At 40.2% G+C, this 115,343-nt stretch carries 91 protein-coding genes (1 of these 91 only partly in view); 51 read left to right on the top strand and 40 right to left on the bottom strand.

Translation table 11 applies throughout. The annotated features are described in order from the left end of the window. The first annotated feature begins 21 nt into the window (after positions 1-21). The 8 genes from H6G76_RS07795 (at position 22) to H6G76_RS07830 (ending at position 10,079) form a co-directional block, all read left to right on the top strand. Positions 22-213, top strand: a complete 192-nt coding sequence (locus tag H6G76_RS07795; RefSeq protein ID WP_242056343.1) for a hypothetical protein — start codon at positions 22-24, stop codon at positions 211-213. Positions 214-218: 5 nt separating this feature from the next. After that, on the top strand, positions 219-701 hold the full coding sequence (locus H6G76_RS07800; RefSeq protein ID WP_190697976.1) for an ester cyclase: 483 nt from the start codon (positions 219-221) through the stop codon (positions 699-701). Between the two features lie 95 nt (positions 702-796). Continuing rightward, entirely contained in the window at positions 797-1,849 is a 1,053-nt protein-coding gene (gene dusB, locus H6G76_RS07805) for a tRNA dihydrouridine synthase DusB (RefSeq protein WP_190697978.1), read from the top strand. Between the two features lie 364 nt (positions 1,850-2,213). Further along, positions 2,214-2,993 (top strand): DUF928 domain-containing protein, encoded by a 780-nt coding sequence (locus tag H6G76_RS07810; RefSeq protein WP_190697980.1) that lies wholly within the window; start codon positions 2,214-2,216, stop codon positions 2,991-2,993. A 63-nt stretch (positions 2,994-3,056) separates the two neighbouring features. Then, complete coding sequence (locus tag H6G76_RS07815) at positions 3,057-5,297, top strand: CHASE2 domain-containing protein (RefSeq protein ID WP_190697982.1); 2,241 nt, start codon at positions 3,057-3,059, stop codon at positions 5,295-5,297. Positions 5,298-5,399: 102 nt separating this feature from the next. Next, complete coding sequence (locus H6G76_RS07820) at positions 5,400-6,824, top strand: folate/biopterin family MFS transporter (RefSeq protein WP_190697985.1); 1,425 nt, start codon at positions 5,400-5,402, stop codon at positions 6,822-6,824. A gap of 270 nt (positions 6,825-7,094) precedes the next feature. Further along, positions 7,095-8,594 (top strand): carotenoid oxygenase family protein, encoded by a 1,500-nt coding sequence (locus H6G76_RS07825; protein ID WP_190697988.1) that lies wholly within the window; start codon positions 7,095-7,097, stop codon positions 8,592-8,594. A 195-nt stretch (positions 8,595-8,789) separates the two neighbouring features. After that, entirely contained in the window at positions 8,790-10,079 is a 1,290-nt protein-coding gene (locus tag H6G76_RS07830) for a Glu/Leu/Phe/Val dehydrogenase (protein WP_190697991.1), read from the top strand. 228 nt (positions 10,080-10,307) lie between these two features. Here H6G76_RS07830 and H6G76_RS07835 read toward each other — a convergent pair whose 3' ends face one another. Continuing rightward, complete coding sequence (locus H6G76_RS07835; RefSeq protein WP_190697994.1) at positions 10,308-11,129, bottom strand: SirB1 family protein; 822 nt, start codon at positions 11,127-11,129, stop codon at positions 10,308-10,310. An 829-nt stretch (positions 11,130-11,958) separates the two neighbouring features. Here H6G76_RS07835 and H6G76_RS07840 point away from each other — a divergent pair. Both H6G76_RS07840 and H6G76_RS07845 read left to right on the top strand, forming a co-directional pair. After that, the gene (locus H6G76_RS07840; protein WP_190697997.1) at positions 11,959-12,861 is read left to right on the top strand and encodes a choice-of-anchor L domain-containing protein; all 903 of its coding nucleotides are present in this window, start codon (positions 11,959-11,961) and stop codon (positions 12,859-12,861) included. Positions 12,862-13,284: 423 nt separating this feature from the next. Continuing rightward, positions 13,285-14,925: an iron uptake porin gene (locus H6G76_RS07845; protein ID WP_190698000.1), complete on the top strand. Its 1,641-nt coding sequence runs from the start codon at positions 13,285-13,287 to the stop codon at positions 14,923-14,925. Between the two features lie 104 nt (positions 14,926-15,029). On the opposite strand, the gene H6G76_RS07850 is transcribed toward H6G76_RS07845, so the two are convergent. Next, complete coding sequence (locus H6G76_RS07850) at positions 15,030-15,536, bottom strand: pentapeptide repeat-containing protein (RefSeq protein WP_190698003.1); 507 nt, start codon at positions 15,534-15,536, stop codon at positions 15,030-15,032. A 14-nt stretch (positions 15,537-15,550) separates the two neighbouring features. On the opposite strand from H6G76_RS07850, the gene H6G76_RS07855 reads away from it, so the two are divergent. Further along, positions 15,551-16,069, top strand: coding sequence for a YraN family protein (locus tag H6G76_RS07855; RefSeq protein WP_190698006.1), 519 nt, complete (start codon positions 15,551-15,553; stop codon positions 16,067-16,069). A gap of 99 nt (positions 16,070-16,168) precedes the next feature. Here the strand turns inward: H6G76_RS07855 and H6G76_RS07860 are convergent, their stop codons facing one another. Further along, positions 16,169-16,558: a hypothetical protein gene (locus H6G76_RS07860; protein ID WP_190698009.1), complete on the bottom strand. Its 390-nt coding sequence runs from the start codon at positions 16,556-16,558 to the stop codon at positions 16,169-16,171. A gap of 216 nt (positions 16,559-16,774) precedes the next feature. Here H6G76_RS07860 and queA point away from each other — a divergent pair, with 216 nt between their 5' ends. Continuing rightward, a complete protein-coding gene (gene queA, locus H6G76_RS07865; protein WP_190698012.1) occupies positions 16,775-17,938 on the top strand; it encodes a tRNA preQ1(34) S-adenosylmethionine ribosyltransferase-isomerase QueA in 1,164 nt (387 codons plus the stop codon). A 135-nt stretch (positions 17,939-18,073) separates the two neighbouring features. Further along, positions 18,074-19,171 (top strand): tetratricopeptide repeat protein, encoded by a 1,098-nt coding sequence (locus H6G76_RS07870; RefSeq protein ID WP_190698015.1) that lies wholly within the window; start codon positions 18,074-18,076, stop codon positions 19,169-19,171. 341 nt (positions 19,172-19,512) lie between these two features. On the opposite strand, the gene H6G76_RS07875 is transcribed toward H6G76_RS07870, so the two are convergent. Together H6G76_RS07875 and H6G76_RS07880 are read right to left on the bottom strand one after the other, a co-directional pair. Then, on the bottom strand, positions 19,513-20,703 hold the full coding sequence (locus H6G76_RS07875) for a GNAT family N-acetyltransferase (protein ID WP_190698018.1): 1,191 nt from the start codon (positions 20,701-20,703) through the stop codon (positions 19,513-19,515). Between the two features lie 40 nt (positions 20,704-20,743). Then, the gene (locus H6G76_RS07880) at positions 20,744-21,430 is read right to left on the bottom strand and encodes a RibD family protein (protein ID WP_190698021.1); all 687 of its coding nucleotides are present in this window, start codon (positions 21,428-21,430) and stop codon (positions 20,744-20,746) included. A gap of 294 nt (positions 21,431-21,724) precedes the next feature. Here H6G76_RS07880 and H6G76_RS07885 point away from each other — a divergent pair, with 294 nt between their 5' ends. The 3 genes from H6G76_RS07885 (at position 21,725) to H6G76_RS07895 (ending at position 28,872) form a co-directional block, all read left to right on the top strand. Further along, complete coding sequence (locus H6G76_RS07885) at positions 21,725-23,731, top strand: sensor histidine kinase (RefSeq protein ID WP_190698024.1); 2,007 nt, start codon at positions 21,725-21,727, stop codon at positions 23,729-23,731. 494 nt (positions 23,732-24,225) lie between these two features. Further along, positions 24,226-27,219: a peptidase domain-containing ABC transporter gene (locus H6G76_RS07890; protein WP_190698027.1), complete on the top strand. Its 2,994-nt coding sequence runs from the start codon at positions 24,226-24,228 to the stop codon at positions 27,217-27,219. A 72-nt stretch (positions 27,220-27,291) separates the two neighbouring features. Continuing rightward, positions 27,292-28,872 carry an HlyD family efflux transporter periplasmic adaptor subunit gene (locus H6G76_RS07895; protein WP_190698030.1) on the top strand — a complete coding sequence of 527 codons (1,581 nt, stop codon included), beginning with the start codon at positions 27,292-27,294 and terminating at the stop codon, positions 28,870-28,872. A 241-nt stretch (positions 28,873-29,113) separates the two neighbouring features. On the opposite strand, the gene H6G76_RS07900 is transcribed toward H6G76_RS07895, so the two are convergent. Continuing rightward, entirely contained in the window at positions 29,114-29,584 is a 471-nt protein-coding gene (locus H6G76_RS07900; RefSeq protein ID WP_190698033.1) for a GNAT family N-acetyltransferase, read from the bottom strand. A gap of 81 nt (positions 29,585-29,665) precedes the next feature. Here H6G76_RS07900 and H6G76_RS07905 point away from each other — a divergent pair, with 81 nt between their 5' ends. Next, entirely contained in the window at positions 29,666-30,163 is a 498-nt protein-coding gene (locus H6G76_RS07905; protein WP_190698036.1) for a DUF427 domain-containing protein, read from the top strand. 818 nt (positions 30,164-30,981) lie between these two features. On the opposite strand, the gene H6G76_RS07910 is transcribed toward H6G76_RS07905, so the two are convergent. Further along, on the bottom strand, positions 30,982-31,377 hold the full coding sequence (locus H6G76_RS07910) for a hypothetical protein (protein WP_190698039.1): 396 nt from the start codon (positions 31,375-31,377) through the stop codon (positions 30,982-30,984). Between the two features lie 668 nt (positions 31,378-32,045). On the opposite strand from H6G76_RS07910, the gene H6G76_RS07915 reads away from it, so the two are divergent. After that, positions 32,046-32,474, top strand: a complete 429-nt coding sequence (locus H6G76_RS07915) for a hypothetical protein (protein WP_190698042.1) — start codon at positions 32,046-32,048, stop codon at positions 32,472-32,474. Between the two features lie 173 nt (positions 32,475-32,647). Here the strand turns inward: H6G76_RS07915 and H6G76_RS07920 are convergent, their stop codons facing one another. The 3 genes from H6G76_RS07920 to H6G76_RS07930 form a co-directional block, all read right to left on the bottom strand. Continuing rightward, complete coding sequence (locus H6G76_RS07920) at positions 32,648-34,246, bottom strand: Hsp70 family protein (RefSeq protein WP_190698044.1); 1,599 nt, start codon at positions 34,244-34,246, stop codon at positions 32,648-32,650. Between the two features lie 47 nt (positions 34,247-34,293). Further along, positions 34,294-35,241 carry a UV DNA damage repair endonuclease UvsE gene (gene uvsE, locus H6G76_RS07925; protein ID WP_190698047.1) on the bottom strand — a complete coding sequence of 316 codons (948 nt, stop codon included), beginning with the start codon at positions 35,239-35,241 and terminating at the stop codon, positions 34,294-34,296. Positions 35,242-35,475: 234 nt separating this feature from the next. Continuing rightward, complete coding sequence (locus H6G76_RS07930) at positions 35,476-36,897, bottom strand: WGR domain-containing protein (protein WP_190698050.1); 1,422 nt, start codon at positions 36,895-36,897, stop codon at positions 35,476-35,478. 210 nt (positions 36,898-37,107) lie between these two features. Between H6G76_RS07930 and H6G76_RS07935 the strand changes: the two genes are divergently transcribed. Continuing rightward, a complete protein-coding gene (locus H6G76_RS07935) occupies positions 37,108-37,908 on the top strand; it encodes a DUF4058 family protein (protein WP_190698053.1) in 801 nt (266 codons plus the stop codon). 35 nt (positions 37,909-37,943) lie between these two features. Here H6G76_RS07935 and glsA read toward each other — a convergent pair whose 3' ends face one another. Beyond that, positions 37,944-38,915 (bottom strand): glutaminase A, encoded by a 972-nt coding sequence (gene glsA, locus H6G76_RS07940; RefSeq protein ID WP_190698057.1) that lies wholly within the window; start codon positions 38,913-38,915, stop codon positions 37,944-37,946. Between the two features lie 821 nt (positions 38,916-39,736). Between glsA and H6G76_RS07945 the strand changes: the two genes are divergently transcribed. The 11 genes from H6G76_RS07945 to H6G76_RS07995 all read left to right on the top strand — a co-directional run bounded on the left by H6G76_RS07945 (position 39,737) and on the right by H6G76_RS07995 (position 53,895). Continuing rightward, the gene (locus H6G76_RS07945; RefSeq protein WP_190698060.1) at positions 39,737-40,837 is read left to right on the top strand and encodes a septal ring lytic transglycosylase RlpA family protein; all 1,101 of its coding nucleotides are present in this window, start codon (positions 39,737-39,739) and stop codon (positions 40,835-40,837) included. A gap of 284 nt (positions 40,838-41,121) precedes the next feature. Beyond that, entirely contained in the window at positions 41,122-42,726 is a 1,605-nt protein-coding gene (locus H6G76_RS07950; protein ID WP_190698063.1) for a bifunctional pantoate--beta-alanine ligase/(d)CMP kinase, read from the top strand. Between the two features lie 814 nt (positions 42,727-43,540). Further along, positions 43,541-44,143 (top strand): superoxide dismutase, encoded by a 603-nt coding sequence (locus tag H6G76_RS07955; protein ID WP_190698066.1) that lies wholly within the window; start codon positions 43,541-43,543, stop codon positions 44,141-44,143. 245 nt (positions 44,144-44,388) lie between these two features. Continuing rightward, entirely contained in the window at positions 44,389-44,595 is a 207-nt protein-coding gene (locus H6G76_RS07960) for a hypothetical protein (protein ID WP_190698069.1), read from the top strand. 174 nt (positions 44,596-44,769) lie between these two features. Continuing rightward, positions 44,770-45,798, top strand: a complete 1,029-nt coding sequence (gene purM, locus H6G76_RS07965) for a phosphoribosylformylglycinamidine cyclo-ligase (protein WP_190698072.1) — start codon at positions 44,770-44,772, stop codon at positions 45,796-45,798. A 385-nt stretch (positions 45,799-46,183) separates the two neighbouring features. Beyond that, entirely contained in the window at positions 46,184-46,870 is a 687-nt protein-coding gene (locus H6G76_RS07970; RefSeq protein ID WP_190698075.1) for a PHP domain-containing protein, read from the top strand. Positions 46,871-47,261: 391 nt separating this feature from the next. Further along, the gene (locus H6G76_RS07975; protein WP_190698078.1) at positions 47,262-49,076 is read left to right on the top strand and encodes an MASE1 domain-containing protein; all 1,815 of its coding nucleotides are present in this window, start codon (positions 47,262-47,264) and stop codon (positions 49,074-49,076) included. A gap of 300 nt (positions 49,077-49,376) precedes the next feature. Next, positions 49,377-49,790 carry a hypothetical protein gene (locus tag H6G76_RS07980; RefSeq protein ID WP_190698081.1) on the top strand — a complete coding sequence of 138 codons (414 nt, stop codon included), beginning with the start codon at positions 49,377-49,379 and terminating at the stop codon, positions 49,788-49,790. A 263-nt stretch (positions 49,791-50,053) separates the two neighbouring features. Next, positions 50,054-52,204 carry a glycine--tRNA ligase subunit beta gene (glyS, locus tag H6G76_RS07985; protein ID WP_190698084.1) on the top strand — a complete coding sequence of 717 codons (2,151 nt, stop codon included), beginning with the start codon at positions 50,054-50,056 and terminating at the stop codon, positions 52,202-52,204. An 83-nt stretch (positions 52,205-52,287) separates the two neighbouring features. Beyond that, positions 52,288-53,667, top strand: a complete 1,380-nt coding sequence (gene murD / locus H6G76_RS07990; RefSeq protein ID WP_190698086.1) for a UDP-N-acetylmuramoyl-L-alanine--D-glutamate ligase — start codon at positions 52,288-52,290, stop codon at positions 53,665-53,667. Positions 53,668-53,730: 63 nt separating this feature from the next. After that, the gene (locus H6G76_RS07995; RefSeq protein ID WP_190698089.1) at positions 53,731-53,895 is read left to right on the top strand and encodes a hypothetical protein; all 165 of its coding nucleotides are present in this window, start codon (positions 53,731-53,733) and stop codon (positions 53,893-53,895) included. Between the two features lie 19 nt (positions 53,896-53,914). On the opposite strand, the gene H6G76_RS08000 is transcribed toward H6G76_RS07995, so the two are convergent. Then, positions 53,915-54,361 (bottom strand): hypothetical protein, encoded by a 447-nt coding sequence (locus tag H6G76_RS08000; RefSeq protein WP_190698092.1) that lies wholly within the window; start codon positions 54,359-54,361, stop codon positions 53,915-53,917. 385 nt (positions 54,362-54,746) lie between these two features. Here H6G76_RS08000 and H6G76_RS08005 point away from each other — a divergent pair, with 385 nt between their 5' ends. Together H6G76_RS08005 and H6G76_RS08010 are read left to right on the top strand one after the other, a co-directional pair. After that, the gene (locus H6G76_RS08005) at positions 54,747-56,930 is read left to right on the top strand and encodes a GUN4 domain-containing protein (protein ID WP_190698097.1); all 2,184 of its coding nucleotides are present in this window, start codon (positions 54,747-54,749) and stop codon (positions 56,928-56,930) included. 57 nt (positions 56,931-56,987) lie between these two features. Then, positions 56,988-58,286 carry a hypothetical protein gene (locus H6G76_RS08010; protein ID WP_190698100.1) on the top strand — a complete coding sequence of 433 codons (1,299 nt, stop codon included), beginning with the start codon at positions 56,988-56,990 and terminating at the stop codon, positions 58,284-58,286. A gap of 255 nt (positions 58,287-58,541) precedes the next feature. Here the strand turns inward: H6G76_RS08010 and H6G76_RS08015 are convergent, their stop codons facing one another. Both H6G76_RS08015 and modA read right to left on the bottom strand, forming a co-directional pair. Next, on the bottom strand, positions 58,542-59,318 hold the full coding sequence (locus H6G76_RS08015; RefSeq protein ID WP_190698102.1) for an MBL fold metallo-hydrolase: 777 nt from the start codon (positions 59,316-59,318) through the stop codon (positions 58,542-58,544). A gap of 173 nt (positions 59,319-59,491) precedes the next feature. Continuing rightward, the gene (gene modA / locus H6G76_RS08020; RefSeq protein WP_190698105.1) at positions 59,492-60,286 is read right to left on the bottom strand and encodes a molybdate ABC transporter substrate-binding protein; all 795 of its coding nucleotides are present in this window, start codon (positions 60,284-60,286) and stop codon (positions 59,492-59,494) included. A gap of 99 nt (positions 60,287-60,385) precedes the next feature. On the opposite strand from modA, the gene H6G76_RS08025 reads away from it, so the two are divergent. Next, a complete protein-coding gene (locus tag H6G76_RS08025) occupies positions 60,386-60,823 on the top strand; it encodes a molybdopterin-binding protein (RefSeq protein WP_190698335.1) in 438 nt (145 codons plus the stop codon). A gap of 204 nt (positions 60,824-61,027) precedes the next feature. On the opposite strand, the gene H6G76_RS08030 is transcribed toward H6G76_RS08025, so the two are convergent. From H6G76_RS08030 to H6G76_RS08050, 5 genes are all read right to left on the bottom strand, one after another. Then, on the bottom strand, positions 61,028-61,603 hold the full coding sequence (locus H6G76_RS08030) for a hypothetical protein (protein WP_190698338.1): 576 nt from the start codon (positions 61,601-61,603) through the stop codon (positions 61,028-61,030). 114 nt (positions 61,604-61,717) lie between these two features. Beyond that, positions 61,718-62,323 (bottom strand): YdcF family protein, encoded by a 606-nt coding sequence (locus H6G76_RS08035; RefSeq protein ID WP_190698108.1) that lies wholly within the window; start codon positions 62,321-62,323, stop codon positions 61,718-61,720. A gap of 204 nt (positions 62,324-62,527) precedes the next feature. Continuing rightward, on the bottom strand, positions 62,528-63,556 hold the full coding sequence (locus H6G76_RS08040) for a VOC family protein (protein ID WP_190698110.1): 1,029 nt from the start codon (positions 63,554-63,556) through the stop codon (positions 62,528-62,530). A gap of 168 nt (positions 63,557-63,724) precedes the next feature. Then, positions 63,725-65,755, bottom strand: coding sequence for a DUF4114 domain-containing protein (locus tag H6G76_RS36910; RefSeq protein ID WP_242056344.1), 2,031 nt, complete (start codon positions 65,753-65,755; stop codon positions 63,725-63,727). A gap of 29 nt (positions 65,756-65,784) precedes the next feature. Next, complete coding sequence (locus H6G76_RS08050) at positions 65,785-68,715, bottom strand: DUF4347 domain-containing protein (RefSeq protein WP_190698113.1); 2,931 nt, start codon at positions 68,713-68,715, stop codon at positions 65,785-65,787. A 682-nt stretch (positions 68,716-69,397) separates the two neighbouring features. Here H6G76_RS08050 and H6G76_RS08055 point away from each other — a divergent pair. Then, complete coding sequence (locus H6G76_RS08055; RefSeq protein WP_190698116.1) at positions 69,398-69,880, top strand: hypothetical protein; 483 nt, start codon at positions 69,398-69,400, stop codon at positions 69,878-69,880. A 5-nt stretch (positions 69,881-69,885) separates the two neighbouring features. On the opposite strand, the gene H6G76_RS08060 is transcribed toward H6G76_RS08055, so the two are convergent. Further along, entirely contained in the window at positions 69,886-72,108 is a 2,223-nt protein-coding gene (locus H6G76_RS08060) for a CHASE2 domain-containing protein (protein WP_190698119.1), read from the bottom strand. A 192-nt stretch (positions 72,109-72,300) separates the two neighbouring features. On the opposite strand from H6G76_RS08060, the gene H6G76_RS08065 reads away from it, so the two are divergent. Next, the gene (locus tag H6G76_RS08065; protein ID WP_190698122.1) at positions 72,301-72,687 is read left to right on the top strand and encodes a nuclear transport factor 2 family protein; all 387 of its coding nucleotides are present in this window, start codon (positions 72,301-72,303) and stop codon (positions 72,685-72,687) included. 224 nt (positions 72,688-72,911) lie between these two features. Beyond that, entirely contained in the window at positions 72,912-73,919 is a 1,008-nt protein-coding gene (locus H6G76_RS08070) for an LD-carboxypeptidase (protein WP_190698125.1), read from the top strand. A gap of 13 nt (positions 73,920-73,932) precedes the next feature. On the opposite strand, the gene H6G76_RS08075 is transcribed toward H6G76_RS08070, so the two are convergent. Then, complete coding sequence (locus tag H6G76_RS08075) at positions 73,933-74,283, bottom strand: DUF6717 family protein (RefSeq protein ID WP_190698128.1); 351 nt, start codon at positions 74,281-74,283, stop codon at positions 73,933-73,935. A 140-nt stretch (positions 74,284-74,423) separates the two neighbouring features. On the opposite strand from H6G76_RS08075, the gene egtC reads away from it, so the two are divergent. The 3 genes from egtC to egtD all read left to right on the top strand — a co-directional run bounded on the left by egtC (position 74,424) and on the right by egtD (position 77,752). Then, positions 74,424-75,212: an ergothioneine biosynthesis protein EgtC gene (egtC, locus tag H6G76_RS08080; RefSeq protein ID WP_190698131.1), complete on the top strand. Its 789-nt coding sequence runs from the start codon at positions 74,424-74,426 to the stop codon at positions 75,210-75,212. Further along, a complete protein-coding gene (egtB, locus tag H6G76_RS08085) occupies positions 75,187-76,425 on the top strand; it encodes an ergothioneine biosynthesis protein EgtB (RefSeq protein WP_190698134.1) in 1,239 nt (412 codons plus the stop codon). Before egtC ends, egtB begins: the two co-directional genes overlap by 26 nt. Positions 76,426-76,720: 295 nt before the next feature. After that, positions 76,721-77,752: an L-histidine N(alpha)-methyltransferase gene (gene egtD, locus H6G76_RS08090; RefSeq protein WP_190698137.1), complete on the top strand. Its 1,032-nt coding sequence runs from the start codon at positions 76,721-76,723 to the stop codon at positions 77,750-77,752. Positions 77,753-77,966: 214 nt separating this feature from the next. Here egtD and H6G76_RS08095 read toward each other — a convergent pair whose 3' ends face one another. The 4 genes from H6G76_RS08095 to bchI all read right to left on the bottom strand — a co-directional run bounded on the left by H6G76_RS08095 (position 77,967) and on the right by bchI (position 80,577). Next, positions 77,967-78,398, bottom strand: coding sequence for a hypothetical protein (locus H6G76_RS08095; protein ID WP_190698140.1), 432 nt, complete (start codon positions 78,396-78,398; stop codon positions 77,967-77,969). 252 nt (positions 78,399-78,650) lie between these two features. Further along, entirely contained in the window at positions 78,651-78,920 is a 270-nt protein-coding gene (locus H6G76_RS08100; protein WP_190698143.1) for a YciI family protein, read from the bottom strand. A 159-nt stretch (positions 78,921-79,079) separates the two neighbouring features. After that, positions 79,080-79,367 carry a hypothetical protein gene (locus H6G76_RS08105; RefSeq protein WP_190698146.1) on the bottom strand — a complete coding sequence of 96 codons (288 nt, stop codon included), beginning with the start codon at positions 79,365-79,367 and terminating at the stop codon, positions 79,080-79,082. 85 nt (positions 79,368-79,452) lie between these two features. After that, complete coding sequence (gene bchI, locus H6G76_RS08110) at positions 79,453-80,577, bottom strand: magnesium chelatase ATPase subunit I (protein WP_190698149.1); 1,125 nt, start codon at positions 80,575-80,577, stop codon at positions 79,453-79,455. 171 nt (positions 80,578-80,748) lie between these two features. On the opposite strand from bchI, the gene miaB reads away from it, so the two are divergent. The 4 genes from miaB to H6G76_RS08130 are packed head-to-tail and all read left to right on the top strand — an operon-like array spanning position 80,749 to position 82,878. Further along, a complete protein-coding gene (gene miaB, locus H6G76_RS08115) occupies positions 80,749-82,113 on the top strand; it encodes a tRNA (N6-isopentenyl adenosine(37)-C2)-methylthiotransferase MiaB (RefSeq protein ID WP_190698152.1) in 1,365 nt (454 codons plus the stop codon). A 47-nt stretch (positions 82,114-82,160) separates the two neighbouring features. Beyond that, positions 82,161-82,370, top strand: coding sequence for a DUF433 domain-containing protein (locus H6G76_RS08120; RefSeq protein ID WP_190698155.1), 210 nt, complete (start codon positions 82,161-82,163; stop codon positions 82,368-82,370). Positions 82,371-82,381: 11 nt separating this feature from the next. Further along, the gene (locus tag H6G76_RS08125) at positions 82,382-82,651 is read left to right on the top strand and encodes a type II toxin-antitoxin system ParD family antitoxin (RefSeq protein WP_190698157.1); all 270 of its coding nucleotides are present in this window, start codon (positions 82,382-82,384) and stop codon (positions 82,649-82,651) included. After that, positions 82,648-82,878, top strand: coding sequence for a type II toxin-antitoxin system RelE/ParE family toxin (locus H6G76_RS08130; RefSeq protein ID WP_242056345.1), 231 nt, complete (start codon positions 82,648-82,650; stop codon positions 82,876-82,878). The genes H6G76_RS08125 and H6G76_RS08130 overlap by 4 nt, the downstream gene beginning before the upstream one ends. 97 nt (positions 82,879-82,975) lie before the next feature. Here the strand turns inward: H6G76_RS08130 and H6G76_RS08135 are convergent, their stop codons facing one another. Genes H6G76_RS08135 through menA form a run of 3 tightly spaced genes read right to left on the bottom strand, consistent with a single transcriptional unit; the run spans position 82,976 to position 86,219 of the window. Then, positions 82,976-84,367, bottom strand: a complete 1,392-nt coding sequence (locus tag H6G76_RS08135) for a 2-succinylbenzoate--CoA ligase (protein WP_190698160.1) — start codon at positions 84,365-84,367, stop codon at positions 82,976-82,978. After that, the gene (locus tag H6G76_RS08140) at positions 84,352-85,320 is read right to left on the bottom strand and encodes an o-succinylbenzoate synthase (RefSeq protein WP_190698163.1); all 969 of its coding nucleotides are present in this window, start codon (positions 85,318-85,320) and stop codon (positions 84,352-84,354) included. The genes H6G76_RS08135 and H6G76_RS08140 overlap by 16 nt, the downstream gene beginning before the upstream one ends. Beyond that, a complete protein-coding gene (gene menA, locus H6G76_RS08145) occupies positions 85,320-86,219 on the bottom strand; it encodes a 2-carboxy-1,4-naphthoquinone phytyltransferase (RefSeq protein ID WP_190698166.1) in 900 nt (299 codons plus the stop codon). Before menA ends, H6G76_RS08140 begins: the two co-directional genes overlap by 1 nt. Positions 86,220-86,623: 404 nt before the next feature. Here menA and H6G76_RS08150 point away from each other — a divergent pair, with 404 nt between their 5' ends. The 3 genes from H6G76_RS08150 (at position 86,624) to H6G76_RS08160 (ending at position 89,714) form a co-directional block, all read left to right on the top strand. Then, positions 86,624-88,039 (top strand): isochorismate synthase MenF, encoded by a 1,416-nt coding sequence (locus H6G76_RS08150; protein WP_190698169.1) that lies wholly within the window; start codon positions 86,624-86,626, stop codon positions 88,037-88,039. Positions 88,040-88,261: 222 nt separating this feature from the next. Further along, positions 88,262-88,726 carry a YbhB/YbcL family Raf kinase inhibitor-like protein gene (locus tag H6G76_RS08155; protein ID WP_190698172.1) on the top strand — a complete coding sequence of 155 codons (465 nt, stop codon included), beginning with the start codon at positions 88,262-88,264 and terminating at the stop codon, positions 88,724-88,726. Between the two features lie 43 nt (positions 88,727-88,769). Beyond that, a complete protein-coding gene (locus tag H6G76_RS08160; RefSeq protein WP_190698175.1) occupies positions 88,770-89,714 on the top strand; it encodes an aldo/keto reductase in 945 nt (314 codons plus the stop codon). Between the two features lie 25 nt (positions 89,715-89,739). Here H6G76_RS08160 and H6G76_RS08165 read toward each other — a convergent pair whose 3' ends face one another. From H6G76_RS08165 to H6G76_RS08175, 3 genes are read right to left on the bottom strand one after another with little or no spacing between them, the layout of a single operon-like run. Then, positions 89,740-90,117 (bottom strand): response regulator, encoded by a 378-nt coding sequence (locus H6G76_RS08165; protein WP_190698178.1) that lies wholly within the window; start codon positions 90,115-90,117, stop codon positions 89,740-89,742. Next, the gene (locus H6G76_RS08170; protein ID WP_190698181.1) at positions 90,114-94,385 is read right to left on the bottom strand and encodes a PAS domain S-box protein; all 4,272 of its coding nucleotides are present in this window, start codon (positions 94,383-94,385) and stop codon (positions 90,114-90,116) included. Before H6G76_RS08170 ends, H6G76_RS08165 begins: the two co-directional genes overlap by 4 nt. Positions 94,386-94,402: 17 nt before the next feature. Continuing rightward, the gene (locus tag H6G76_RS08175; protein ID WP_190698184.1) at positions 94,403-96,220 is read right to left on the bottom strand and encodes a response regulator; all 1,818 of its coding nucleotides are present in this window, start codon (positions 96,218-96,220) and stop codon (positions 94,403-94,405) included. A 186-nt stretch (positions 96,221-96,406) separates the two neighbouring features. On the opposite strand from H6G76_RS08175, the gene H6G76_RS08180 reads away from it, so the two are divergent. Beyond that, a complete protein-coding gene (locus H6G76_RS08180) occupies positions 96,407-97,117 on the top strand; it encodes an STM4011 family radical SAM protein (RefSeq protein WP_190698344.1) in 711 nt (236 codons plus the stop codon). A 31-nt stretch (positions 97,118-97,148) separates the two neighbouring features. Here H6G76_RS08180 and H6G76_RS08185 read toward each other — a convergent pair whose 3' ends face one another. The 4 genes from H6G76_RS08185 to H6G76_RS08200 form a co-directional block, all read right to left on the bottom strand. Continuing rightward, a complete protein-coding gene (locus tag H6G76_RS08185; protein WP_190698187.1) occupies positions 97,149-98,450 on the bottom strand; it encodes a sodium:proton antiporter in 1,302 nt (433 codons plus the stop codon). 158 nt (positions 98,451-98,608) lie between these two features. After that, positions 98,609-99,763 (bottom strand): hypothetical protein, encoded by a 1,155-nt coding sequence (locus tag H6G76_RS08190; RefSeq protein ID WP_190698190.1) that lies wholly within the window; start codon positions 99,761-99,763, stop codon positions 98,609-98,611. A 388-nt stretch (positions 99,764-100,151) separates the two neighbouring features. Further along, positions 100,152-100,751 carry a gamma-glutamylcyclotransferase gene (locus tag H6G76_RS08195; protein WP_190698193.1) on the bottom strand — a complete coding sequence of 200 codons (600 nt, stop codon included), beginning with the start codon at positions 100,749-100,751 and terminating at the stop codon, positions 100,152-100,154. Positions 100,752-100,846: 95 nt separating this feature from the next. Continuing rightward, the gene (locus tag H6G76_RS08200; RefSeq protein ID WP_190698196.1) at positions 100,847-101,371 is read right to left on the bottom strand and encodes a EutP/PduV family microcompartment system protein; all 525 of its coding nucleotides are present in this window, start codon (positions 101,369-101,371) and stop codon (positions 100,847-100,849) included. Positions 101,372-101,865: 494 nt separating this feature from the next. Here H6G76_RS08200 and H6G76_RS08205 point away from each other — a divergent pair, with 494 nt between their 5' ends. The 4 genes from H6G76_RS08205 to H6G76_RS08220 all read left to right on the top strand — a co-directional run bounded on the left by H6G76_RS08205 (position 101,866) and on the right by H6G76_RS08220 (position 104,710). Then, complete coding sequence (locus H6G76_RS08205; protein ID WP_190698199.1) at positions 101,866-102,138, top strand: GlsB/YeaQ/YmgE family stress response membrane protein; 273 nt, start codon at positions 101,866-101,868, stop codon at positions 102,136-102,138. A 257-nt stretch (positions 102,139-102,395) separates the two neighbouring features. Further along, complete coding sequence (locus tag H6G76_RS08210; protein ID WP_190698202.1) at positions 102,396-103,088, top strand: manganese catalase family protein; 693 nt, start codon at positions 102,396-102,398, stop codon at positions 103,086-103,088. A gap of 115 nt (positions 103,089-103,203) precedes the next feature. Further along, entirely contained in the window at positions 103,204-103,932 is a 729-nt protein-coding gene (locus H6G76_RS08215) for a DUF3891 family protein (protein WP_190698204.1), read from the top strand. 358 nt (positions 103,933-104,290) lie between these two features. Continuing rightward, positions 104,291-104,710 carry an ester cyclase gene (locus H6G76_RS08220; RefSeq protein ID WP_190698207.1) on the top strand — a complete coding sequence of 140 codons (420 nt, stop codon included), beginning with the start codon at positions 104,291-104,293 and terminating at the stop codon, positions 104,708-104,710. 841 nt (positions 104,711-105,551) lie between these two features. Here H6G76_RS08220 and H6G76_RS08225 read toward each other — a convergent pair. From H6G76_RS08225 to glgX, 5 genes are all read right to left on the bottom strand, one after another. Beyond that, positions 105,552-105,878 carry a hypothetical protein gene (locus tag H6G76_RS08225; RefSeq protein ID WP_190698210.1) on the bottom strand — a complete coding sequence of 109 codons (327 nt, stop codon included), beginning with the start codon at positions 105,876-105,878 and terminating at the stop codon, positions 105,552-105,554. Between the two features lie 643 nt (positions 105,879-106,521). Next, a complete protein-coding gene (gene treS, locus H6G76_RS08230; protein WP_190698213.1) occupies positions 106,522-109,869 on the bottom strand; it encodes a maltose alpha-D-glucosyltransferase in 3,348 nt (1,115 codons plus the stop codon). Between the two features lie 106 nt (positions 109,870-109,975). Continuing rightward, positions 109,976-112,780 carry a malto-oligosyltrehalose synthase gene (gene treY, locus H6G76_RS08235; RefSeq protein ID WP_190698216.1) on the bottom strand — a complete coding sequence of 935 codons (2,805 nt, stop codon included), beginning with the start codon at positions 112,778-112,780 and terminating at the stop codon, positions 109,976-109,978. Between the two features lie 156 nt (positions 112,781-112,936). Beyond that, entirely contained in the window at positions 112,937-114,751 is a 1,815-nt protein-coding gene (treZ, locus tag H6G76_RS08240) for a malto-oligosyltrehalose trehalohydrolase (protein WP_190698219.1), read from the bottom strand. A 20-nt stretch (positions 114,752-114,771) separates the two neighbouring features. After that, a protein-coding gene (glgX, locus tag H6G76_RS08245; protein WP_190698222.1) for a glycogen debranching protein GlgX crosses the window boundary here: on the bottom strand, positions 114,772-115,343 show its end. 1,555 nt of this gene lie beyond the right edge of the window; the window shows 572 of its 2,127 coding nt (coding positions 1,556-2,127); its start codon lies beyond the right edge, outside the window; its stop codon occupies positions 114,772-114,774.

Here is a 115,343-nt window from a genome sequence, read left to right on the forward strand (position 1 = left end):
AATCGAGAGGAGATTGAAAGTATGTTTGGATTAAGTGAGTTGAAGCAGACAAAAGTTTATCAAGAAGCTAAACAAGAAGGTTTAGCAGAAGGTGCGCGTCAAGAAAAATTGAGGATGATACCTGTGTTATTGAAATTAGGGTTGAGTACCGCAGAAACAGCGAAGGAGTTAGGTTTGAGTGTTGAAGAAGTTCAGCAAGAGTTAGAAAAGTAGTATCTATGCTTGATGAACAAAACAAGTCAATTGTGCTGCAAATGTACCAGTCATTCGATGACGGAAATTTAGAAGCAGTGCAAGCATTTCTTGCCTCAAATTTTATTGCTCATGTTCCTGGTGTTACCGAACCGCTAAATCGGAAAGCGTTCATACAATCTGTACTTAAGGTATTTCGTTCTGCCTTTCCTGATGGGATTCATAAGTTTGAAGATGTCATTGCCGAAGGTGATAAAGTAGTAACTCGTGGCACTTTTAGCGGGACTCATCGCGGCGAATTACAAGGTCTTCCGCCCACAGGCAAGCAAATCACTATCCCCTTCTTTCATCTTGACCGCATCGTGGATGGTAAACTCGTAGAACATTGGGGTCAAAGTGACTTGCTCAGTTTAATGCAGCAAGTGGGAATTATACCCATACCGGGGCCAGGCTTAATTGTCCGAAAATTATATTTAGCGATCGCTTCCATCACCAACAAGCGTAGCTGATAAAGAGCTATCATTTATCTTTGAATTATTTACAAAAGTTCCTAATTATTTGAGGTACACTCTAGCCTCTAACCCTTAACCCCTAGCCTCCATATATGCTTACTCTGTCACCCAGCCTCAAAGCTAGACTCTCTCAACCCTTAAAAATCGGCACTTTTGAAGTCAACAGCCGAGTGCTGCAATCGCCTTTATCTGGGGTGACAGATTTGGTGTTTCGCCGTCTAGTACGTCGCTATGCACCAGATTCTATGATGTATACCGAAATGGTCAACGCCACAGGACTGCACTATGTCAAGCAGTTACCTATAATCATGGAAGTAGACCCCAATGAACGCCCAATTAGTATTCAATTATTTGACTGTCGCCCTGATTTTTTAGCAGAAGCAGCCATCAAAGCAGTAGCCGAAGGCGCGGATACTGTCGATATTAATATGGGGTGTCCGGTAAATAAAATCACTAAAAACGGTGGTGGTTCTTCGCTGTTGCGACAGCCAGAAGTGGCAGAAGCCATTGTGCGAGAAGTTGTCAAAGCTGTTGATGTGCCAGTCACAGTTAAAACCCGTATTGGCTGGAATGATAAAGAAATTACCATTCTTGACTTTGCCAAGCGGATGGAAGATGCAGGGGCAAAAATGATTACTGTGCATGGTCGCACCCGCGCTCAAGGTTACAATGGCAACGCTCGTTGGGAATGGATAGCCCGTGTTAAAGAAGTGCTTTCAATTCCGGTGATTGGGAATGGTGATATATTTTCTGTTGAAGCGGCGGTGAAATGCTTAGAGCAAACTGGGGCTGACGGCGTAATGTGTTCCCGTGGCACTTTGGGTTATCCTTTTTTAGTGGGAGAAGTTGACCACTTCTTAAAAACAGGGGAACTGTTAGCACCACCAACCCCAATACAACGTTTGGAATGCGCCAGAGATCATTTACAAGCATTGTGGGAATATAAAGGCGATCGCGGTGTGCGTCAAGCCCGTAAGCACATGACTTGGTATGCCAAAGGTTTCGTTGGTGCAGCCGAATTACGTGGTCAATTAAGTGTGATTGAAACAGTTCAACAAGGTTTAGATTTAATTGACCGAGCAATTGAAAAGTTAGCACATGGTTATGAATTGGTAGAAGAAGCCGAAAATTTTCAAATGGCGTAATTTTGTAAGCGATCACTCTATAATCACTTTGTTACAATTTATGCGTCCTGAAAAATGAGCTAACCAGCAATGGTTTGACGCAACTTGGTAAGAGTGCAAACTCTGGGCTAGCTTTTGGGAACACTTATATTTAGCTGACTGCTGAATTCCAGGGATTTTTCGATTCCTGGAACAGGTTTATAAATGAACATTTATCAGTTTTGGTAAATATAAGTAGAACGGCGTAAATATTTGTAGTTGGGAAAAGGCAGGAGGCAGGGGGCAGCTATGCTGGAGAAAACAGGGTTTCTGCCTGATTAACCTTTCTTAACATAGTTTTGTTTTTTCCCACCTACTTACTTATAACCAAGGCACGCTCACCAATATGAAATGGTATAAATCGTCCGTAAATTTTGCCGCCTTCTCTCTGCTGTGCTTGGATTTACTATCAATTGCTAGTTTTTCAGCACAGGTAAAAGCTGAATCTTTCCCTGTAAACCAACCCTGGCAAATTAGCCAAGCATTTAAACCACCCAAACGAGCAGATCCGCCACCAAGTGCAGGGGGTTCCACGCGTGGTTCTTCTTGTCTGAAAAAGAAGACGAAGTTAGTTTCACTCCTACCGCCAAACAAATTAGGTTTGACATTAGCTGAACGTCCAACATTTTTCTGGTTTGTACCGTCAACTTCAGTCAAAACAGCTAAATTTATTCTCTTAGCTGACAAAGATAAAGATGATAATGTCTTTTATGAAACCACTTTGACGCTGCCAAATCAGCCAGGAATTATTAGTTTTACCCTTCCTAAAACTGCTCCGAAACTGGCATTAGGTAAAACTTACCATTGGTATTTGACCGTTGTTTGCAATGCGCGAGATTCTAGTACAAATCCTTGGGTAGATGGTTGGGTAGAACGCACTCAAGCAAACGCATCATTGTCAGCAGCTTTAGCAAAGGCTCAACCACAACAATTACCCAGTCTTTATGCAGAAGCTGGGATTTGGCATGAAGCCTTGGCTACTTCGGTACAGCTACGCCGCGCTGATCCGAAAAATTTGCGAACCAGAATGAGTTGGCAGACATTATTGAAATCGGTGAATTTGTCTGCACTAACTTCTGAATCATTTATCGACTGTTGTACGAGTGACAAAGGGAGTAGGGAGTAGTGAGTAGGGAGTGGGGAATCTTCACTATTCCTTACTCTCCATTCCCTATTCCCCTAATAAATTATGATGTGGTCAAAACTTAAACCGCATATTTGGCAATGGCGCGGTGTTTTATTTGCTGTTCCCAGTGTGACAGCTTTAGTGATTGGATTGCGGTTAACAGGATGGCTGCAATTGTTGGAATTAGCAACATTAGATCAATTTTTTCTGCTGCGTCCATCAGAGGGGGCTGATAATCGGATTGTCATAGTGGAAATTAATGAAGCAGATGTTCGCAAGCAAACCCAATGGCCGATGTCTGATGCGGCTTTAGCTACTGTATTAGAGCAAATTAAGCAACAAAAACCAAGAGCGATCGGTTTAGATATTTATCGGGATTTACCTGTTAATCCTGGTCATCAAACTTTAGTTAAAGTATTTGAATCTACGCCTAATGTTATTGGGGTGCAAAAAATCTCGGATACTGCTGATAGTTCCGCAGTTAACGCATCTCCCACACTGAAGCAACGTAATCAAATTGGCTCAAATGACCTACCGTTAGATGGGGATGGTAAAATTAGGCGCGGATTGCTCTACGTTAATTTAAAAAATGACGAAGTTCTCGAAAGTTTTGCGTTGAAATTGGCACTGTTGTATTTAAAACCAGAAGGGATTACAGAGAAGCCATCAGCAAATAACCCCAACTATTTGCAGTTAGGTAAAGGAGTTTTCCCAATTTTTGAAGCTGATGATGGCGGTTACATCCGTGCTAATGCTGGCAGTTATCAAATATTGTTAAACTACCGAGGACGAATACAACAGTTTCAAAAAATTTCTCTTACACAACTCCAAGAAAATCGCATTCCACCAAATTTTATGCGCGATAAGGTGGTACTAATTGGAGCCACTGCTGAAAGTTTAAAAGATTTATTTTATACGCCATATAGTAGTAATGTGTTTGCTGCTCCAGAACGCATGGCAGGTATAACTATCCATGCAAATTTGATTAGTCAAATTTTGAGTGCAGCTACAGATGGTCGTCAACAAATTCAAACTTTACCAGAACCTTTAGAATATCTGTGGATTTTGGGTTGGTCGATCGCTGGTGCAAGTTTATGTTGGATACAACGCCACAGCAATAACCAAAAAGTTCTTTTGGCTGTGAATGTATTGTTAACAGGTGGGACTTTAGTTGGTAGTAGTTTCATAGCTTTCCTCGCTGGTTGGTGGATTCCCGTTGTACCCACATTGTTAGCATTGGCAGGTTCCGCGATCGCAGTTACACAATACATTGCTGAAAGCGCAAATGGAATGCGGAAAACTTTTGGTCGTTACCTCACAGATGAAGTAGTTGCTAACTTACTCGAAAATCCCTCTGGCTTAAAAATAGGTGGCGATCGCCGCAAAGTCACGCTGCTATTTTCTGACTTACGCGGATTCTCGGCCATGTCTGAACAATTGCCACCTGAACAAGTAGTAGCAGTTCTCAATTATTACCTAGAAGCCATGACAGATGTGATTAATCAGTACAAAGGTACGATTAATGAGTTTATGGGTGACGGTATCTTTGTGATGTTCGGTGCGCCAATTAATCGTCCTGATGATTCCCAAAGAGCGATCGCTTGTGCTGTGGCGATGCAATTAGCAATGCAGCAGGTAAATGAATACAATCGCCAAAGGAATCACCCGATTCTGGAAATGGGGATTGGAATTAATACCGGTGAGGTTGTTGCTGGTAATATCGGTTCCCAAAAACGTGCCAAATATACAGTTGTCGGTAGTCATGTGAATTTGGCTTCGCGTGTCGAAACTTATACCGTAGGCGGACAAGTTTTAATTTCTGAAAGTACTCGCCAAGATGCCAACATCGAACTGCAAATTACCGGACAAATGCAAATTGAGCCTAAAGGCATCAAAGAACTAGTAACTATTTACGAAATACGCGGCATTGGTGGTCAATATAACCTGTTTCTGCCCAACGACGATGAAGGGATGGTCAATCTCAATCAGTCAGTGCCTATAGAGTATACAGTTTTACAAGGCAAACACGCAGTTGGGACTGTATTTGAAGGGGAGTTAATTAGCCTTTCCGAAAAGTATGCACAACTGCGATCGCTCAATTCCTTAGAACTCTTAAATAACCTCAAACTTAAATTACTAGACTCCCAACTCCCCACAGACGAATTTATTTACGCTAAGGTGATGAAAAAATCTGATGTTGACGAACATACTGTGACGATTCGGTTTACATCTGTGCCACCAAAGGCGATCGCATTTCTGGAGGCAGAAGGCAGAAGGCAGGAGGCAGGAGGTAAAAACATCTAATTTCATACTTTATACTTCAGACTTCAGACTTTCATCCGCTTCACACTTCAGACTTTCCCGATATTATAGAAAAGTAGACAAAACTTAAAAAATATTTATCAAATGTTCATTGACTCGTCTGGCTTGTCCAAGGTCAAAGACTCGATAACAGAAAAAATCTTCTTCGGCCATGAACCCAGTGCCGAGTTAATTGCTATTCTTAGCGTCTACTTTGTCCAAGGAATCTTAGGGTTGGCGCGTTTAGCTGTTAGCTTTTTCCTCAAGGATGAATTATTGCTGAGTCCGGCTGAGGTATCAGCAATGTTAGGAGTTGTGGCCTTACCTTGGATGATTAAGCCACTATTTGGCTTTATGTCTGATGGCTTACCCATTTTTGGCTATCGTCGCCGTCCCTACTTGATATTGTCAGGGATACTAGGAGCTATTGCCTGGGTGAGTATGGCCACAGTAGTTCATAGTAGCTGGGCAGCAACAGCAGCGATCGCCCTCAGTTCACTAGCTATAGCTGTTAGCGATGTCATAGTTGACTCACTGGTCGTAGAAAGAGCCAGAGCCGAATCCCAAGCAGATGCAGGCTCACTACAATCCCTATGCTGGGGCGCGACTGCATTTGGCGGATTGGTTACAGCATACCTGAGCGGAATGCTACTCGAACATTTCACTACCCGCACAATATTTTTAATTACCGCATCTTTTCCGTTAATAGTTTCCGGGGTAGCTTGGTTAATTGCTGAGTCTCCTGTTAGCAAAGACACTCACGATACTAATAACGCTAACTCTCTGAGTGTTCCACATCAACTCAAACAGTTACGCCATGCCATCAGTCAAAAAACAATTTGGCTACCAGCCGCCTTTGTCTTCATTCTGCAAGCCACCCCAACCGCCGATTCTGCATTTTTCTACTTCAGTACTAACGAACTCCACTTTGAACCAGAATTTTTAGGGCGAGTCCGCTTAGTAACCAGTCTGGCATCTTTATGCGGCATCTGGATTTTTCAACGTTTTTTGAAAAGCGTGCCATTCCGCGTCATTTTTGCGTGGAGTACGGTTATTTCAGCAGTTTTAGGTATGACAATGCTGCTGTTGGTAACTCACACCAACCGGGCTTTAGGTATAGATGACCGTTGGTTTAGTTTAGGAGACAGCCTCATACTCACCGTGATGGGACAAATCGCTTATATGCCAGTTTTGGTATTAGCTGCGAGACTTTGCCCACCAGGAGTAGAAGCAACTTTATTCGCCTTGTTAATGTCAATCTTCAACCTAGCAGGTATGGTTTCCTATGAAGTTGGAGCCATCATCATGCACTTGCTAGGTATAACTGAAAGCAATTTTAACTCTCTGTGGATTTTGGTAATTATTACAAATCTCAGCACCTTATTACCACTAGCATTTCTTCACTGGCTACCAAAAGAAGACCAAAAAATTGAAACACAGTCATTGCAATCAGCTTTACCAAATACCAGTGAACAAACATTCTTACCAAATTTAATAATTCAAGAAACAGAATCAAAAGTAGTTGAATAATGTGATTTTAATCAAACCTATAAAGACATAAATAATCTTTTTGTGTCTTTACAGTTTGTTCAATAAATGTTTCCTGGTATTTTAAACACTTATTATTAATATCCCCTAAATCTGACTTATTTAAAAGTAGAAAAAAGAGAATGAAACTCTTCCTTTTGAAAGTGGATTTAAGGGCATATAAAATGTTTTGATACTCAGGGAGGAATTTTAAAATATCCTCTAAAATTTGAGCGTTTCTATGTCTTTGTGCGAAATCAATCAAAACTACCTATGCATAATTTAAAAAACCAACAAACACAAACTTTAGAAAAATCCTATAATCGTGAAGATTGGCAAGGAGGATATCAATCCCTCACCCAAGAATATGATTATTGGATTGATGAGATAGAAGGACAAATCCCTACAGAACTGCAAGGTACATTATTTAGAAATGGCCCTGGTTTATTAGATATTAATGGTCAACGCATTCATCATCCTTTTGATGGTGATGGGATGATTAGCCGCATAACTTTTACTAATGGTCGCGCACATTTCTGCAACCGCTTCATCCGCACAGAGGGGTACTTAGCAGAACAGAAAGCCGGAAAAATTCTTTATCGGGGTGTATTTGGTACACAAAAACCCGGCGGTTGGCTGGCTAATATTTTCGACTTCAAGATTAAACATATTGCCAACACCAATGTTATTTATTTAGGTGATAAACTCCTCGCTTTATGGGAAGCGGCTGAACCTTATCGCCTTGACCCCAACACTTTAGAAACATTGGGTAAAGAGTATCTCAACGCTACTTTATCAGAAGGTGAAGCCTTTGGCGCACATCCTCGGCTTGACCCCAGTTGCGAACAAGACGGTGGTCAACCTTGCTTAGTCAACTTCTCAATTAAACCGGGGCTATCCACCACAATTACTATTTTTGAGTTAAACTTAGCCGGAGAAGTTGTCAGAAAACACGCTCATAGCGTTCCGGGGTTCTGTTTCATTCATGATTTTGTCATTACTCCTAATTACTGCATCTTCTTTCAAAATCCTGTTGCTTTTAATCCCATACCCTTCGCTTTGGGAATGCGTGGTGCAGGGGAATGTATAAAAGTACAGCCAAATCAAGCAACTCGAATTATTGTCATTTCCCGTTTTCCTCAACCAGGACAAACTGAGGTCAAAATTTTAGAAACCACATCAGGATTTATTTTCCATCATGTAAATGCCTTTGGGATGGGCGATGAAATTTTTATTGACTCGATTTGCTATGACTCATTACCTGAGGTAGAACCAGAAAGTGATTTTCGCCAAGTTAATTTTGAAGCACTAAAACCAGGGCAACTTTGGCGATTTTACCTCAACCTCAACGATGGAACAGTAGAACAAAAATTAATTGAAGAACGCTGTTGTGAATTCCCCACTATTCACCCGGCGAATGTAGGACGTGCCTATCGATACCTATATACAGGTGCGGCTCATGCACCCATAGGAAATGCACCTCTACAAGCTATCTTAAAAATAGACTTGGAAACAGGAGAAAGACAACTTTGGAGTGCTGCACCTCGTGGTTTTATGGGTGAACCTATTTTTGTTCCCCGTCCAGGTGCAGAACAAGAAGACGATGGTTGGCTGTTAGCTTTAGTTTATGATGCTACGTATCACCGTACAGACGCAGTAATTTTAGATGCTAGTGATTTGGAAAAAGGAGCGATCGCCCGTCTCCATCTCAAGCATCATATTCCTTATGGATTGCATGGTAGCTTCACTTCTAACGTGTTTTTGCCAAATTGATCCCTAATAAATAAATATTGATCCTCAACCATTTATAAACCACAGTTCAAAGTTTTCATCTGGAACTGTGATTTTTTTAACAAAACATTAAATTGTAACAAAAACTACAGAAATTTCTCATTTTTTAGATATAGAGGATAAGCTAGGCATATATGTATCCGGTTCGCAAAGATACCGCGATTAGGAGAAACTTTTATGATTGCAACACCTACATTAATCCTGGAAACTGCTACGCCAGGACATATATGCCCATTCGATCAAGCTTGTAGTTACTTAGAAGCTGCTGCTAAAGAATTAAGGTTAGATCAAGGTGTACTGGAAATTCTCAGCCACCCACGCAAAGTTGTCACAGTTTCCATCCCTGTAAAACTAGATAGTGGTGAGATACGCGTACTTGCAGGGCATCGGGTACAACACTCTGATATTTTAGGCCCCTACAAGGGCGGAATTCGTTATCATCCGGCAGTGACATTACGAGAAGTCTCAGCACTAGCAATGTTGATGACTTGGAAATGTGCGTTGTTGGGTATTCCCTATGGTGGTGCTAAGGGAGGAATTGCGATCGACCCACAACATTATAGTGTCGGAGAACTAGAACGAATTACTCGTCGTTATACCAGCGAATTAATTAAAGATATCGGCCCTTCCTTAGATATCCCTGCACCAGACATGGGTACTTCTGCCCGTGAAATGGCTTGGATGATGGATACTTATTCAGTTAATGTTGGTCATGCTGTACCAGGGGTTGTGACTGGTAAACCGCTTTCTGTTGGTGGTTCCCTCGGCCGGGAAAAAGCAACCGGACGCGGCACTATGATTATTGTGCGTGAAGCATTGGCAGACGAAGGTAGAACTTTAGAAGGAGTACAAGTAGTTATTCAAGGTTTTGGTAATGTTGGCGGTGCAGCAGCCGAGTTACTATACCAAGCAGGAGCGAAAGTGATAGCTGTTTCCACAGCTACAGGTGGAGTATATTCTGCTGATGGGTTGAATATTCCAGCTTTAAAAGCTTACGCCGCCGAAAATCATCACAATCTTGCTGGTTTCCCCAACGCTACAGAAATTAGCAATGCCGAGTTACTCACTTTACCTTGCGATGTCTTAATTCCAGCCGCTTTAGAAAACCAAATTAATGAAGATAATGTCCATCAAGTACAGGCACAAATAATTGCCGAAGCAGCTAACGGCCCTGTAACTCTCGAAGCCAACCGAGTTTTAGAAGCGCGGGGTGTGACTGTGCTACCAGACATTTTGGCCAATGCTGGGGGTGTAGTAGTGAGTTATCTGGAATGGGTGCAAGGTCTATCTTACCTATTCTGGGATGAGGAAAGAGTTAACCGCGAAATGGAACATTTGATGGTGCAAGCTTACCGTCAAGTAATTCAGCAGTCTAAGGTGCGGCAAGTTCCGTTACGGTTAGCTGCTTACACTTTAGGTGTAGGACGAGTAGCACAGGCACTCCATGATAGGGGTCTGTATCCTTAAATAGTTTTGTAAATAAAGCCTAAATAATTTGGCTAAATAAAGTTTGTCTGTTTAGTCAAAGAGAGGAGGTAAAGATAGCAAAGGGAAAAACGATTGCTGAACTGGATTGATTAAGGCCTCAGATTTAAAGTCTGGGGCTATATTTTTACAGCGTTTTTCGGTTGAGTGCAGTACAAGTAGATAGAGGTTAGAAAAATATACCTCATTGGGATGAAAACTGCTGTATATTTAGAGCTTGTTTAATTCAGCAAGTAACCGCATAATCATTGCTGCATCTTCAGCATCAGGAACGTTGGAGAGATAATTTTGTAGGTCTTCAACAGCTTGCGAACGATAACCAAGTTGATAGAACAGCAAACCGCGATCGCGTATTTCTAACATCGCACTCGGAAATAGTAGTAAAATTCGTTCAACCGCAGCCAAAGTTCTCTCTAAATCTTGCTGCTTGAGGTAGATATATTTTAGGTTAGTGAGTATCCGTGCCAAAACTTGCCGCTTGCTGACAGTTGCTAAATATTCTGGTTTTAAGCTCACAGGCTGCTGAAACATTTGAGTCAGTCTTTCTTGGCAGTCTTCTGCAAACATAACCTCACCACGATTGAAAGCATCAACAAAAATTTCCATATCTGGAATATCAGGACGGATGAGAAAGTGTCCTGGCATCCCTACACCTACCATTGGGAAATCAATCCTCTGGGCAATTTCTAAGTAAACCAGAGCTAAAGTAATAGGAATTCCTGTGCGACGGTCAATCACTTCATTTAAAAAGCTGTTGCATGGGTCATAGTAATTGGAGTGATTACCAGTAAATCCCAAGTCATCATAAAGATACTGATTAAGGCTTTGAATCAACCGCAGAGGATAACGTGAAGTAGGTAAACGTTCTTTAACTTCTTGTGCCATTGTATCGAGGGCATTGAGATATTCCTCTGGCTCAAGCTTCGGATATTCTTCTTGAGCAATATACAAAGCTGTCTTAGCCAAGTTTATCTCCTCGTCAGGTTGCTGAATCTCTTGGTAAAAATATTGTCGTGCTGACGAGAAATTCATAAGCCAACTCTGGTGTATATAGATAGATGAAGATAGAGCAAAGAAGGTATGAGCTATTTTTGCACCTACCTCTATCTTAAGTTAAGACAATTAAACAAAAATGCAGAATTCAGCAATTACGTAAGTATATAAGCTCTTTTCTCATTCGCAATTAATCAAAGGATCATCAAACTTAACCTGCTAACACAAACACAATTATTTGAAGACAGATATAGTTATGCAAAATTAAATATTTTACTTGTATACAATATTTAATTGATTTTAATAACAAATTTTTTATAAAAATATTTTTCCAAATATCAGTATACGTGATGTTGCCAAATGTTTATTAACTAGACATTTTTAAAGTTTTAATTTTAAAGGCTATTTGCAAAGTTTGTGTTGAGTCAAAACTTTATAAAATCATTAATTTTAATTAATAAAAGTAATTGATAAATATATATAAATTTCAATTAAATTATTTGATTGAGTTCATAAAATCTTGTTGGATTTTGTTTGGTTTTTTTAGCTCAAAAGCTTACCGTTACTTATTTTGAAATATATGTAAAAACAAACAAAAATTTAATTGTTTTGTAAACTACAGTATTTACACTATCTAAGAAATTGTTTAGCCAGTAATCTAGTTAAATATACGAGCGAGAAAAACATATTTCGTTGACCCGCAAATATTGGAAATACAGAAGTAAATTCTAGCAGTGTAGTTATTACATAGATATTCATCATCTACACCCCTAGAAACTTAAGTAAGTTTGTAACCATAGCACTTAAGCTGTTATGGCAAAAATTTTGCTGATTTTTTTTTGATGTGGCTTTTAATTGATTTAAAAATATGAAATCTCTGAAGAATGTTCTAAAAAATAGTGCTTTGTCTTTATTAGGGTTAGGGTTATTAACTGCACCTGCTCATGCTGTGAATATTACTACAAGCAGTGACGCTAATGTTTTAGTTAATCAAATTGTAGGTTCAGGTATTACAGTCTATAATGCCAAATATCACGGCGCACCACTCGCTTCTGGAATATTCAAAGGTGGAATAGCTTCAGGTCTTGGCATAGATACTGGTATTATTTTAACTACGGGTGATGCTAACTTGGCAGTAGGGCCAAATGATAAAGATAACGCAACAAAAGAAAATGGATTACTAGGAGATACTAATTTAAATAGTTTGATTCCTCCTGGCTCAAAAACTTTAGATGCTAGCATTCTTGAGTTTGACTTTACATCAAGCACTGACGAGATATCCTTCAATTATGTCTTTGCTTCAGAAGAGTATAATGAATATGTAAACTCCAGCTATAACGATGTATTCGGATTTTTTTTGAATGGTAAAAACATTGCATTAATCCCTGGAACCACAAAGCCAGTTTCTATTAATAATGTCAATGGTGGGAAACCCTTGAATACCAACGCTACTAATCCGCAGTTTTTTAATAATAATGACTTATCTGATGGTGGGCCGTTCTACAATATTCAATATGATGGGTTTACCAAAGTTTTCACTGCTAAAGCTAAGGGATTGACGGTAGGTGAACTATATCACCTTAAACTAGCAATTGCAGATGTGGAAGATTTTGGTTGGGACTCGGCTGTATTTATTCAAGCAGGCACTTTTTCTAGTAAACTCTCAAAAACTGTTCCTGAACCTACTTCTGTTTTAGGCATATTAGCATTTGGTGCTGTTGGTGCTAGTTCATACTTCAAACGCAAACAAAAAGCATCAACTAAAGCCTAAATAATTAATATTTTGCCATAAGTGGCTGAAAGTCTCTGCTACACAGACAAAACCCCTTCGCGTTTTCCAGTTGCCTGCGCGGTTTTTTTGATAACCTTGGCACATCTCATAATAATACTGGATGCGATCGCAACTACTCTTTAACACAGTTGCGATCGCTTATTAGTATTAATTGTATCAATATCTTTCTCTTTTTTATACAGCTATCAACTTGATTATTACTGGGATAATTAAGAAAATTTTGTTGCTGAGTAAATCAACAAAAACCCACAAAAAGCAGAGTTTACACTTACGTAAATAGCCTTTTTTAGCTTTTCCGGTACATAAAGATTTAAAAATAAAAAATAAAAAACCGTATTAAAATATACAATTCGCCAGAAGCGATCGCGTCATTCTTACAACATAGTGTGAGGAAAAAATAATATGTCTAATTTATTCTGGAAAACACTCATGTTATCCCCTGTATGCTTGGGACTGAGTGTTTTATTTTCCGCTAAAGTAGTAGCTGCTGAGATTGAAACATCACCAACAACTAAACAGCAGTTACTTACTCAAGCCAAGACTGACGCAGATCAAGTTTTAGAACAAGTCAATCGATACAGCCGTGAAGGCAACAGTCAAAATTCCCTATCTCAAGTCACATCTGTTTCCCAGTTTTCGGATGTCCAGCCAACTGACTGGGCATTTCAAGCATTGCAATCTTTAGTTGAACGCTATGGATGTATTGCTGGGTATCCCAATGGAACCTTCCGAGGCAATCGGGCTATGACTCGTTATGAGTTTGCCGCCGGTTTGAATGCTTGTTTAGAAAGAGTTAATGAATTAATTACTACAGCAACTACTGACTTAGCCAGAAAAGAAGACTTGGCAACCATCCAGCGTTTGCAAGAAGAATTCCAAGCAGAACTAGCAACTCTACGCGGTCGAGTCGATACTCTAGAAACACGCACTGCCGAGTTGGAAGCCAATCAATTTTCTACAACTACCAAACTGGTTGGTGAAGCAATTTTTGCGGTTACTGATAGCTTTGGCGACAACGACAACAATAATACCGTCTTTCAAGACAGGGTGCGTTTAGACTTCCAAAGCAGTTTCACTGGTCAAGATGTGTTACATACCCGGATTGCAGCTGGTAATGCATCAACATTACCATTGCCAAATGGCACTTTTGAGGGTACGCAAACATTTAACTTAAACCCCGGTAACAACAATAGTGCCTTTATCGACTGGTTAGCTTATTACTTTCCGTTAGGCGGTACCCAAGTTTACGTTGCCGCAACTGGTGGTATTCAAAGTGATTACGTTCCTACCGTCAATCCCTACTTTGAAGATTTTGATGGTGGTAACGGTGCTTTATCTACCTTTGCTTCTGAAAGCCCAATTTATCGGATTGGTGGCGGTGCTGGAGTAGGAGTTACAGTACCTTTTGGCAGTGGTAGCTTTAAACCTTCGTTAACCTTGGGCTACTTAGGATCTGAAGCCAGTAACCCTAATCAAGGTTCAGGTTTATTTGATGGTAACTATGCGGCCTTAGGACAGTTGACCTTGAACTTAGGCGATCGCTTTACATTAGCAGCAACATACGTTCATGGGTATCATGCTGGTGGCACCGTTTTATTTGACGCAGGCTCAGGCTCAACAACTACTGGTGTCGTAGGTACTTCACAAGCTAACCTTGTTGGTGGCGGCAACCCATACGTCAGTAACTCTTATGGTTTTGAAGCAGCTTTCAAACCTAGCGATAAATTATCAGTTAGTGGTTTTGTGCTTTACAGTGACATCACAGGCTTTGGTGTTGCTGATGACAATGAAGTTTGGAGTTATGGTTTAGGCGTTGCTTTGCCTGACTTCGGTAAGCCAGGTAATCTTTTAGGAATTTTTGCAGGCGCTCAACCTTATGCGGGTAATGCTACTGGCGATACACCCTACCACATTGAAGGTTTCTATAGATACCGAGTCAGCGATAATATTTCTATTACACCAGGTGTAATTTGGCTCACCAATCCTGGTCAAACTGACAACAATGCGGTGATTGGTACTTTAAGAACCACCTTTACTTTTTAAGGTTGTACAAACATTAAATTTTGGGTGCGTTATGCCGTAGGCTAACACACCCAATCATCACAAAATGGTGGGTTGCGCTGCACGACAACGCACCCTACTATTTCTTAAGGACAAAACAAAGTATCACGGGTGTCTCTTCCGGTTGTGGGATTAGTACCCTTAGCCGTCTTGCACAATTTGTTTTGTTCATCAGGACGCAACAGTACATCTGTAAAATCTGCCCCATCAACAATTGCGCCATCAAACTTGGCGTTAGCAGCAAACGCACCTTCTAAAATGGCATTTGTCAAGTCTGCTTTAATTAAACGCGCTGAATCTAATGTGGCATTTGTGAGATCGGCTCCTTCAAAATTTGTTGACTCTAAATTAGCGGCAAAGAAACTCACACCGCGTAAGTTACTATGGCTAAAGTTACTCTGACGAAGATTAGCTTTTGTAAAACTGGAGTCTGATAAATCACGTCCTGAAAAATCAGCCTCGATCAATATTTCTTTGTTGTAATCAAGCGCGAAAGCAGTTGGAGCGTAACCAAAAGCTATTGTAATGCTAAATATCCACAGTAAGAAACTGAGTATGGTTGCCCAAATCCGATTGCTTAACCTAGAATTCATGGTATTTTTAACCAATGGCGAATCATCCTCCATCTCATTATCCCGATATTGGTCAACTTGGTGAAGACCTAGTTGCACAATGGTTAGAGTCTACAGGTTGGTTGATTCTGCATCGGCGTTTTTGTTGCCGTTGGGGAGAGATTGATATTATTGCTGAATATCTAGGAGCAACTGCCGTCGAGCAGGGGGGGAGGGGAGCAGAGGCGCAGAGGGGAAATATATTACTTCAAACACTTGCTTTTGTTGAGGTGAAAACCCGCAGTCCAGGTAATTGGGATGCAGGGGGAAGATGTGCCATTACCCCACAAAAGCAGGCGAAACTGTGGCGCACAGCCGAGATCTATCTAACTAAATATCCTGAGAAAGTAGATTATTTTTGTCGCTTTGATGTGGCGATTGTGTGTTGTCAGCAAATATCAAAATTACAAGCCGAGCTAATATCAGCCCAAGATGCTTTATTCAGTTTATCGCTGGCTGGATACAAATTTTATTTGCAAGAGTATATTCCCGCAGCTTTTGATTCTTCAATATGATTAATTGAAATGAGGGCGAATCATAATTGGTCATGCCGCAAATCTCTGAGTCAGCAATTACCAATTAGACATTCTGAGCCGCCCTCACAGGCAACAGTTTCATGCCAGAGTTTCTGGACAGTAACCTAATCCTCGGACAAACTGTTGTCGGAATGCTTCAATTTCTTCTCGCTCTGGGCTACCATGAGAGACGATCGCTACTTGATAGCGGCGCATTACATCTACAGGACACTGCCCTGCTTCCAAACTCCAAAGAGCCATTTGTACCCGCATTGGTGGTTCGTAGCTAATTCCTAATTCGTTAAGAAAAGCCCGAAAATCTCCATCTTGTTGGGCAGGAACTTGACCTTTGAGTTTGATCCTAACCACCCAGCCATCAATCTGATGAATCACAGTAACGAAAGAGACAGGTAACTGAGGTCTAGCGTGCAAATGTTGAACAGCCCGCAAGGTTAGACTGGCATTTGCCAGGTAATACAAATATTCCATGTTGGTGCTTGGGATCAAAGCCAATCCTACACTTCTATATTCCTAAATAGATCATGTTTCCGGTAGGGTAGAAGCCCCCGTTTTCGTATGGGGAGTTTTACCCATTATTCATGGTTACGTATTACCGAATGATACTAATTGTAAAATTTTATGAACGAAATTGGATTTTTCCTTAGAAAATATCAAATAAACCTGTAAAAGCTAACATAACTTTCAATGGAGCCACAAATAACAACAGAAATTTTTAATAATGTTGCTGCCTCAGAGTTAGAGGACTCACAGCTAGATTGTTCATTATCTGGTTATGATTACTTTTTGCCTCCAGAACTGATTGCTCAAAATCCTGTAGTTCCTAGAGACAGTTCTCGGTTATTAGTAGTAAATTCCCCTACTATAGGTAACGAAACAGCACCACTACATCAGATTTTTCGTGATTTACCCGAATTTCTCCGCCCTGGAGATTTGCTGGTAATGAACAATACAAAAGTCATTCCAGCGCGACTTTATGGTTATAAGTCTACTGGTGCAGAAGTTGAGGTATTGCTTTTAGAAGAACGCCAATATAACTGTTGGTTAGCCTTGGTTAAGCCAGGAAAGCGTTTTAAACTCGGTTCAAAAATTATTTTTCCTGATAAAGGATTGCCGCAATTAGAGAATGATTCCGTAACTCCTGTCTTAACTGCTACAGTTATAGACAACGATGCACCGACTGGGGGACGTTTATTGCAGTTTGATGTGCCAGGAGGAAAATCACTGGTAGAAGTACTAGAGACTTTCGGTGAAATTCCTTTACCGCCTTATATCACGACAACCCAAGCTGCTGATGAACAGTATCAGACTGTATATGCTCAACAACCAGGAGCGATCGCAGCACCAACAGCTGGGTTACACTTTACCCCAGAACTATTAGAAAAATTGCGCGATCGCGGCATTAATCAAGCTTTTGTCACCCTTCATGTTGGTGTCGGCACATTTCGACCTGTGGAGGTGGAAGATGTTACTAGCCACGAAATGCACGAAGAATGGATTGAAGTTCCTGCGGCGACTGTAGAACAAATTCGTGCTACTCAAGCGGCTGGTGGTCGCATTATTGCCGTCGGTACAACCGTTGTACGCACCTTAGAAGGTGCAGCGCAATCAGGAGAGTTACAACCATTTTGCGGCAAAACCAACTTATTTATCTATCCTGGCTATCAATGGCAAGTTGTAGATGGGTTGATTACTAATTTTCACTTGCCGCGTTCTAGTTTGTTGATGCTGGTAAGTGCTTTGATTGGCAGACAAAGGTTATTGAAAATATACCAAGAAGCGATCGCACAACAATATCGTTTTTATTCCTTCGGTGATGCCATGCTAATCTTGCCAGAAGGGAAGAATTAGGCAAGGGGCAGGGGGAGAAAAAATAATACCTGAATTTTACTAGCCCTTAGCCTCTAACCTCTAGCCTCTTTAATTTTTTAGGTTGTAGTGGGTACTCTGACTTATAAGACTCACTACAATCACAAGCTGCCATTTATGTATAAACAGCATCAAATTCGTCAGTGGTATTGCTGCTTCTCTAATATGGTGTTTCACCAAGGGATTAATTGGCGAAAGTCGCATCTGAAAATTATCTGGGCTGCCTCGGCGTTTTTGGTGTTGACTGCACCAACAGTTATAGATTTACCAGGAAGTAGATTACTGGCAGAAGATGTGGTTTCTCAGGATTTGGAAGCAGCTATTTTATACCAGCAAGGTGTGACGCGCTATAACCGCACAGACTTAGACGGTGCAGAATCTGCTTTTCGCCAAGCATTGGAACATGACCCAAATATCGGGATGGCACGGAATTACTTAGGAAATATTCTCTTAAGACAAAATCGCCTAGATGCGGCAATTCAAGAATTTGGCGAGGCTATTAAAATCAACCCGAATCAGAGTGAAGTTTATTACAATCTAGGGTTGGCATTACAACAACAAGGGGAAAAAGAAGCAGCTGTTACTGCTTACCGCCAAGCCCTAGTTATAGATCCCAAAATGGCAGCAGCCCAGTATAACTTGGGTGTAGCACTGCATGAACTAGGACAATCGCAGGAAGCGATCGCAGCTTATCAGCAAGCAGCGATTCTCGATACAGGCAATGTCAGTACCTACTTTAATCTAGCGATCGCTCTCCAAGAACAAGGTAAATCAGAAGAGGCGATCGCCGCTTATCGTCAAGTTATCAAACTAGATCCGAAAAATACCGCAGCCTACAATAATATGGCTGGTTTGATGGTAGCTCAAGGACAAACTACTGAGGCGATAACAGCTTATCGGCAAGCAATTCGCCTAAATCCCAAAGATGCGGCAGCTAACTATAATCTGGGCGTAACTTTATACAATCAAGGCGACATCAAAAAAGCCAATGAAGCCTTAAAACGCGCTCAAAAATATTACCTGGAACAAGGCAACACCGAGCAAACTGCCAAAGCTGAACAGCTAATGCAGCAAATTACCCAGCAAATCGCCCAACAAAAATTACAACAGCAAACTCAAGTTGGTAAGACTGCTACACCAGAACAACCAGCTACTCCCAGCACAACACCTAGCAATCCTGGTGATCTACCTGTTTCTTTAGAGCAAACAAAATAAAAAGTATGTAGACGCTTTTAGCGGTGTTAGCGAAGCGGTAGCGACGTAGGAGCGTCAGCAGTGCGTTGGGCGGGTTCCCCGACTTGAAGCAACTGCTGAACCCGTTAGCGCAGCGTTAGCGACATAGGAGCGTCAGGGCTTGCCGCAGGCTAGGATGAAGAATGAAATTTAAATTTCATTCTTCATCCTCATAACAAGTTGCGTTCAAAAATATTAGTTTTGGCAGGCAGAGGGAGAAATACTACGTATGATTGCAATTTAGTATCAAGATTTCCACGCCATAAGAGGTATTTCCCTATTGCGTATTGCCTTCTTGCCTATTGCCTTTTAGGACTTATACTTCATCCTTCAATACTTCCTTTTTGACTAAACGGTATCTCCTCATTCATGCGCTCAATTTCCTGCTGTTCTAGTTGATTTACTTCTTTTATATAAGGAAGTAAAATTTGCCCTAAACGTTGATTATAAAAGCGATGCAGGCTGTAATTAGGTTTAGCAGGAAAACCACGACGTTTTTTATGTCGTCCGCCAGCACCAGGATCGAAAATTTGGATATTATGAGCGATCGCCCACTCAATTGGTGTGTAATAGCAAGCATCAAAATGTAGGCAGTCTATTTCTTGAAAGCTACCCCAATAACGCCCGTATAATCTATCGTCTTTATAAAGGCAAAAAGACATCCCCACAGGATGGCGTTGATCATGTTCGCTATACGCGGCAAAAAATACAACCCGATGGCGATAATCTGCGTGTAGCTGCTCAAAAAATTGCTTTGTTAGGTACTTACTTCCCCACCAGCCGAACTTATCACAAGTATCAGCATAAAACTGATACATCAACGGAAATAGGGATTTAGGAATTTCATCACCAGTCAGTGGTTGTAGTTTTAAGCCTACCTTCTCTACAGCTTTGCGTTCACGTTTAATATTGCGTCGCTGGTTGGCGTTGAAAATTGCTAAGTAATCATCAAAAGTGTTAAACCCAAGATTCTCCCAGATGTAGCTGTGGTGCAACCAAGGGCTAAAGCCTTGCCGTTGTAAAACTGGTTGCCATTGGGGATCAACATAGAGAAAGTGACAGCCAGAAATTCGATATTTAGAGCAGAAAGAGTCAATTTCATGCACCATCATGGCAGTGATTTCTTCTTCATCTTCTCCAGGCGCAATTAAGAAGCGATAACCTTCAGCTGGGGTAAATGGTGCCATACCCAATAGTTTGGGATAATATTGCACACCGATGCGATCGGCTAATTCTGCCCACTGATGATCGAAGACAAATTCGCCATAACTATGTCCTTTTAAATATAGAGGAGCAGCTGCAATTAGGGTTCTGTCTCGCCACAGTGTCAAGTGATTGGGCAACCAGCCTGTTTTGTCTGTAGCACTATGAGAGGTTTCTAAATTTTTTAACCACTGCCACTCCAGAAACGGAGTTTTCAGTGGTAATGCTAAAGCATCCCACGCATCTTGAGGCACTTCGGCGATTTTGTTAATCCAAGCAACAGAATAGCGAGGCTTAAGTTGTTCCACCATCTTTTCCGCAGATTAGGGGCTTTGAAGTACTTTCCTTAGTTTAATGTCGTTGCACCTGATAGTGGAGAAAGACTTCTTGCTCGACTGTCGAAACCTCTAGAAGATTCAACCGAGGAGCTAACTGAGATAAAAATCCTTGTCCTTCTACTGGTGTAGGTGCTGTAGCACCGCCTAAAATCAGGGGACAGATAGTTAGCCAAAATTCATCTATTAAATCTAAGCTGATCATAGAAGCTACTAATTGACCACCACCTAAGACTGCTAGGCGTGTTATATCTATAGATGCTAAGTAGCTTAAGGCAGCAGCAGTATCAGTTTTTCCTGTTTGTGTTTCAAAAACGAGAATTTTGTCAAATTCTGAACGTCCTTGCCAAAAACTTGCTCCTGCTGTTGTGGTTAGTAACCAGCGTTTAATTGGTTGTTGAAAAAACTTGATTTCCGGATTGAGGTTGCCAGAATGTGTAATCACTATATGAACCGGCTGAACAGGCTTTCTGTCCTTGACTCGATTTTCCAGCAGTGCTGGATGTGATACCGTAAGTGTTGTACCGTAAGCACGGAGAGTGCCAGCAGCTATTAAGACGGCATCAGAGGCAGCGATTTGTTTTTCTAGGTGCGCTTTATCTGCCCCTGAGCCAAATCGAGCAGGCGATCGCCTAAAATCTGTGATCTTGCCATCTGCACTCATGGCCAAAACTACTGTGGTATGAGGACGAGGTTGCGCCATTGGGTTGGTTTGATAGTCTTGATTTTCCTTGCTAGTGTGTTGATTGTAAAAAAATCTGTCCTGTGCAAGCTACTGTTTACCAATTTCGTCAGTGTAATTTTATGCAACACCAATCCCAACTACATCTACCTCATCAAAGTTTTGGTATAGCCCACTCCTTTTTATGTGTTGAATATTTGATACTGTTAGGGGTTGTTAATAAAAATCGCATAACATGACAAAGTTTCTCATTTAGCTCAACTAATTGCAGATTATTTGGTGTTGTGGTTTGCAGAAGTGAAGTGAGACAATTAGATGGACAAACCCCGTCAATCGTCCTTTAGACGTATTTTAGTAACTAGAATTTTGCTACTTTTTGTCCCAGTTTTATTACTGGGGGAAGTTGTAGCTTTAAATAAGGCACGCTCAAGCTTGCTAAGTACTGCACGTCAAAACCTCACAGAAAGCGCGGTACAGAAAGGAGAGAAGATTGTTAATGCGATCGCTACCCTGAAAACCAGTCTGTTGATTGCTAGTCAAACGGCTGTGCTGCGATCGGGTTCGCCAAGCCAAATGCAAGATTTTATCAATCAATTAGCACCACAACTGCCAAACTACGTTAAATGTATACAATTAATTAATCTGCAAGATAACAGCATCACGGCTAGTAGTTGTGGTGACAAAGCAATTGCAGAATCAAAATTAGCCTTTGCTAGTAAAGACGGCATTGAAATCAAGAAAATACTACCGCCAAAGGTAGGCACAACAGGTCAAAGAAACCTAGAAAATCAAATACAATTAGTTCTATCTGCCCCTGTTTACAGTCAAAATGGGCAATTAACTTATGCCTTAAGTATTGAGTCATCATTATATAAGCAGACTTCAACTGGCCCAGGTTCGCTAACAGGTTCAACCCTAGTAATTACAGAAGACGGAACAATACTGGCACACCCTTTGTCAGAGCGTGTAGGCACTAATATTCAACAAGACCCAGACGCGAAAGGGTTACAAAAGATTCTTAAAAATGCAATGACAGGGCAAAGTAATTCACTCAACTTGTCTTTTAAGCAAGGCGAAGAATTAGTAGCAGGCTATAGTGTCATTGCCAATCCCATCGCCCAAAAACCGCAACAATGGATCGTTCTAGCTGTTACTAGTGTAAATAATGCACTGTTGGGTTTAGAAGAAATCAAACTGATTTTAATTGTGTTGACAGTTGGTTTAATCTGTGCAAGTTTGGTTGCCTCGCTCTACCTAGCTCCTTATTTGGCAGGCCCCGTAGAAGAATTGCGAGACTATGTGCTAAATATCCATAGTCATCATGTAGCCCAAACAGTACCGCAGAACTTTAAAATTCGGGAATTTAACCAACTGGCACAAGCTATTGACCAAATGTTTGAAAGACTCAAAGCTTGGTCGGAAGAACTAGAACTTGCTTGGAAAGAGGCGAAAAGTGCCAACCAAATCAAAAGCCAGTTTTTGGCTACGACTTCTCACGAACTGCGTAACCCACTCAATATCATCATTAACTGTGTGCGCTTAGTTAGAGATGATATGTGCGATAGCCGCGAAGAAGAATTAGAGTTTCTCAAACGTGCTGATGAAACAGCCATTCACTTACTAGGTATTATTAACGATTTACTTGATATTTCTAAAATTGAAGCAGGCAAACTCTCAGTCGTAGCAGTCCCTATGGATTTACGGCAAGCACTATTAGAAGTGATTAATTTACAATCGCTGAGTGTTCAACAAAAAGGCTTACAGTTAAAAACTGTATTGGGAAATGAACCGATTCCAGTTAAGGCAGATGCAGCAAAATTGCGGCAAGTCTTAATTAATGTGATTAGCAACGCCACTAAGTTTACTGACGAAGGTAGCATCACGATCGCTACCATAATTCAAATAAACAATGGCCAATCGCAAGCAATTGTTTCTGTGACAGATACAGGTTTAGGTATTGAACCTGCTCAACAGCACAAACTATTTCGCCCCTTTGTGCGAGTGGATGCTGGCACTACACGTAAGTTTGATGGTACAGGATTGGGACTAGCAATTTCTCGCAATTTAATTGAACTCATGGGTGGTACTATTACCTTAGAAAGTGCTGGCTTGCATCAAGGAACCACGGTAAAGATTACTTTGCCAATCCTTAATCCTTCAGACGCAAGCACTTCTAGTGGAAATCATGGAGAGGGTGTAATAGTTCCTTCTAATAAAGAGAAAATCACAGATGTGAACTCTTACCCCAACAGTGGAGATTCACCCAAGTCTCAGGAAGATAATTACCAACTTCCACTAGTTAAGAACATATCTAAAAGTTAAATTAAAATTTTTGCAGTTATGTTAACTTATTGAGCGATCTCTATCTTAAACCAGCCAAAATTTAGCTACAAATATCCAATAATTTTTACTTTTCTCAAATATTAAGGCGCGATTAATAGTGTCGGGAGTCCCTTCATCATCTCTTCATCGTACTACTGACGCTCCTGGTCGCTACCGCTACGCTAACAACGCGCGTGTCTATAAGCCGAAAAACACATAATAGGACAGTGGCTCCCCTGCGGGGCTGGCTTGGCTGCGTCCTTGATGCACAGCATCGCTTGGGCAAATGGGTATGTTGCCTCAGTATTTATTATTTATGCAAATAATATTAATATGTGTGAAATACTGAGTTTAAATCAACTGAATAAAGCTATTACAGAGGCACAGATAGGGGCTTAATCAATCGATAATATTTGGCTATTTCTTTTTTGTTATCTTAATTAAGACCCATCCTTAAGTAGTAGATAATACAAATAAATTATTAAATTTACAGCATGACATATATTAAAAGTGCTTTTCAAGAATTTATTTCTAAACTTGAGGGATTTGACAAACTGCCCTCACAAGTAATTGCCGGTATTTCTGAAAAGCTAGAGGCTTGGCGCTATCGCATAGGTCAGAAAATTATTGGCAAAGAAAGCATACCCAATAAAATTATCTTTCTTTATGAAGGACAAGTCCGCCTGTTAGGATACGAACCGCAAACACAAGTAGCAACTACCTTAAGTTTGTTACGACCAGGTGCAATTATTGGGGAAATTAGTTGTTTACGCCAAGTAGCTTGTGAGATTGCGATCGCTTCTACTGAGGTAATATGTTTGGCATTGAATGTCGAAGAATATTTACACCTCATAGCTAATTACCCAGAATTTGCTGATAGCCGCCGCAACCTCAGCAATATCTCAGAAGTTTTTGATGTCTTGGGTGTGCAAGTAGCCAACCAAGCTAATGCCGTAGCCAACTTCAAAGAAGTAACAGAACAAGCTTTGTCAGGTGTTAAGATATGTTACCTTCCCCCTGGCAAAACACCATATAGCCAGCTAGATAGCAGCAGTGTTTGGTTTGTGAGTGGCAGTACTGTCAAAAATTTAGAACCAGGTTCGCGTCTAGAATTGAGCGATGGCTTAATTGAAGTTTCTGGTAGCAGTCCCGCACGTCTAATTGGTTTTGCTCCCCAAGATTTATTATTTTTAGACAGCTACACTCAAACAGAGGAAATATCTGTAAATGACATTCAACCAGCTGTTACAGCAGAGTTAGATATTCCCTACGCACCTGAAGACGCTACTCCACAAGAATATCAACCACAAATTAACAAAAAATTAAAATATCCCTTTGTCGGCGGTAAAGGCGAATTAAATGCAGCATTTGCTTGTTTTCAAATGCTTTCTAAGCATTTACAAGTTCCCTTGCGCCGGGAAGTAGTACGTCGCATTTTAACTGAGCAAATCAAACGCCAAGGTAGTATATCTTTACCTGCTTGCGCGTATTTAGCAGAGTTAATTGGCTTGAAAGCACAGTTAGTAGGTTTACCGACAGCTGCTATTGCACGTATTCCTACACCAGCACTAATTCGCTATCGTGAAAATTACGCCGTGTTATATGCGGCTGATGCACATCATGTGGTTGTGGGTGTACCATCTCAAGGCATAGTACGCTGCAAACCAGGAGAACTGGTGGCAAATTTAGAAGTTGATGAAAGCAATTATCCGCCACAAATGCAGGTGTTACTGCTGAGTGCAACTAAAGAAACACCCAAAGAAAGATTTGGCATCAGCTGGTTTATACCTTATTTATCGCGCTACCGTCGAGTACTAATAGAAGTTTTTATTGCTTCCTTCTTTGTACAATTGGCAGCACTGGCTAACCCTTTGGTTATTCAGCTAATTATCGACAAAGTTATTGTCCAAAATAGTATTAGCACGTTAAATGTTTTAGGGGTATTGCTATTAGTTGTCGGGCTATTTGAAGCTGTCATCACTACCCTCCGGACTTACTTGTTTGTAGATACTACCAACCGCATTGATATGGGGTTGGGTTCGCAGATTATTGACCATTTACTACGGCTACCACTGCGTTATTTTGAAAAGCGACCAGTGGGTGAATTGTCAACTCGAATTAATGAGTTAGAAAATATCCGGCAGTTTCTCACAGGTACAGCCTTAACTATAGGGTTAGATGCCGTATTTTCGTTAGTTTATATTGTTGTCATGCTGTTTTACAGTTGGCAACTGACATTAGTAGGTTTAGGTACGATTCCGATATTTATTTTAGTTACCTTAATTGCTTCTCCAACAGTCAGTAGACAGTTACGTTCTAAAGCCGAACGTAATGCCGAAACTCAATCTTATTTGGTTGAGGTGATGTCAGGTATTCAAACAGTCAAAGCGCAAAATATCGAATTGCGATCGCGCTTTTCTTGGCAAGAACGTTATGCTCGGTATGTCGGGGCTGGTTTTAAAACTGTTGTGACTTCCACTTTGGCTAATTCTACTAGTAACTTCCTCAATAAACTGAGTAGCTTACTAGTTTTATGGGTTGGGTCTTATCTGGTATTAAAAGGAGAATTAACCTTAGGAGAATTGATTGCTTTTCGGATTATTTCTGGTTACGTTACTAGCCCAATTTTACGGTTAGCACAAGTTTGGCAAAGCTTCCAAGAAACAGCATTATCTCTAGAACGGTTGAGTGATATTGTCGATACACCTGAAGAAGGCGAAGCAGACCGAGGCAATATTCCCTTACCTGCAATTAACGGCGCAGTTAAATTTGAAAACGTTTCCTTCCGTTTTGCACCTAGCGGCCCCCTACAACTGACTAACATTAATATCGAATTTACACCCGGACAATTTGTGGGCATTGTCGGGCAAAGTGGCTCCGGTAAAAGTACGATGATGAAATTATTGCTCAGACTTTATGATGTCGAGTCGGGCAGAATTTTAATTGATGGTTATGATATTGCCAAAGTCGAACTCTACTCCTTAAGAAGACAGGTAGGCGTAGTCCCTCAAGAAACCTTGTTATTTGACGGGACAGTGCAAGATAATATTGCTTTAACTAACCCCGAAGCTACTACCGAAGAAATTATTGAAGCTGCACGTGTTGCCTGCGCCCATGAGTTTATTATGGGTTTACCCAATGGTTACAATACACGCGTCGGTGAAAGAGGCGCGGGACTTTCAGGGGGACAAAGACAAAGAATTGCGATCGCTCGTTCTGTACTCCAACGACCAAAACTGTTAGTCTTAGATGAAGCTACCAGTGCCTTAGATTACCCCACAGAACGCCAAGTTTGCCTCAACTTAGCCAAAGCATTCCAAGGTAGTACAGTATTTTTCATTACCCACCGCCTGAACACAGTCAGTCATGCAGACACTATCGTTGTTATGGATGCTAGCAGAGTCATCGAACAAGGAAGCCATCAAGAATTAATGGCAGCAAAAGGCCATTACTCTTACCTATACCAACAGCAAGAAGTTAATGTGTGATTAGTCATTTGTCATTCTTTTCACTCTTGCTTCGCTCCTAACTTCTACTTATAAACCACGGGTAAAAATACCATGACTCAAATTAATGGCAGCCGTTTAAATGGCAACAATGGTAACGGTAAACATGATCCAAAAACTAAAACAGATTCAATAGTTTTGTCATCGGCAGCTAAGTCTCAACAGCCTTTAATTCATCAAAAATTTGATAAATTTGAGCAGTCGGTTGTATTGCGTCAATCTCCAGTTTGGTCAAGGACAATTATGCTGACCTTAATGGCTTTAGCTTGTTTTGGGGTGATTTGGGCTTCTGTTGCTAAAATCGAACAAGTTGTACCCGCCACAGGTCAATTAAAACCAAAAGGAACCGTAAAAGATGTTCAAGCTCCTGTTAATGGAGTAGTAAAAGAAGTTTTTGTTAAGGATGGGCAAATTGTCAAGAAAGGAGACTTGTTGCTGACTTTTGATACTGTGACGACCGTAGCAGAATTAAATTCATTAACTAATATTCGTAATAGCTTAATTAGAGAGAATCAAATTTATCGCCGCTTGATGGGTTCAAGCTATGCTGTACTTTCGGAAATAGAATTTTTACAAAGTAAGTTACCAACAGACGCAGCTTTTTTATTAAAAAGTCGAGCAGCATTAGTTAGTGAAAATGAATTGTTGCGAAAAGAATTAAGAAATTCTACCACTGCTCAAGGGCTGGGCCTAGATGAGCAACAACGCCTGCAAGTTTCTAAATTAGAATTAGTAAGTCGAGCAAATGCAGCACAGCTAGAAGTTGAGAAAATTAAAAAGCAACTCACACAAAATCAAGTCAAAATTCTTGATACCCAATCTAGTTTAGCTATTCAGCAAAAGATTCTCGGTAAGATAAAAATTCTGGCAGAAGAGGGTGGAATTTCTCAGCTACAATATCTGAATCAGCAACAACAAGTACAAAATCTCCAAGCAGAAGTAGAGCAATTACAAGAAGAAGAGAAACGCCTCCTGTTTGACATTGAAAAAGGACGGCAACAGTTAAGGAATACTGTAGCTGTTTCCGGTAAAGATGTTTTAGAAAAAATATCCCAAAACAAACAGCGCATTGCCGATATCGATAGCCAGTTTATGAAAAATATTCTGGAGAATGAACAACGTTTGGCAGATATCAATAGTAAAATTTCTCAATCTCAACAGAATTTGAGATATCAAGAATTGCGCGCACCTGTAAATGGGGTAGTTTTTGATTTACAAGCAAAAAATTCTGGATTTGTAGCTAACGCCACACAAAAACTACTGCAAATTGTACCTAATGAAAGCTATATTGCCGATGTTTTCATTACTAATCAAGATATTGGTTTTGTACAAAAAGGTATGAAAGCTGATGTCAGAATTGATTCTTTTCCTTTCAGCGAATTTGGCGATATTAAAGGTGAACTAACTGATATTGGTTCTGATGCTTTACCACCAGATGAAAATCATAAATTCTATCGCTTCCCTGCCCGAATTTCGTTAGATAAGCAATCACTAAATGTCAGTGGTAAACAACTATCTTTACAATCAGGAATGTCGATTACCGCTAATATTAAAGTGCGTGAAGAAAGAACTGTGATGAGTCTGTTTACTGAGATGTTTACCAAACAAATTGATAGTTTGAAAGAAGTACGGTAAATCTGCACTTTTTAAGCTTAATATTTACTCTACCTCAGTCAATCTTAGGTGGTAAATATTAAGTAGGGTGTGTTACGGCTATGTAAGGATTTGGGAGTTTAAGAAATTCAGGATGAGCCGTAACGCACCATATCTATCTACTAAATGAAATTCAAAATATAGCAATTTCCAGCTACATAAAATACACCCCACCCGCGCTACTCGCATCCTTCCCTTGGTCAGAGACGGGTTGCTATATAAATCAACGAGAAATTAAAAACTTCTCCATTGCATAATTAATAAAAGTTTCTCCTCTACGTTCTACCTGTTGTTCTCGGATGATAGAGAATCCTTTGTGCAAGAAAAATGGCTTGGCGGTAATACTCGCTTCAGTATATAAGCGGTTAAGCCCTAATTCCTGAGCTTTCGCCTCAATTGCATCATAAATTTGACTACCAACGCCCATGCGCTGATAATTTTTATGGCAGTAGAAGCAGTCTATATGTCCGTTTAACTCTAACTCGCCAAAGCCTGCTATTACACCTTTGTCATCAGCAACATAAGTAAATCGTTCTGAACAAATTTTTGCCCAGTTTCTAAAATGAATATCATCTGGGGCCCAGGCTGCGACTTGATTGTTTGAGTAGTCGTGGATATTCACTTGACGTACTGTTTCATGGAATAATTGGGCGATTTGTTCTGCATCTTGCTGATCAAACAATCGTATTTCCATAGAAGTATTTAAAGGAATAAAATATGCGATCGCCTTTACGTTAAAGTAGAGGCGATCGCATATTTATTTTTACCTATTTGTATGGTTTTTCCTCAGCGCATCGAACCTGCACCCGGACAAGAATCAGTATGGGATTATCCCCGTCCCCCTCGCTTAGAACCTACCAACAAACATATACAGATTATTTTTAATGGCGTAACTATTGCAGACACCCACAACGCCAAACGTGTTTTAGAAACTAGCCATCCGCCTTCTTACTACATCCCCCCAGCAGATATTAAAATGGAATATTTGATTTTATTACCGCAATCTAGTTTTTGCGAATGGAAAGGTCGTGCGGGTTATTACACCATCCGGGTTGAAGATAAAGAGGCCCAAAACGCTGCTTGGTTTTACCCTAGTCCTACAGACAATTTTGCATCAATTAAAGATCATGTAGCTTTTTATGCTCATCTTATGGATGCTTGTTATGTAGATGGAGAAAAAGTACAACCACAACCAGGAAATTTTTATGGTGGTTGGATTACTAGTGATATTGTCGGGCCATTTAAAGGTGGGCCTGGAACTTGGGGATGGTAAAGTAATTTTGTTTTGAGTAATCAAAACTATATCGCCTGTTCTCTTTTGCCTGCTGTAAATACTTAAAACAACAACACCCAAGCTTCTACTAACTTAGAGACTTCCTCACATTCATTAATCACTTTAGGCTTGTACTGATTTAAATATATTCAAAAATCAGTTATCATGCCTCAGTTACCAATAAGAGGAAATATTAGTGTTCGAGTTGGGTGTTGTTGTTAAAACGAGACAGATTGAAATTAAACAGCGTTTTTACCTCTTAACTAAATTGAACATTGGCTGTTAATCTGCCAGGGAAGCTTTTCAGCTTCAATTACTAAGTTATCACAACTAAATTTTAAGGATGGGCTTTGATACTAAACTTTACTTTTGCCTTTTGAAGACTTAGTATCAATTACAGTTTCTCAAGCAGGAATAAGATACACCAGGAAACAGGGTTACAAGGCTTTTGCTATATTGTTCTGTTCTGACAATTGGCACTTGCGCTAGCTAAAATCTGCTGTATATCCCTAATTTAGTTAACAATTGGAAGCTATAAAAATGAGCTATGCTCTCAAAATTATGATCAATTGTAACGGTATTAGACAGGCGATCGCTGTTGAGGCATAAACTTTCTCTACAAAAGCAACTAATTGAAGAAGACAAGCCTGTTGAAACCAGTTTCATCACCAAGGATAAAAATGCCTTCCTAGATCGACTGCGGTTTTAATATGCTTTAACGCCTTAGTGTATGGCATGGCGTAAATAGAGCAACCGTTTAAAATTCCGAAAAAGCCTATTCAATAATACTTTTGACTTTTGACTTCCGCCCTGCGGTACTAGTCTCTTTGCTTAAAAAACTGTTTTCCTGTCAATTTCTCGTTTTTGGGCGAGTATTCAGAGCAATTCTTGGCTTCATCCGTCATCACAATCGACGGCTGAACCGCACATTTAAGATAATGGTTATTAGAATAAAAGCGGCAGTTTTTACAGGGAACTTGATGCACAGTCTTGACTGTAAAAACCATTTTATTATCTAAAAATGTGCGAACTTTGCGTAATACTAGGAAAAAAATTATCCAGCTACTAAGAAGAGCGATTGGGCTTAAGTTTAGGGCTATTTCGTGAGTATTTAAGCCTTGCGGTTGTGTTTTCTCTTGCTTGATTTCGCTACGGCTTACATAATAAATATTATTTATTTCTTGTATTTTTTTTTGGTTGGCGTTACTTAACATAATAATAATTTACCTGTAAAAATATATCTATAGCTGCTTGATTCTGAAAGCGTTTAATGATTAACTCAAAGTCTTAAATAACTTACAAAAAATATGCGATTTAGCAATACACTGTATAATATTTTACTACCAAGTATATGCTTAACCAGCCTGAAATATTAAATACAAATAATATATAATTACTGCATTTTAGTAAGGTTAATATTAATAGTTTGTTTTATATCCCTAATTATATGTTTAGCAGAAGACAATTTCTCACATCTCTGCCGATAGTTTTGATTATATCTAATGGATATATATCTAAAGAAATAGTCTGAAAGTTGAGCTTGTAAAGTAGATAAAATCATGCTAATGTCTGTCAATATAATAGTAGTAACTATTTTTCGACAACGGCATTGATAGCAAAAGCATTATAACTGAACTGTTCAATTAATTGACCTTTGAAATAAATATACCTTTTTTATAACCTCTATAAACTTAGCTTGTAAATAAAAGCAACAGCGATCAAAGTATATTTTTTTTACAATTTTCAAAAGAATTGAAATGTATATTAAATTTTCTTAAGCAGGTAGTTGCAAAATATTAATTACTTTTTGCAGAAATTGCAATCGTCTATTTTAATTAGAATTAAAAATCATAATCTTACAATTATTACCAGCCGAGAAAAAATGAATGCAGAATTTTTCACTGGGATTCCCGTGATGCCGCTTGTATTACTGTGGTTAGCTTATGCTTTATTAGGCTGGTATCTGGCTGTGCATCACATTATTTGGTTAGTAGGAGCTTTCATTGCGGCTGTTGCGATCGCTGTTGTCCGCAAAAGTAATTCTTGGCTAAATAGTTTGGTGGCGTTTGGTTCAAAAACTTTAGTTGTGATCTTATTTTTAAGTGGCTCAATTGCTTTAATTGCAACTTGGACACTATTGTGTAGTTTATTCGTGATCCCAATAGCAACTACGTTGTTAGCTGATTTAGAAATGCGTTTTGCTGGCTTTAACAAACGAGATTCTTTTTGGGCGTTAACATTGTTAGCAGGATCAGGTTTAATAATTGGCGAAATCATAGACTTGTTACTTTTGCCCAGTAACAGGTTGTAAAGTCAGAGATCAAGTATAAGACTTACGCTTTGACAGAATAGTAAAATAATGTATCAAAATGCAAAACCCTTATTTTTTCTTAAAATTTATACCTTGTTCACCTGCAATCTAATGTAAATTTATAGTTATGCTTGCAGGTGATTTTTCAAATAAGCAGAATAATGTTTTATTGATTAACTTAACTGTGCCACAAGCTGATTTTCTAGCAAAATATTATTCGTCAGCAAATCCTCAACGGAGATTCGCAAAAAGCGTTGGTCATCAACTTGAAGCAAAATTCTCACGCGATCGCTCCCCGGATATCCTGGTGGGGTAAGTTGAGCAATAGTTCTCGCACCTGCGCTATCATTTAAAGGTTTGACTGTGGTTTCACCGCTATCTAAACGGCGGGTAATCAAGCGATCGCCATCAAAATAAACTTCGGTATTACCTGTGTCTGCGCCTAATTCCCCAATAATTAATTCAATGCTGGGTTGATTCTCCATAGATGCGCCTAAGAATAATTCCACAGGTTGATTCATCGGATAAGCTTGCCCTGATTTAATAACCGGATGCCAACTGTGACGTTGGTTGCGTCGATCCCAGTAACGTATCCCATAACTGTGGTAAAGAAAATCTTTGATTTCTAAGCCTTGAGATAACTGTAACGCACCTTGAGCGATCGCTTCAAAAGGCCTTTCACACCGGATTTTCTCTGGCTCAAAATACTGTTTTATCCATGTCTGCACTGCTGGTAGTTGTACAGTTCCACCAACTAACAACACTGCATTAATATCTGCTAATTCGATTCCCTGACGGCGTGCTTGTTGCAATAGATTTGTCATTGACTCATCTAGCCGCTCAAAAAATGCGTGTTCTTTGAGAATATTTTCTAAATTATCGCGGTCTAAATTTAACTCATAACTTTCAAATGTTTCATCATCAAAATAAACTTCACTCGCTTGGTTTTGAGTTGATAGCTGAATTTTGACTTTTTCTGCCAATCTCGTTGTCAAAGGACTCACGGCTAATTCTTGAGTTTTGGCGAAATAATCAACTATCCAATTATCAATATCAGTACCACCTAAATTTTGCCCAGCTTTCGCCAAGACACGCGCAGTTTTGACTTTTTGCTTTGAATTCTCTGCTAAGGATTTATTACCAAATTTGAGCAAAAACCCTAGAGGTTTAGTGTTTCCTTGTGCGCCTTTATCTAACCCCACTAGAGATAAATCTAAAGTACCGCCACCAAAATCAATTACCAAGAGATTTTCTTGATCTGCCAAGCCATAACCCAAGGCGGCGGCTGTCGGTTCATCTAACATCCGCACCTGTTCAACAGGAAGGCTTTGACAAACTTTGCCTAACCAATGGCGATAAGCTTCAAAACTATCTACTGGGACGGTTAATACTAAAGAATCTAAGCCGCCTTCTAAGGGTGCTAGTTGTTCAATTACTTGCGAGAGAAACCATTGTCCAACTTGCTCAAAGGTAACGATTTGTCCGTCTAATTCTGGTAAAAAGCCTTGAATTTCTGCGCCGATACCGCGCTTGAAGCTGCGAAAAAATCGCGCTTCGCCTTTGAGATCCAAACCGCGATCGCGTACTTGTTGCCCTACTAAAACTTTACCCTGTGCTGCGTCTTCCACATACACCAAGCTGGGTATGAGTGGAGGATTGAGACTTTGTTGAATTGATAAACCAGGTAAACTCAGAGTTTCTGCTTGTTGGGTAACAGGATTCCAACGAGCAATGACTGTGTTGCTAGTCCCAAAATCGATTGCGATCGCCATAGTCTTTTAATTATTCCATGCAGCGCAAAATTTTCTCAACAAAAATATTATTGTCCCATAAGCCACCAATCACGCAAATAGGCGATCGCTTCTTCTTTGCGTTTGGCTTCGACTTCTATCCACGGTGCTTGCCTATAAATACTAGGCATATCGGTAATTAAATCGCTGTGCTTCCTATCTTTAAACGCTGTCTCACCGTTAGAAATATGAACTAATTGCCAATCGGGATTTGTCCAAGTTGTTCGCGCCGCTTCAAACATAGACACTACACTCGGTTCATCATAGCTATCTAAGTTTTCGTGACAAATATGGTGATGGGCATCAAATACTAACGGGATTCCAGCTTGCTGACAGACTGCTAAAATTTCACTGGAACTATAGGCGTATTCGTCGTTTTCTAAGGTTAAGCGATTTTTGATGGCTGGTGGCAGTTGTAAAATCACCTTCACCAACTGTTCGGCGCGTTGAGATTTACCGCCATGAATATTCATCAATGACCAAGGTGAACGAGGTAAACCTAGTAAATCTAAGCTGCGGGCGTGGTCTGCTAAGATTTTGATACTATTCTGCACAACTTCGGGTGAATCGGAACTCAGCACCACAAATTGATCGGGATGCAGTACCATTCTGATACCTAAAGCTTCTGCCCGTTGACCGATTTTTTCTAAATCAGCACTCATTTGTTCTAAGATATTCGCGCCGATTTTGTCTTCTATATCGCTCATCGGAAACAAACCCGAAGGCATTCGGTACAAGCGAATCTGGTTTGCTTGACAAAATGACAAGGCATCATGTAATTTTTGTAAATTATTTTGATAAAGTAATCGCAGAGTGCTTTCCCGTTCCTGGAGGGAGAGTTTCAAGTAGCGTGTGCGTGTAATTGTTTTAAAGCGTACTTGTTGAGAGGCTGTGATACAAACCAATCCTAAGTTTGGCACAGTAGTGTTAAGCGATCGCTCTTGATTTTGGAGATTTGGCAACGGGCTGATGGTCATTTTCTCAATTGCTGGAGTGTACCATTCTTTGATTGAACTAATTTATGGTACTAACTGCTAAGTTCCTTGAGGATGAATTCTCAAAGTTTATCTATATAGTAGGTTACAGGTGATAGGTTACAGGTGACAGAGTTAAAAGTATTTTAGGGTTTAGGGTTGATCATCTATTGATGTCCTTCCTAATTACTTTGGCTATTTATATTTTGAGAGACGCGACTAGGCGCGTCTGGAATGTTAAATCAATTTTTTAATATCGCCGTAAGCACGGTAAAAGCCACCCCTAGCTGATTCTCTTACTTCTTGGACGAGATAGCGATCGCCTGCTTGGCGAATATCTTGCGGAAACTGCACGTTCCATTTGGAGTTGTACCCTGGGGAAATAACTCTCACTCTCAATTTACTCCCGTCCTGAAAACACTCAACAATTACACCACCAGTAGTATTAGTTGTAGTTTCGAGAACTTCTGAAGGTGTGGCTCCCTCGGTTTTTGGTGCTTTGATCACAGTAGCTTCGGGAATTGTACCTGCTTGAGCAGATGCGATCGCACTTTCACTCGCATCGATACAAGCTAGAAAACCATCGGTACTCACAATATAAATGCGATCGTCGAAAAATTGCATCGATAAAGCCGAACCGCAACCAGTCCCCAACTTCCACAAGCGTTCCCCAGCTTGATTAAAGCAGTAAATTGAAGAATTATTGTCACCAGCAAATACATATTTACCATCTTGTGCAGTAGCGCAAGAATAAACGCCTGCATCACATTTATATATAGAAAGTGGTTCACCTTTCTTGCTAAAACTGTAAACTTTCCTGTCGCTAGTACCTGCATAAACTGCCGATTTTTCTTGCCAACCGAATAGCACACTACCGCCAGTCTTTTGATGCCAAACCATCCGGCCTGCTTGGTTATCGTACATCGTCACGCCTCCGCTATGACCATGATAAATACCAGCTTCATCACAGCGTACCATCCAGCCAGAATCACCTTGACTCAAACGCGTCCACTGTGATTCATCATTATGATCTATGGTTGTGACACCACCGTTGGCATCGGAAACTCCCAGTAAACCATCTTTAATATCTAGCCAAAAAATATCGACATTTTCATCAATTTTGTAGGCGACGCGGGGTAACTTGCCAGTCAAGTCATAGACATTACCATCATCACAGCCAGCATAAATCCAAATATCGTCAGCAACTAAACATTTCACACCATCCGGTAATTTAAATTGATTACTCACTTTACCTTCATGGTTCACCGCAAAAACTTGACCGGCTTGATTTCCTACCCAGCAACGATTAGCATCAACGAAAATCCCAAAAGCGGCTGAATTAGAAGCAAATTTCCATAAAATTGGGGCTTTTTTGGCTGTCGAAACTGTACTAGTGACTTGGCGGCGGGTGACAGGACGCTTTTGACGCACACCGATAACAGCAGGTTCATAGCCTTTTTTTAGTTTTTCGTTAATTTTTTTCGCAGCTTCAGCTTTTGCTTTATCTGGTGTCGGGTAAGTTTTCGTCTGCGTTTGTCCTGCATCACCGATGCGACCGTAGCGGATGCTAACTTGGGTATCCTCGACGATGACCTCATAAAACTTGTGGGAACTTCCGTTAACTTCTGATAACTCTAAGTATGTCGTTTCTTTAGCCATGACCTTTCCTGCTGAGATGTCTATTTAAGAAGTCAGGAGGATCAAGGACAAGAAAACAGCAATTGTATTCTGAGGTTTAAGCGATCGCCTTCATATTACCTTGATCATCCTTCATCGGTTTTAACTATTACCAAGGTGATGTGTCGATAACTTTGCTTTTATCCCAGCATCAAATTCTAGAATCAACATATAGTTACCCACGTTGGTCAAATGCCCTCGCCATTCCCTGGGATGAACCCGTATCTTGAAGGCTATTTGTGGAGTGATGTACACAATGCCCTTGCTAGTAAAATCCGTGCTTTTCTTGTCCCTCAAATTCGACCAAAATATGCTGCAAGGCTTGAGGTGTATGTGGTTGAAGATGTATCGCCATCCAGTGAAATCGGCATTTTATACCCAGATGTTGAGGTATTACAGTTAAGACAACGCCGCGATATTGAACCGCAAAATCAATCATCTGGTGTGGCAACCACTCCCGCACCTTTGACGCTGCCAGTCGTTCAACCTGTGGAAGTCAGAATTCCGACTGTAGAAATTAGAGATACAGCCAATAACATACTAGTAAGCTGTATCGAAATTCTCTCCCCGGTTAACAAGCGCGAACCAGGGATTAGTGATTATCGAAAAAAACGCCAGCGTTTGTATAATGCCAACGTACATTTAATCGAAATAGATTTGCTGCGTCGGGGAAGTAGACCCTTTAACCATCCCCGTATCCCAGATGTTCCTTACTTGATAACTTTAACGCGATCGCAATCAGGATTAGTTGATGTCTGGCCTGTAACTTTACAGGAGACTTTACCAATAATTCCTGTTCCCCTACGGGAAGATGACCCCGATGCAGTCCTAAATTTACAAGCTGCGCTTAATGCTATCTATGATGAGGCGGGTTATGAATTATCTATTGACTACAGCCAAAATCCACCTCCACCTGCATTAAGTGAGGCTGATACTAACTGGATGCGATCGCAGTTAGACAGTGATCAAAAAAAACCAGGGGTTGAGGGATGAGCAAAACCCTTACCCCATTCCCGACTCCCTACTCCCTAATTTCCCCCTTTACACTCAAACATATGTAAACATAACTGCCGAGACAGTTCTTTACATACTTCAACCCCCCGCACGCTGTTACCACGCACATCTAATAATGGCGAAAATACACCAATACCCATTTGATTAGGCACAACAGCAAAAATTCCGCCACAAACACCACTTTTGGCGGGAATTCCTATTGTATACGCCCATTCGCCTGCAAAATTGTACATTCCGCAGGTGTACATGACACTCAGCATATCCTTTATATATTGATGGTCTACAGCGCGTTCGCCTGTAATGGGGTTAATACCTCTGTTCGCTAATGTCGCCCCCATCACTGCTAAATCATGGCAATTCACTATCACGGCGCACTGCTGAAAATAAAGGTCTAATGCTTCTTCGATATTGTGGTCTATCATGCCAAAGTTCAGCATTAGGTGCGCCATTGCTCGGTTGCGATGTCCGGTACTGCGTTCAGAAGTAAATACGGAAATATCCACAAATACGTCATGGCCTGTGTAGCGACGAAACATATCTAGCACGCGGTTGAGGCGTTCGGTTGCACCCGCACCTTTAATTAAGCTAGTGGTAGCGATCGCCCCAGCGTTTACCATTGGGTTATATGGTCGCTTCGATTGCTCATCCAAAATAATCGAGTTGAATGCATCTCCTGTCGGTTCTACACCAACTCTGGTCAACACATAATCTCGTCCATGATCTTCTAGTGCCAGTCCATAAGCAAAAACTTTTGACATTGACTGGATAGTAAATAGTTGTTGAGAATCTCCAACTTCGTAAACTTGACCATCCACTGTCACTATACAAATGCTGAATAAATCCGGGTTTACCTTGGCTAATTCTGGAATATAGTTTGCGACTGCACCCTCCCGCAGAGACTTGTACTTAGAATGCAAGTCTTTGAGAACAGATAACAATGGTGAAGTAATTATTTCTAAATCTTCTGAATTTGCTTGTTTTGCCATGAAGCTAATAGTTTGCTCTAGGAAATATTGCTTGATTAAATGTTTTGAGCGAACAAATTTTGATGTAGCATTTGCTACAATCCAAAATTCCTTGATGTACGCTCGTCAGAGTTTTTTAATTTTCTCATTATTATTTTTCTTTTAATTGTCAAAATTATTAGTTACTACTACCCCTGGTTTTATTGCTGATTACCGAACATATATATAGTGCTTTATATTACGTTTTTAATTATAAAAAGTAGTATATTTCCATGTAGTGTAATAATACAAACGTTCTGTTTAAATATAAAATATTTTTATGAAATAAATAATATATTTAGCTCAAAGCCTTTATTAATAAAGCTTGTAGCACAAAATATAAATTACACAAAATGATTTTATTTGATATTTGTAATTGATTTAATACTAAATATATTTATAAATTATAACTACTATTAAAAATTTATATATGTTATGCAACATACACTTTATCTAATACTATTAGCCAGCTATTTGCATGATTTTTTGGATATTTTTTTATGAGAGTTATGTAAACTATTATTAAGAGTCTCGTTATTACTCGAAAAAAACGCTACATCCTTGAAATCCGCATTTCAACAAGGTTCTGCCTATATAATTGTCATTTGAATTGGAGAAAATTATGCTTATTTACGGTAAAACCCTGATCCCCAAGTCCAAAAGTTCGTGTTAGTCTGTTGCAGTTATGAACAACAAAGTGAAAGCGGAACGAGTTCGATTTTGAGGAAATCTTTGCTCTTTGTGGCATCAAAAATCCGTGAATCAAACAACTGCTGTTCTACAGTCGCTTTAAAATTGGACGCATGAACCAAAGACATTTGTGGACTATTGTCGCCCTATTCGTGACTCTTACGGGGATTCCCTCTGTGGGTCGAACTGAAACTACCAAGGAAACTCATCAAGTTTCTCAACAGTTACCCGATGGTGACGTGGTTAAGGTAGGAGAGTTCCAATCCCCAGCAGAGAAACAAACATCCGATGCTGTGATTACAAGTATTTATTCTCACAGCGTAGAAGGTCGTCAGGCGGCAACCCTGTATATCCGGAATATTCCAGTACTCACCTTTGTGGGTTCTCAGCCAGTTGCGAGTAGTGAAACCAAACAAGGTGTAATAGGAGAAAAAGAGGGCGTGCAGTCGTACGCCCTTATTGCTAGCAACTCAACGAAGGTGGCAAGCACTGGAAATTTAGCCGATGCTGGCAACAAAGTCGCTACTTTAGAAAACGATCCCGTTCACAAAGCTGGGGTATTAGCAGCTAAAATCAACCAGCTGATTCAAGACAACGTGGATGCGAAGCAGATTACTGTCAGTTGGAAGGCAGATAACAAAACTGCTAATCAAACCCAAGATAAAAATTCTTCCGTTAAGCAAAAGCCGAGCGATCGCTATACAATCAAACTCAAAGATCAAGAATTGGTGGAAATCAACGAAAGTACTCGTTTAGCAGACACCACCGATAATTTGGCACAAGACGCATTACAAGCAACCAACCGCTTACGCAGACTAATTGGTAACGCATCCCCTATCGAGGAAATAGCTAATTTACCAAAGCGTTCACCATTTTCATTACCAAAACTGCCACAACAAATTGCCGTTGGTAACATCAGACTTACCTTTAGAGGCATGGCATCCTTTTACGGCTATGATGGCTCAGGCAGTAGAACTGCTAGCGGTGAAAGATTTAATCCCGAAGCTATGACGGCTGCTCACCGCAGCTTGCCCCTTGGCACAAAAGTCAGAGTGACCAATACTCGCAATGGTCGGTCTGTCGTATTACGTATCAATGACCGCGGCCCGTATATCCGGGGTCGAGTAATTGACGTGTCTGCTGGTGCGGCTCGCATTTTAGGAATGGTCAGCAGTGGTGTTGCACCAGTCCATATCGAAGTTTTGGGACGATAAGCTTTGGGTAGTTTGAAGGATGTTCGGCATAAACAATTTTAAATTTTAGATTTGAGATTGGTAATTTAACAATCCAAAATCCAAAATTCTCTTAGCTGTTCGGCGTAGTGTTTTCCCTAGACGCGCTTGGCGCGAATTAATGACAAAGGCTCAATCTCAATATCAAATTCCTATACTTTATCCTTCAAACTTACCTAATTTCTAATTCCCCTGGTTCTCACATCTTTTCCCCCAAATTCAGATATAAACTAACGGGGGAGGGTTAGAAGAACTAGGGGAATTTTGTGCGCCTGCTGACAACAGTCGCAGCTTTACGCTGCTATTTAAATAAACTTCGCTCGCAAAGCCAGCTGACAGTTTCAGAGGCTCTGGTTGCAGATGAAATGAGCAGTTGGGATCGGACAGCAGTCGGTTTAGTGCCGACAATGGGGGGTTTGCATAAAGGCCATTTAAGCTTAATTCAACGGGCTAAACAAGACAATTCGACTGTAATTGTCAGTATTTTTGTTAATCCCTTGCAATTTGGCCCCAACGAAGATTATGCACGCTATCCTCGAACTTTAGAGCAAGACCGAAAACTTTGCGAAGATGCTGGGGTGGATGCGATTTTTGCTCCTACTCCGGAGGCGATGGGAGTACCTCAGAAAAATATACAAGAATCTACGGTAACACAAGTAATCCCGCCATCTGCTATGATATCAGGTTTGTGTGGTCGTACTCGGTTAGGTCACTTTCAGGGTGTAGCGACGATTGTGACTAAGCTTTTGAACTTGGTGCAGCCTGATCGAGCCTACTTTGGTCAAAAGGATGGTCAGCAACTAGCGATTATTCAAAGACTAGTGGCTGATTTAAATTTGCCGGTAGAAATTGTGGCTTGTCCTACAGTCCGAGAAGCGTCGGGTCTGGCTTTGAGTTCGCGCAATCAATACTTGAGTGTGACCCAAAAAGAGCAAGCGGCGGTTTTATATCGCGGCTTAAGAAAAGCTGAAGCTGCATTTAAATCTGGTGTGCGTCAAAGCAGCCAACTGATAGCAGTCGTACAGCAAGAGTTGGCTAAGGTGAGTACTGTGTTAGTGGAATATATTGAATTGGTTGAACCGTCTACTTTAATGTCATTAGAAACAATTGAGGAGGAAGGAATGCTCGCGATCGCAGCTCGTCTTGGTGCAACACGTTTGATTGATAATACCATCTTGCGCGATCGCCAACCCGTCATTGCTATTGATGGGCCTGCTGGAGCCGGAAAATCTACAGTAGCTCGTCAAGTGGCGGCAGAATTAGGACTAGTGTATTTAGATACTGGTGCTATGTACAGAGCAATTACTTGGCTAGTAGTACAACAAGGCATTGCCCTAGACGATGAGTGTGCGATCGCAGAATTAGCCCATACTTGCAAAATTCAACTAACTCCTAGCCAAGATTTGAAATCGCCTGTGCGCGTGTGGATTGATGAGGTCGATGTGACCCAAGAAATTCGCAGCGTTGAAGTAACATCTAAAGTATCAGCGATCGCCGCCCAAAGTGCAGTGCGTCAAGCATTAGTTCAACAACAACAAGACTGGGGTAAAAAAGGTGGTTTAGTCGCCGAAGGTCGGGACATTGGTAGCCACGTTTTTCCCGATGCCGAAGTGAAAATCTTTTTAACCGCTTCTGTCAGTGAACGCGCCCGCCGCCGTCAGCAAGACTTTAAAAAACAAGGTCAACCCGAAGTTAATTTAGAACAACTAGAACGGGACATAGCAGAACGTGACTGGAAAGACAGCACTCGCAAAGTTTCGCCTTTACAAAAAGCCGCAGATGCAATGGAAATTCAAACCGATGGCATGAATGCCTCAGAAGTTGCAGCGCAAATTATTAGTTACTACCACCAACGCCTATCTCAATGGTAATCAAAGGCAACAGGGAACAGGCAATAGGGTAACTTTGTGGCTTGCGCTATCTCGTTGCAAATATTTTGATTTTTCAGAAATAAATTTAGGGGTTTGTGACCTGAGATTCGGGGCTAGTACTGTTTCTGTTCCTTATTGCCTATTACTTCCGTGTTGAAGGGCTTGCTCATAGAGGTTTGCATTCAGTTTTTTATTGCTAATGTGGTGAGTAAAATAGTGCTTACCCACCACTTGCAAACCTAAAATTGATATGATTTACAATCATCTATATTTCGTTGTAATTAAGCATTGTAGATAAGAGTACACAAACTTTTAAAACTAATTTATCTAGCTTAAGACAGACTAATTATCATAAAATTGTACTTCTAAAGATAGAGAAACAAAGGTTAAAAATTAGCTAAACAGAATTGTAGATAAATAATTGCCGCATTTAGGCTCTGGTAGACTTGGAATGTAAAATAAAGATAATTGCTAAAGTCTTACTTGTTTTTATCTCCACTAACTTAGGGGGGTATATTTTTAATATGGTATGCAGGATATTAGAAGTTAAGGGCGGTAATCTGGTAATTTTTAATCACCCAAATAGCTCTGCTATCAAATATTAGTTGTTTTTATTTATAAATCAAATTGACTAGAGATTTAACTTATAAATTAACTACTTTGTTTTCATCATCACTTTGGTAGTAGAATGACCTTGTTAAGTTTTATGTTCCACTACTGAAGGACATCAAAACTACTAAACACAAAACTTGTAATTTTCCTAGCTTCAGCAATAGCTTTAGTCCGAAAAACAGTAAAGAGAGGATTTCACACAATGGCATTTACACAGCCCCCCTTACCCTTTGCAAAAGATGCTCTAGAGCCATACGGCATGAAAGCTGAGACCTTCGAGTATCACTATGGCAAGCATCACAAAGCTTATGTGGATAACCTCAACAAGCTCACCGAAGGTACAGAACTCGCTGATAAGTCCCTGGAAGAAGTAATCAAAATCTCCTTTCAAGATTCCTCTAAAGCAGGTATCTTCAACAACGCGGCTCAAGTTTGGAACCACACCTTCTTTTGGAACAGCTTGAAGCCAAGCGGTGGTGGCGCACCCACTGGTGATCTCGCAGCTAAAATTGACAAAGACTTTGGTAGCTTCGACAAATTTAAAGAAGAGTTCTCTCAGGCTGCTGCTACTCAGTTTGGTAGTGGTTGGGCTTGGTTAATTGATGATGGTGGTACTCTTAAGGTCATTAAAACCCCCAACGCCGAAAACCCCCTAGCCCACGGCAAAAAAGCATTGCTGACCCTTGACGTTTGGGAACACGCTTATTACATCGATTTCAAAAATGCTCGTCCAGCATTCATTCAAAATTTCTTAGATAAGTTAGTCAACTGGGACTTCGTGGCTGAAAATCTAGCTAAAGCTTAATTTGAGCAAGGCTGTAATCAGCTTGAGCCAAATTTATACAACGAAGGCTATCAGTTTAATCTGTACAATATTACTAACAGTCACGACTCATATTCGTGGCTGTTTTTGCTTCAATAAAATATTTTGCCAACACGGTAGTAGCGATCGCCGCTCTGAACTACCCTAAAAATAGGGAAGTGAAGTTTTCAAAGCGATCGCTTGCTTAATTTTTTGCAGAGAAAAAACATGAAAATCACAACAAAAATATGGATAGCAAAGAATTAGCCCAATACCTAGAAGCAACTAATAGCATTGCCAAACCTTGGTTATTAGTACAACTGCGTCTGAAAAAATTACAAGAACGCCGAAACCTAATTTCTGAAGATACCTACGCCAATGAATTAGCAGACATCCACCAGGACTTAATGAATTTAGGAGAATGGTGGCAAGGAATGGAAGATGATGTCTTTTAATGAGGTAATATCAATAGTCCATAGTCATTAGTCAATAGTTTATCATCCATTGACTAATGACCATTGACTAATGAACGCCAGTTGCTTCTCCTTATCGGAGACGCTACGCGAACAAGTCGGCAGAGCCGCCCAACGCACTGGCTCCTAATGACCAATGACTATTGACTAACTCTTATGGATTATCGGGATGCAGGGGTTGATGTTGAGGCTGGTAGAGCCTTTGTAGATCAAATTCGCAATTTGGTTCACAGCACCTTTAGGCCAGAAGTACTCGGTGGATTAGGTGGTTTTGGTGGTTGCTTTCAACTACCAACAGGATATAAAGAACCTGTTTTAGTTTCAGGAACAGATGGCGTAGGTACAAAGCTAAAAATCGCCCAAATTCTCAACCGTCACGACACCGTTGGGATTGATTTAGTCGCCATGTGTGTAAACGATGTACTGACTTCAGGTGCGGAACCCCTGTTTTTTTTAGATTATGTAGCAACAGGCAAGTTAGATAAAGAGCAACTGACACAAGTTGTGGCAGGGATAGCTTCTGGCTGTAAACTGGCAGGTTGTGCCTTGTTAGGGGGAGAAACAGCAGAAATGCCGGGTTTCTACCAAGTAGGTGAGTATGACTTGGCTGGGTTTTGTGTCGGAATTGTTGAAAAAAGCCAGATGCTAGATGGTTCCCAAGTGCAAATTGGGGATGTAGCGATCGCTCTAGCTAGTGCTGGTGTACACAGTAATGGTTTAAGCTTAGTACGGAAAATTGTCAGTGATGGTGGTTTTGGGTGGACTGACACCCCAGAGTTGTTAGGCGGAGAAACTATTGGTGAAGCTTTTCTCAAACCCACGCGCATTTATGTCAAACCAGTGCTTGCAGCGCGTCAAGCTGGAATAGAAATTCATGGGATGGCACATATTACAGGTGGTGGCTTGCCAGAAAACTTACCTCGATGTTTAGGCAAAGGTCAAGCCATTAAAATTAACCCCAACAGTTGGGATATTCCTCCCGCATTTCGATGGTTAGCTGAAGCTGGCGCAGTTAGCAATGAAGCCATGTTTAATACCTTTAATATGGGCGTTGGTTTTGTTTTATTACTACCATCTCACCAAGTAGAACAGGCAATTACCTTTTTTACATCACAAAATATTTCCGCTTTTGCAATTGGTGAGGTGGTTTCTGGCGAAGGCACATTAGAGGGTTTATTTACGTAAAAATAGGGAGTAGAGAGTTGGGATTTGGGAGTTGGTAAAAGATATTTTTTGGCTAGATTTTAAAGTAAGTAAAAATGCTTATTTTTGATTTTTGCTTGGTTTTACTAGTTCCTAGCTCCTAGCCTCTAATCTCTAAAATTACTACGCTCAGTATTCAAATTATTATTTAAGAAATATTTTTTACTTCAGCTTATAAAAGCCATCGAAAATACTCATGTTCATTATCATTGAGATTTGCTAACGTAGTCTTAACATATTGAAAAATTTTGCTGAGTAAGGCTATTGAAATAGTTACACAAGCTATTTACAAGTGCTGATGCTTTCTTATCTATAGGTTAGGTTTTCTGGTGTGTAAATAACTGCGTATATTTGTGCAGAGGGTATTATGGTTGTAAATTGTGCGCGGACATCTACTTCTTGCGAACTTTTAAAACAAGTGTTCCAGAGGATTGATGCTCAAAGCTGTCCGAAGTTATTTAATTTCCATATGCATACTGTCCATTCGGACGGTAAGTTACAGCCGAGTGCATTAATGGAACAAGCGATCGCGATCGGCTTAGAAGGGTTGGCAATTACCGATCATCATAATATTGGCGGCTATTTAGTAGCCAAAGATTGGTTAGAAGACTGGAAATGGAACAATCCAGATGCTAGTACTCCTTACCTGTGGAGTGGTACAGAAATCAACGCCAACCTGTTGGATACTGAAGTTCATATTTTGGCTTACGCTTTTGAGCCACAACACTCTAGCATAAAACCTTACTTGCAAAGAAAAGCAGTAACAGGTTGGGAATATGAGGCGATTAACGTTATTTCTGCAATTCATGAAGCTGGGGGATTAGCAGTTTTAGCGCACCCCGCACGTTACAAGCGATCGCACTTTGATTTAATTGCGGCGGCGGCTGAAAACGGTATTGATGGTGTGGAAACCTTCTATGCTTATAACAACCCCAACCCTTGGAAACCAAGTGCAAAAGAAACAGAACAGGTACAAAAGTTGGCTAATGAGTACAGTCTTTTTAATACCTGCGGTACCGACACTCATGGTTTGAACTTGCTACAACGCTTGTAAATGTATATTGAATTTTGCTCAACACTCCTGGTTGCACTAGCCAGGGGGTTATCTTATCAACAAATTTTAAAAGCTGTTTTTTTATATCTGCATCGAATGAGAAGCTGACTCTGCTTGTAAAGGTGAGGAAGATATTTAAAATTAGAATATATAGCTCACAGTAAAAAATTATGATTAATTTCAGTTCTTTAGCAAGCCTGCGAGCGTCCGCCGCGAATTGGTATAAGTTCTAATTCTGTTCCTGGGTAAGCTGGCAAATTACATAGTTAAGATTTGTAAAGAAATAGAATTGCAAATACCCTTCTTGGCACGGTAGAAAATTAATGCTGGTTAAAAATCATCAAGCTTGGGAACTCTAACAAGAGCAATATCACTAGCTCTGAGGCCACAGATGTTCCCAACACTAGCTTTTCCAAAAGTCCGTTTTTGCTGCGATCGCACTTTATTAATTGGGTTTTTCATCCTACTACCGATTCACTTTGCTTTAGCCAAATTATCAACAGTATTTACATTTTCAGATGGTTCGGCTGCAATTTGGCCTTCATCGGGAGTGTTTTTAGCAACTATACTTTTGTTTGGGCGACGGTTTTGGATTGTCTTGTTGCTTTGTGATTTTATTATTAACCGGGTGCTTTTTTTCAATACACCAGCTTCTTTTGTAGTTGCATCGCTGAACACAATCGACTCAGTAATTATTACAACCTTAGTTATTCGCTTCATTCCGTCACATTATCCATTTAATCGCGCACAAGACGCTATCAAGTTTATTGCTTCGATTATCCCCTTTACACCCTTAACTGCCTTAGTAGGGGCAACAACTCAGTGTGTTGTGGGCATTTCAAATTGGGACAACTTCAGGTTTGTTTGGTTGGGATGGTATGTCAGCACAGATGTGAGTATGTTAATTATTGCTCCGGTAATATTAACGTTGTTCCAACATTTCCGTACTCGCCAGCGATTAAAAATAGGTTTGCTTGCCGAATTTTTTGTAGTCACATTACTGTTAGCTGGTATTGGGTGTGCAGCCTTTTGGAGTAACAATCCAGTGGAGTATATGATGGTGCTACCGTTGCTGTGGGCCGCTTTTCGCTTACAACAATGGCAAACTACACTTTTAATAATTGTGATGGCCATCATTGCAATTGTTGGTACAGCTAAAGGGTTTGGATCATTTTCTAAAGACACTATTGGTGCTTCTTTGTTACTGTTGCAATCTTTTATGAGTGCATTGACGATTGCAACATTAATTTTGTCAGCCGCTACCCAAGAAAATCGCACCTCGGCCAGCCAACTAGAAAAAGCCAACAATGAACTAGAACACCGTGTTGAACAGCGTACTGCTGAACTTAAACAAACTCTACAAGAACTACAAACTATGCAGGCGCGGCTAGTTCAAAAAGAAAAAATGTCAAGTTTAGGACAGTTGGTAGCTGGTGTAGCCCACGAGATTAATAATCCAGTTAACTTTATTCATGGCAACCTTGCCCATGTGCAAGAATACATTCAAAATTTATTAGCTTTTGTAGAGTTACAACAACAGTATAATCCTGACCCAGCCCCGGAAATTATCACAGCTGCCGAGGATATCGATTTAGAGTTTTTGCAAGAAGATTTACCAAAAATATTATCTTCAATGAAGTTAGGTACTGATCGCATTCGTCACATTGTATTGTCATTAAGAAACTTCTCGCGCATGGACGAAGCTGAATTTAAAGCCGTTGATATTCATGCAGGTATAGACAGTACTTTGATGATTTTGCAACATCGCCTGAAAGCTACATCAGAACGACCAGAAATAGAAGTAATTAAAGATTACGGGAATTTACCTTTAGTAGAATGTTACGCCGGACAATTGAACCAGGTGTTTATGAATATTCTAGTCAACGCAATTGATGCCTTAGAAGAGCGCAGTGCCGAGGAAATTAAAGATAATCCTCATCGAATTACAATTCGCACAAATGTTGTGAATGCAAATTGGTTAGAAGTAGCGATCGCTGATAATGGAATTGGGATGCCAGGCTATATTCAACAGCAAATATTTGATCCCTTCTTTACCACCAAACCAATTGGTAAAGGCACCGGAATGGGGATGTCTATCTGTTATCAAATTGTCACAGAAAACCATAACGGTAAATTAGAGTTTCGCTCAAGTCATAACGTAGGAACCCAGTTTATTATTCAGATTCCTCTTTGCCAAAAAACTTAACAACCAAGTTTATAGATATAGCAGGGGACAGGTAACAGGCTTGAATTATTTGGGTGTCTAAGTTTTTCCATCTACTGATTGTCCTAACCCTACTGGCTATCGCTATAAATGCTATTGATATAAAAAGCTGTTTTTACATCTAAAGAAATTCAATGTATTTAGGTACATACTTATAGTAATTTTTCTGACTCTTTTTTAGCGAAAAATATTTACACTAAATTAATTAAATAATGGAGAAAATTATTAATCATGCTCATGTTTCGCATATGTCTAGCCTCTATTTTTATAGGTGTAAGTACATTGATTACTTTACCTAAAGTCCAGGCAAAAGATGTTGAGGTTGAATTTAGTGGAATTGTTGAATCATCAGCATCGGTTGAACCTATTCCGGATTCACCAGTTAATTTGAGTCCTAGTGGCAATAGCCTAAATATTATAGAAGTAATAGATCCAATAATGGTCAGGGTTAATACGAATTCTCCACTTAATGTTAAAGTTTCTGCCCCATCTCCTGTTGACTTTGTTGATCCACCAGAAACCCAGTATACCGGCTTTTTAAGCTATAACGGAACCGAAGTACAACAAGAATCAATTGTGAATATTACTCAAAGAGGAAATGTAGATCTGGGAGTCAGGATCAAAGTTGTTCGACCTCAAGCTTTTCCTGCGGGAAATTACACATACAGATTACAGCTAACAATGATTCCACAATAAAAATTATCTAGTAAGCGGAATCATGACAAAAAACTAGGTTTTGTTGTCATGTGTATAACCTAAAATCTAGCTATAGGACTCATATTTGATTGCCTTCTTTGCTATTGCCTATTGCCTATTGCCTATTGCCTATTGCCTCCCTACACAAGTATGTTCAGTAATAGAACCGGATTCCTGGTAAAACTGTTGTGCATGGCATACTTCAACATGACGGCAAGGTAAACTGGTGGAATTGACTGATGTGAAAAGCTAAACAGTGTCCTATGCCTGCATTTTTATTGGAAGTTGGTACAGAAGAACTACCTGCAAATTTTCTCAGTGATGCCATAGTACAATGGCGATCGCGCATTCCCCAAACTCTGGTAGCTAATAGCCTCAACAGTGAAGCTGTAGAAGTTTATGGTACTCCCCGACGCTTGGCGGTACTCATCAAAGGTTTACCAGCCCAACAACCAGACCGCGAAGAAGAAATTAAAGGCCCTCCTGCCCAAGCTGCTTTTAAAGATGGTCAGCCAACCCCAGCCGCCGTAGGCTTTGCTAAAAAGCAAGGTGTGGAACTAGACGCGCTACAAATTCGCCCCACAGACAAAGGAGATTTTGTCTTTGTTAACAAGAAAACTCCTGGTCGTCCTGTAGCTGACATTTTGACAGAACTAGTTCCCCAATGGATTTTAAATTTAGAAGGTAAGCGGTTGATGCGTTGGGGTGATGGCGATGTGCGATTTTCTCGCCCGGTGCGTTGGCTGGTGGCTTTGTTGGATGATGCAGTTTTGCCGATAGAATTAGTTAACGGTTCTGATAAAATTACAAGCGATCGCATTTCCTATGGTCATCGGGTATTACATCCCGAACCTGTCACTATTAATCAGGCAAACCATTACGTTAACACCCTGCGTTCTGCCTATGTAGTAGTTGATGACAAGGAACGTACAACTACAATTAAAGAACAAGTTTACGCAGCAGTTAATAATGTCAATGGTTCTACAGAAATCTATCCTGACTTGTTAGCAGAAGTAACTAACTTAGTAGAATGGCCTTCGCCAGTTGTTGGTAAATTTGAATCAGAATTTCTCCACTTACCAACAGAAGTGATTACAACTGTGATGGTAAGTCATCAAAGATATTTCCCTGTATTTAAAACAGAAAATCATCAAGAATTATTACCTCACTTCATTACCGTTTCTAATGGCGACCCGACAAAATCAGATATCATCGCCAAGGGTAATGAAAGAGTCATCCGCGCTCGATTAGCTGATGGACAGTTTTTCTATAACGCCGATATAGCTAAACCTTTAGAAAGCTTTTTACCGCAGTTAGAAAAAGTAACTTTCCAGGAAGATTTAGGTTCGCTGCGTGCTAAGGTGAATCGCATAGTTAATATTGCCGAGCAAATTGGTACACAACTTCAACTAGCTGACATAGACCACCAAAATATTCAACGGGCTGCATTGTTATGTAAAGCTGATTTAGTCAGCCAAATGGTTTATGAATTCCCAGAATTGCAAGGCATTATGGGACAAAAATATGCCTTAGCAAGTGGGGAACCGGAAGCAGTGGCAACGGCAATTTTTGAACATTATTTACCCAGGGGAGCCGATGATATTTTACCGGAAACTTTAACAGGTCAAGTTGTCGGTATAGCTGATAGATTAGATACCTTAGTCAGCATTTTTGGCTTAGGGATGATTCCTTCAGGTTCTTCTGACCCCTTTGCTTTGCGTCGGGCGGCAAATGCGATAGTTAATATTACTTGGGCAGCAAATTTAGCAATTAATTTAGATAATTTATTGCAGCAAACAGCCGCTAATTTTGCTAAAGAATATAACAAAGAAGCAGGGCAATTAGTTACAACCTTGCAAGAATTTTTCTTGCAAAGAATTCGGACATTACTGCAAGAAGAAAAGCAAATTGATTACGATTTGGTGAATGCAGTTTTAGGAGAAAATGACCCAGAATATACAGAAAGGGCATTACAAGATTTATTAGATGTACGCGATCGCGCCTTATATCTGCAACAAATCCGCAACGATGGTACTCTCGATAAAATCTACGAAACCGTCAACCGTTCTACCCGCCTCGCAGCCCAAGGCGATTTAGATACTAAACAGCTAGAACCAGCAGGTTTAATTAATCCCGAACTGTTCCAAAAGTCATCAGAGAAAGCATTTTATGATGCCATTGTGGCATTAGTACCGCAAACGCAAACCGCCCAGCAGTCAAGGAATTATCAATTGTTGGTTGCAGAGTTAGAAAAAATCGCGCCTACTGTCAGTAATTTCTTTGATGGGCCAGAAAGCGTGTTGGTTATGGATACAAATCCAGAAATCAAGCGCAATCGGCTGAATTTGCTAGGATTACTGCGAAATCACGCACGAGTGTTATCTGACTTTGGTGCGATTGTGAAAAATCTGTAGCGTAGATCAACAAAAGGTGGTGTAAATGATGCCAATAAACGCTAGTATAAGGAGTGCTTAACCAGGGATCTCTGCTACAGTCTATGTCCAAAGCTCATGTAATTGGATTAGGTAAGTCCGGTGTTGCTGCGGCGAGATTGTTGAAACGGGAAGGCTGGGAGGTGGAGCTAGGAGAGCGAAACACCTCTGAAACCTTCCTGCAACAACAACAAGAACTTGCTGCCGAACAAATCACCGTTAAACTAGGATATTCATTAGATTTAAACGGTACTGATTTACCCCAATTAATTGTTGTTAGTCCTGGCGTACCTTGGGATATTCCCCTGTTAGTCAAAGCAAGAGAACTAGGCATTGAGACTATTGGTGAAATGGAACTCGCTTGGCGACATTTAAAGTCGCAGCCTTGGGTAGCCATCACTGGCACAAACGGCAAAACCACCACCACAGCCTTAATTGCCGCCATTTTTCAAGCAGCCGGATTTGATGCTCCCGCCTGCGGTAACATTGGCTATGCAGCTTGTGAAGTTGCCCTTTCACCAAAGCTTCCCGATTGGGTAATAGGCGAAATTAGCAGCTATCAAATCGAATCATCCTCCTCGTTGGCACCCCGCATCGGCGTTTGGACAACATTTACACCCGACCACCTCGCCCGCCACAAAACTTTAGAAAATTACTACGACATCAAAGCCAAGCTGTTACAGCACTCCCAATTGCAAGTATTTAACGGCGATGATGCTTATTTAAATAAAGTAGGTCTAAGTCATTGGCCTGAAGCTTATTGGACAAGTGTTAAAGGCAAAGATTTTTTAATTGGCGAAAAAGGTTTTTATATCGAAGATGGCTGGGTAGTTGAAAAATTAAACGCCACCTCAACCTCAACACCAGCCAAAATTATTGAAGCCTCTGCATTGCGAATGGTAGGAGAACACAACCTGCAAAATCTCCTCATGGCTGTAGCCGCCGCCAGATTAGCAGATATTCAACCCGATGCAATTACTAAAGCAATTAGAGAATTCCCTGGTGTACCCCACCGCTTAGAACATATCTGCACTTGGGAAGGCATTGACTTTATCAACGACAGCAAAGCCACCAACTATGATGCAGCCGAAGTAGGTTTAGCATCAGTGAAGAGTCCGACAATTTTGATTGCTGGGGGAGAAGCCAAGCCCGGTGATGATACAGGTTGGTTAGCAAAAATCCAAGCCAAAGCAGCCGCAGTGTTACTCATTGGTGCAGCAGCACCAGCCTTTGCCCAACGCTTACAAGAAGTGGGTTACACCAACTACGAAATTGTCGAAACGATGGAAAAAGCTTTGCCTCGGTCAGCCGAATTAGCCAAACAGCATCACGCACCTGTAGTATTGCTGTCTCCTGCTTGTGCTAGTTTCGACCAGTACCCCAACTTTGAAGTGCGCGGTGACGACTTCCGCAACTTGTGTTTAGCTTGGGCAAGTAAAGTATAAAACCAATTCGCAATTCGCAATGACGCTCGCAGGCTCGCTACTGCTTCGCTAACGCAATTCGCAATGAATTCAGCCACCCTTATGGGGCAATACGGTTCAGTTAAGCGTTTCTTTCTTCTCTTCGCCTCCTTCTCTAACGAGACGTTACGCGATAGTGGTTTGTCAAGAAAATTACCTTGGCAAAAAGTTTTAGCCCTAACTGAACTGTATTTGCGTATAACCCAATAAAGTTTCTTTAAGGGCTTGCTTAATAAGCGGCTATCTCAGCACCAGGATCAATGTAAGGTGCCGGCCCAGTATTATCATGGGTACAGGTAAGAACCATTGTGGTTGGCTCACTTAAAACAACGACTGTAACCCCACTGATTGTAGATACAAACGATGCACCAGGTTGTACTCCAGCCGTGGTTGCGTGTCCAGAAATAATCGCACCTGTTTCTTTGGCGCGGACAAAGCATCGCACGATGTCGTTGGCAGTATTATTTACAGGTGACGCTGAATAATTAATTATCCACTTACCAGGAGGAAGAGAAATTTGCGTTAGTCTAAGTTCTGCACCTCCAATAGTAGGCAAATTAAGAGGTTGTGTTGTGTCGGAAAAGTATACTACGTTAATTGCTGTTGCAGGCAGTGTTAAGCTGACTACCGATCCAACAATAGCTACCAAGGAACTACCCAATGCTAATGGTTTCATATTTTAATGAATTGTTGGTTAATTACATCAAGCCAATAACCTTTATCAATATTGCAATATAGTGTTACTAGCTACTTCATCTACAATTTCTTAGAAAATCTACATAAACCATATCTATAGCAATCCTAAATCAGTTGCAAACAAATCTATTGCCGTAATAATTCAGAACTCAGAAGTCATAATTTAAAAGCAATAAGCGTATAATTCGACTATTAATTGAAAAGAATTCGACTAAATTTTCCAACATTCTGGCTCCTGGATTCTGACTCCTGAATTCTTACCTATTGCCTCTTCCCTATTGCCTGCCCCCATAAGCAGTTTATAAATCAAATAGGATTGCTATAGAAATCAATATGACTCCTTAACTGAGGAGAATCTTTAATAAATGTGTCCAATCGGTGTTCGTACTAGTAAATCAACTCACGCACTGGAAACAGGTGTAGCCAAGCTTTGGCTGATATTGGTAGGAGTAAATCAATACCAGGATGAGCAAATACCCTGTTTGCGTTACTCTGCAAAAGATTGTCAGGGATTAGCAGCCGCATTAAACGCTGCAACAGGCGGATTTCCGCAAAAAGAGTTAAGGATTTACTGCGATTACGCCGAGATACCTTTATTAGAAAATATCCGCGCCAGTCTGCAAGAAATTGCAGCTGCAACTAAACCAATAGATACGGTTCTATTTTATTTTTCTGGACACGGAATGTTGGAACCATCAACTCAACAGGTGGTGTTGTGTCTACAAGATACTCAAAAAGATAAATTAATACAAACTGGTTTTCCATTACAAGAATTATTACAATTATTAGAAAATTGTGCAGCCCAACAGCAATTAGTTTGGTTAGATGCTTGTCATAGTGGTGATTTAACATTGTTGGGGGCAAAGGGAGAAGCAGATCCACAACTTAACCCGACACAAGAATTAGTAGAAATTTTGCGACAAAGAGCCGCCAAACGCAAGGGATTTTATGCTTTTTTGTCTTGCGATCGCGGTCAGCGTTCTTGGGAATTTCCTCAACTAAAACATGGAGTTTTCACCTATTACTTAATTCGCGGTCTGCGGGGAGAAGCCGCAGACTCACAAGGTATCATCGAAGCTGATGGCTTATACAGATATGTTTATCATCAAACATTGGCATATATAGATAAAGCAAATCAGCAATTACGAGTAATTAATCAGTTAAAAAAAGGCAGAGGAGACAGTCAAATTCATTCAGAATATCCTTTACAAACTCCTAAGCGTATTGTCGAGGGTGTTGGCGAAGTAATTTTAGGACTCAAACCAAACGCCAAAGGGTTGTTACAATATCCAAGACAAGCATTGATTGTTGAGGGAAATCCTAAATTTAAAAGTGCTTCAGCTTTAATTAAAATCCTCAGTACCTCTGGTAGTTTTGAAACTAATTCTTGGACAATCAGAGGTAATAACGCCACTGCTGATGTACATAAAGCTATTCAAAAATGCTTACTATCGGCATCATTTTCTGAGTCAGCAAACAATTCCTCTCTAGAAGAAACTGCAACTACATTTTTATATCTCCGAGGACAAATTCAAGAAAAAGCCGGCGAAGTAGTATTAGCTATATCTGATAATATAGTCATTACTCGTACTTGGTTAAGAAAACAATTACGTTTGTGTAAATCTCAACAAATTATCGTTGTAGATTGCATTGGAGAACAAGAACAGAAGCTTTTACGTGATTGGTTTGAAGATTTACATTTAGGCATAGAAACAGGACAATGTTTAATTATTAGTTCTGCGCCCCTAGATAAAAATGAAAAATTTGTTGCTACTTTATTAGAAATTTTGGGGAAAAATCAAACATCTGGACTCACTGCTGCAAGTTTAATTACTCAGTTACAAATAGAGTTGAATTCAAGTGATATTCAACTTTATTTCTGGCTATCTGGTTCTCAGGGAATCATTGAAGTGTTTCCAGAAAAGCATTTATTTACTAGCGAAAATTTTAACCAAGAAACCGAAGATATTGATAATTTAAGTTCAGATGTAGGAGTAGATTACACTCAATTACGTGATTTACTCCAAGCGGGTAGATGGTTGGAAGCAAATGAAGCAACCACCAGTCTCATGCTAAAAGTAGCTGATAGAGAACAACAGCGTCATCTTAATTTGCAGAGTTTAGAAAACTTTCCTTGTGCTGATTTGCAAACTATCGATTATCTCTGGGTGAAATACAGTCGGGGACGCTTTGGTTTTAGTGTTCAACAACGTATTTGGCAAAATATTCAAGGTAGTGCAACTGACCCGGTTTTGTCGTTCATGATTGGGAGTGATAGAGTTGCTGCTGCTGAAACTTGCATTGATTTTGGTAATCGTGTTGGGTGGCGGTTAAAAGATACTTGGGTAAATTATGATGATTTGATTTGGCATGAAGATGCACCCATTGGACATTTACCATTTTTCGGTTTTTTTGATCAGGTTTGGCGAGTCAAAGTCTTAGGCGTTTGGGAATGGCATAGTGCGATCGCTACAGCTAGTTGGTGGCAATTGTGTGTTAATTTATTCTCTCGTTTAACACATTGCCAAACTATAGCAAAAGGCAAATGAGCATATATAAATTTAGAGCTTAGTCTGGGAATACTAAACCCAGCACTAAATTCTTATATGTCTTTTTTACACAAAATAACCAGGATATTTTTAAGTAATAACTCTGGGGTGGCATCATCGGCTACTACCCAACAACCTGTGGGATTGCAACAGCCAGCAAAACCAGCAAAATCAAAAACTATGGCTGAAATAGAACAGGAAATAGCCGCAAAACAGATGAATATCCCGCCTCAAAAGCCACGTAGCAAATCCAAAGGGGGTATAGGTACTAAGTTAATTTGGCTCACAATATTGCTCGGACTTCCCGCAGGTGTAGTTTGGGGTGCTAATCAGCCTTACCCAGTAATTCGTCGTGCTGTGGTGCAGAAAGCACCTGTCTTATTGATACCAAGCTACATGAGTATGGATCAACATTATCGGCAAGCATTGGCATCAATGCAGCAAGCTGAATACTTGATTGAAAAACCTACAAGTGCCGCAGACTTGGCTTTAGGAGAACAACAGCTACAAAAAACAAAAACGCATTTAGATAACTTACCAACTGGGTTGGTTCAAGATTTGCCAGAATACAGATATTGGTGGTATGAATGGCGGTTAAGCGTTTACGGGTTAAATGCAGCACGTAGTAAAGTAGGGCAGCTAGAAGCTAAAGTTTTTCAAGAAAAAAATGCTCAAACTTTGCTGACTGAGAATAGCCAAGCATTATTAAATGCCAAACAGCAATATCAACAGGCTACAACAGTAACCGATAAAAAAACTGCGATCGCAACTTGGCGTACAGCACTTGATAAACTAGAACAAATTCCTGGTGAAACCCTTGCCGGAAAAACGGCTCAAAATCAACTAGAAGGCTACCAACGAGACTTTAAAGAAATAGTGGGATTAGCAGCTGGTAATGAACGCGTCAGTACATTAATTACCGCCGCCCAGCAATTTTCTTGGCAAGCGGCTAAAGCTGGCCAAAATCCACCCCACACCGTCGCTGAATGGCAACAGATAGAAAATTTATGGCAAGAAGCCATTGAAAGATTAAAACAAATTTCATCCGACGATGTGGTGGGTTATGCAGAGGCGCAAAAGTTGTTAGCAATTTATGAAACTAACTTAGGTCAAGTGAAGATCCGCCGAGAAGCTGAGGCTGATTCTGTACAGGCTTTAGCAACAGCGCAACGAGAAATCGAAAACTCACTAGCTTCAATTCCTAACGATCCCCAAAATATAGAACGTAATCGGATAATTAGCCAATTGCACAGCATTATTAACCAATTAGAAAATGTAGACAAAGGCACAACTGTTTATTTAAAAGCCCAAGAGTTGCTACTATCGGCAAATAATAAATTAAAGCAACTACAGTAGGGAAGAGGTGACAGGTGACAGTAAATATTAAGTCGGGTGTTTTACTGCTATGTAAGGATTTGGGAGTTTCAGAAAATCAGGATTAGCCGTAACGCACTCCTTCTCTCAGTGCGTTACGGTTTGCTATAACGCACCCTACTGGCTATACCCCTACACCCTGGTCTAAACCCTTGATTTTTCGTTTCCGGAGTTAGTCCTAACTCTGTCACCTATCACCTGTCACCTGTTACCTGTCACCTGCGTAACACCTAAAAATCAGTGAGTTAATACACGCTTTTGTAATGGCAACTGGAAGCGATCGCCTGGTTTAGGTTCCATCACCTGTGTGATCAGATTATTCTCCCGAAGTGCAGCACGCAACTCCTCAGCACTACCTATATCCTTCAACAATTGTGACAATAATCCTTCATAGCTTGTCTCTGCTGTGGCTGCGGTTGGTAGTATAAATTGTGGTTGCAACCATTTAGCCACTTCTAAAGTGCTATTTGTACCTCTAATAATTGCCCCGACTAACGGCAATGCCAAATCAACTGTTGGCGTGATAATTACATCAACAGGCGCAACTTGTTTCAGTTGTGGAGAGTGATATCCATGTGGTTCGTAATAGAGCGTTATGCCAGTATCTAATTCTTTGAGGAAATAACTATTTTCTACTAAAGTAGGGCCAATAGGCGAACCCGGAAAAGCCTTAATTTCTATTTGATTATTTAACTTAAAGCTTTCACCATGTGCTAAGGATGTTACAGAGATATAACCCAACTCTTGGACAATTTTAGCCGCATTCGGCGAAGCCACAACCGGAATATGAGGGTCAAGCTGCTTCAGTGTTGGTATGTGACTATGATCTGCCAAACCTTGAGACAGCAATATCAAATCAATCTTTTCTGTAATTAATCTTTCTTGTTTTAGAGAACCTTTAAACAGCCAATCTAAGTTAAAACTTAACGAACCAACTAGCCAAGGGTCAATAAGTATTTTTTGACCACCCATTTCAATTAGCCAACTATTGTTGTCTAACCAAGTTATGTACATAAATAAACCGAAGATAACGCCTGTTTTTATTATCAATCAGTTGATAGGGTTAGGGGCTGGGGGCTAGAGACTAGATACTAGAGAATAGTATTTTTTTCTTTGTACTCAGCACTTAGAACTTGTTCAAATATGAAAAACTTTCTTCTCTAACCCCTAACCTCTAGCCCCTATTCTCAAGACACTATAAAGCCATACTTTTTCAGTACAGCCTTAGCTTGAGGGCTAGATAAAAATTGGGCGAACTCCTTGGCAGCATTGGCATTCTTACTGCTTTTAAGCACAGCCATTGGATAAGTAATTGGGGAGTGATATTTCTCATCAGCAACCACAACCACTTTTACCTTGTCAGAGATTTTGGCATCAGTGGCATAAACTAAACCTGCATCAGCATTGCCACTTTCCACCGCCGCCAAGACTTGGCGCACGTTGTTGGCATAAACTAGTTTTCCAGTCACTTGCTGCCAAATCTTGAGCTTTTCTAGAACTTGTTGAGCGTATTGACCTGCTGGAACACTTCTTGGTTCACCAATAGCTATACGCTTGATTTTCGCTTCTCTCAGGTTGTAAAGGCTGGTGATGCCAGTGCTATTTTTAGGTACGACTAAAACAAGGCGGTTCTTGGCAAGAACAGAGCGAGTCCCAGGAACTAAAAGTCCTTTTTGCTCTAAAGCATCTACTTGCTTTTTACCAGCAGAAATAAAGATATCGGCTGGTGCGCCTTGCTCAATCTGCTGTTGTAATGCTCCTGAAGCACCGAAGTTATAATTTATGTTGACATTGGGTTTACTCTTTTGATGTAGAGGTTTAATTTCTTCTAATGCGTCTTTCAAACTAGCCGCAGCAGAAACAAGCAAGCTAACGTTTGACTGTGCTGTGACAGCAGAAGGTAAAATTAATGGGGAGCAAACAGCTAGCAACAAACTAGCAAGTGCGCTACCAAAAAAGGCAATAATTTGTCTTCTTTTCATAGAGAAAGGTTTAGCGATAGATTCTTCTGCAATTTGATGGCGCTTGGTAAGATTGTACCGAGCGTCATTACATTATTTACCAACGTAATTGGTAACATTATGCCAAGAAAAGAACAAGGATGGATCACATTTCAAACATCGGAAGAGGAGCGTAAAATTTTAGAAGAGTTCTGTCAGGACTCTCAGCGAACCAAAACCGAGATTCTTCGGGAACTGGTACGTGGTTTAAACAAGCAAACAACAGCACAAGTATCTATACCAACTAAAAAGGCTGACAAAGCAGTGGCTCAAGCACCTGAGTTGGAAATTCCTACGCAAAAGAAGCCTTTAAAAGTTAGTTCGCGCAATATTTTGAAGGGTGTTATTAAAAAAGTTGTGACTGGAGCAGTTAATTGTGAGGTAACACTAGAAATTGTTCATAAAGTTGAGCTAACTTCAATGATTACTAAAACCTCGGCAGAAGAATTGGGATTAGCTGAAGGAGAAGAAGCCTATGCAGTAATTAAATCTAATGATATTGTGATTGCTAAAGAATAGAGATATAGCAGGGGACAGGTGATAGGTAACAAACAGGTGACAGAATGAAAAGTCTTATAGTATCTAAATTTTATTATCTGTTGATGTTCTCAATACCTTGGCGATTGCTATAAGTAATTTCTTTGCTATTGAATTTTTGCTTTATAAAGTGGGATAAGCTCTCTAGCCTAGGGTGCAGGTGTGAGGATACTTATCCCATAAAGCTTAGGATCTTCTTCTGTTGGTTGACTCTTGTCTATCTACAGGAAAAACTTCAAAATCAAATGTTGCAATTAGACGGTCATCAACATATACCTGTATTTTATGCTTACCTGGAGGATCACCAGCTGCGATCGTCCAAAAGTTTTCAATCATGCCATCGTTAGCTACGGCTTTGCGCCTCATCACCGACTCTGTACCGTCGGCAGAGACTGTAAAGTTTTCACCATCATCTGTAGCCCAAGTTTCTGGCGGTTTTGGTAAGCGCAAAACTTCTCGCCATGTAACTTCACCTTTGTAGTCTTTAAGTTGAATCCGCCACCCATATTTACTGCCTTCTTGTAGCGGTACTCTGAATGTCGGGATGAAGTTAACTTTACCTCTAGCATCAACTCTCGCCACCCCAAACTCAGCTTTATCGACGTTTATCGATTGTTTTGTATTGCTTGCTTGAGAAATTGACTTAGAAGATGTTACGGTATTTTCGGCGATCGCTACAGTAGCATTGATTGGCTTAGAAGCTATCAACCCAGAGACTAGCCAAGAAGAAGTTAGTACAACTATTGCAGCCCAAATTCTCATTAGCAAAATTTTTTGGTCATTTACTGGTACATATTCCAATCTTCTCATCTATTCTCCGGGTTTAGATAAGATGAAGACCTATGTTTAAATTATCAAGATAAAGTATGTTTGTAGTTAAATTTTGAACACAAGAAAGACAAAATAAAAGTAAGTTTCTCGCAGCAAAAACTCTATCTGACTACGAAAAGTGCGATATCTTGTTGTCGGTGTCGGTGATGGATATGCATCCATTCCTAAATGTTTTGCCATCAATACGGAACGTTTCATATGTAAGGGATCGCTGACAATCAGAAACTTGGTTAAATTATGCCCAGATATTACTTCTAAAGCATTTTTCAAGTTCTGGTATGTTGTGCGCGATCGCGTTTCAGTTAAAATCTCAGCTGCTTTTACTCCGTTTGCTACAGCATAGTTTTTACCAACTATCGCCTCAGCAAGTTCATCACTTTCACCAACCCCACCAGTAAAAATTATTTTAGATACATTTGCGTTTTTATACAGATTAATTCCATGATTAATTCGTTCTCGAAACACAGGTGATGGTTCATTTCCCCATACTGCTGCTCCCAAAACAATTGCCGCATCTGCTTTAATATTACTACTATTATTTCCGTACCAATAAATATTTAAGGCAGTAGTGACAAACACTACAATTAATGTAGAAATTGCAGTGATAAATATCATCATTAGCCATTTTCGGTAAATCTTTTTAGCAGGCATAAGCTAATAATCACTTAATTTGCTTGTTGAGACCGCAAGGGAGCAGGGGAGAGGGATTACAGTTTTTACCCAAAATTTCAATTGTGCAACTTGTAAGCACAAAAGCTTAAAAGATAACTATAAAACTCATTCTTGATGTTTACGAAACTAAGTACACCTATACCTTCCCTATTTCCTATTGCCTATTGCCTTAAATCTATATAACTACCCTTCTACCAGATTCCAAAAATAGCCATCCGGTGCAGTGAAAGAGAAACTTTGTTCCCGAAACTCATTTTCGATAATATTGGTAAAATTTAGCACTGAACTGCTCTTGATGCGATCGCAATATTCTCGAATTCCCCGCACGCGGTAAGTATAGAGTGACATTCCTAAACTTCCTGGTTGTGCTGCTTCAAACCGCGATTCTAAATTCATCGCCTCTGGAAAGCGAATCACATAAAGTCTGCCACTCCGCGCCGCCATCAAGTCTGTCTGGGAAGAACGAGGATCATCAAAAGTAGTGACAATAAATTTTTCCCCAGGCTTCAGGTCAAACAAATCTCGACCTGCTGGCGAAGACTCATAGCTAGTTTCCACATCATCCCGCACCCGCAACAAACCCAAAACATCCTCATAAAATTTCAGGCTGGTTTTACTGTCATCTTGAACAATAATTCCTATGTGGGTAAACTGGCTAGTTTTAAAAGCCGATGCTTCGTTGATTTGCCCGTAATGTGGTATGGTATAGCCAAATCTTTGAAATAAAACTTGACGCGTCAAGGGTTGCAATAGCAACATTTCTCGCACCCCCGCCGCCGTGTCAATAAAAGGACGGCTTTTGCGTTCTTTATTGTAAATAACTTCCCAATAAGGATAGCTATATCTCACAGCAAAACCAGCCGCTTTCGCTTCTTCCGCATGATTCAGGAGAGTTAAAATATCTGATGTTAAGGTAGTCGCCCAACGGTTTCCCTTAATTTTCATTGATGCCAACCCCAACCCTTGATTAGTGGGATTTTGCCAAACCATCAACCGAATCAAACCATGATCGGCATTTTGGTGGTAAAGGCGAATTGATCGCAACCCAGAATTCACACCATATAATTGATAGGCTGTAGCCGCAGGTAATTGGCCTACTTGTCCAATGCGATAGCCAAATTGTTCCCAATATTGAATAGCAAAAATTGGGTCTGGAACACCAATACATACTTCATAGATGCCTGCAATTGTAGTTTCTTGTCCCAGAGTCATACTAAATTGTGATTTTGAGATATTTTACCAACCAAACAATAATAATTCGTAATTGGTAAGTCGTAATTAATATAGCAGTCATAAATCATTTGTGAATAACAAAATACCCGACTTCTTAAAGAAGCCAGGTATCGTAAAATGAATAGCGATCGCTTCCAACGTACAAAACTAAGCTTGACTCAAATCAACCTTGACAATCATGTCATTGTAATCTTTATCACCAAGCCCAGTTAAATCCTCAAAACCAAAAACATTATTACCTAACAAGCGAATATGGTCATTTTTGTCTGAATTAGCACCCAATAAAGGGAAATAAACCGTCGGATCATTATTGGGATTATTATCTAACACAGCTTCAGGTCTACCATTGACAATAATAAATGGCACAAAAATCTCACCGCCAGCAAACGAACCAGTATAGGTGGCACTACCTTGATTATTCACAGTTAAACTTATCCCTGCAACACTTTGATTCACAGCCGCTTGAAGATAACCAGCTTGTCCAACTAAGACATCAGCCACACCATCATTATTAGTATCAATACCACCATTGGCATCAGTTACGCGATAAAAACCCACAAAACTGTCATAGCTGGCTTCTCGATTCACGGTAAATTTTGCAGTCACAGCACCATTAAAATCTCGTAAATCAATCACCTCACCTTGGGAATTGTTTTGTAGTGTTGTACCCAGGGGTAAAGCATCATCTGTAGCTTGAACATTTACTACCAAGTCATTAAATTCAGTCACATTGTTATTAGAACCATCACACCAACCTAGAGAAAAGATATTATTTCCCAAATCTGTAATCTTTTGGCTAGAGGCATCAGAGAAAATGATATCTGCGGAACTAGTAGCACCAGCTTTAACAGCATCAAAAGTATTATTCCTGATTAAAGCAAACCTGAATTTATCATTGGTAGTGAATTCTAGAGTACGAGTCTGATTGTGACTATCAAACCCATTAGAAATCTTGGCAATAGCAGAGAAAATGACTGAACTTCTGGCTATAGCTGCCTCAACATAACCAGCCGTACCTGAAGCAATACCGTTGATTGTGCCATTGTTATCATCAACAGTAAAGACTGCCAATTCATTGACTAATTCAGAGTTGTGTCCTTTCAGGGAAACTTGCAATTTAGTAGTTGTCTGGGAACTACGGATTTGGAATATATCATTAGCACTATTGATTAACTGTGTAACTACTGTGTTGACTGGCGGAATCAACACATCATTCATAGAAGCGTTTCCCTGATCTTTGACAGTGACTTTAGAAAGAGGAATGTTGACATCAAAAGCTTGAGTAGTCGTCAAATTACCATCGCTGACGGTAAAGGTGAAATCATCTGAGTCATCTGTAATCAGTCCATTAATGGCAGTCGCATTTGGGGTATAGGTGTATTCTCCAGTTTGGGTGTTGAGTGTGAGAGTGCCATATTTACCCTCTTTGGTAACGGTGTTATTAGCGACATTGATACTGCCATCTGTGATGCCAAAAACAGGTTTTGTGTCGATGTTAGAGTCGGCATCACCTAGGGTGCCTGTAATGTTGGTGGTGGTGTCTGTCAGGTTCGCCGAAATGACTGGTTGTACATTTGTTGTGTCATTAGTCGCCGGAATGTTGACCTCAAAAGCTTGGGGAGAAATCGAACTACCATCGCTGACGGTGAAGGTGAAATCATCTAAAGCGTCTGTAGTCAGTCCATTGATGGCAGTCGCATTTGGGGTATAGGTGTATTCTCCAGTTTGGGTGTTGAGTGTGAGAGTGCCATATTTACCCTCTTTGGTAACAGTGTTATTCGTGACATCGACACTGCCATCTGTAATGCCATAGACAAGGTTTGTGCCGATGTCTGGGTCTGTACCAACTAAGGTGCCTGTAATGTTGGCGGTAGTGTCGGTCAGGTTAGCAGGCGTGAGTGGTTGTAAGATTGGTGTGTCGTTGACCCCCGGAATGTTAACCTCAAAAGTTTGGGTCGTCGTCAAATTACCATCGCTGACGCTGAAGGTGAAGTCATCTAAAGCATCGCTAGTCAGGGCATTGATGGCAGTTACATTGGGAGTGTAAATGTATTCTCCAGTTTGGGTGTTGAGTATGAGAGTGCCATATTTCCCTTCTTTGGTAACGATGTTATTAGCGATATCGACAATACCGTCACTGATGCCATAAACCGTGCCGTCTGGGTTTGCCCCAGCCAAGGTGCCGGTAATGTTGGTGGTGGTGTCTGTCAGGTTCGCCGAAATGACTGGTTGTACAGTTGTTGTATCATTAGCGCCGGAATATTGACATCAAAAGCTTGGGGAGAAATCGAACTACCATCGCTGACGGTGAAGGTGAAATCATCTAAAGCATCGCTAGTCAGGTCATTGATGGCAGTCGCATTGGGAGTATAGGTGTATTCTCCAGTTTGGGTGTTGAGTGTGAGAGTGCCATATTTACCCTCTTTGGTAACAGTGTTATTCGTGACATCGACAATACCGTCGCTGATGCCATAGACAGTACCATCAGGGTTTGTCCCCGCCAAGGTGCCGGTAATGTCGGTGCTGCTGTCTGTTAGGTTTGCCGAAATGGATGGTTCTAAGCTTGGTGTGTCTTTAGTCGTCGTAATGTTAATCGTTAAGGCCTGACTAGCACTTGAACTACCATCGCTGACGGTGAAGGTAAAATCATCTAAAGTATCGCTAGTCAGGCTATTGATAGCAGTCGCATTGGGAGTATAGGTGTATTCTCCAGTTTGGGTGTTGAGTGTGAGAGTGCCATATTTACCCTCTTTAGTAACGGTGTTATTCATGACATTGACAATACCGTCACTGATGCCATAGACAAGGGTTGTGCCGATGTCTGGGTCTGTACCAACTAAGGTGCCTATAATGCTGGCGAAGGTGTCTTTCGCGCTGGTATTGACTAGGTTTACAGGGGTGAGTGCTTGTAAGGTTAATGTGTCGTTAACATTAGAGATGTTGATGGTGAAAGCTTTTTCGTAGGATGAATTAGTTTGATCTGTGGTGCGGATACGGATGCTGTAACTAGACTTAGCTTCAAAGTTTGGGGAAGTATTAAATTGTAGTTGATTGCCGTTAATAGTAAACAAATTATTATCAGTGCTGCCAGTACCAGAGACTAAGCTGTAGGTAAAGGTGTCGCCTGTGTTGGGGTCAATGCTGCTGAGAGTGCCGATGACAGTATTAGTTGGACTATTTTCTGCAACGATGAGTCCAATGGGGTCAAAGGGAGAGGAAATATTGACTATTCCAGAGGCCAGTTGGGTAGTGACATTACTGCTATCTCCGCCAAAGCTATCATCGCCCCAAGTAACGACAGAACCATCAGATTTCAACGCGGCAAAGGCACCAAATGAGGAAAAGATATTGATGACACCAGAGGTCAGTTGGCTAGTGACGTTACTGCTATCTCCTCCACTACTGCCCCAAGTGACAACAGAACCATCAGCTTTCAACGCGGCAAAAGCAGAACCTGTAGCATATATATTTATGACACCAGAGGCTATTTGGGTCGTAACACTACTACTATCTCCGCCAAAGCTATTATCACCCCAAGTGACGACAGAACCATCAGCTTTCAACGCGGCAAAAGCAGAACCTGTAGCATATATATTTATGACACCGGAGGCCAGTTGAGGTTTGACTTTACTGCTATCTCCGCCATCAGAATTAAAGCCCCAAGTAACGACAGAACCATCAGATTTCAACGCGGCAAAGGCAGAACCTGTAGAAAAGATATTCGTGACACCAGAGGCTATTTGGGTCGTGACTTTACTGCTATCTCCGCCATAGTAACTACTACCCCAAGTGACAACAGAACCATCGGATTTTAGCGCGGCAAAGGCATTTGCTGTCGAAAAGATATTCGTAACACCAGAGGCCAGTTTGGTCGTGACACTACTGCTATTTCCACCAAAGCTACTATCGCCCCAAGTGACGACAGAACCATCAGCTTTCAACGCGGCAAAGGCATTTGCTGTCGAAAAGATATTCGTGACACCAGAGGCCAGTTGGGTTGTGACACTACTGCTATCTCCGCCATTACTGCCCCAAGTGACGACAGAACCATCGGATTTTAATGCGGCAAAGGCATTCGTTGTAGAAAAGATATCCGTGACACCAGAGGCCAGTTGGGTTGTGACTTTACTGCTATCTCCGCCATTACTGCCCCAGGTGACAACAGAACCATCGGCTTTCAACGCGGCAAAGGCAGTACTTGTAGAAAAGATATCCGTGACACCAGAGGCCAGTTGGGTCGTGACTTTACTGCTATCTCCTCCATCATAATCAAAGCCCCAAGTGGCAACAGAACCATCAGCTTTCAACGCGGCAAAGGCAGTACCTGTAGCATATACATTGGTGACACCAGAGGCCAGTTGAGTAGCGACTTTACTGCTATCTCCTCCATAGGAACTATCACCCCAAGTAACTACAGAACCATCGGATTTTAGCGCGGCAAAGGCAAAATAATTCCTATAAGTTTGACCGTCTGTTTCACCACCTCTTTGTGCAGTCGATTGTTGTAATAAAAGCGTGTTGCTGATGGGGTTGAGATTAATGGCTGTTGGTGCTGCTAATAAACCGGGATAGTCTATTAACGCTTTTTCTGCAAAGGGCGCATTTATTTTCTCTACACCGGATTGAATATCTAGTTCCCATGTGCCGCCTTGAGTGGGTGCGCCAACTTTACCAGTAGCCGCAAATATTTCTGCGCCTGTCAACCATGCCAATTCTCTGATGAACTGGGCATCTTTTCCGACTTCGCAACTGTAGAGGGCAATTTCTTTAACGTTCCACTGTTGCAATAATTCGGCTTGTGAGTGAATTTCTGCTCGATTGATGGGTAATTTCCCAATTTGCAAGACTCCGGCTGTACCGTGAGCAGCGATCGCTAATCGTTTTGCTTTTGTTTGTGATAATAAGTTTGTAATAGCTATTAGTGCATCGTCTTGGGGTGTAAGAGTATAACCCAAGGAATTAGGTGATAAGGCAGCATACAGAATCTCAAGATTCTCAACACGGTTGTCAAAAATTACTAATGTCTCACACTCAATCAATCCTGGTTGTAGCTGTTGATAGTCGTTGAGATTATCTAAATTGAGTTCAGATTCAAGGTTGAAGCTGCTAAAAGAAGCAAATAATACTGTTGTTGACATAGTTTGTTTTATTTCAATTGCTGACCAACCAGCCAAAAGCCAACCCAATTCACTTGTGTATGGGGCGCAACTAGGTAGTTCTATGCCGTAGTTGTGAACTAAATTGCAGTTTAGTTCTACCTGCTATTAGCTGTATATTTAATAACTCTTATTTTTTGTCTAAAAATCCGGAATGATTGGTGTGAAAAACCTAAAATACCGAAATATATGGACTTTTAACAAATAAATTTTTAAATGAAGTGTGTTGAGCTAGTTATAACTACGTAGAAAATAAGTAATATATTCTAATAAAGTATATGTTTGTAAAAACTAGTAAACCTCTGCTGGCTTGTAGCGACTGGCGTGGCAGAGGAAAGGTTTGTGCAATCCTTTACAGTTTATCCTTCTTATCTTTCTCTTAACCTTCAACCTTGTGCTTGCGTGAGAAAATCCTAACTATAAAAAAGTAATCTGTTCAATTAATGAGACTTAAACAAAAAATTGCCTGAAAACCCTATCAAACGTATACACAGAAAAACTTTGACATCGTTTTACCTAGTTTCTTGATATATCTGGGTTTGAAGCATTTTTGAGCAATGTGTGTATTTTCTTTGCCCTGTATAGGTTTGAGCCTTGTTTCTGGCTCAAAAATGTTTAAGTCCCTTTAGGCAATTTTTTATTTCTACTACAAAGGATTTCAAAAATGAGCAAGAAGTTAAGCATTACTATTGTAAGTACCGTTGTAGCAGCGACGGTTTTTCTCAACAGCAATTCGCTATCTGCACAAATGGTAATGACACCAAAAGATACATTTGTGGGTTTATGGCAAGGTGTTGATGAAGTGGATGGTGGTAATTCGCTCCGTTCGATTCTGCCATCCCAGTTCGGCTTGAAAGTAGTTGGTCGTGACACATGGCATGGCCCTTGTGGCTATGGCGATCCTGCTACTGTCTTAGGACAGTTAAATATGTCACAAGGCTCTCTGGTCGGTACTTGGAATTTGGATTGCCAAGCAGGAGAAACAGCACAAAGTGGCGATCGCTCATATAAAGTTCGTTATACCTACGATGCTTCAACAAAAACTTTGACAGAAACACTGCTTGATCCAAATACAGAGAAACCGATCAATCGCATACCTATTGTTTTCTTTCGTATTGCTCCTTCTTTCACATTGCCTTACAGATAATTTGGCTATATATCAGAAATCTGATTTAAATCTTGGAGAACGGCGGCGGCTGATTGATAGCGATCGCTAAAATGATAGCGCACCATTTTATCTAAAATTACGGCTAGTTCTTCATTAATTTGCACTCTATGCCGCCACATGACATTCCCTGTTTCTGGGTCTGGTTGTAATTCTTGCGGTTGTATACCAGTAATAGCTTGAATTGCTATCATTCCTAAAGCATAAATATCGCTAGATAAGCGAGGATGACCAGCAAATTGTTCTGGTGGTGCATATCCTCGTGTTCCAATTGCAACTGTAGCTAATTCTGTTTGTTCGCTAGTTTGTGGTTGCATTAATTTGACCGCACCAAAATCAATTAATACTAGCCGATTATCTTGATTACTTCTGATAATATTATTCGGTTTAATATCTCGATGAATTACTCGATGCTCATGTACAAATGCTAAAACTTCTAACACACCCTTGAGCATTTCAATTACAAAACTTTCATTTTTTACACCTTGCACAGGTGGTAATTCTTCATGTAGGGTATGTCCTGAAATATATTCTTGTACTAAATAGAATTCTTGCTGATCTTCAAAATAGGCCAGCAATGCCGGGATTTGTGGATGCTTACCCAAAGCTTCTAAAATTTCTGCTTCCGTATTAAATAACCGTCGTGCAACTTCCAAAAATTTGGTATCTCGACGTGCTGGCATTAACTGTTTCACCACACAAATCGGATTTCCTGGACGCTGAGTATCTCTAGCTAAGTAAGTTCGCCCAAATCCACCAGAACCAAGCACTCTAGAAATTTGATAACGTCCACCTAAAAGTAAATCACCAGTTCTTTTTTCTGGTTGTGAAATAGTGGGGGCTGGTGGAAGATTTTGGTCACGAATTGTACTAAATTGTGTAGGGGCAGCAGTGTTATTTAAGAGAAGATTTAATTGAGCGATCGCTTCTTGTTGTTGTTCAACTTGCAGAATAATTAATTTTGTTTGTTGCTGCGTTTGGTATGTAGCGTAAACCACCAATCCTACACTACTAAACACTAAAGCTAAAGCAGGCGGAATCAACGGTATCCAGCCAGCCAAAAGAAACAAGCCAACACAAATTCCTAGCAAACCAGCGAGTATTACACCGTCTAAAACCAGCAACAACACTGGATGCCGGATTTTCCAACCTAAAATACTGCCTAATAATGCCCAACTCCACACCCATACTAATTCAGCCCAATTAGGCCAGTACCAAATCAGTGGTCTGCCATCCAGAACTGTACTAAGAATTTGGCTGGCTACCTGTGCATGGATAAATACAGTTGATGTTCTCACTGGCTGTTTTGGATCAGCACTGTAGGGTGTATATACACCAGGATGAACACTTGCAGCCGTAGTCCCAATAATTACTAAACGATCTTTGAATAAATTAGGGTTAAGTTGACCGTTGAGAACTTGCGTTAAAGTTACTTTCTGAGCCAGATTATTAGGATGGCGGTAATTTATTAATATTTGATATCCTGCGGCATCTAACCCTTGATAACTGCCAGAATTAGCCGTAAGTATGGGAAAATAAATTTTCCCAATTTGGAAATTATTATTATCAGAAAAATCTATATTTATACCTTGTTTTTCTAAATAATTAATGGCAACTAAAGCTGCAAATGAAAAATGAGTTGCACATTTATTACTATCTATTGGGTCAGCAAATAATAAACCACGCCGAATAATTTGGTCTGATTGATTATCAGAAATTAAATCTGTAAAGCCTACATTGTCTATAGGAAAATTAGGTGGTGTAATTTCCTGTCTACCCCTACTGCTTAACAGGCAGGCTGTAATAATATTATTTTTATTGGCAATACCTGCGGCAAGATTTTGTTGTTCTGGTCGATAAATATTTAAACCAATAACACGCGGTTGATATGATTCTAGTTTTGTTAACAGCCGATTGATTATGTCATCAGATAAAGGCCATTGGAATCTTGCTATATCCTCTTCAGTAATTGTAACCAACAAAATTCGCTGATCGAGTGCTTGGGCGGGGCGCGATCGCAACATTTTGTCATAAGCTTTTAACTCCCAAGATTGCAACTCTCCCAGTTCCCGAATTCCCCAAACCAAAGCTGTCACCCCCACGCTAGTCAGCATCACTATTTGCCACCAGCGAATGTTAGGAAAACTATCACGGTAATTCTTGTCTTGTGCTAACGCGGTTCGGAGTTTTTGTAATATTCCACTAATCACAGAGTTAATTGCAGGAGGAAGGAGGCAGGGGGGCGGGGGAGCAGAGGAGCGGAGGAGAATAACTTTTGACTATGGACAAATGATTAATGACTATTGGCTTTATACTTCATACTTTACATCGTTTAGTTTGTTATAAGAGTTTAGGAAATGATACTTTGTATAATCTATAGCCGGTTGCCAAATCACTAAATTATGTCAAGCGAAGCGATTAAAACAATTATTTCTGCCTACTTTAGCAACATTGCTGCGATGAATCCAGAAGGGTGGATAGACACCTTTGCGGAAGATGCTGTAAGTCATGATCCAGTTGGTGAACCACCAGTCAAGATTCATGAAAATTATCGCCAGTTTATCGGTCAATTACAAGCTGTGTTTGCTACATTAACACCAACAACTGAGCATATCTTTGTGGCTGGTAATGAAGCAGCTGTCAAATGGACAATGCAAGGAGTTAGTAAAAGCGGTAAGTCCGTGACTTTTGAGGGAATTACAATTTTTGAGGTTAACCAAGATGGCAAGATTCAAACAACGCGCGCTTACTGGAACCCAGCGCAAATGATAGCGCAACTACGTGGTTAGATATACAGTAGGCAACAGGGAATGAATAGGCAATAGGCATGAAAACATCTTATATATTGCTTTTTAAAGAAAATTTTTACCTCATTTACCTGCAATCTGCTGTAAAATCCCATTTCCTACTCTTTACAAGTGTAGGAATTTAACCCCAAATCAAGATTTTTACACAAAACGTCGAAAACTTACACTTGTCAAATTCCCTACTCCCCATTCGCCACTCCCTAACATTGGAACGTCGAAAATTTCTCACCACCTGCGCTTTAGCTACCTTAGCCACGCAGATAACCCCAGTCAAAGCTATATCTCCCAACACTATTATTAAACCGCCCCGCCTACAACCAAACGACACAGTAGGATTAATTGCGCCTGCGGGTATTTTTGAACCCAAATATATTGAAATAGCTAAGGGATATCTCACCGCATTAGGGTTAAAAACTAAGCTAGGCAACCATATTTTAGATCGTTATGGCTATCTAGCAGGTAAAGATAGCGATCGCGCCGAAGATGTTAACGCCATGTTTGCAGATAATTCCGTCAAAGCAATTTTGGCGATGCGTGGCGGTTGGGGCTGTAATCGAATTTTACCCTTACTCAACTATTCCTTAATCCGTTCTCATCCTAAAATTTTAATGGGATACAGCGATATCACTTCATTATTATTAGCAATTAATGCCCGCAGTCGAATTATTACTTTTCATGGCCCAGTCGCTACCTCTACATGGACTCCGTTTATGCTGGATTACCTCAAACGGATTTTATTTAATGCGGAAGCTGTCACTCTGAAAAATAATAATAATGTGAGTGAAGGGCAAGTTCAAACAATAGTATCAGGAAAGGCAAAGGGTAAACTTGTGGGTGGTAACTTATCAGTGCTATCTGCAATGGTTGGTTCACCTTATCTACCTGCTTGGCAGCAAAAAATATTATTTGTAGAAGATACAAATGAGGATGTTTATCGTATAGACAGAATGCTAACGCAGTTAAAAAACGCAGGAGTACTCAATCGAATTTCTGGCTTTATCTTTGGTCAATGTACTGATTGTAGTATGGGAGATGAGCCATCGCTTACTTTAATGCAAGTCTTGCAAGACCACATTCTCCCGTTAAAAATTCCAGCTTGGTATGGTTCGATGATTGGGCATATTCAAGATAAATTTATCTTGCCAATTGGGGTGGATGTAGAAATAGATGCTGATGCAGGAACTATCAGTTTTTTAGAGGCTGCTGTTATATAAAAATTATTGATTTTCATAGATACAAGCTTTCGGCTTTACAATATATTTTTTCTGGAGCTTGATTAAAATATTTAAATAATGCCGGACATAACCAACCTTCCATACTTTTTTCATTCCAGCGATACCAGTTACCGTTATATTCTTCTCGCAACCAAATTAGTTCTGCTTGATAACCAGGGAAAGGACTGGCAGAAAATAGAAGTTTAAATCCTTCATCTACATTAGCTATACTCTGAACTAAGGTCTCTATCATCTCAGGCACACCACTAACAAATGGTTCTTTGATTAGACCTAGACGCTCATCATCAAATACCCATGTTTGATAATGTCTATAGGGAAAAATAACCATCATTGAGTTAGTCATTAGTAATTTCTGGTTAAATAATTGGTGAAGAATGCCGTAGTAAAATTCGGAATTACAACAGATAATAAAAGTTTAAACAAAATTTTTTCACTTCTGCTTCCTGTCTGATTTTCACGGTAAATATTTGCGTCTACCTAATTATGTGTCGTTTACTTGCCTACCTCGGTTCGCCTGTTTCATTAGAAAATCTTTTGTATAAACCAGAACATTCTTTAATTGTGCAGAGTTATCTACCGCGCGAAATGACTTCTGGGGTAGTCAATGCAGATGGTTTTGGTATGGGTTGGTATCATACTCAAAAAGATACTGATCCTTATATTTACAAAAATACAGTCCCGATTTGGAATGATGTTAACTTACCGCATCTGAGCCGATACGTTGAATCGAACTGTGTTTTGGCTTATGTACGCAGTGCTACCCCAGGACAAGCTCTAGATTTTGCCAATTGTCAGCCTTTTAATCATCAAAAATGGTTATTTCTGCACAACGGATACATTGAAAATTTTCGTCAAACGTTACACAGAAAAATCCGCAGCACTTTAACGCCCGATTTCTACGAAAAAATTTTTGGCAGTACCGACTCTGAACATTTATTTGCTTTATTACTTTCTCAGGCTCAAATTAATAGACATCGCCCGCCTGAATATGCTTTACGCACTAGTTTACTAGCGATCGCACAAATGGCAAAACGCCATGAAGTCAAGGTTTTAGCAAATATCATTTTGAGTGACGGTAAACGCCTAATTGCTTCTCGTTTTGCTATTGGTTCACCTGCACCATCTTTGTATTGGTTACGAGATGATCTCAATTTCCCTAACTCTGTGATTATTGCATCGGAACCGTTATTTACTGGTAATTGGAAACCTTGCCCAGAAAATAGCATTATCAGTGTGGGGGAAGACTATGATATCAAAATTGAGCAAATCTAATGCTAAAGAGACTATCTCTTATGCCTTAAATGAATGTCGTCTGAAAACCTTAAATCTGTTTGAAGGTGTAGACGATGCTACATTTCGTAGTCAATATCATCCTGATTTTAGTCCTGTTGGCTGGCATTTGGGGCATATTGCTTACACCGAATCTTTATGGTTGTTAGAACATAGCGCAGGTTGGCGGTGTTTGTTCCCCCAATATCGCAAGTTATTTGCAGCAGATGGTTTACCTAAATCGCAACGTGTCCAATTACCAAATCTGCCAGAAATCCGCTATTACTTGCACACAGTTCGAGAAAAGGTGCTTGAGCATCTGGAAGTGGTTAATATTGAGCCAGAAGAACGTCTGTGGCGATTTTTAATTCAGCACGAAAGCCAACACTGCGAGATTATTAGCTTTGTGTTGGAAATGGCGAAGCGTCATCAGTTATCAGTTAACAGTTATCAGTTATCAGTTAATAGTCATCATGATATGGTGATGATTCCGGCTGGCGAGTTTGAGCAGGGGAACAACTCTATTGATGCTTTGGATAATGAGATTTCTGCTCATAAGGTATATCTAGATACATATTGCATTGACCGTTCCCCAGTGACTTGTGGGCAGTATGGTGAATTTATGGCGGCGGGAGGCTATGAAAATCCTGAGTGGTGGTCGGAGGCTGGGTGGCAATGGCTACAAGTAGAAAAGGTGAAACAACCACTTTATTGGCATAGCGATCGCAGTTACAATGATCATCCAGTCTGCGGTGTTAGTTGGTACGAAGCCGAGGCATACTCACGGTTTGTCGGGAAGCGTTTACCCACAGAAGCCGAGTGGGAAAAAGCAGCTAGTTGGGATGCAGAAGCTAAACGTCGTCGCACCTATCCTTGGGGTGAAGAATTGCCCACAGATGAATATTGTAATTGCGATCGTCTGATTGGTACAACAACCCCAGTCAATGCCTACCCAAGCGGACAGAGTGCTTACGGTTTATTCGATACCCTGGGTAATGTTTGGGAATGGACAGCTTCATGGTTCGCGCCTTACCCAGGGTTCCAAAGTTTCCCTTACATCGGCTACTCACAAGTTTATTTTGACAATCAACACCGCGTTTTAAAAGGCGGTAGTTGGGCTACACGCCCTTGGTCGCTGCGTTCTAGTTTCCGTAACTGGTATCATCCGAGCGTGCGTCAGATATTCTCTGGCTTTCGCTGTGCAGCTAATATTTGATTAATAATCACTTAATACGATTTTAATGAGAAAATTCGTAAATCTAGCCCTGAGCAGAGATTAATCTAGCTCAGGCGCGATGATAGCAGCTATGGCTGTATGTTTCACTTACTGAGACAAGTTTAAGTTAAACAGTTATCAGTAAGCAGTTATAAGTCATCAGTGATGTATTTATCTCTATTTCAGAGTTCTTTAAAAAAGAAGCTTGTAGGCGTATGTGCGCCGCAACCCCATACACCTTGATAACTGATAACCGTGTACTGTTCACTGATTTATGCAACTCGGCGGAGGTTAAATGTCAATATCTAAAGCTGTTAGCAATACTTCTACCCAAAACAGTATTGAAAAACGTTTGCAAATAAAACGTTTGGTAGAAGCAACAAAAATAGTTACATCAACTGCGGGAAGAGATGTAGTTAAAGGATTAACTCAAAATCCTAAATCTTTACCAGCATATTATTTTTATGACGATCGCGGTTCTGAGTTATTTGAAGAAATTTGTGAGTTGCCAGAATATTACTTAACCCGCACAGAGAGAATAATTTTACAACAGTATGCCAGCGAAATTGCCGAAATAACTGGTAGTTGTGAATTAGTAGAACTTGGTAGCGGTAGTTCCACAAAAACCCGAATTTTGCTAGATGCTTACCAGCAATTAGGCTATCCTTTGCGCTATCTCCCAATCGATGTCAGTGCAGGGATGTTGGAAAATAGTGCTAGGCAGTTATTAGCAGATTATCCCGCACTGCAAGTTTATGCCCTAGCTGGAACATATGAAATGGCATTAGCACAACTCCCAACAACCGATTTACCTACTCGGATGATTGGTTTTATTGGTAGTTCTTTGGGAAATCTCAACGCGCAAGAGTGTGATGTTTTCTTTTCCCAAATTACAAGTGCTTTACAAGTAGGCGAATATTTTTTATTGGGGATAGATTTACACAAGTCCAAAGAAATCTTAGAACCTGCTTATAACGATAGCCAAGGGGTAACAGCCGCTTTTAACATTAATATGTTAGAGCATTTAAATCGCCGCTTTGAGGGCAATTTTGACAGGACGCAGTTTGAACACTGGTCATTTTACAACGAAGTTGAGCATCAAATAGAAATGCATTTACGAAGTGTGCGATCGCAAACTGTGCAACTAAAAGCTCTTAATCTTACCGTTAATTTTGACCAAGGTGAGACTATCCTCACCGAAATTTCTCGCAAATTCGACCTTGATACAATTCAGCAACAACTTCAAACAAAAGGCTTAGTTCCCATTCACACCTGGACTGACTCAAATCAGTGGTTTGGTTTATTGCTGTGTCAGATGCAAGCATAGAGAGGCTAGAGGCTAGGGATTAGTATTTTGATGCAGTAAAAATCAAAGGTTGAGATCCGGAAGTTTAGGGGTAGAGGGTGCAAGTTAGCCAAACCCTTACACCCTCTACCCTTACACCCAGTCTCAACAATTAATCTTTGTAGATAAATACTGGCAGTAATCTATACTTGATAATCCGCACTGGGTAATTAAATTACGAATTATCAATTACAGACTATCTTCTTCTGTTTCTATAGGTGGGTCTCTTATCTAACAGATGAACCGCCGCACCAGCCGCCGCACCATTAACACCATTTTTCCAGGTGCTTCTACAACCACCAGTAATTGCGCCTGTTAAGACACCTGCGCCTGCACCTACACCGACATCTTGAACAATTAAACGTCCGTTTCTTCTTCTAGCTTGTCTGGTTCTGACACCATTGGCAGCATTCACAGCAGCACCAGCCGCCGCGCCTGTAGCGGCATTGTTTAATAAAGAACCACATCCAGTTAAAACACCAGTTAATGCACCAGCACCAGCACCAATGGCTGCATTATTAAGAACTCGGTCATCAGCAGAAGCAGGTTGAGCCGGAATTAAGCTGGTTCCAGCTAGAGTAGCAGCCATCAACCCAGGTAGAAATGTACGTTTTAGGATATTTTTCATGGTAGTACCCTCTAGAAAATCTTACGATTGGTAGACAACCAAATTTTTATGCGGTCGCAAATCCTCTTATCTCTGATTTTAGACAAGAGTAATATTATGCTGTATACGGATATTTCTACAGTAATACAAATATAAATATATTTGTATCTACTAAAAGTTAGTATTTCTAATTGTCCTTAACAGCCTGTTGTATGTAATGAGTGGACAATAATTAAACTGACACATTGATTTAGAAAGAATAAATTTCACACTTCAAAAAGCTTGAATCCATTCTTTGACAAAGTATTCTATCCAAATGCCATTTTGCCAATAGGGGTCATTTTTAATTAATTGGTGGACAGTAGCTTCGTCATCAGCTTCGTAAATACCAAAAACTTTAGTGACATCTTTCGTGGGGCCGATAGTAATCAACACACCAGATTTTTTTTGTTCGGCTAAACCATCTAAATGAGCTTGACGGTGAGGTGCGCGTTTTTCTAAAACGTCGTCGCAGTAAGTTCCCCACATTACGTATTTAGGCATAATAAGTTTTAGACTTGCTGTAATAATTGGGTTGCATCTAAATCAACAAAAAATATCCAATTTTTGCTAATTTATGCCGCATTAAATATATTACCTTTCAACTTTTATAAAATCTACAATTTTCTTTTGCTGTTGTGTTGTGGTAGCAAAAGAAACAACTTAGAGAAAATCGACAAAGCCGTAGAGGCTAATTAGTAGTAATAATAATGCTGAGATCCGAGTTAACCGCGTTTGTGGTGAGGGTGCGATCGCTTCTCGCACTAAAATAGAAATAGCTGCTCCGATTGCATAGCTGAGGCACAATATCATATAGGGTAATTCATGTGTAATGCCCCAAATAGCTAATACTATCATTGCCAGCAATAACATTACCCCCTCTATGAAAGAAGGCGGGTTATATGCACTAGATACAATTATGCTATCCAACCAAAAACGCCAAAATCTCATACTCGCTGCTGAGTCAGAACCGAAAAAAACAACAAATTTTTAGGGACACAAAATCTTGTGTCCCTAGTTGTTTCTTTCAGTTAAATTAGCGTACACCCGTTTTAATTTGCCCTGTGCCGTTTTTCTTTGCAGAATCTTCTTCTGGGAGTTCGACACCAAAAACACGAGCAAAAACTTTCTCTACTTTGTAGCCAGAATCAATTGATTCTAGAGGATCTTTGCGTAGTCGGTGCCGTAGACACAGAGTAATTACACGCCGGATATCATCAAGGGTGACTTCGGTACGTCCTTCAAAGGCGGCTAATGCTTTGGCTGCACGGTTGGTAACAATATCACCCCGCAAACCATCAACATCTAACTCTGAACAAACTTCCGAAATCTTCACCCGCAAATCATAGTCAATTTTGACCTCTGGTAACAGAGTTTGGGCATTGACAACTTTCTGCTGTAATGCTTCTTGTTCAGTTTTGTGCTGTTCCAAAAATACAGGCGGATTTTGGTCAAATTCCGAGCGTTGTTCTACTATCTGCACCCGCAAAGCAGGTTCTTTGACAGTACGAATTTCCGCGTGCATCCCAAAACGGTCGAGTAACTGGGGACGCAATTCGCCTTCTTCCGGGTTTCCAGAACCAACAAGTACAAACCGCGCTGGGTGGCGGATGGAAATTCCTTCCCGTTCTACAGTGTTCCAGCCACTAGCAGCAGAGTCGAGTAACACGTCTACGAGGTGGTCATCTAGCAAGTTGACTTCATCCACGTAAAGAATGCCTCGGTTAGCTTTAGCCAACAAACCTGGTTCAAAGGCTTTCACACCTTCAGACAAAGCTTTCTCAATGTCGATAGTGCCGCATACCCGGTCTTCTGTAGCTCCCAATGGCAGGTCTACCATCTGGACTTTCCTGTGGTCTACGGGAATATCCGCACCTTGCTCTAGTTTTTGGCGGATTTCATCGCTCATCAGGTCGGGGTCGCCGGGGTGACTGTTGAAAGGGTCATTAGCAACTACAGGGATTTCTGGCAACAAATCCGCTAAGGCCCGGATAGTTGTTGTCTTGCCGGTACCGCGATCGCCCATAATCATTACACCACCGATTTTGGGATCAATCACGTTCAACAGCAGTGCCAGTTTCATTTCTTCCTGGCCTACAATTGCCGTAAATGGAAATACCACGCGACGCGCACTTGCCGTGGATTGAGCAGTTTGAGTCACTAAATTACCTTAACAATTTTTTTTATTACAGTTCTTTATTGTGCCATAGGGCGGGGGAAAAAGTGACTCGTGGAAGCTCCGCGTTTTCTTTTGCGTACCTCTGCGTTTAAAACATAGAATAGGAAAAGAAACTAAGCATATTTAACATCACGCTAATTAAGCATAATTCCCATGACCAGTTCTAAACGCCGCTATCACATTACTACCTTCGGTTGCCAAATGAATAAAGCCGACTCAGAGCGCATGGCTGGCATTTTAGAAGACATGGGCTTTGAGTTTTCCGAAGATCCGAATAATGCAGATGTAATTCTCTACAATACCTGTACCATTCGAGACAACGCCGAGCAGAAGGTATATTCTTACCTCGGCAGACAAGCAAAGCGCAAACACGAACAACCAGATTTAACTTTGGTAGTTGCTGGTTGTGTCGCGCAACAAGAAGGCGAAGCACTGTTGCGACGAGTGCCAGAATTAGATTTGGTCATGGGGCCACAACACGCCAACCGCCTCAAAGATTTGCTAGAGTCAGTGTTTGGCGGCAACCAAGTTGTAGCCACTGAACCAGTCCATATTATGGAAGATATCACCCAGCCACGCCGGGATAGTAAAGTTACTGCTTGGGTGAATGTAATTTATGGCTGTAACGAACGCTGTACTTACTGCGTCGTTCCTAATGTGCGTGGTGTGGAACAGTCCCGCACACCCGAAGCTATCCGCGCCGAAATGGCAGAACTGGGACGGCAAGGTTATAAAGAAATAACTTTGCTTGGTCAGAATATTGACGCATACGGTAGAGATTTACCAGGTGTTACAGCAGAAGGACGACATCTGCACACCTTTACAGAGTTACTATATTACGTGCATGATGTGCCAGGAGTTGAACGGCTAAGATTTGCTACTAGCCATCCCCGTTATTTTACGGAAAGGTTAATTAAAGCTTGTGCAGAATTGCCCAAGGTGTGCGAACACTTCCATATTCCCTTTCAGTCTGGGGATAACGATGTATTAAAAGCGATGTCACGGGGTTACACGCAAGAGAAATATCGCCGGATTATTGATACGATTCGCAAGTATATGCCAGATGCGTCAATTAGTGGCGATGCGATTGTTGGCTTCCCTGGGGAGACAGAAGCACAGTTTGAGAGTACCTTGAAACTCGTGGAAGATATTGGTTTTGACTTGTTAAACACAGCCGCCTATTCACCACGTCCAGGCACACCCGCAGCGTTATGGGAAAATCAACTGAGTGAAGAAGTAAAAAGCGATCGCCTACAAAGATTAAATCATTTAGTGAACGTCAAAGCAGCCGAGCGATCGCAGCGTTATTTTGGTCGCATCGAAGAAGTATTAGTCGAAGACCAAAATCCCAAAGATAAAACTCAAGTCATGGGACGCACACGCGGCAATCGTCTGACATTTTTTACAGGCGATATTAATGAGCTAAAAGGGCAATTGGTAAAAGTTAAAATCACCGAAGTTCGGGCTTTTAGCTTGACTGGTGAACCAATAGAAGTACGGCAAGCTTTGGTAGTTTAAGCAAATGTACACCACACTGAAAATAATTGCTTGTGAAGTCTTATTGAATGTCAGACTTATTGCAAAGAATTACAGTCAACCCAAAACAGTGTGGTGGCCGTCCATGCATACGTGGTATGAGAATTCGAGTATCAGATGTACTTGATTTATTTGCTGCCGGACTCAGCACCGAGCAAATCTTAGCAGAAATGCCAGATTTAGAGATAGATGATTTGAAAGCATCTCTCGCATACGCGGCCAGGAAATTGAATCTTTAGGCAAAGTTTATATGAATAGTATTCTATTAACTTCAGAGCAGAAAAAATTAGTCCAAAATTTACTAGCCACAGGTAAATTTAATGATGTCGGCGAAGTAATTCAAGCTGCATTATCACTCTTAGAACAAGAAACCCTTGCATATCAAGCATGGGTTGAGGAAACTCGTATCCTTATTGATGAAGGTATAGCATCATTAGAGAATGGTGAAGGAATTGACGGAGAGACTTTTGTTAATCACTTATTAACAGATTTACAAAAGATTAAAGAGTCTCAGAAATGAGCAAGTATATTATTTCATTACCTGCTTCTCGTGATTTACAACAGATTGCTGAATACTTCGCCACCGAAAATGTTGAAGCTGGAGAACGATTACTGCAAGAGTTTAATCGAAAATGCAGACAACTTGTTAGTTTTCCTAAGATGGGAAAACAATATGAAGATTTACGTCCTGGTTTACGGGGTATTCCACTAGATGGCTATATAATTTTTTACCAAACCATAGAATGATAATATCGAAATAGTTAGAGTTGTTAATGGTAGAAGAAATCTCAAATCACTATTTGAAAATCAAGAAGATTAGCAACCGCGAGTCTCACAATTTTTATTATTCACTAATATCTAGATATTCTGTTGCGATTTGTTGTAGTGCTTGACGGTTAACTTTCTCTTGAGAATTGCGTGGTAGATTATCAAGGCAAATCCAATGTTTAGGGATTTTGAATTTAGTTAGTTTATGTTTAAGTAAAGTTTGGATTGCTAAATAAGATATATTAGCATCTTGTGGAACATATATTGCGGTTAATGCTTGTCCCCAGTTTTTATCGGGTACACCAATTACACAAACATCGGCAACCATTTGCGTTTCACGAATAGCTGCTTCTATTTCTGCTGGGTAAACGTTTTCTCCACCTGTAATAATTTTGTCGCTGTTACGTCCGATAATATGTAGATAACCTTGGCTATCTAAAAAGCCTAAATCATCTACTTGAAAATAATCTTGATTTTTCCAAGGATTTGGATAGTAACCAAGGGTTAAAGATTTAGCTTGAATGGTAATATTTCCAATTTGATTAGCATTTAAAACTTCGCATTGTTGATTGCAAATTTTCACCTTGGCATGGGGTAAAATATGCCCACTGTTAATTTTACCTTTGAGAAAATCATCGGGTTTGAGGGTGGCAATTTGTGAGGCTGTTTCTGTCATACCATAGGTTGGTGCTAACCTAATGTTGTGGAATCTAGCTTTTTCTAATAATTCATTCCAAGCGGGTGCGCCTCCTAACATTACCGTTTGAAATTGCGCTAACCATTGGGTTAATTCTGGATTTTGTAAGAGGCGTTGTAACTGTGTTGGTACTAATGAAATGAAAAATTCTGATGGTTGAATAGAGAGAGTTTGACCAGATTCTACAGTTTTGAATGGTAGAATAACTAGTTTACCGCCAGTTGTGAACGAACGCATAAATTGCATTAATCCACTGACATGATATAGCGGTAATACGCAAAATGAATTAACTTGTTGTAGCTGAAAATATTCTGTAAAGCCTTGCACAGATGCTGTGAGGGTTTCCCAAGTGTGGATAACAAATTTTATCTTGCCTGATGAACCACCTGTGGGAATCATGATTTGGTAGGAGTGCTGAGTAAGATATTCTCCCCCTGCCCCCTGCCCCCTGCCCTCTGCCTCTTCTCTCTCTACTCCCCAAACTATATCTGGTTGGACTAATTCAAATACTTGTTGCCATTCTTGTGTTCCCCAGTTGGGGTTACAAAGGAAAACTGGACAATTCGCGGCACAGGCGGCGAGAAAGCTGGCTAGAAATTTTACAGGTTCAGGTTCAGCTAAGATAATTTTGGGTGGTGTACCGCGCTTGTTTGATATTTCTGTTAGTTCTAAATATAATTTTTCTGCTAGTGCTTGAAATTGTTGGCTGTTGTCACAAATTAGCCAATTATGTTGAGGCAAATTTTGCAGATAAGTTAAAGGCTGTTCCATATACTTTCAGGACTAGTTGTTGCTGCTGGGGCAAAAAAATGATCGATACCAAAACCAACTGCCCTGTTTTTGCGAGATAATTCTGCTGCTAACTTAAGTGCAGTTTCTCTACCAATGGCAGTTTCAAATACGGATGAAAAAACAGCATCAATTTCATGTTGTTGACAAAATTGACGCAAACGCGATCGCGAACCTATAATTCCTGGTTTAATAACGAAAATTTCTCGCCAGCCTTGTTCATAACAAGCGATGAGTTGCTGGAGTGTGGCAACAGATTCATCTAAAGCGATCGCAGTCCCGTAACATAAACTTAACTCCAGCATTCCCGCAAATTCGGCAACGGGTAGCGGTTGTTCGATAAATTCAATTTCTATCGGTAATTCTGCCTGGATATTATCGCAAGTCCACAGCCATAAATTGGCTTCTTCATAGCTAAGTCCGCCGTTAGCATCGAGGCGCAGTTTCGCTGAGGTGGGTAAGCTACGACATAGAGTATCAAATATTGCTAATTCTTTAGCGATCGCATCTACCCCTATTTTCCATTTAAATGTGCGATATCCTTTTTCCCAAAGCATTGGCCATTGCTGTAAAACCGCTTCCCCCGATGGAAGTAAGCCACTACAAGGAATCTCCTTTCCCCCTTCCCCCTTCCCCCTTCCCCCTCCTTCTAACGCTGACTCAAACCCAAATTGACAAGCACTTAGATCATCAGGAATTGAGAAAATCATCTCAGATGTAATTTCTGTGGGTAGTTGATGACAAAAATCTAAGGCTTGTTCTAAGGTTTCTGAACCAAACCAACTAATAGGGGCTATTTCTCCCCAGCCAACTTTCCCAGTTTCATCAGTAAGCCGCAGGATAATACCTTCGCGGATGTCCCAAACGCCATGACTGGTAGTTAATGGCCGTAAAAATCTACGTTTATAGGGACGAAACTCAAACTGATAACCCATCAGCCGATAAAAAATCCTAGGCCTAATAACAAGCAACTCCAAAAATTCACGTTTACAGCGATAAATTTACAGTTGCTTACTTTTTCTGGGTGGTTGTGATTTTGTTGGACGTGGCGACATAACTTAAAGGCGTAAGGTAAACTTAACCAACTCAAAAGTGTCCAAGCTGGGAACATTCCTAAAATCACAAATAACAATGTTAGAGGATAAATGCTGGCGGTAAACCAAACCAAAACTTTCGCGCCATTTGCTGTACCTAATCTGACAATAGGCGATCGCTTACCTGCGGCTATGTCATCCTGAACTTGGTGAAAGTGTGAACAAAATAAAACTAAGCTTGTGACAATGCCAACAATTACTGAAGCTGCTAAACTCGTCATCGACCAAGCTTGAGTTTGGCTGTAATAGGCTGCGGCTACTCCTAAAGGGCCAAAGGCAAAAAAGCAGAGAATTTCACCTAAACCCTGGTATCCCAAGCGAAAAGGCGGCCCTTGGTACATATAGCCTAAAAAACAGCACAACAGTATTATCCCAATTACAGTTAAGTCTTTTTGCCAAACTGCGATCGCTAGTATCCCTAATAAACCTGTTGCTAAACACAGATTTCCTATCCAAAAAATTAGCGTTTTATTACCTGTTAAATTCACTAAAGAATGATGTTTGTTTTTATCAATTCCTGTTTCAGAATCAAAAACATCATTACTGATATTCTCCCATGCCAAAATCAAAATTGCTGCTGTTAAAAAAGTTAAAAATATTGCCGAATTCAAAATTTTAGTTTCTGCAAAAGCCACTGCTGTTCCTATCCAAATAGGCATGATGGCAACACTATACATTGGCGGTTTAATTGCCGCCATCCATAGCTTACTCTTAGGACGTGAAATTTGCTTAATTGTCATACCGTTGATGTGTGAATCTGCACTTAAACTTTAACTTTTTGTGTATTCTTTTTTAGCTGTTACCTGCCTAAACGATTGATTCTTAAATTGAATCAGCTAGCTACATATAGGCAGTAATAACTTTTATTTTCTTTTATTTTACTCAGCAAACAGCACATTTTATCGAATGTTTTCAGCAAACAGCACTCAGCACTTTTTGATGATTTTTAATCTCTCCCTTAGCAAAACTTATTCTTTAGTTACAGGTCAAAACTGAGCATAGCTTGTCAGAGTTTGGTAATACCTTAAACAAAGCAAACTATACTCTGGTTAAATGGTAACTGAATATGTTACCTGTAGAAATAGACCATGATTCATTACACTTTAGGAAGATAACTTAAAAAAAATTTACTATTCCTAGATCCATGACAGTTTCACCATGTCGCAGCAACTTCTTTGTAAATCACAAAGACATCTATCAATTTCTGTTAGCGGTACAACAAAATTGCCTTAACAATAATTGTCGGCAAATTGCAAGTATTTCGCTGGAGCTTGACTGGGTTGATCCTTTAGTTGTATTAGCTAAACTAGCGCAAGCAAATGAAATAAATTTTTACTTTGAGAACAGAGGTAAAGGAGAAGCGATCGCCGCAATTGATTCTGTGGCAAAATTACAAATTGATGGGCAAGACCGTTTTAATCAAGCTGAATATTTTATCAAAAGTTGTCAACAAGATATAATCAATTTTAGTGGCAATAATCAAACTTTTTCCGGGCCACACTTTTTTTGTTACTTTAGCTTTTTTCCCAGCAATACCCAACCAGACTATCCATTTCCTTCCGCTACAATTTTTCTACCGCGTTGGCAAATATCTGTCAAAAATCAGCACTGCATCTTAGTAAGTAATATCCTAGTCACAGCCAGTACAAATTTACAAAAAGTCTGGCATAACTTATGGGCTAAAATCGAACTTATTAATTCTTTAGAATACTTTTCTCCTAAACTGGATCTGCTATCAAGAAATTTTATTAAACAATCTGTAACTAAGGCTACAGAATTTAAACGTTCTGTGAGATCAGCTTTAGACAAAATCCAGGCTAGTCATTTAAGCAAAATTGTCCTAGCTGATGCCTTGGATGTGCGCTCAAATAATCAGTTTGACTTATATAAATCATTAGATAATCTTAGACAAATACATCCTAATTGTTATATTTTTTCTACAAGTAATGGTAAAGGACAAAACTTTATTGGGGCAAGCCCAGAAAGATTAATTTGTATTCACAATCAACAGTTAATCACCGATGCTTTAGCTGGTTCTGCACCACGTGGTAAAACACCCGCAGAAGATGCGGCCAACGCTAATCGTTTGCTGAACAGCGAAAAAGAAAGGCATGAACACTCATTGGTGATTGACTTTATCACTCAACGCTTATCACAGCTAGGACTATTACCCCAGGTATTACCGCCCCGCTTGCGACAGCTATCTAATATCCAGCACTTATGGACACCGATTAATGCTGTAGTTCCGGCTAACGTTCACCCATTAAAAATTGTTGCCCAACTGCACCCTACTCCAGCCGTGGCTGGTGCTGCTAGAGATGTAGCTTGTGCAGAAATTCGGCGTTACGAAAGCTTTGAGAGGGGTTTATATGCTGCACCCTTGGGTTGGATAGACTCACAAGGAAACTGCGAGTTTATTGTTGGAATTCGTTCAGCTTTAATTGATGGCGATCGCGCTAGACTTTACGCAGGTGCAGGTATCGTCGCTGGCTCTGATCCTGATAAAGAATTTGCCGAAGTACAACTGAAACTTCAGGCGTTACTTAAAGCATTGGTTTAGTTGTATTGCAGGAGGCAATGAACATACAGCAGGGAATATTTTGCTAACTGTCAAAGCGCGATAGGATACAACCAATAGAATGCGTTTAAACGTTTGTTTATTAACCGCAAATGCGCGTTTTGTTATCCTTCAGTAGGAGGACGCAACGACACAATGGCTTCCTTAGGATAGTAAGAGTTAAAAATTTATCGTCTGGTAAATGCAATATTAATAAAATAGACAATGCCGTTAAATATTAAGGATTTACAGATTCACAGCCCTGCATTTACTTGGGGTGAATATATTCCTCAACGCTATACCAGTGACGGAGAAAACATTTCACCTCCATTGGAATGGAGTGGACTGCCAAGTGGAACTCAACAACTAGCACTAATCTGCCATGATCCGGATGCACCATTGCCCCAAGGGTTTACTCACTGGGTAATCTATGGTATTGAGCCAACGATTAACCAGATTGCTGAAGCAGACGGTAGCCAATTTACTCAAGGCTTGAACAGTACCAATCAACCCGGTTATACAGGGCCGGCTCCACCAAAGGGGCATGGGCTTCATCATTATTATTTCTGGTTATATGCCTTGGATACAAAGCTTAATCTTAAGGCAAATCTAAACCGCGAACAACTATTAGAGGCGATCGCTAATCATGTGATTGAACAAGCGCGGCTGATTGGAGTTTATCAGCGATAGTAATAGCTGTTTAAAGATGAGACAAAAGGGAGCAAATTAAAAGATGTTGTATCGAGAACTAGGCTCTACAGGAGAGAAAGTCTCTGCAATTGGATTGGGAGGATGGCATCTGAGTTTGAAATATGTAGATGAGCAACTGGCAATTAGGCTAGTTCGCCAAGCAATAGATCATGGCATCACCTTCATGGATAACAGTTGGGACTATAACGGGGGTGAAAGCGAGCGCCGGATGGGGAAAGCACTCCAGGATGGCTATCGAGACAAAGTATTCTTAATGACAAAAATTGATGGTCGCTCAAAGAAAGAAGCTACCAAACAGCTTGATGACTGCCTGCAACGTCTGCAAGTTGATTATATTGACTTAGTACAGCATCATGAAATTATCCGATTTGATGATCCGCATCGCGTTTTTGATGAAGAAGGCTCAAATGCCGCGCTAGTGGCAGCTAAAGAAGCCGGCAAGCTGCGCTATATAGGTTTTACTGGGCATAAAGACCCAGCAATTCATCTGCATATGCTGGAAGTAGCCGATAATTATGGCTTTAAGTTTGATACGGCTCAGATGCCATTAAATGTGATGGATGCACACTACAGGAGTTTTGCCAAACTAGTGGTGCCAGAACTGGTAAAACGAAACATGGGCATTTTGGGAATGAAGAGTATGGCAAATGGTATTCTGCTCAAGTCCAATACGGTAACGCCGATTGAATGTCTTCACTATGCCCTTTCTCTGCCCACCTCGGTTGTGATTACAGGAATAGACAGTATGGAAATTTTAGAGCAAGCGTTGCAGGCAGTACAGACATTTCAACCGATGACAGACTCTCAGGTGCAAGCATTGTTAGCTAAAACAGCAGCAGCAGGCGCTCGTGGTGAGTTTGAACCTTTCAAAACCTCATCTATTTTTGACGGTACTGCTCAACATCCGAATTGGCTTGGAGAGGAGCCACAACGCCTTCAGCAATTGATGTCAGCCGCCGCAGGATGAAATCACAACTGCACTCCTGGATTTGCTAATCATTCCAACTCAGCATTTGGGCTATTTGTTCGCAAATTAGTAGAGGGTTGAATGGTTTAGTAATGATTCCGGCTACATCTAATTGAGCAAAACGCTTGTAATCATTGGGTAATACTTTGGCAGTGAGCAAAATAATCGGAATCTCTTGCGTCTTGGGATTAGCTTTGATTTGTTCATAAAATTGAAAGCCATCCATGTCAGGCATTGATACATCTAGAAGAATGACATCCAAAATATAGTTTTGAGCTTGCGAAAGTCCTTCATGACCAGATTGGGCAGATATTGCTTCCCAACCGCCTAAATCCTCTAAGCAAGTGCAGGCAAGTTCTCGTAACGATTCTTCGTCATCGATGACAAGGATGCGTTTGCTCATAGTTCTCCTGGTGGTATTGGCAAAGTGAAATAAAATGTACTGCCTTCACCTAAGGTACTTTCTGCCCAAATACTACCATTATGCTTTTGAATAATACTTTGACAAATTGCCAAGCCAAGGCCTGTGCCTCCCTTAGCACGAGCATCAGAGATATCAACCTGCCCAAAACGTTCAAATATTGTTTCTAGTTTATCGGCGGGAATACCTCTACCTTGGTCTTTGACTGCAAAAAGTACCCAGTCTGATTGTGGTTGAGCAGACAAGGTAATCACCGAGTCATGCTCAGAAAATTTGATGGCGTTGCTCAACAAATTGGTTAAGGTTTGAATAATTAAGTCGGGGTCAGCCCAAACGCAAGCAGTCGTAGGAGTAATAGAAATTTTAATTGCGGCGGCGATCGCAATTGATTGTACTCCCTCTACGGCTCTTTGCATTAAATCTGCGGCATTGCATACTTCTTGGACAAGATTTACTCGCCCGGAGGACAATCGCTCTAAATCTAAAATATCATTTACCAAACGCACGAGGCGATCGCTATTAGTTAAAGCTTGCTCAACCATGCGTTTAGCTTTTTGGGGTTTGTTGTCGTAAATACCACTATTGAGCAGCCCTAAAAATCCTTGAATGGCGGTGAGTGGGGTACGAAGTTCATGGCTGACAATCGAAATGAATTCATTTTTTATTTGCTCAATAGCTTGCTGTTCGGTAACATCTTGAATTTGCAGCACATAATATAGTGGCTGGTTTTGGAAATCTCTCACTAATGACAGGCTAGTTAACCCCCAAGCAATGCGTCCGTCATTACACAAATAACGCAACTGGACTTGAACGGGACGATTCTCATTATTCAAAACTTGCGCGATGCATTGTCCCAACTGATGAATATCTTCTGGGTGCAGCAGTTCAAATACTGTGCTGTTGAAAAACTCTAACTCAGAGTAGCCCAGCATTTCACGTAACATAGGATTGATTTGCAACCATTGCTGATCTAATCCCAACAACGCCATACCGATAGGAGCATCATAAAATGCATGGCGAAATCGCTCTTCACTCTCACGCAAAGCTAATTCTGTTTGTTTAAGATTAGTAATATCTAGCAGCACCCCATACCAGGCAATTTCACCATTGGGTCGGCGTTCTGGGCGAGAGTTAGCACGCACCCAGTTAATTTTGCCAGAGGGTGTAATGATCCGCCATTCGTGGGCAAAGGGTTCTAGGGTTTTGAGACTTTTAGTAGTTAGTTGGTTGTAGAGCAGCAAGTCATCAGGATGCACTTGGTTATAAGTAAGCATAACATCCTCTAAAACTGCTTCTGGTTCGAGTTCTTGAATTTCCCGAATTCCTGGACTGACATATTCGTATCTCATCTCATTGGTATCGGGCAAATAAACTAAAATGTAAATTTGTGCTGGTGAAACTGCGGCAATTTTTTGAAACCGAGCTTCGCTGTGTCTGAGAGCTTCTTCAATATTTTTGCGATCGCTAATGTCTGACATTACACCATGCCAAAGCAGTGTGCCATCTTTGCAGCGTTCTGGTCGAGAATGTGCCTGAACCCACTTGATTTTGCCACTAGGAGTAATGATTCGCCACTCGTGTTTAAAGGGTTCCATGTTTTCCAGAGCGCGGATAACTGCTTGTTGATGCCCTGCGCGATCTTCGGGATGGAAACAGTCAAATGCAACCATTGGATCTTTGAGTGCCTCAGCCACGGGAATTTCCTGAATTTCTTCAAAAGCTTGGCTAAGATATTCAAACCGGACAGGTTTACCTGGATATTCTTCAATTGTGTAGATGATTGCTGGTGAAGCCGCACCTAACTGCTGAAATCGAGCTTCGCTGTGCCGTAAAGCTGCTTCAATTTCTTTGCGCTCAGTAATATCTAGATTTGTTCCGAGTAACTGTATTACTTGTCCTTGTGTGTCAGTTACAGCTTCTCCTCTAGCTTCAACATATCGAGTTGCGCCATTGGGTTGAATGAGTCGGAACTCTGTTTTATAGGGGTTTTGAGTTGTGAGCGTTTGCTCCAGGTTGTGCCGTAGGCCTTCTCTGTCGTCGGGATGAATTAGCTCAAAAAATTGAGCTATAGAGGGTTCTGGTACAGATAGACTCCAACCAAAGATTCGGAAACTTTCTTCAGACCACGTAATTTTCTGGGTTTTGATATCCAGTTCCCAACTGCCTACATGGGCAACTTGCTGGGCGCGACGAAGAGCAGCTTCACTTTGTAGTATAGCTGCTTCGACTCGTTTACGATCAGTTATATCTGTTACCCGTACTAGATGGATGACTTGGTTAGCGATCGCCACTTCTTTAGCCGCTAGGTTGCCCCAAAACAAATTTCCCTTGCGTGTGAGGTATTGAGTTTCCGCGCTCCATACACCTTTTTCCTCTATTTGGGCGGTAATTTGGGACAGTTCTTCAGGAGTAAATTGATGTACCTGAAGCTGGTGTCCTGGAATACCAATTAGTTCGGCTTTACTGCCTGCTTCAAATAATTCTACTGCGCGATGATTACAATCTGAAATTAACAAGGTTTGGGAATCGACCAAAAACAAAGCATCAGCAGATTCGTTATAAATACTTTCACGCAAGTCTTTTTGGCGACGCAGTTCTAATTCTGCTTCTTTGCGATTGCTGATATCTTTAGTAACTGCAATTATATGTGCTTGTCCCCCAAGCTCAATGATATCTGCGGAAACCAGGACTGTAATTACCTTACCTGATTTGTGAACAATAGAAAATTCTTGGTTACGAACTGTTTTACCTGAGAGTAAATCTTGCAGATAGTATTGCTTTGCCCCTACACTAGCCCAATATATCAGATTTGCCCCTGCGTCACCGATAACTTCTTCCCTAGAATAACCATATAAATCAATAAAGGCATCATTCACATCTATGCAATGGCCATTCAGGGTCAGAATCGCCATTGCTTCTGGACAAGTACGGAAGACTTTAGTGAAGCGTTCTTCTGACTGTTCTAAAGCAGTTTTGACAGATTCATAAGACTGTTTTAGCTGTTGGGACATCCAATGAAAGGAGTTCTGCAAAACTTGGAACTCTGCGATGATGCTATTTTGGCCAATGGCTTGATTCCATTCGCCGTTTGCCAATGCCAAGCTAGTTTGACCTAATTGTTGCATAGGTCGGACAATAAATTGGGTGAGCAATAATCCTAAAGCGATCGCACCAACTAAAGCCGCAACACTAAAAATTAAGGTCAAACGCGTATTTGTATCAATTTCTGCGGTAAAATCTGATGCTGGCAAGACTGTCACAATCAACCAGTCGAGTCCAAATTGATCACCATAAGGGATGATTAATAAAAATTGCTTTTTGCCTTCTATATCAAAGTAAAGTTGTTGTGCCGTCTTAATTTGAGTTAAGTTCCCAAAACGAGAAGCTAAATGCTTACCTGCTAAACTAATCAGAGGTTCCTTACTTTCTATCACCTTGAGACGTTTGTTTTGTGTTCCATTAGCACCTGTCAGAAATGGTTGTTCAGAGGTCGAATTAGCTACCATCAATCCTGAACGTTCCATAATAAATACTTGGCCGTGAGTACCTACTTGCAATTTTTTGAGAAACTCACTAATAGTCAAAAGGTCTATATCGCTAGTAAAAACGCCTTGAAGTTGTTGTTTTTGGTTATAAATAGGATAGCTGGCGGCAATGCCTAAACCTCTAGAAGCTGGTATGTACAAAAAAATTGATGTCCAGGTTGGTTTGCCTATTAAAAGTGCTTTTTGATAAAAAGGTCTTTGCGTTCCATCATAATTTTGCTGATTAACTAATAATTTTTTCCGCTTGCCTTGATTATCTACGCTATATACATAAAGCTCTCCTTTCCTAAAATTCTTGGTAAAGGAAATGCTGAGTCCGCGTTCATCGTTTCCCGCTCCCACAAGTCCACCTTGGGGATTAATAAAGTGAATTCTCTTGGAATCGAATTCTTGAATTTGACTTAAAAAATAGCTTTCTAAATTTTGAGGGTTAGTGATGTCTATATTTTTTAGTTCGCTAGCTTGAGCATTAAGGCGATTAATTAAATGTGGAGTCTTTAAATAATTACTCAAATATAAATGAATGCGATCGCTGATTTCGCTCATCAGCTTATATGCCAAGCTATTGACTGAACGCTGAGAATTTTGCAGTGAGATATAACTTACTAAACCTGTGGTTCCCCCAATTAACAGCACAAAGGGTACGGTGAGGATGAGCCGTAAAGGAATTTTCAGCGTTTGGTTGTTAGCTAGCCTTTGCCTCACCTTTGCATCCTCTACTTCTAGGTTTTTAATATTTCCTGGACACGAGAACGATTAATCCGGCTGATCACACGAGTGATTAACTCTTTGCCCTCTACAGGCTTGCCGATAAAATCGTCGGCTCCTGCTGCAAACACCTGTTGAATTGTTTTATTATCTGTATGGGCAGTAACTACTAATATCGGCAAATTTCCCCAATAAGCATCTTGTCTGACTACACGGCACAAGTCAATACCGCTATATATTGGCATTTCTAAATCGATCATTAATAAGTCAGGAGTTATTTTAATTAGTGACTCCCAAAATTTTTGAGGGTTTTGCAAGGTTTTCACCGTCAGTCCCCAAGGTTGCAATACATTGGATAATATATCCAGCATTACAGGATCATCATCTACGATCATCACCTTAGCTGGACTAGCTTGAGATTGAGGTATGACTTTGGTAATTGCTTGAAATACTTTAGTAATAGTAGGCTGACTCAAAAATCCTTGTATTCCTAAACGAGCAACAGCTACTCTTTGGGCAAGATTGTCTTGGTTTGCTACTACAATAATTGATGTATTCGGAAATTTTTGTTTGAGTTTTGCGAGTAATTTTAAACTTTTTTGACTCGATTTTTGCCCATTGAGATTGAACAAAATTACTTTGGGAGATGGAGAAATATTTTGGGGAATATTTTCCAAGTTGGCAGCTACTTCGATTCTGACTCCCCAACTTGCAGCTTGCATTTTCAGTTCGTTAGCAAAAGATTCATCCGCCATCGCCAGGACTAAAGGAAACCCTTTTGGTTCTATTTGTTCAACAGTTAAGGGCTTCGGAGGTCGGCTGATTATTCCTTTAAGTTGACTAATCAGTTGCGACAGTTTAACAGCATCTTCTAACGTTAAATCTTGTTCTTTGACTAGCAAATGTTCAATTGCTTGAGCTAACTTTGAACCGATTTCGTAGCCAAATGAACCTAGCGTTCCTGCTAATTTGTGTGCTTCGTTGCTGGCTTGCTGCCGGATTTGGGGCAACAATTCTCCTGCGTATAAGGCAAGTTCTGCTTGCTCTAGCAAAGTTAAGCGTTGGGCAAAGGTATCTTTGTAGCGTTCTATAGTTTTGTTGATAGCTGCGATCGCTTTTTGACTTTTTGCTTGTTCTTGTTCACTATCGGGTGTTGGTGGGGGTTTTAGCCGATAGCCCAAGCCATAAACGGTTTCTAGTAATTCTGCCGACATTCCTATGGTCTTTAGCTTGTGGCGTAAGTCTTTAATTAAATTAGTGACCGCCCCTTCACTTGGTGTAGCATCAACTGACCATAGGTGATCAATAATATCACTCCGGCTAAACACACGTTGTGGATTACGCAAAAATAGCCTGAGCAAACTATACTCTTTCGGACTTAAAGATATAGGTTTGCCTTCATAGGTAACTTCTGCCGACACAATGTTGAAGCATAAATTTCCCCAACTCAACACACTTGGTCTTAACTGGGTCGTACCGCGTCGCAGTAATGCTCGTATCCGCGCTAACAACTCTGAGATATCGTAGGGTTTAATCACATAATCATCTGCACCAGCATCTAATCCTTTGACTACATCGGCACTCTGATCTTTGGCTGTCAGTAGAAGAATCGGCTTTTGAATGCCCTGTGCGCGAAGTTGCCGACAAAGGTTAATTCCATCAAGTTTAGGAATCAGTAGATCCAACAATATCAGGTCAAAGTTGGATACAGTTGCTAATGCTAAACCGTTCTGCCCATCTGCTGCCACTTCAACTGTATAATGTTCGGCTGTGAGAACCTCACTTAGTATGGTCGCAGTTGGTAAATCGTCTTCTACCAGCAGAATCTTCACAACTTCTACTATTTACCTACTAATGATTGAGATGATCTAACACAGACATAGATGCTTAATCTTAGAATAGTTAAGCTTTTTCCCAGTATCTATTGTTTAATTATTTGTCCGTATTTTTTTTAGTAAACAAGTTTTAAGATACCGCAATTTGCTTGATCAATCAAGCCTAAACTATAAAACCTCTGGATTTATCAACATCGCCAACACCAATTTTCAATTTTGTTTACACCTTGGGGAGAAGCCTTAATCCATTCTTGGTATCAGCAAGCTCTGGTAAAATTAACGCATCTGCCTAATGTTAATAAGGCTGCAATTCAAACAAATCTTTCTTGTCAGCTAGATTGGGTAGAGGAATGTAATAAAGATAAATTAGCACTTTGGGCAACTTTTCATTCAGAATGGGTATCACGCGATCGCTTTTTAGCAAAATGCCTTGACTTAGACAACAAAAATATTAAATTTAGCGTCGGAGTTGTCGGTTTTCCGAAGTTTAAAACAGAAATAGCTGCTTTACGTCAGGAGTTACCAAGCCACGTATATTTGTGGATTAATGCTGTAAAATCTGAACTTTCTAATTTATCATCAGCAGACAGAGAATTTTTCCAATCTATCGATCCATTATATGAATTAAATACTCATCATTACCCTAGCTTTGGTAAATCTTGCCAGGCTGGAAAAACAGCGATTTCTGTTGATGGTGATGGTACAATGCGCCGATGTCACTTTATAAAAGCACCAATTGGTAATATTTTTAATACTGAATGGGAAGCAGCTTTATCTGATCAACCTTGTACCAACCAAACTTGTCATTGTCATATTGGTTACGTGAATTTAGATTATTTAAAAATGAATCAGGTGTTTGGTAGTGGGATGTTAGAAAGAATTCCTGATAATTAATTGGGTTAATCCTCCACTAGCCCCTAATCTCTTATTCAAATTCCTCAATAGTTGCAGGAGGAGTAGCACTTTTGTTACTAGTAGCGATCCGCGACTCATACCAAGCCATAAGCGGAGTGGAACTAATTCCATGCAAAATCACAGAAACCACGATAGTAGTGTAAGTTATCCAAGCAATTTGCTCGGCGGGTTCTCCCTTAAGTCCATTACCAAATGCATAGGCAAGATAGTATAACGAGCCAACACCACGAATACCAAACCAGCCAAATAACCAGCGAGTTCCAGAATGTAATTTACGACGAGGAGGATTTATATGGCGTTTACCAATTGTACTAACCCAAGCTCCCACAGGTCGGATGATTAAAAATAAGCAAGCAATGACTAATAATGATTGCCCAAAATAATCGACCATAGGCTGGAATAATAATATTGAGCCTAGTAATAAAATTGTCCCTACTTCCATGAGCTTTTCTAACTGCTCAATAAACTCTAATTGCTCTAATGGTTTTTCTCGATTTCGATAACTGCGTTGCACTATTAAACCAGCAACAAATACTGCCAAAAAACCATAACCATTAACAAATTCTGTTAAACTATAAGTTAACAAAATAATACTAATAGCGATAAAATCTTCCATTAACTTATCGGCAGAACGCCGTTTTTGAATTTTTTGGTCGATCCAAACTACGACTGTTGGCACAATAATTCCCATAACTATACCAGCAGCGATCGCCCAAATTAAATCAACTGCTATCCAATCTTTAAACCAGTTGTTCCAATTATTATCTTTGAGCGCATGGATACCAAAATACACAAACGGAAAAGCTAAAGCATCATTTAAACCGCCTTCCGAAGTTAAACCAAAACGCAACTCATCTTGGTCATGAGTATCTGTTAGTTGCACCTCAGAAGCTAAAACTGGGTCAGTTGGTGCGAGAATTGCTCCTAATAAAATAGCCTCTCCCCAACCCATATTTAAAAATATCTTGCCGACAATAGCCAAGCCGAAGATTGATATCGGCATTAAAAATAAAATTAGCCGCGACGTGATACCCCAATCTCTAAAATTAAGTGGACGAATAATTTTTAAGCCACAACTAAAAACTGAAACAATAACTACAAACTCAGTAATTCTTTCTAGTAATTCTGCATTAAATAATTCTTGCTGCCGTAATTTAATTAAACCTAAACCATAAGGGCCAAGAAAAATTCCTACTACTAGATAGATGAGCGCAAAAGATAGAGGTAATCGAGTAATCCAGCCAGATGCTAATGTAACTCCTAGCAGGAGTAACCCAATTAAAAACAAGTCAATAATATATATATCTATCATGATAATTAGTAGATAAGAGCAGTACCCCGCAGTCAGTTTAGTGAGAATATTTTTAGTATTAAATTATCTATAGATAGATATTTGCTTTGCAAGATGGAATAAACAAGATCCCCGACTTCTTGAAGAAGTCGGGGATCTGAAGCCCTGGCATTTGTGAATTATTGAGGGCATTTTAAAATTTTCTCGATGGCTGGAGTGAAACTAAATGTCTGTGTTGGCAGATTCCAACTACCATAAACACCATTTCCTAGCGGTAAGCCATCACGATTGAAAACCAGAGCGTGTCCTGGCGCATTGGGGTTTTCCACCACAGCCAAGGAAGATTTGCCTGGCCCTGTCCAGTAGATTTTGCCGTCAGGAGCTAACCTGACCCCAGAATAGCCAGTTATATCTCCAATAGCTAATGTATCGATTTCAGTTTCTTTCTCAGTTACCAAATCTATTTGGTGTGGTGTAGCACTCCAACCTTCTAAGGTATGTTTGCGCCACTGTTTAAACTCCCAATCACCCTTAGCATAATATAGCTTTGTCGCATCAGGTGAAAAGGCGCAAGAGTAACCAGCAGAACCACGAATTAAAAAATCACTGTGGCTAAGTTTTCCAGTAGCGCGGTTAAAGTTAGCCACCACAATTCCCAATCCTGCCACACCTAAAGCAACTAACTTATAATCGGGGCTGAAGACAATTGAACTTTTATGAACTCTTGTTCCTACCGACGGGTTAAGCCGATCTTGTGGGAACGCAATGGGTGAGGAAACGTATTGGGCATTGATGCCATTTTTGTCTACTAAGTAGGCACGGATTTGGGTTCTGCCGTTGAACATCAGTAACCAAAAAGACGTAGCATCACTATGAGGTGCTACCCCAAGGGCCTCTCCTGGGTGATAGTGTTTCTCTGTGATTTTTCGGTTCAACCGAGTAACTGAGCCATTTGCACCTTTTGACAAATCAGCAATAGAGTAATATATCGCTTGATTATCGTTTGTAAAAATATAGAATTTATCAAGATGATCACCAGGGGCGGGTACAATTGCCACTGCCTGTGTTGCCGACCAATTAGTTGCACCCCAAACTCCATCTCTTAAAATTTGATGAGTTTGTCCGTTGAAGATGAACTGACCATCACTATATAACCGGAGTTGGCTTGTTAGAGGATCTGTATAGCTGGCAGTTGCCTCAAAACCGGAACTCTGTCCAGTAGCAGCGATAATTTTTGGACGAGTACTACCAAAGTCAATCAGGACTTTTTTGCCAACTCCTGTATACCAAAATCGATCTGGAACAGCGACTTTCGGAATGGATAGTGTATTCATAGTGGAATAGCACTAAGAAAATTTTGCTTATCTTAGTGGTGGAATGTGTTTGATTTTTATACAGATTTATTATTCTTGATGATTCGTATCAAGTTAACTGCTAGCTTACAATGTTGAAGTTGACTATGCAAGGACAGTTAAGACAGTTAAGACAGTGAAAACAAGATAGAAAAATATGCCATTAATTAACTAGTGTTTAAGGCAGCCTGGCAATAAAATCACTAATTTTAAATCCAAAATCCGTCTTGAAAAGTTTACTCAAGTCGAGCCACTGCGTGGCGGAAGTTCTCCCCGTTGAAGCAAGTGGCGTGACAAATCTGCCCACGCAAATTTTATAAGACTTATTTTATTTACAGTTATTAAAATAATTTGGCTAACGAATATTAATTTAAGCCGATCGCCTTATCGGTTCTGCTTGATTGCGTTGTTGTAATTGATGCATATGATTAAACAAATGCCAGCAATATTCTTCAGGTAAACCACAAGTAACCGCACCCCGCAGGACAACATTAAAATACCAGTCGTTCGGAGCCATTTCTTCGGGTAGCTTGTCAACCACTACATAGGTGCGAACATTTTTATATATAGAATTATGGCTGTGAATTTCTACTATTTCGTGTTGATAAAATCTTTGAGCAACACCTTCGCGTTTGTCTAAGTGTTCACTTAGCCGCCAGGGTAGCCGATAAAGTACACCTTTGACACTGGCTTTGGGATCTTTGACTACATCCAAAACCCCACATTTGCGGGTGTGGGAATATGAATAAAATCCTAGACGGTATCCTTTTAATACTCCAGTCCCGATGACGTAAGGGTGGGTGTTTTCGCCCAGCGATCGCTTTAAATCCACCGGACACATACAAGAGCCATACGCAAAATAGTAAAACTCTGGCTCTGTTTGTAACTCTTGTTGCAGTTTCACATCTAACTTTGCAGGATTATGAGATTGCACCCAATTGTAACCTGAGTGTCGATTTTGGTTACTCATCTATCCCTAGAAGTATTAACTACATAAAGAATTATATCATAAACTCGCTATATAATACAACTAAAAATCTACCGATGATTAGGAGATTTGAGTATTTATTCTATAGAAGATAACCAATTTTTCGCAGCAGCAGGGGAGCGTAAGTGTACAAAATTCAGATGATGATATTTAGATGCTTGAAATAGTGCCTGATATTTTTGGCGATTTTTGCCGTAAGTCTGAATTGCCCACAATAAAATAGAGTCACGACTCATGAATGACTTTTGCCATGTTTCATAATTACCATTGCAGACTTGTTGTTGTGTGACTACCCGCGAAAATGTGCGCCGCAATATTCGACTCATAACCACTGGCCAAGAATAGTCTAACCACACAACTGTATCTGCCCTTGCCCAGATAATATCTTGTACTATGCTGTAATTGCCATCGACAACCCAGCGATCGCCACATAAAGATTGAGCAACGCGATCGCGCATTACATCATTTGGCACTTCTACCCAGTTAGGTTCCCAGTGCAGGTAGTCTAATTCCACATGGGGTATAGCAAGGCGTTGAGAGATTTGCCGAGCCAAGGTTGTTTTACCTGAACCAGTAGTTCCGACAACAGAAATACGTTGCATTTAACTTGATGATTTGGCGTTGTTTGAACCTGTTATTGCTCTGATGTAAGTCTAAGATATCAAGTATCAATTAAATATTGCAATACCAAATTAATTTATGTATTTTAATTGAGGATATAAGTATAAATTTTAATTTTTTGTATTTATGAGAATCAAGAATATATAACAACTAAAATTCCTCCAAAATTTTATAAATTTCAGGAACTTTTACTAAAAATACTTATGCTATAGGAATCTAGTTTGATTACTGAACTACTTATGTAGTCAGGCAATAGGGAAGAGGCAATAGGCAATAGCAAAGAAGGCAGGTAACGATGTACTGATTTTTTTTAAAAATCAAATATGAGTTTTATATATAGATTATTAAATTCTTCTCTATAAATTGGTAGAGAAAATTTTATCTATCTTTTGACTTTAACAGTTACCTCATCTGGGAGAAACGTCTGTTAAGTAGTGTTGTTAATCTGTGTACAGATGAGATTTCTGAGGTGGTTATGAATATTCTTGCTTGGATAATATTAGGACTTTTAGCTGGTGCGATCGCCAAAGCCATATACCCTGGTTATCAAGGCGGTGGAATCCTTTCGACAATGATTTTAGGTATTATTGGTGCTTTTATAGGTGGTAGTTTATATTCATTGCTGAGTTCAGGCACTTTGCAATTAACCGCCGCAGGTTTTAGTCTTCCTGGTTTATTTATTGCAGTGATTGGTGCAATTATTGCTATTTACCTATGGGGATTGTTACAAAGAAGCAGCAATGCCTAGTTTGATGCAATCATTTATATAAAGAGTGTTTGTTGATTTTATATATAGCACTCTTGACAACCTTAAAATATGGGTTTAATTAATCACAACCATATTTTACTGTAGAAAGTGAGTTTTGTTAAATTGGACACACTAATAGTTGGTTTATTGGCAGTTTCTAATCTGCTTAATTAATAGCAGTAACAATAGTTAGAAACTGCCAATTCAATAAATTTATTCACTAGTTTTTTTGTTCAAACTTATCGTAGAGGAATTTCATGTTTTTCCACAAAAAAGAACCAATTCATGCAGTAAACATTAATGAGCCTAATCCTCGGTTTGCTCAGTTACTTCTTGAGCAGTTTGGCGGCGCGACTGGAGAATTAACAGCAGCTCTGCAATATTGGGTACAATCTTTCCATGTTGAAAATGCTGGAATTCGGGATATGTTGCAAGATATTGCCATTGAAGAATTCAGCCATTTAGAAATGGTTGGTAAACTCATTGAAGGCCACACTAAGAATACAGATCAAACAGAAGTTTATAAAAGTACTCTGTTTGCTGTTCGCGGTATAGGGCCTCACTTTTTAGATAGCCAAGGTAGTGCGTGGACAGCCAATTACATCAATGAAGGTGGGGATGTAGTGCGCGATTTAAGAGCCAACATTGCAGCTGAAGCTGGCGCACGTCAAACTTACGAAGAGTTAATCAAGTTAGCATCAGATCAAGGTACTAAAAATACTCTAGTGCATCTATTAACACGGGAAATTTCTCATACCCAAATGTTCATGAAAGCTCTAGATTCATTGGGTAAATTAACAGATCCATTTTTTGGTAATATTCAACCGGATGAAACGGTGGATATTTACTATAACCTGTCAAGCAATGGTACTCAGGATGAGCGCGGCCCTTGGAATTCTGAGCCTACATTTAAATATGTTGCCAACCCTCTAGAACGCAAGACTAACTAATTTTCTTGCCTCCTAATTTGTTTGTCAAACCTCAATGATAACCACCTGAGTCAGGGGGAGTTCTTTCTCTGACTCATTTTCTTATGTCTTTTTTCTACCTTAAGGAGATTAATTTGTGATTGTTAAGCCTACTCAAAATGGTTGGGAAGTTATTTATCATCGCGCCCATGCTTTACTCGCAGCGCAACTAGCAGGACAGTGGCGGCGCAAAAATGCTCCACCTCGCTTATATGAAACACTAGCAGCAATTTCCCATCACGATGATTTAGAAAAAGAGTGGGAAGAAAATAATCTTACGGAAGCTGGCGCACCAATGGATTTCATGTTAAATCCAAAGATGGAAGTTGATAAGTTAGAAAATCTAGTTAAAAATGCTCACTATCGCGGACGTTGGGTAACTCTATTAATTTCTAAGCATCTGTGTCGGATTAATGAAGCAAGACGAGGAAAATCTCCAGAATTAGACAAGTTTTTAGACGAACAATTTCAAAAGCAAGAACATTGGCGTAAGGAGTTAGGAATTACAACAGACGAACTCGATGAAGCTTACGCGTTTATGCAATGGTGCGATCGCTTGTCGTTGATTCTCTGTCAAAATGAATTACCAGCTGATGAACGGTTTTTAGAAATTAGTCAGGGGCCTGATGGTCAACGTTATGACATCATGCAACGTAGCGATAACTTGGTGACTGTTCAACCTTGGCCTTTTGAAGATGAAAAATTCACTGTCAATGTTGAAGCTTGCGAATTATCCCAAGTGAAATTTGAAACTCCATCTCAATTAGTACAAGCACTTCAACAAGCTCCTATCACAGTGCTGGAGTGGACTTTTGTTGCTGACTAATCTCATTCACCTGGACTAACTTGGCGATTGCTTTGGTAATTTCTTGCCAAATCCACGCTTTTAGCGCAGGTTGAAAACTTGTAACCTCGGTTTTAGATACCTGAGGTTTTCTTTACTTAAATAATAAGTAGAGGTTTGAGTTTTATACTATAGCAGGGGACAGGCTTAAAAGTCTTTGAGTGTCTAAGTTTTTTCATCTACTGATGTTCTAACACTACTGGCTATCGCTATATGTCCAAAGTTTTGTTTGCTAAGGCTCAGACAATTCATTAACAGCATTAAAATTGTAAGATTAGTTGCAATTTTTTTGTTGCACAAGGTTGACTAAGTTTTTAGCTTGACTAGGACAAAAGTAGTGATGTCTGAAATTGAGAATAACAAAATCCTAGCTCGACGCTGGTTTGAACTGATTAGCGAGCATCAAGTTGAAGAGATTTGTGCAATTACTGCACCAACTTGGAAACTGCATGGCGGGCCGCCACAACTTCCACAAGGGCCCGATGGAGTACGTCAGTTGTTTGGTTCATTTGGAGATATCAAGCAGACTTGGACAATCGAAGATGTGATTGCTGAAAGTGACAAAGTTGTAGTGCGTGCAACTAATACCTGTATGCAAGACAGTTTTTTTGGCATCCCGGCGCGTGGTAAACAACAGACTTTTACAGCCACATTTATTCATCAGATGAAAAATGGCAAAATCGTCGAAACTTGGCGAAATGCTGATGACCTGGGAAGAGTGATTCAGCTTGGGGCGCTTATTCAACCACCAAACGAGTAGCCTGCTATCAGCAGACCTTTCTTTCTTCAAGCAGAGACAATTGCCCAGAAGAAATGTTAATACGTCTAAAGCGATGGTAATAAAGATGACACAATGATGTACTTGCAGAGTATAGGCTTTGCGTTGGGAAAGGGTTAAATAGGGTGCTGTTTCATCGGGATGCAAGCACTTCACCAGTGTATTAATACTCGCTTATGGAGTTAATAACTGTTGTTTACTGCCATAATTCAGTTTTCCCTGAACCCTGAATGATGAAGAGGGGTTCATGCTTTCGTTTCTGTTCTCAGTGTTACTTCAACGTAATCAGTTAGATAAAAAATGCTGGTGATGCTTTTCATAATTAAATTTGCCCTGATTGCGGTTTGAGAGCAAATAGTTAATTTTTTTAACCTTACTTACATTTTCTGTTAATTTGTGAAACGCCCGGAAAATCAAACCTATTTGGAAAAGGTCTGACTTTTGCTTGAAACACTGTGCTGTTCAAGTTAGGGATACTAAAATATATACTACTGTAATTGTGTAGCTTTAGTTACAATTCTTCAGGCGATCGCTCTTGTGCAACAAAATCAATTACAGACCGACCTTGACGGCGACAAGTTTGCACCATCTTTCAGCGTATTACCACTCAGTCTGGACACTAAAAAACATTGCCTAAAAGGAGAAAAACTAGGCAATGTTATCATTTGTATTTCTCATCAATTAAGCTGAAAAGTGGGTCATTTTTACAAAATTTTATAAGGCTGCACCTAGTGACACAAACCTTCTATTTTCGCCACAACGGCAACTCAAAAACTACTCTCCAGCCCTATCTCTTCATACTCTTATTTTGGCTAAGGTATTGTTAACTACATCTATTATATTTGGGACAGCAACTCAACTTAAACCTACCGTTAGTATTGATTACAGTTCTTCCTCCGTTGGCACCAACATCTACCCGTTGATCGGATGCCTGAGCTATATCAACTTTAACAGTAACTGGATAAGGACAGTTATTAGTTAGAATAGCTCCACCGCTAATATATTCTGCTTTAACACATCCTGGCAACGGCACTCGCTGATTTGGCGAACACTCATCAGCTAAAGCAGGTAATACAGTAAATGTCAGAAATAAAAATTCTAAACATACTAAACGTGTAGTTGAATTGGAAAATCTTTTCAAAAAACTCATAACACTTTCCCCCTTGAAAAAGTAAGATGGTTATACAGTGACTGTGATATTTAAACATTCTCCAGTTATTAAAAAACAGGGTACGGAGTGAGCGTACCTATGACTGCTTGTAAATCCTATATATCACTAATTTTGTGGTGGCAGGCTTTGCCACCAAGGAAATTGATAATCTGGTTAAAAATGTTTATTGTTTAATCGTATAACGTTACTGATTTTTTGAAATATTCCTTTCGGTATACTTATTTTCCTAATGTAAATTAAACTGTAAACTCAAGTAAATTCCTTGTTTTATATGCTTTTCAGGTATTTGAGCCAATAATTTACTTATTCGTTTAAACTCAGAGCTAGCAACTATTAAATACCTAAGATTTTCTTGACAAATCAAATCTTAGGTATTTAATAGTTGCTGATGAAGATGCATACTAACTATATTCACTCAACCATCTCTAGATAGAATAAAAAAGATAATAAGTTTGAAAAAATGATTACTAAGTCCTTGTTTATATCCATGTAATTTCAAAATTAATTTTGAAATTAATTTAACATTATCTAATTTATATGTAAGGGTTTAGCAGTGCTAAACCCCTACGAAAAATCTATCTTTATTTCACTCAAGCGAGAACCGCTATAAATCGTGGAAACATTAAGCACTTTCCAATAATTGCAGAATCAGTTGCAAAGGAATATCAGCCCAATCTGGACGATTGTTAATTTCGTAACTCAGTGCATCGATCGCTTTTTCTAATAAGAAACTAGAAATCAACACTTGCAGTTCGGCTGTATTTGTGGGTAAGAAATCGTCCTTGCTGGCAATTTCCAGGTAAGAATTTAAGAAAGCTGTACTCACCCAGGTATACCAAAATTGTCCCCATTCTTCTAACAATGCGTGATTTTCCGGCACAATCATGCCACTTTCTATTTCTTGACGCAGTGCTTTATTTACAGCGTAGTGGAATGATAGCAGCATTGTGGCTACATCTCGCAGGGGCGATCGCTTTCTGCGGCGTTCGCTTAAACTACGTGCGCCTCTGCCTTCAAAGTGGGTAATAATAAAATCTTTACCTGTGTACAGCACTTGTCCCAGATGGAAGTCCCCATGATAACGAGTCCGCGAGGCAGTGATTTTTTGCTTCACTATTAATTGGAAGCGGTCTAAAATCTCCTGTTGGCGGTTGAGAACTTCTGTTGCTAATTGTTGGGTATTTGGTGGTAAAGATGATAATCTTTCGGGCAGTACTCTAAAGACTTGCCCTGTTAGGTTACGCGCATTTTGATAGATGGAACGCTGATAAAACGTCGAAAAAGCTTCTGGGGCAAAGTCGGTGTTAGCTATATTTGTAACTAAAGCAATGTGGAGTTCGGCTGTAGATTTACCCAACAGTTCTACACTTGAGAGATAAGAACCGATAGTGTGAAGTGCCAATTCGGGAATATCTTTTCGCTGCAAATGGAGTATTGAACCGGAAGGAAGCGGGACTTCAGTAACAGAGGCGTGTTGTGTTGTTACTAAGTCGAAGTAATGCTGCAAGCTATCAAGAGTATAATCCCAACCACTACGGATATCGAAGATGAATTCTTGCAATATGCCGATAGTCATGAGTAGGCTACGATTATAACCTTCTGAATTCGATTGATATTCTATCGCCCCAGCTAAAGGAATAAAGTTTTGCAGGGATTTTTTCTCACTGAGGAACCGCCGAATTTCTAAATCGGGGTGTGTACCAGCTTCGACTTTGCGGAAGAGTTTCAAATAAAGGCGATCGCCATAAATTATACTAGTGCTGGGTTTGCCGTCTATCTGTTGAATAGTAGGATTCCGGTAGATTCCATCTTGATCTAGAGGGAATAAATCAGTTGTCGTGGTAACTAATTTTCCTGTGATGCCTTGGTAAGCGTTATGGTTGGCGATCGCATCCAATAATCCGGTAAGGAAAGTTTTGTCTGTTAACGCATCAAATAAAACGCCATTCGCATCCGGTGTTTGTTGGATCTCCAGATTTGCAACTATCGCTTGGGGTGTTTCTGCAATCAGGTTTGACACTTGTTCACCTGTAGCATAGCCTAAAAATAAGAGATACGTGTCTGCACTTCCTTGGAGATAGTCTACCTGCAACCAAACAAGTTGAGCAGACTTATCATCGTAGGGTAAAGAAATTGTCTCAATAATTTGTACTGATTGCACAGTCTGAGATTTGCCAGCGAACCAAGTGCAGGTATATAGATAATCTCGCAGTGTAGATTCTAGAGTATTTTTGACTTCCCGTTGAGAAGTTACCTCTTGCCAGGAACTATTGACAACCAGGGTGGGTAATTGAACTTGCAGTTTAGGCTGTTGAGTCAAGCTAGGCTGGAGGGTAAACCAATAAAACCCGTAAGGACTCAAACTGAGGAAATAACTGGACTCACCTATAGCTGGGAACTGAGTTTGACCAAAAATTTCGACTGGGACTGACCCGTTAAAGCTGGATAAATCTAATGCTACTGTCTGGACGAAGTGAGATAAATTCGCTACTACCAATACTGTTTCATTATCCGTTGACCGAGTGAACGCCAAAACTTTGCGATTATTGGAATGTAATATTTCCAGCTTACCTTGTCCCAAAGCGGGAAAGCGTTTGCGAGTCGCCAGCAAACGTTTCATCCAATACCAAAGAGAATTATGATTTGCTCTTTGGGCTTCGACGTTGAGGGCTTCGTAGTGGTATTCTGAGTCAACAATCACGGGTAGATATAGACGCTGGGGGTTGGCGCGGCTAAAACCAGCGTTACGATCTGCACTCCATTGCATGGGAGTACGTACACCATTGCGATCGCCTACATAAACATTATCACCCATACCAATTTCATCACCGTAATAAATTACGGGTGTCCCTGGCATAGATAACAGCAAACTGTTGAGTAACTCAATTTGGCGGCGGTCATTACCTAAAAGTGGTGCTAGTCGGCGACGGATACCTAAATTCAACCGCATCATGGGGTCTTGGGCATAAACCCGATACATAAAATCGCGGTCTTCATCCGTCACCATTTCTAGGGTGAGTTCATCATGGTTGCGGAGGAACAACGCCCACTGACAATTATCAGGAATCGCTGGTGTTTGCTGGAGAATATCAACAATAGGGAAGTTGTCTTCCATCCGCAATGCCATAAATAAACGCGGCATTAGGGGAAAATGGAAGTTCATGTGACATTCATCGCCATCGCCATAATATTGCGCTGCATCTTCCGGCCATTGATTTGCTTCCGCCAACAGCATCCGGTTAGTAAATTTGGCATCAACTTGCGCCCTTAATTCTTTTAAGAAAGCATGGGTTTCTGGTAAGTTTTCGCAGTTCGTTCCTTCCCGTTCATATAGATAAGGAACTGCATCCATTCGTAACCCATCGACACCCATTTCTAACCAAAAATCTAATACCTCAAATACAGCTTCCCGCACTAAAGGATTGTCGTAGTTTAAATCTGGTTGATGGGAGTAAAAACGATGCCAATAGTAAGATTTAGCAACCGCATCCCAAGCCCAATTTGATGTTTCAAAATCTTGAAAGATAATCCGGGCTTCTTGATATTTTTCTGGAGTATCATTCCACACATAAAAATCTCTTTCTGGGCTACCTTTAGGCGCACGTCTCGCCCTTTGAAACCAAGGATGCTGGTCAGAAGTATGGTTAATAATTAACTCAATAATTACTCGAATTCCCCGTTGATGGGCAGCATCTAAAAACTGTTTAAAATCTTCTAATGTGCCGTAAATTGGGTTAACGCTGGTGTAATCGGAAATATCATAACCATCATCTTTAAGTGGTGATGGGAAGAAGGGGAGTAACCAAATAGCAGTTATGCCTAAGTCTTGGAGATAGTCTAATTTCTCTGTTAAGCCGCGAAAGTCGCCAATGCCATCATTATTACTGTCGGCAAATGCCCTAACAGGTAGTTCATAAATAATTGTATTTTTAAACCATAAGGGGTCGTTGGAAAGAAGGTAATTAGTCATTTTTAATCTTAATTTTTTTTAAACGAACCACAAAGAATGCAAAGGAAGAAAAGTTTGAGAGTATTCCTTTAACTCTCCGCGCCTCTGCACCTCTGCGTGAGACAAATCATTTTCCAGGATTATTAGTTAACAGTGCTACAGGAAAATATTGCAACACATCACCAACTAATAATTGCTTATCTGCTTTCACTGTTTGTCCAGTAATTGCATCTGTCCAAGCTGAAGAAACTTCGGAAGGTAATTTAATAGCAGTGTCATTCCAAACTTGAGTTCCTAATGGATATTGTCCAGGTTGAATTAAGCCTGTCAAAAATCGAGGAACAATCGTAATAGTTGACTGATTGTTATGAACCATAGCAAAGGCAACAATATGGTCTTTAAATTGCCCTTCTACTTCTAAAGGTAAATACTGACCGTCTTGAAAAACATCGACATATGTTGTTCTTACTTTTAATGCTTGAACAATTAGGAATAACTTGACTCTGCCATCTTCTTTACTTGCCAATAATTCTTCAATTAACTGCAATATGTCAGTTTGGGATTTTTCCTTAATCTTTTTGAGATAATCGCGTCGCAGTTCAAAATCAACCGGACGACGGTTATCGGGGTCAACCATACTAAAATCCCAAAGTTCAGTTCCCTGATAAAAGTCTGGGAACCCAGGGGAGGTAATTTTAATTAGGGTTTGAGACAGAGAGTTGAAGATACCGTAGTAAGCTATTTGTTTTTGGAAAGGTATAAACTCTTGTAAAAATTGATTGGAATCTGATGGTTCTAAAACTCGGCTGGCGAAGTCAATAAAAGCATTTTCATAGATGCTATTTTGTCGTAACCATGCTGTATGTACTTTCGCTTCTCTAATGGCTTTTAAGAGGTAATCTTTGAGGCGAGTATAAAAATCCTCATACTCATGTTCAACAAATGGCAAAGCCCCAATCAGCATCTGATAAAATAAATATTCGTCGTTAGCATCTGGCATTACGTTTTTTTTATCAGTGCGGCTTTTTAAAGTACGATTAATTTCACTAAATTTCTTAACTTGGCTTTCCCACTCTTCAGGAATTTCTGATAAAACATTCAACCTCGCTCTAATATCTTCACCCCTTTTAGTATCATGGGTAGAAGTAGCATTCATGGCATATTGCCAGCGCGATTGACGTGCTTGGTTAAATTCATCAAACTCAGCTTTAGTAATACCAAACTGGTCAGGTTTTCCACCAACTTCGTTTAAAGAAACAAAGCGATTATAAACGTATAATGCCGTATCTTCTGCGCCTTTTGCCATCAGGGGCCCTGTATATTGTTGCAGGCGCATAACAAAGTATAGCCACTGTTCTTTTTCTGCTTCAGTTAAAGAATCATCGTACTCTAATAAGAGTAACTTTTCGATAAAGTTTAACTCGTTATTTAAGAAGGGAAGATGTGCTTTAGCTTGTTCAATTACATCCTGAGTATAGGTACGGTCATTGTCTGTTATCCCATCTTGATCTATGTAGGTTCTATATATCGGGAAGCGAGTTAATATTTCGGCAAGTGCGCGTTTCAAACCATTGATGGTAAAGTCATTACCATAGCGATACTTACTAGAAATTTTCCTTAACAGATATGCTAAGTTATCTACATCTCCGGCTAAGTTTCTTTCTAATATGAGATGTTTTTTATCTTTTTCTGTTTGCTCGTAAGGTGTTTTCCAACCTGTGATATTGTAATAAGCTTGGGTAAAAGCTTCTTCATTTTCAGTTTTACAAAAAATTCCATTGACGTAATTTAAAAAGTCATACCCGGTCGTACCCTGAACTGGCCAATTTCCTGGTAAGTCTTCTCTTGGCTGTAAAATTTTTTCTACACAGATGTATGTATCATCTACTTGTTCTTTCAGCCTTTCTAAATACTGAGTAGGATTATATAAACCATCAATGTGGTCAATGCGTAAGCCTGTAAAGTGTCCCGCCTTAACTAAGCTACAAATTAACTCATGAGTATTCTTAAATACTTTTAATTCTTCAATTTTCACAGAAATTAACTCATTGACTGTGAAAAATCTTCTGTAGTTAATTTCCTCTGCCCCAACTTTCCAATAAGAAAGTCTGTAGAACTGTTGAGAAAGCAAATTATCTAATGAGTTAAAACTTTCTGGTTTTCCAGGTTCACCATTAAATAATTTGAGGTTGTCATCAATAAATGTTTTAACTTCTGTATTATCTGTATACAGTTCCCATAACAGACCTTTAACAAAATCTATTTGGTCTTGTCTTTGGTTTGGGTGCGTATCTTGGGGGAAATTCTTCACCATGTAAAGCACACCCAGCAACCTGACAAATATAGGGTGCTTTCTGCCTAAAGTTCTTGCTAATTCGCCTAAGTTCCGACTTAAGAAAATTGCATACGACTCTAGATTGACTGGTAATTTTAAACTATAATAATTGACACTCAATCCGCTTTGGTCATATTGCAGTTGAATTTCTCCCTTTTCTAGACAATCACCATAAAATTGTCCAAGAAGTGGTGCTAATATCGGTTCTTGGCTACTAGCAAAAGGTGAATTCCAAGAGATATCAAAATAGTTAGTATAGCTGGAATTACCCCCATTTTCTAAAATATCCATGAGATATTTATTTTGGCTATCATAAGCCATGTGGTTAGGTACAATATCCTGTAACCAACCAATGTTATATTTTTTTAAATCTTCAACTAAAGCAACAAAATCTTCTTGCGTTCCCAACTCGACATTTAATTGATTTGGGTCAACAATATCATACCCGTGGCTACTACCTGCTCTAGCTTGAAAAATTGGCGAGGCGTAAAGTTCAGATATGCCTAACTCGGCTAGATAATTAGTAATTTCTTTTGCTGAGTTAAAAGGAAATTGTGAATTAAATTGGATTCGATAAGTAGCTACAGGTATACGCATAATTTTTTTAATGGAATAGGGAATGGGGTTTAGAGGTTGGAGTTTATTATCAACATATTCGTTTAGACTTTTAGCTTTTGAGATCCCCCTAAATCCCCCTTGAAAAGGAGAACCAGGGGGGATCTAAAACTTTGAAAATATACCCTAGCCTCTTCTTTAACCTTCGTATAAAGCAAAACTCTGACTACGCATTGTTAATTGCTGATGTGTGTTAATTTCTTCTGGTAAAATTGAGCCGGTTCCTAACCACTTTTCTTCGGAAGAATCCAGAATTTTTCTCCAAGAATTATTGCTAAACTCGTTATCCAAAGTAATGCCACTGGTGTTGAAGTTTAGCAGACAAAGTAGTTTTTTATTTTCTAGTTCTCTTGTCCACCAAACAAGCTTTTTCTCTTCGTTACTTCCAGATTGGATATTGCTGCGATCGCCTGTTGTCCAACCTGGAATTTGATTACGCAATTGAATCAGGTGGCGATAAAAATCCCATACTATTTTATGTTTACCAGTTTGGCGTTTTTCCCAGTTCAATTTACACTGCAAAAATGTTTCTTTGCCTTCTGGGTCTGGTGGTTCACCTTCGGCGTGAAAGGCTTTAAATTCTTTCTTTCTGCCCTCTCTAACTGCTTTAATTAAATCGGGATCTGAATGACTAACAAAGTAAATAAACGGCGCATCTTCTGCATATTCCTCACCCATAAATAACATTGGGATATAAGGAGAAAGCAAAGTTGCTCCCGCCGCCAATTTCACAGCTTCAAATGAGACTAGTTGTGATATTCTCTCACCTAGCATTCTATTACCAACTTGGTCATGATTTTGGCTATTGATCACAAATTGGTAGGAAGGGCGATCGCTGGCTGAGTTACCATGAAAACGTTGGCGATGAGGAGAATATTTCCAGTCATAAACAAAGTTGTCTTTATAAGCTTTGGCTAAATGTTCGGCTTTGCCAAAATCTTCGTAATAACCAACGCGATCGCCTGTTAACAAAGTATATAGTGAATGATGTAAATCATCGCTCCATTGAGCGTCTAAACCGTGACCGCCTAATTCCTGTGGGCGAATGAATTTGGGGTCATTTAAATCACTTTCTGCAATTAGATAAAGGCTTCTTCCTTGCGCTTTGGAAAGTTCGGCAACATTTTCTGCGAGTTCTGCCAAGAAATGTTTTGCACCCAAATCGTAAATAGCATGAACTGCATCTAAACGCAGTGCATCAATATGATATTCCTGCAACCAGTAAAGCGTATTTTGAATGAAATAATTGCGAACATCAGGGCTATGGGCATCATCAAAATTAATCGCACTGCCCCAAGGAGTGCGATATGTTTCTGTAAAGTATGGCGCGAAGCGACTCATGTAATTTCCTTCGGGGCCAAAGTGGTTATAAACCACATCTAAAATCACCGCTATGCCCTGTTGGTGACAAGCATCAACTAATAGCTTTAATTTTTGCGGCCCGCCATAGGAACTCTGCACCGCATAGGGATAAACGCCATCATATCCCCAATTGCGATCGCCTGGAAACTGTGCCACTGGCATCAATTCAATGGCATTTACTCCTAAATCGCGCAAATCTTTCAACCGAGGGATAATTGCTTCAAATGTGCCTTCTGGTGTAAAAGTTCCAACGTGTAACTCATACATGATCATTTGTTCTAAAGGAACACCAGACCAATTACTGTCATTCCAAGTAAAACTATGATCAATTACCTGAGATGGCCCGTGTACATCTTGGGGTTGGAAATTTGAAGCGGGGTCAGGTCTGCTTTCCTCACCATCTAATTGATAAAAGTAAAGTGTTCCTGGTTCTATATTGTTAGCTGTAACTTGCCAGTAACCCCCATGTTTCTCCATCGGGATAACTTGAGATTTGGGCGAAACAATTTCTAAAGCAACTGTTTTTTTATCTGGGGCCCAAACTGTAAACTCGCAACAACCATCGCCTAAATAATGCGCGCCAATCTTCATAATTATTCAGAATCTTTTGATTATTCAAGACAACGTAATAAAACAAGCGATCGCTCTGTTACTTGCACAGTTTGATATCCTGAAATTAACTTCTCGTCTTTAATAAAACGAGGTTTGTCAGTATCAATCACTATTGTCCAAGCCTTATCTTTGAGGCTATGGGGCAAAGCAAACTCAACAGGTTCGTAGTGGGCGTTAAAAAATAGCAGGAAACTTTCATCAATAATTCGTTCGCCCTGCGGCCCAGGAGTAATGATTCCTTTGCCATTCAAGAAAATTTCCATCACCTTGGCATAACTAACTAGCCATTGCTTGTCAGTCATTTCACTACCATCGGCATTAAACCAAGCAATATCACTAATACCATGTCCATGAATAGGACGACCTTGAAACCACTTGCGCCGCCGGAACACTGGATGTTGATGACGGAAATAAATCAGTTCGCGTGTAAAGTCTAATAAGTCTTGGTTGGTTTTTACTAAATCCCAGTTTCGCCAAGAAATTTCCGAGTCTTGGCAATAAGCATTGTTGTTACCCCACTGAGTACACCCCATTTCATCACCCGCCAGCATCATGGGTACGCCTTGGGATA

The organism is Nostoc sp. FACHB-152 (assembly GCF_014697475.1).
Classification (GTDB): Bacteria; Cyanobacteriota; Cyanobacteriia; order Cyanobacteriales; family Nostocaceae; genus Nostoc_B.

Bases quoted from the DNA above. Each gene is read 5' to 3' on its own strand.
- H6G76_RS07800 (WP_190697976.1), top strand. From the start codon at position 219: ATGCTTGATGAACAAAACAAGTCAATTGTGCTGCAAATGTACCAGTCA.
- H6G76_RS07820 (WP_190697985.1), top strand. From the start codon at position 5,400: ATGTTCATTGACTCGTCTGGCTTGTCCAAGGTCAAAGACTCGATAACA.
- H6G76_RS07860 (WP_190698009.1), bottom strand. From the start codon at position 16,558: ATGGAATATTTGTATTACCTGGCAAATGCCAGTCTAACCTTGCGGGCT.
- H6G76_RS07795 (WP_242056343.1), top strand. From the start codon at position 22: ATGTTTGGATTAAGTGAGTTGAAGCAGACAAAAGTTTATCAAGAAGCT.
- H6G76_RS08225 (WP_190698210.1), bottom strand. From the start codon at position 105,878: ATGAGTTTTTTGAAAAGATTTTCCAATTCAACTACACGTTTAGTATGT.
- egtD (WP_190698137.1), top strand. From the start codon at position 76,721: ATGTCAATATCTAAAGCTGTTAGCAATACTTCTACCCAAAACAGTATT.
- H6G76_RS08210 (WP_190698202.1), top strand. From the start codon at position 102,396: ATGTTTTTCCACAAAAAAGAACCAATTCATGCAGTAAACATTAATGAG.
- H6G76_RS07910 (WP_190698039.1), bottom strand. From the start codon at position 31,377: ATGTTAAGTAACGCCAACCAAAAAAAAATACAAGAAATAAATAATATT.
- H6G76_RS08155 (WP_190698172.1), top strand. From the start codon at position 88,262: ATGCCGTTAAATATTAAGGATTTACAGATTCACAGCCCTGCATTTACT.
- H6G76_RS07810 (WP_190697980.1), top strand. From the start codon at position 2,214: ATGAAATGGTATAAATCGTCCGTAAATTTTGCCGCCTTCTCTCTGCTG.
- H6G76_RS07870 (WP_190698015.1), top strand. From the start codon at position 18,074: ATGTATAAACAGCATCAAATTCGTCAGTGGTATTGCTGCTTCTCTAAT.
- H6G76_RS07840 (WP_190697997.1), top strand. From the start codon at position 11,959: ATGAAATCTCTGAAGAATGTTCTAAAAAATAGTGCTTTGTCTTTATTA.
- glsA (WP_190698057.1), bottom strand. From the start codon at position 38,915: ATGGCAAAACAAGCAAATTCAGAAGATTTAGAAATAATTACTTCACCA.
- H6G76_RS08005 (WP_190698097.1), top strand. From the start codon at position 54,747: ATGTGTCCAATCGGTGTTCGTACTAGTAAATCAACTCACGCACTGGAA.
- H6G76_RS07835 (WP_190697994.1), bottom strand. From the start codon at position 11,129: ATGAATTTCTCGTCAGCACGACAATATTTTTACCAAGAGATTCAGCAA.
- H6G76_RS07900 (WP_190698033.1), bottom strand. From the start codon at position 29,584: ATGGAAATACGATTGTTTGATCAGCAAGATGCAGAACAAATCGCCCAA.
- H6G76_RS08205 (WP_190698199.1), top strand. From the start codon at position 101,866: ATGAATATTCTTGCTTGGATAATATTAGGACTTTTAGCTGGTGCGATC.
- miaB (WP_190698152.1), top strand. From the start codon at position 80,749: ATGACCAGTTCTAAACGCCGCTATCACATTACTACCTTCGGTTGCCAA.
- H6G76_RS07960 (WP_190698069.1), top strand. From the start codon at position 44,389: ATGGATAGCAAAGAATTAGCCCAATACCTAGAAGCAACTAATAGCATT.
- H6G76_RS08195 (WP_190698193.1), bottom strand. From the start codon at position 100,751: ATGAGTAACCAAAATCGACACTCAGGTTACAATTGGGTGCAATCTCAT.
- H6G76_RS08200 (WP_190698196.1), bottom strand. From the start codon at position 101,371: ATGCAACGTATTTCTGTTGTCGGAACTACTGGTTCAGGTAAAACAACC.
- H6G76_RS08040 (WP_190698110.1), bottom strand. From the start codon at position 63,556: ATGACTCTGGGACAAGAAACTACAATTGCAGGCATCTATGAAGTATGT.
- treY (WP_190698216.1), bottom strand. From the start codon at position 112,780: ATGCGTATACCTGTAGCTACTTATCGAATCCAATTTAATTCACAATTT.
- H6G76_RS08050 (WP_190698113.1), bottom strand. From the start codon at position 68,715: ATGTCAACAACAGTATTATTTGCTTCTTTTAGCAGCTTCAACCTTGAA.
- H6G76_RS08030 (WP_190698338.1), bottom strand. From the start codon at position 61,603: ATGAGAATTTGGGCTGCAATAGTTGTACTAACTTCTTCTTGGCTAGTC.
- uvsE (WP_190698047.1), bottom strand. From the start codon at position 35,241: ATGACCATCAGCCCGTTGCCAAATCTCCAAAATCAAGAGCGATCGCTT.
- H6G76_RS08100 (WP_190698143.1), bottom strand. From the start codon at position 78,920: ATGCCTAAATACGTAATGTGGGGAACTTACTGCGACGACGTTTTAGAA.
- H6G76_RS08025 (WP_190698335.1), top strand. From the start codon at position 60,386: ATGCCAAGAAAAGAACAAGGATGGATCACATTTCAAACATCGGAAGAG.
- H6G76_RS07920 (WP_190698044.1), bottom strand. From the start codon at position 34,246: ATGGCGATCGCAATCGATTTTGGGACTAGCAACACAGTCATTGCTCGT.
- H6G76_RS08055 (WP_190698116.1), top strand. From the start codon at position 69,398: ATGAGCAAGAAGTTAAGCATTACTATTGTAAGTACCGTTGTAGCAGCG.
- H6G76_RS07955 (WP_190698066.1), top strand. From the start codon at position 43,541: ATGGCATTTACACAGCCCCCCTTACCCTTTGCAAAAGATGCTCTAGAG.
- H6G76_RS08220 (WP_190698207.1), top strand. From the start codon at position 104,291: ATGTCTGAAATTGAGAATAACAAAATCCTAGCTCGACGCTGGTTTGAA.
- H6G76_RS08185 (WP_190698187.1), bottom strand. From the start codon at position 98,450: ATGATAGATATATATATTATTGACTTGTTTTTAATTGGGTTACTCCTG.
- H6G76_RS07845 (WP_190698000.1), top strand. From the start codon at position 13,285: ATGTCTAATTTATTCTGGAAAACACTCATGTTATCCCCTGTATGCTTG.
- H6G76_RS07905 (WP_190698036.1), top strand. From the start codon at position 29,666: ATGGTTTTTCCTCAGCGCATCGAACCTGCACCCGGACAAGAATCAGTA.
- H6G76_RS08105 (WP_190698146.1), bottom strand. From the start codon at position 79,367: ATGAGATTTTGGCGTTTTTGGTTGGATAGCATAATTGTATCTAGTGCA.
- purM (WP_190698072.1), top strand. From the start codon at position 44,770: ATGGATTATCGGGATGCAGGGGTTGATGTTGAGGCTGGTAGAGCCTTT.
- H6G76_RS08095 (WP_190698140.1), bottom strand. From the start codon at position 78,398: ATGAAAAATATCCTAAAACGTACATTTCTACCTGGGTTGATGGCTGCT.
- H6G76_RS07885 (WP_190698024.1), top strand. From the start codon at position 21,725: ATGGACAAACCCCGTCAATCGTCCTTTAGACGTATTTTAGTAACTAGA.
- dusB (WP_190697978.1), top strand. From the start codon at position 797: ATGCTTACTCTGTCACCCAGCCTCAAAGCTAGACTCTCTCAACCCTTA.
- treS (WP_190698213.1), bottom strand. From the start codon at position 109,869: ATGACTAATTACCTTCTTTCCAACGACCCCTTATGGTTTAAAAATACA.
- H6G76_RS08190 (WP_190698190.1), bottom strand. From the start codon at position 99,763: ATGAATACACTATCCATTCCGAAAGTCGCTGTTCCAGATCGATTTTGG.
- treZ (WP_190698219.1), bottom strand. From the start codon at position 114,751: ATGAAGATTGGCGCGCATTATTTAGGCGATGGTTGTTGCGAGTTTACA.
- H6G76_RS07970 (WP_190698075.1), top strand. From the start codon at position 46,184: ATGGTTGTAAATTGTGCGCGGACATCTACTTCTTGCGAACTTTTAAAA.
- H6G76_RS08125 (WP_190698157.1), top strand. From the start codon at position 82,382: ATGAATAGTATTCTATTAACTTCAGAGCAGAAAAAATTAGTCCAAAAT.
- H6G76_RS08015 (WP_190698102.1), bottom strand. From the start codon at position 59,318: ATGTACATAACTTGGTTAGACAACAATAGTTGGCTAATTGAAATGGGT.
- modA (WP_190698105.1), bottom strand. From the start codon at position 60,286: ATGAAAAGAAGACAAATTATTGCCTTTTTTGGTAGCGCACTTGCTAGT.
- H6G76_RS07875 (WP_190698018.1), bottom strand. From the start codon at position 20,703: ATGGTGGAACAACTTAAGCCTCGCTATTCTGTTGCTTGGATTAACAAA.
- H6G76_RS07935 (WP_190698053.1), top strand. From the start codon at position 37,108: ATGCCCTCGCCATTCCCTGGGATGAACCCGTATCTTGAAGGCTATTTG.
- H6G76_RS07995 (WP_190698089.1), top strand. From the start codon at position 53,731: ATGAATTCAGCCACCCTTATGGGGCAATACGGTTCAGTTAAGCGTTTC.
- H6G76_RS08120 (WP_190698155.1), top strand. From the start codon at position 82,161: ATGTCAGACTTATTGCAAAGAATTACAGTCAACCCAAAACAGTGTGGT.
- H6G76_RS07815 (WP_190697982.1), top strand. From the start codon at position 3,057: ATGATGTGGTCAAAACTTAAACCGCATATTTGGCAATGGCGCGGTGTT.
- H6G76_RS07975 (WP_190698078.1), top strand. From the start codon at position 47,262: ATGTTCCCAACACTAGCTTTTCCAAAAGTCCGTTTTTGCTGCGATCGC.
- H6G76_RS08165 (WP_190698178.1), bottom strand. From the start codon at position 90,117: ATGAGCAAACGCATCCTTGTCATCGATGACGAAGAATCGTTACGAGAA.
- H6G76_RS07930 (WP_190698050.1), bottom strand. From the start codon at position 36,897: ATGGCTAAAGAAACGACATACTTAGAGTTATCAGAAGTTAACGGAAGT.
- H6G76_RS08135 (WP_190698160.1), bottom strand. From the start codon at position 84,367: ATGGAACAGCCTTTAACTTATCTGCAAAATTTGCCTCAACATAATTGG.
- H6G76_RS07895 (WP_190698030.1), top strand. From the start codon at position 27,292: ATGACTCAAATTAATGGCAGCCGTTTAAATGGCAACAATGGTAACGGT.
- H6G76_RS07850 (WP_190698003.1), bottom strand. From the start codon at position 15,536: ATGAATTCTAGGTTAAGCAATCGGATTTGGGCAACCATACTCAGTTTC.
- H6G76_RS07825 (WP_190697988.1), top strand. From the start codon at position 7,095: ATGCATAATTTAAAAAACCAACAAACACAAACTTTAGAAAAATCCTAT.
- egtB (WP_190698134.1), top strand. From the start codon at position 75,187: ATGATATCAAAATTGAGCAAATCTAATGCTAAAGAGACTATCTCTTAT.
- H6G76_RS07855 (WP_190698006.1), top strand. From the start codon at position 15,551: ATGGCGAATCATCCTCCATCTCATTATCCCGATATTGGTCAACTTGGT.
- queA (WP_190698012.1), top strand. From the start codon at position 16,775: ATGGAGCCACAAATAACAACAGAAATTTTTAATAATGTTGCTGCCTCA.
- egtC (WP_190698131.1), top strand. From the start codon at position 74,424: ATGTGTCGTTTACTTGCCTACCTCGGTTCGCCTGTTTCATTAGAAAAT.
- H6G76_RS07830 (WP_190697991.1), top strand. From the start codon at position 8,790: ATGATTGCAACACCTACATTAATCCTGGAAACTGCTACGCCAGGACAT.
- H6G76_RS08150 (WP_190698169.1), top strand. From the start codon at position 86,624: ATGACAGTTTCACCATGTCGCAGCAACTTCTTTGTAAATCACAAAGAC.
- murD (WP_190698086.1), top strand. From the start codon at position 52,288: ATGTCCAAAGCTCATGTAATTGGATTAGGTAAGTCCGGTGTTGCTGCG.
- H6G76_RS07890 (WP_190698027.1), top strand. From the start codon at position 24,226: ATGACATATATTAAAAGTGCTTTTCAAGAATTTATTTCTAAACTTGAG.
- H6G76_RS08000 (WP_190698092.1), bottom strand. From the start codon at position 54,361: ATGAAACCATTAGCATTGGGTAGTTCCTTGGTAGCTATTGTTGGATCG.
- H6G76_RS08160 (WP_190698175.1), top strand. From the start codon at position 88,770: ATGTTGTATCGAGAACTAGGCTCTACAGGAGAGAAAGTCTCTGCAATT.
- H6G76_RS08065 (WP_190698122.1), top strand. From the start codon at position 72,301: ATGTCAAGCGAAGCGATTAAAACAATTATTTCTGCCTACTTTAGCAAC.
- glyS (WP_190698084.1), top strand. From the start codon at position 50,054: ATGCCTGCATTTTTATTGGAAGTTGGTACAGAAGAACTACCTGCAAAT.
- H6G76_RS07915 (WP_190698042.1), top strand. From the start codon at position 32,046: ATGAATGCAGAATTTTTCACTGGGATTCCCGTGATGCCGCTTGTATTA.
- menA (WP_190698166.1), bottom strand. From the start codon at position 86,219: ATGACAATTAAGCAAATTTCACGTCCTAAGAGTAAGCTATGGATGGCG.
- H6G76_RS08075 (WP_190698128.1), bottom strand. From the start codon at position 74,283: ATGACTAACTCAATGATGGTTATTTTTCCCTATAGACATTATCAAACA.
- H6G76_RS08130 (WP_242056345.1), top strand. From the start codon at position 82,648: ATGAGCAAGTATATTATTTCATTACCTGCTTCTCGTGATTTACAACAG.
- H6G76_RS08140 (WP_190698163.1), bottom strand. From the start codon at position 85,320: ATGGGTTATCAGTTTGAGTTTCGTCCCTATAAACGTAGATTTTTACGG.
- H6G76_RS08010 (WP_190698100.1), top strand. From the start codon at position 56,988: ATGTCTTTTTTACACAAAATAACCAGGATATTTTTAAGTAATAACTCT.
- H6G76_RS07880 (WP_190698021.1), bottom strand. From the start codon at position 21,430: ATGGCGCAACCTCGTCCTCATACCACAGTAGTTTTGGCCATGAGTGCA.
- H6G76_RS08035 (WP_190698108.1), bottom strand. From the start codon at position 62,323: ATGCCTGCTAAAAAGATTTACCGAAAATGGCTAATGATGATATTTATC.
- H6G76_RS07945 (WP_190698060.1), top strand. From the start codon at position 39,737: ATGAACCAAAGACATTTGTGGACTATTGTCGCCCTATTCGTGACTCTT.